This window comes from Williamsia sp. SKLECPSW1 (genome assembly GCF_054332755.1).
This window is the reverse complement of sequence record NZ_JBTGLI010000001.1, coordinates 2,197,902-2,311,827: the sequence shown is the minus strand read 5'-3', so window position 1 is coordinate 2,311,827 and position 113,926 is coordinate 2,197,902. Positions and strand designations below refer to the sequence as shown.

Genomic DNA, 113,926 nt, shown 5'->3' with positions numbered 1-113,926 from the left:
CCCGCGTGCGGCCTACGAGTTCGGCGACGGCGCGAACGCGGTCAACGTCCTGCTGGTCGACATCCGCGCGTGGGACACCCTCGGCGAGGTGTGCGTGTTGCTCGTCGCGGCGACCGGGGTGGCGTCGATGGTGTTCCGGCACCGTCGCTTCGGCGCCGCCCCGCGTGTCGCCGACGCGGCGCGCCACCAGGGTGCCGACCCGGAGACCGTCGACGAGGACACGTCGAGCACGCCGCCCGAACCGCCGATGCCACTCGCCCGCACCACGTGGTTGCGCGGCAGCGAACTCCGTGACCCGCGGCACCGGTCGATGGTGCTGGAGGCGACCACTCGCCTCATCTTCCCGACGATGGTGGTGCTCTCCCTGTACTTCTTCTTCGCCGGTCACAACTCACCCGGCGGCGGTTTCGCCGGGGGTCTGACGATGGGCATGGCACTGGTGTTGCGGTACCTCGCCGGCGGTCGCTACGAACTCGGCGAGACCATCCCGTTCGACGCCGGTCGCATCCTCGGCGTCGGCCTCGCCTTCGCCGCCGGTACCGCCATCGTGTCGGTCCTCCTGGGCGCACCGGCGCTGTCGTCGGCGACCGTGGAGGTCACCCTGCCCGTCCTCGGCGACATCAAGTTCGTCACCGCCCTGTTCTTCGACCTCGGTGTGTACCTCATCGTCGTCGGACTCGTGCTCGACGTGCTCCGCAGCCTCGGTGCCCGCCTCGACATCGAGGAGACGGCGACCACGTCGCCGACGGGCCACGCGGGCGAGGTGGTGACCACCCCATGACCGTCGACCCCACACCCGTGAACCTCGGACTGCTCGTCGTCGTCGGGCTCGTCGCCGCCTGCGGTGTGTACATGCTGCTCGAACGCAGCCTGATCCGGATGCTGTTGGGCCTGTTGCTCGTCGGCAACGCGATCAACCTCATGATCATCGTGCTCTCCGGCAGCATGGGGAACCCGCCCATCTACGGTCGCCGATCCGACAACCGGGGCGCCGACGCCGACCCTCTCGCCCAGGGCATGGTGCTCACCGCGATCGTCATCACCATGGGTGTGGCGGCATTCGTGCTGTCGCTCGCCTACCGCTCGTTCACCATCAACACCGACGACGACGTGCCCGACGATCCCGAGGACAAGAAGGTCTCGGCGCAGTCGTTGTCGGACGCACCGGACCGCGACCGCAGCGACGACCCGCTCACCGGCGTCGACACCTCCGCGGGCGACATGTTCGACGACGAGGGCAACCCGTTGTCGCAGGAGCAGATCCGCGAACGCAAGCGCAGCCACATCGAGGCCGACCTCATGCCGTCGGACGACGACTCCGACACCGACGACCTCATCGACGACGAGTCGCTGCTCGACGAGGAGCGGAAACGATGAGCGTCGACCGGTCGTGGTTCGCGACCCTCATCGTGCTGCCCACGCTGCTGCCCATGCTGGGTGCGGCCCTCACGCTGGTGATGGGTCGCAGCCCCCGCGTGCAGCGGGCGGTGACCATCGGCGCCATCGGCGGCGCGTTCGTCGCGTCGTGCCTGCTGCTGTACCTGACCGACAGGCACGGCACCTACGCCCTGCACATCGGTGGATGGGATTCCAAGGGGACGGACAACGGTCCGCTCGGCGTCACCCTCGTGGTCGATCAACTCTCGGCGCTCATGTTGGTCGTCTCGACGATCGTCCTGCTCTGCGTCGTCCTCTACGCCGTCGGACAGGGCATCCGCGACGGCACGACCGAGCAGCCGATCTCGATCTTCCTGCCGACCTACCTCGCGCTGACCGCGGGCGTCTGCAACGCGTTCCTCGCCGGCGACCTGTTCAACCTGTTCGTCTCGTTCGAGGTGCTGCTCGCCGCGAGCTTCGTGCTGCTGACGCTCGGCGCCAGCCCCGACCGCGTGCGGGCGGGCGTGTCCTACGTGATGGTCTCGATGGTCTCGTCGCTGATCTTCCTCGCGGGCATCGGATTCGCCTACGCGGCGACCGGCACCCTCAACCTCGCCGAGATGGCGGTGCGTCTGCAGGACGTCCCCGAGGGCACCCGCACCGCGCTGTACGCCGTGCTGCTGGTGGCGTTCGGCATCAAGGCCGCGGTGTTCCCGCTGTCGACCTGGCTGCCCGACTCCTACCCCACCGCCCCGGCGCCGGTCACCGCCGTGTTCGCGGGCCTGCTGACGAAGGTCGGTGTGTACGCGATCATCCGTGCGCACACGCTGCTGTTCCCCGGCGGCTCGATGGACTCGGTGTTGCTGATCGCGGGCCTGTTGACGATGCTCGTCGGCATCCTCGGCGCGATCGCACAGGCCGACATCAAACGACTGCTGTCGTTCACCCTGGTCAGCCACATCGGCTACATGATCTTCGGTGTGGCGCTGTCGTCGCGGTTCGGACTGTCGGGCGCGATCTACTACGTGGCGCACCACATCCTCGTGCAGACGACGCTCTTCCTGGTCGTCGGTCTCATCGAACGGCAGGCCGGTTCGGCCTCGCTGCGCCGACTCGGCGGACTCGCCGCGAGCCCCCTCCTCGCGGGCCTGTTCCTGATCCCGGCCCTCAACCTCGGTGGCATCCCACCGTTCTCCGGGTTCATCGGCAAGGTCGCGCTCATCGAGGCCGGCACCCAGGACGGCAGCGTGCTGGCCTGGATCCTCATCGCCGGCTCCGTCGTCACCAGCCTGCTCACGCTGTACGTGATGGCGCGTGTGTGGACCAAGGCGTTCTGGCGGCCCCGCGCCGACGCCCCCGAGGGCGATCTCGCCGACAGCCGGCCGTCGGCCCTCGTCGACGAGGAGGGCGACGTCTCGTTCGGCGACCGCGCCGACGTCGGACGCATGCCCATCGGCATGGTCGTCCCGACGATGATGATGGTCGTCGCCGGTCTCGCCCTGACGTTCTGGGCCGGCCCGATCTTCGACTTCGCGTCGAGCGCCGCGGTCGACCTGAGCGATCGCGGCGTCTACCTCACCGCCGTGTTGGGAGGCCCTCGATGAGCCGACCGATGGGCCCGACACCGACGAAGGGCCGGATCCGGGGATCACTGCACCATCTGTGGCGGGTCGGGTTCATGTTCTTCGCCTGGCACGCCACACGCGGTGGGGTGTGGGTGAAGAACCACGCGCACCTCGTGCGGTGGTTCGGCGCGGACGGGCGTGAGGTCGCCGTCCGGTTGTGGACGATCGCGTGGCTGACCTTCGTGTGGGTGCTGCTGTGGGGCACCATCTCGTGGGCCAACATCCTCGCCGGCATCGCGGTCGCCGTTCTCATCCTCGTGCTGCTGCCGCTCCCCCGCGTGCCCGTCGAGGGCCGCATCCACCCCGCGACCGTCCTGCTGCTGGTCGCGCTCCTCGTCCGCGACTTCTTCGTCTCCAGCGCCGAGGTGGCGTGGCTCGCCGTCCGACCGGGACGCGCACCGCTCAGTGCTGTGCTGCGTGCCCGCGTGGCGATCAAGTCCGACATGGTCCTGACGCTGGCGGTCGACTACATCAACCTCGTGCCCGGGACGATGGTCGTCGAGATCGACCACCGCCGTCGCCTCCTCTACGTCCACCTCATCGACGTGTCGTCGGAGAAGAAGGTCCGCGACTTCCACGCCCAGATGGCGCGTGTGGAGCGACTGTTCATCCGGGCCTTCGAGCGGGACAGCGAATGGCACCCCAGCCCGTACCACGGTCTGGACGAGGAGTTCCACCGCCCGTTGCCGACGCCGCTCGTCACCCGACCGTCGACCGAGGCCCCGTCGACCGGGGCCCCTTCGACCGGGACCACCGCCCGAGGAGGTGAGGGCCGATGATCGTCGTGTGGATCGCCGCCGCCGCCATGTTGTCGGCCGCGGCCGCGATCACGATGCTGCGGGTGCTCGCCGGACCGGGCACCCTCGACCGCCTGGTCGCTCTGGACACCCTCATCGCCCTGTCGATGTGCAGCCTCGCCGCCTGGGCGGCCTACAGTCTCGACTCGACCGTCGTCCCGGCGGTCGTGGCGCTCGCCCTGCTCAGCTTCGTCGGCACCGCGGCGATCGCCCGCTTCCGTGTCCGCGACGACGTCGTCCGCGTCCTCCCGCCGCGGGACGAGACCGCGTACGCCTCCGACGAGGACGTCCCGGAGACCGTCGTCGGCACCGATGTCGACGCCGACATCACGTCCGCGAGTCGCGCGGACAGCGCACTGGACGCGGCCGACGGCGTCCCCGAGGAGAAGGGCGGTGACCGCGGATGATCTCCGACATCGTCGTCGCCGTCCTCGTCCTGACGGGATCACTGCTGGCACTGACGGCCGCGATCGGTGTGCTGCGGTTCCCCGACACCCTCACCCGCATGCACGCGACGACCAAGCCGCAGACCTTCGGTCTCCTGCTCGTGCTGATCGCCGCGATGATCCGGCTCTCGGGCAGTGTCGATTTCGGCATGCTGGTCCTCTCGGGCCTGTTCGCACTCGCCACCGCGCCGGTGGTCGCCCACCGGATCGGCCGACTGGCCTACCAGGAGCAGCGTGTCGCCGACTCCGAGGGATCTGCGACGCGCCCGCGCGACACCCGCGACCGCCATGAGTGAGGCGTCGATGCGAGATGTGTGCGGTTGGTCCCTTTGCCCGCCCGCCCGGATCCGTTATGGTTCACGTCACAGTAACGTCGTCTCACGCTGTGGGGGATGAGCGGCGAACGACCGGGGAGGGTCACACCATCATGACGTCGAACAGCGGCGCCCAGGACACACGATCGTCAGGGCTCACCATCACCGTCGCGGGCAGGCCGGCATCGCGGCCCCTCGCCGACATCAACGCGCTGGCCGCGCAACTCGTCGGTCACTTCGCCGACAACGTGGCGCCGTGCCACACGTTGCCCGGGGAACAACTCCACGGTGACGTCACCGCGGTGACGCAGACGTGCCTGCGGATGGCCGTCGACGTGCTCGACCAGGGCACCATGCCCGACGAGGCCCAGCTCGCGCAGCTGCGCGAGCTGGGCCTCGTCGGGCATGGTGCCCTGGTCGAGCACGTCGACGACCATCCGCAGCCACGTCTACGTCACCGCGGTGACGCAGACGTGCCTGCGGATGGCCGTCGACGTGCTCGACCAGGGCACCATGCCCGACGAGGCCCAGCTCGCGCAGCTGCGCGAGGCCTCCGCCCAGTGGGCCCGTGAGGGCGTCCCGCTCGACACCATCATCCACACGTACCACGAGGGCATCAAAGTCGGTTTCGACCTCATCGCCGCCCAGGCGTCGGAAGCGGACCTCCGCAGCCTGATCTCGGGGTTCCGGCTGGTCATGGCCCTGCTCGACACCTTCACCGTCGCCGTGTCGACGGCGTATGTGGAGGAGCACCACCTCGTCGCCGGCCAGCACCACTCGGCCACCCAGACCCTGATGTCGGCGCTCCTGGCCGGCCACACCGCGTCGGCCGTCGCACGCCAGACCGGTCTGCCGGTCGCCCAGCACTACCAGGTGGTGTCGATGGCGATCGCGCCCCACCCCGACGAGCTCGACCCCCGGGTCAACACCAAGATCGCGGCCCGCCGCAAGCTGCGTCGTGTCCAGTCGGCGATCGCGTCGCTCTTCCACGGCCGTGCGCTGTCGCTGCTGTCGAACAAGGGCGGCACCGTGCTCATCCCCGCCGACGGCGACATGCCGCGCCTGACGAGCGCGCTGCTCGAGGAGATCAGTGCCACCGCCGAGGCGCCCATCATCGCCACCCAGTCGACCGGCCCGACGGACACCATCCCGAGCCTGTCGGAGGAGACGCACGAACTGATGGACCTCGTGCGTGCGATCCGTCGGCCGCCGGGGCTGTACGAGATGCAGGATCTGCTCATCGAGTACCAGATCACCCGTCCGGGGCCCGCCCGCGATCACCTCGCCGCGACGCTCTCCCCGCTGGAGAACCATCCCGAACTGCTCGAGACGCTGCGCGTCCACCTCGACACGGGCCTCAACCGCAAGGGCACCGGACGTCGGATGCACATCCACCCGAACACCGTCGACTACCGGCTCCGTCGGATCACCCAGACCACGGGCATCGATCTGTCGCTGCCGGAGGGCATCTCGCGAGCGCACATCGCGCTGCTGGCCCTCGACCTCGAGCAGCAGGCGACCCGGCCCTCGTCCTGACGGTCGGTGCCGGCGTCAGCCGCGGTCGAGTTCGGCGACGACCGCGGCGACGACGTCGGCCATCCTGCCGGTCCGTTCGAGGACCGCGCGCTGCCGCTGATAGGACCCCTTGCCGGTGATGATCGAGGTGACAGAGGCGAGTTCGGTTGCGCAGCCGAGCCGTTCGGCGACAGGGCTCAACCGCTCGACGATGTCGGCGAGGTCGTCGGTGACGAGGCGTTCGGAGCAGTCGGCGTCGGTGATGATCACCGCGTCGAGTCCGTAACGCGCCGCCCGCCACTTGTTCTCCTGCACCAGCCACGGCGCCATCTCCCGGGGGAGGGTCCCGGCCATGAAGTGATCGTCCAGATCGACGACGAGACAGTGGATCAGGGCGACGATCGCGCCCAGCTCGGCCGGCGAGGAGACCCCGTCGCAGACACGCACCTCGACGGTGCCCAGGCGTGGGGACGGGCGGATGTCCCAGCGGACCTCGTTGATGTCGTCGATGATGCCGGTCGTCTTCTGGTCGGCGACGAACGCCTCGAACTGATCCCACGTCGAGAACTGGAACGGCAGGCCGGCCGTCGGGAGCTGCTGGAACATCATGGCGCGGTTGCTGGCGTAGCCGGTGTCGGTGCCCGACCACATCGGAGACGACGCCGACAGTGCCAGCAGGTGCGGGTAGTACGCGAGCAGTGCGTCGACGATCGGCAGCACCTTCTCCTGCCGGTCGATCCCGACGTGTACGTGGACACCCCAGATGAGCATCTGGCGTCCCCACCACTGGGTGCGTTCGATGAGTTCGGCGTAGCGCGGTGAGTCCGTGAGCTGCTGGGTGGACCACTCGCCGTAGGGGTGGGTCCCCGCTCCGAAGAGGTCGACGCCGATCTCGTCGGCCATGCCGGAGACGACGCGCAGGGTCGCACGCAGATCGTCGATCGCCTCGGCCGTCGTGGTGCAGACACCCGTCACCAGTTCGACGGTGTTGCGCAACAGCTCTCGGTGGACCCGTTGTCGCAGCGCGGGGTCGTCGTGCGCGACGACCTTCTCGAACAACGCGGCCGCCGAGTTCGACAGCTCACCGGTCACCTTGTCGACCAGCGCGAACTCCCACTCCACCCCGATGGTCGGCGCCGGTGACCCGCAGAACGCGATCGGTTCTGGTGTGACGCCCCCGCCGGGTGGGGTGATCACCCCTGTCCGATGACCCCGCAGGCGACGCGCGACCCTGCATCACCCGTGGCGAGGGTCTCGCTGTCGGGGGCGGGCGCATAGCGGGTCGGGATGTTGGCGAAGTTGTCCGGGCCCGAGTGGATGATGATCGACTTGCCCTGGATGTCGGCGAGGGTGACGGCGTCGGTGGTGGTCACCGTCTCGCCGCGACCGTTGCCGTCGACCATGATCGACACCAGGTCGCCGCTGGCCGGATGGCCGGTACGACCGTCGACCTGCAGGTGGCCGCCCGCGGAGAGGAACGCGCCGGGTGCGCCGCCGGTGGGTGCGACGCTGTTGTTCTCGCACTTGCCCACCGAGTGGATGTGCATGCCGTGGAAGCCGGGGGTGACCCCGCTGGTGACGGTGACGTCGACGCGGACGGCGTCCGAGCCGGCGCTGGTGAACGTCGCGGTCCCGACCTGGCTGCCCGAGGGCGAGATGAGCGACGCGGTGAGCCCCGAGCTCGACTCGGACTGGCCGGTGCCGGACCCCGACGGCCCGTTGCCGGGCTCGTCCACACCGAGACCGCCGGGCGCCTGGTCACCGGTGATGACGGCGGGGGTGGTGCCCGGCGTCGAGGTGGGCTCCTCACCCGAGTTGCACGCCGAGAGGACGGCGCCGAGGGCGGCGGCCGTGGCCAGAGCTGCGGTGACGCGGCGGGCGGTACGGCGGTGGGTCGACTGGAACGTCATCGCTGGTGGATCTCCCTCGCGTGCAGGCGCCGGGCCTGGCCGGATGTGTCCCGGCGATCATATCGGTGGCACGCGGCCGGTCGGCCACCCACCTTCGGGCGGCGCCGAGGGTGGCGGGGTGGCCTCGGACTCAGCGGGTGAGGACGACGACGGCGATGCCGCCACGGCACTCGGTGAACGCCGACGGACGGGCGTCGACACTCGCGTCGTTGCCGAGGTCGGACGCGACCTGCTGGGCCTGCGTGCGCTGCGACGGTGTGTAGAACACCGTGTTCTCGGTGATGCTCGAGGTGGAGAGGTTGCCGGGGGCGCTGGTGCGATATCCCTTGGCCTTGAGTTCGTCGGTCACCTCGACGGCGAGACCGGTCACGGTGCCGGCGTTGAAGACGCAGACCAGGGGGCCCGACGACGAGGCGCTGCTCTCCCCTGCCGCACCCGGAACAGCCGACGACGAGGTGCTGCCCGTGCTCGTCGAGGGCGCGGAGGTGGTGGCAGACGTCGTCTCCGACGCGGCTGCCGCACGCAGGTCGGCTTCCGGGCTGCTGTCCGAACTGGCCGCCGAATGCCACCCGAGACCGACGAAGACGACGGCGACCGCCAGCAACAGCATCGCGCCCGCGCGCAAGGGCAGGCGGTTGGAGTCGCGGTCCGGCGTCATCACGGGCGCCACTCTACAAACAGAGTCAGGTGATCTCGAAGCCGAGACGGCGGGCGGCACGCGCCTTCTGCCTGCTCGCACGCAGACGACGGAGACGCTTGACGAGCATCGGGTCGACGGCGAGCGCCTCCGGGCGGTCCACGAGAGCGTTGAGCACCTGGTAGTACCGCGTCGCCGAGAGGCCGAAGAGTTCCTTGATGGCCTCCTCCTTGGCCCCGGCGTACTTCCACCACTGGCGCTCGAAGGCGAGGATGTCGTGGTCGCGGCGGGTCAGCCCGTCCGGTCCGACGGCGTTCGCGTCGACCTGACCTTCGGGTCCCTGGGGTGTGGTCGTGTCGGCGGGAGACGGCTGATCGGCCGTCCCCTTCGGGCTACGCGCGGTTGCGCCGTCCATCTCGCTCCCTCGAGGTACACACTGCGGACACATCGGGTGCACGACACGTCTGTCGTGGACGAGTTACACCGATGTGTTTCACGGAGTATCTAATCACGGTCGCGGCCGGAATCCCGGGTGCGCCGCGGGCGAGCCGACCCGTGAGATGTCCCGAGTAATCTCTCGCGCATGGCGATTCTCCCCATCTGCATCGTCGGTGAGCCGGTGCTCCACGAGCCCACGTCGCCGGTGGAGCTCGACGCCGACGGCCGGCCGCCCGCCGACGTGGTCGCTCTGATCGACGACATGTACGAGACCATGGACGCCGCACACGGTGTCGGTCTCGCGGCCAACCAGGTCGGTGTGGGTCGACGGTTCTTCGTCTACGACTGCCCGTCCGGCGAGACACGTGCGTCCTCGCGCACCCGCGGCGAGGTGATCAACCCTGTGCTCGAGACGTCCGAGATCCCGGAGACCATGCCGGATCCCGAGGACGACGAGGAGGGCTGCCTGTCGGTCCCGGGCGAGCAGTTCCCGACCGGCCGGGCCGACTGGGCGCGCGTGACCGGGGTCGACCGGACCGGGGCAGAGGTCGTCGTGGAGGGGACCGGCTTCTTCGCGCGCATGCTGCAGCACGAGACCGGTCACCTCGACGGCCTGCTCTACGTCGATGTCCTGATCGGCCGCAACGCCCGCGCGGCGAAGAAGGCGATCAAGCGCAACGGCTGGGGCACACCGGGTCTGACATGGACCCCCGGCGACGACCCCGACCCGTTCGGCCACGACGACCCCGACGAATGACCCCTCGTCCCGACGGGGCACCGGGCGACCGGGTCGTCGTGCGGTTCGCGAAAGGTGAGGGCGCCCCGGGTGACTGGCGCCGGGACCCGTCGGCGACCCGCACCGATGTGACCGGAGTCCTCGTATCCGTCGACGACGAGAACATCGTCGTCGAGCGCGACGGGGAGGACGTGGCGATCCCCGGCGGTCTCGTCCTCTCGATGCGCGTCCTGCCGGACCACGCGATACGCACCAGCGACATCCGTGAACTGGAGACCGCCGCCGCACGCGGGTGGCCGGGGATCGAGCAGACGGAGATCGAGGGCTGGCTGCTGCGCGCGGGGGGCGGCTACTCGCGTCGGGCCAATTCCGCTCTGCCGCTGCGGTTCGGGTCCCGAGCCGATGCCGCGACGATCGACGCGATCCGCCGCTGGTACACCGATCGCGACCTCCCGGCGAGGATCGCCGACGTGGACCGACTCCTCGCACCGGGCACCGTCCCCGACGGCACACCCGAGATCCGTGCGGTCGTGATGACGCGTGGGACGGGGCCGATCGGAGCGGGTTCGGCGATCGACGTCGTCGTCGCGGACGCTCCCTCCGACGACTGGCTGGCGGCCGTGATCGGCCACCGCACCGGACAGTTCGACGCGTCCGCCGCCGCCGACGTTCTGCGCGCAGTTCGCGACGGGGTCGCCATGTTCGCGTCCGTGCACGTCGACGGGACGCTTGTCGCCACGGGACGGGGCGCGATCACCGCCTCGTCTGCCGACGCCCCCGCGTGGCTCGGCGTGGCCTGCCTGTGGACGGATCCCGACCACCGCAACAGGTCCATCGGTGGGGCCGTGATCGACGCGTTGCTGCGTGGTGCCCGCGAGGCGGGATGCGGCCGGGCCTACCTCCAGGTCGAGCACGACAACCTGGGCGCTATACGGCTGTATCGACGCCTCGGTTTCGCTCGCCACCATGCCTACCGATATCTGACGATCTGACGTCGGAGACTCAGACCCAGATCACACCTGCTTCTCGGGCGGCTCACAGTCGACGGCCAGGTTCGCCGCGCACCGTGGTGTCACCACAACGAGAGCACAGGAGCCCGCCATGATCGCCACCGCACAACTCACCGGTCTCGGAACCGACATCGCGGTGTCGGTCACCGAACCCGCATCGCTCGATTCCGCGGCGCGCGAGGTGGCACGTCATGCGCACAACGTCGCGCTCACCGTCGACCGCTCCGACGCCGGGGCCGAGATCCACGCCGTCGACGCCGCCACGGGGACCCCGGTTCTGATCAGCGCCGTGCTCGAGCAGATCGTCACCCGCGCCTTGTACTTCGCGGACATCACCGACGGCGCCACCCAGGCGGTGCGCCGAAGCAGCATCCCCGACGACCGGTTCCTCACCCGCATGCGGTTCACGACCGACACGGCCGCCCCCGTCGTCATCACGACCGACGACGCGGTGCCCGTCTGGCATCGGCCGCGGCTGGGGTCGGGGATCCTCGAGGTCCCGATCGACGTCCGACTGGAGCTGATGGCGACCGGTCGCGCGTTCTTCGCCGACCACGCGGCCCATCGCGTCGCCGACCGCCTCCAGTGCGGCGTGATGGTGACGGTGGGTTCGCTCGCCGCCACCGCCGGCCACCCGCCGCTCGGTGGATGGCGCGTCGACGACCGGACACCGGAGATCCCCGACGGCTGGGCGCGTGCGGTCGTCTCCGCCGACGAACTCGCACATCTGCCGCGGGGCCCGTTCGAGTCGCGACCGCATTCGGATCTCGCCTCTGTGTGCGTCGTCGCCCGGGACGCGGCGACCGCGCAGGCCGCTGCCATCCTGACCCATGTCGATCCAGACCGCGCGCGGGCGTGGGCCGAGGCGGAGGACATGGTGGTGACCACCGCGCCGGTCCACGCCGCTCACGCCGCCTGACCCGAGTCGCGGTCGGCGGGAACACTGTCGTCGACCGGCGGTGCGCCGGGAGCCCGCGACAGGTGTTCGTGGCCGGTGGGTGTGCGGACGAGGGCTTCGTGTCGGCCGTGGTCGTCGAGGCCGGTGGTGACCTGCCAGCCGGGGTTCTCTTTCTGCCGGTTGTGAGTCCGACATTCACCGAGGCCGTTGAGGGCGTCCGTGGCGCCGCCGGTGTGATGGGGATGGGCGTGGTCTATCTCGGCGATCGGGGCGTCGCAATAAGGAATCCGACACGACACATCGCGGCGGGTCAGGAATTGGCGTAGGCCTGTCGGGAACAGCCGCGCCGTCGACTCCATCGCGACCAGCGCCCCAGTCTCCGGTACGGCGAACAACCTGCGCAGCGCGACGTGTGCGTCGTGGTCGAGTGCGTCGGCGATGAGATCGCGTGCGGTGGCGGCGGGGATCGGGCCGTAGCCGGGAACATCCGCCGCGGCGTCACTTGCACCGGTGAGAACGTCGGCGGGTATGACGACATCGACCGCGAGGGCGACTTTCGCCGGCACGGCCACACCGGTGAGGCGCCGCAGCAGGGTGTCGGCCATGACCTGGGCGTGGGTGCGGTCGTCGGACTGACAGATCAGGTCAGCTTGCTTCTTCAGGGCGGCGTAGGCGGCGATGCCCGCGGTCATCGGTAGCAGGGCGGACAGTTGCACCATTGCATCGGGTTTCGGGCGCAGGCTCACCCGCCGATCCTTCGGTGCCGAGGCGTTGCGATCGACCACGGCGTGCGGGTCACGGGAGTAGGCGATCCGCTTCGCGAGCGCCTCCACCGCACGATCACCCACACCGTCGAGCGTCTTGGGATCCGCGCACAGCGCGTTGTCGATCGCCCGACGGTCCTCCACCTGCAGATACGCGGTCTCGCGGACCAGGATGGTGGCCCGCCACTCCGACAGGGATCCGTCTCGGAGACGTGCGAAGGTGTTGGGCATCTCGCCCATCGCCCGCGCGAACCCCAGATACCGGCCACCGGCGTTACCCGACACCCGCCGCGCCAACGCCACCTCCGCCGACAACCCGCGACAGCGTCGCTCGACCGGTACACCCCGCTCGGCCTCCGCCGCGGACCGCAACTCCTGCAACCGCAGGGTCTGCTCGGCCTGTGTCGCCGCACACGCAGCTTTGACCGACTCCATCAGCGAGATGCGGTCGATCGCCTCGGCCTCATCATTCGCCGCCCCCAGCTCACCGAGCGCAGCGATCATCGCGCGCAGCGTCTCCCGCGCGTCGAGGGTGCCGGTGTGCTCCATACGCACATGTGTACACGAGGGGTCCGACAATCCTCGAGGCCCAAAAATGCTTGTGCACAAACACATTCACGACCCCGCACCCCCGTTTGTTGGGCGGCAGGAACCGTCGAGTGGGCGCTTCCCGACGTCGATTGGGCAGTTCCAGACGTCGACTGGGCGGTACCCGACATCGCCGAGCACCCAACCGCCCAACGAACGGTCCCAACCGCCCAACGAACGGGTCGCCCCCACTGGGCCCGACACCGGACGCGACGTTCACGGAAGAGTGCCCCGCCACCCGTCGTAACCTGACGGCGATGACGCTGCAGATGCCCACGCCACCCGACGAGGAGCGGCGACGTCGGACCCGCATCCTGATCGCGGTGGCGGCGCTGCTCGCGCTGATCGTCGTCGTGCTGTCGATCGGGGTGTCGTGTCGCGGCGGCGACGATCCCGTTCCCGCCGGCACCACGACGGTCACGAGCATCGTCCCGACGACCCCGGACGAGACGACGACGACCACCAGCGCGACGCCCACGACGACCGAGGACGCGCCTGCTCCGACCGTCGAGCAGCAACCGGCGCCGCCCGCCCCGAAGCAGCCACCGGGCCAGCAGAAGAAGCAGGACAAGCCGGGCGGACCGCGCGGCGGGCCTGCAGGCGACGAAAAGGGTGCGCCCGGTCCGCCGAGGTGAGATCGTGTCGCTCGTGGTGTCGATCATTCATCGCGCGGGCCGTCGATCCGCCCGCGCAGCGGTGGCGGCGCTGGCCGCAACCGCGTTCCTCGGGGTGGCGGCAGGCGTCGTCCCGGACTCCGTCGCGCCGACCGCCGGCGTCGCCGCCGCTGCTCCCGCGCCGCGAACGTTCGGGGCATCGGTCACCTACAACACCGGCATGCCCGGCCAGTGCACATGGGGTGCGATGGAGAAGTTCCATGCGTACACCGGCCGCTACGCAGCACTGGCCGGCAACGCCAAGGACTGGTATCGCAACGCCCGCGCGACCGGCTGGTCGACATCACCGGTCCCGCAGCCGAACTCGATGGTCGTATTCCAACCCGGCGTGCAGGGCGCGAGCCCCTACGGGCACGTCGGCTGGGTCGACCGCGTCGTACCGACCAGTCGCGGCGTGGCCGTGCACATCTGGGACATGAACGGTCCCGGTGGACCTTTCACCACCCGGTGGTGGTGGACGATCACCACCCCGGGGATGAGTTACATCCTCGCCCCGCACCGCTGATCTAGAAGCTGGAGTGCGGCGCTCCGATCCCGGGGTCGATGGTGACCGGCCCGGACGCACTCGGTGTGACCGGGAAGTCGAAGATCGCAGTCGGCAGGTACACGGTCGCGCAGGCGTTCGGGATGTCGACGACGCCGGACAACCGACCCTCGATCGGTGCTGCCCCCAACAGCAGATACGCCTGCTCGGGTGAGTAGCCGAACTTGGTCAGGTAGTCGATCGCGTGCAGACACGCCCGCTGGTACGCCAGATGCGAGTCGAGGTAACGCTGTTCGCCGTCGAGCGTCACCGACGTCCCCGAGAACGCCAGCCACTCCGAGAACTGCGGATCGGTGGTGCCGGGCATGAAGATCGCGTTCTCGCTGACGCCGTAGGTGCTCATGCCGTCCGGGATGATCTCGACGCGCAGGTCGATGAAACCGCCCATCTCGATGGCGCCGCAGAAGGTGATCTCGCCGTCGCCCTGAGAGAAATGCAGGTCGCCGACGGAGAGCTTCGCGCCGTCCACGAAGACCGGGTAGAAGATCCGGCTGCCCTTGGTGAGGTTCTTGATGTCCTGGTTACCACCGTTCTCGCGCGGCGGAGCGGTCCGAGCCGCCTCGGCCGCGGCAGCCTCGAACGCGTCGCCGGTGAGCGATCCGAGGATCGCGTCCTTCGGCAGCGGCGGAAGTGCCAGCGGCGGCACGCGCTCGGGGTCGGTCGCGATCAACGCGGCCTCACGGGTGTTCCACGTCGACAGCAGGTCCTTCGACGGCGCCGTCCCCATCAGCCCGGGATGGACGATCCCGGTGAACTCGACGTGCGGCACGTGGCGAGACGTGCAGCGCTGCCCGCTGAAGTCCCAGATCGCCTTGTACGCGTCGGGGAACTGCTCGGTGAGGAAGCCGCCGCCGTTGCGGGTCGGGAAGATGCCGGTGTAGCCCCAGCCCTGACCGGCGAGCGGTCCCGAGTCCTCCTGAGGGATCGGGCCGAGGTCGAGGATGTCGACGATCAGCAGGTCACCCGGCTTGGCGCCCTCCACGGCGATCGGCCCCGACAGCACGTGCACACCGTCGAGCGGCGCGTCGCGGATGTCGTCGGCGGAGTCGTCGTTGACGATCGCGCCGTCGAACCACTCGCGGCAGTGCACCCGGAACTCGTCGCCCGGCTTGACGGTCACCGCGGCGGGGATGTCGGGATGCCAGCGGTTGTGGCCGATCTTCTCCTGATCGGTGAACGACCGCGTGGAGTCCAGCGGGAAGATCAACTCGGGCACGGGTACTCCTCGGTCGGTGGGGTGGGTCGGGGATCTCGGGCGCGGGAGATGTCAGGGCCGGGGTAGTCGGCGGTGTCGCGGGTCGGTGGAGACGCGCCGCGGCGCGGCGCGGCGTCCGGGGACGTTCCCGACGACCGCCGGGCGCTCCGCGGTCGCGGCGGTCGCATCGAGGAGGCGAGTGGCCGTCGGATCCGATCCGACGCCGACCCCGGTGACGACACGCCGCGCGGGCGACGAGCAGGTGGCGCAGTCGATCTCGGCGGGAACCCGGGACATGGAGAACGAACGTTCGACGTCGGGGCACGTCGCACATCGGAAGACGTACAGCGGCATGGGGCTCCTGGGCGTGGTGGGTTCCTCGACGCTACGACCGACGGCCGGGGCTGTCCACACGAACGGGCCTCGTCGTCGGAACTCTCAGGGAGGTCGCGACGAATCTCACGGATCGTCAGGACGTCGATGCGCGGAGGGTCAGAGGGGATCGGCCTCGTACGTGATCCAGCCAGTGCGGGTTGCGACCCGTTCGTAGAGGCGTCGAGCCGGAACGTTCTCCGAAGCCGCGATCCAACGGACCACGCTCGCCTGCTGGTCACGTGCGATCTCGACAATCGCGCCTATCAGCTTCTGCGCGTGACCTCGTCCGCGTGCGGACTCCTCGCCGAACACATCGTCGAGATACACACCGAACGTTGCGCTGGCCGGTCGCGGAAACCACCGATAGACGGCGAAACCCACGAGTACCGACTCTTCGTCGACCACCAGACCCGAGAAGTCGACAGCGGGATCGACGAGCCAGCGCCACACGGTCTCTACGACGTCAGGGTCTGGTGGAAGTCTGTCGACATCCCGATACGCCGCGGAGAGTGACCGCCACTGCTCCGCGTCCTGGGTGTCACAGGCCTGATCGTTGCCACGCTTCGTCCCTTCCATCGATCACGGCACAGCCGTTCTTGTAGGCGAGCGGTGCCGGATGAGGTTGGGACGCTTCGCGCGCGCGGCGATTCCGAACGCCGTGATCGCAGCGACAACCGCGACGGCGAACGCAGCTCGATAGCCGAGTGTCGCCGCCACCACCCCACCGACCGGCCCGGCGAACATGATCCCGAGATCCCACAGCGAGGTCATCGACCCCATCGCAGTCCCGGCCTGAGCGTCCTCTGCTCGCGCGAGTGTCATCGCACTCGTCGCGGGATAGATGCTCCCCACACCGATGCCGGTCACGACGACGCCCATGAGGATCATCGCCGTCGTCGACTCGACTGCGACAATCGTCAGTCCGGCCCCCTGAATCAGGACTGTGGCCGCCGCCATCCTCCGCCCGCCCCATCGGTCCACCATGGGGCTTCCGATGGTTCGAGCCCCGAGAAACGCTGCTGCATACAGTGACAGCGCCCACCCCGCGCCGCCGAGGCGATGCGTTGTCAGGTACAGGATGAGGAGGGCGGTCACGGTCCCGTACCCGTAGGCGGACAGCCCGAGGCAGAGTGCGGGTCGCGCCCCACCCTGCGGGAGCAGCACGCGCGGATGGACACCGAGAATTCCCCTCCACGGGGTCTTGGCGCGAGAGCTCCTGGTGCTGACCAACAACAGCAATGACACCAGAGGCAGGGCGGCCACTGTCGCCCAGACCGCACGATCACCGCCCAGATTCTCAGTCAGTCCCGCGATCAGCGGACCGACACTGAGTCCGGACCACATCGACAGTCCGAACCACCCCGCGACACTGCCTCGCCTCCCCTCAGGTGTCGAACCGAGCACCCACGGCAGTGTTGCGGAGAACAGCAGCGCTTCCCCCACACCCATCGCCAGGCGCGCGAGTATCAGTACGGCGATCGTCGGCGCGAAGGGGTGCGCAACAGCGGCGAGCGCGACGATCACAGCGCCCGACGTCGCGACTCCTCGGCTTGCTCCGAGGTCGCCCGAGCGACCGGCGTACGGGCGTGCGATCGCCGTCGCGAGGAAGGCAGCCGAGATCACCGTGCCGACCACCACAGGTCCGGCGTCGAATCGCTGGACGAGATATGCGGGGAGGTGCTGCAGCGTGGCGCCGAGCGCGAGGTATCCGCACAGGATCGCGATCCACAGTCGTCGGATCGGCACGACAGGCGGAGATGACACCTGCGCGACAGTACAGATCGGTATCGTTTAAGTACAGAGTGTTACTGTCTGACGCAGACCCACGGCAGATGAGGAAGCATGGCACCGTCGACGACCACCGCGACACGAGCGCGAATTCTCGCGGTGGCATCCGAGTTGTTCTACGACAAAGGCGTTCATGCAGTAGGGGTCAACGAGATCGCCGCGACAGCTCGTGCATCCAAACTGAGCATCTACCGGTACTTCCCCTCCAAGGAGAATCTGGTCGAGTCGATGCTCCGCGATCACAGCGACAGGATCCACGAGTGGCTGGCTCGGGAGACAGCATCTGCACCGCCAGGTTCCGAGCGTGTTCTGGCCCTGTTCGACCTGCTTCTACGGTGGTTCGCGGAGCCGGGTTACAGCGGCTGCGCAGTCGTCAACACGGTCACGGACACCCGAGCTGATCCCGCTGTCGCCGCGATCGCCCGCCGCCACCTCGCTCGGTACCGAGAACTCCTGACAGGCATGCTCGTCGAGGCAGGGGCCGCGTATCCCGACCGGACAGCCCGACAGCTTCTCCTCCTCGTCGAGGGTGCGAGTGTCGTGGCAACGATCGACGCCGACACCCAGTCCGGTCGCGATGCGCGTGAGGCGGCAGCGCTTCTCATCGGCCTCGGTCCCGCCGGCCAGGACGCCATCTAGGGTCGACGCCATGCGCATCGCGACGTGGAACGTGAACTCGATCCGGGCCCGCGCCGAACGCGTCGTCGACTGGCTCGAACGGTCCGACGTCGACGTGCTCGCGATGCAGGAGACGAAGTGCTCCGACGAGCAGTTCCCGATGATGAGCTTCCTCGCCGCCGGATACGACGTCGCGACCGTCGGGGTCAGCCAGTGGAACGGGGTGGCGATCGCGTCCCGCGTCGGTCTCGACGACGTCGCGACGAGCTTCCCGGGTCAACCCGGGTGGGCGCGCGACGATGCGGCGACGCCGACCGTCGAGGCACGGGCGATCGGCGCGACATGCGCCGGCGTGCGCGTGTGGAGCCTGTACGTCCCGAACGGCCGCGCTCTCGACGACCCGCACTACACCTACAAACTCGAGTGGCTGTCCGCACTGCACGACGCGGGACGGTCCTGGCTCGCCGACGATCCCACGGCACCGATCGCGCTCACCGGGGACTGGAACATCGCCCCCACCGACGAGGATGTCTGGGACACCGCCTATTTCGCCGACAAGACGCACACATCGGTGCCCGAACGCGCGGCGTTCCACGCCGTCGTCGACGCCGGTTACGCCGACGTCGTACGTCCCCACACCCCCGGCGAGTTCACCTACTGGGACTACACCCAGCTGCGGTTCGCCCGCAAGGAGGGGATGCGCATCGACTTCGCGTTGTGCTCACCGGCGCTCGCGGCGCGGGTCGGCCACGCGGCGATCGACCGCCAGGAGCGGAAGGGCAAGGGCGCCAGCGATCACGCGCCCGTCGTCGTGGACGTCGACTGACGCCCGGTCATGCCTTCGCAGCCGCCGCGAGCGCGGGACCCATCCGGTCGAGCACATAGGGGATGGCGTTCGGCGACGGTTCGTTGAGACCTGCGATCTGGTTCTGGCTCAACACCGCGACGGCACCCGCCCGCACCGCGGGCAGGTCCTGATAGCCCGGGAGCGACTGCAGTCGCTGCTGCAGATCGGCGTTCGACGCGGCGACCACGACCAGGTTCGCGTCGAGGACGGGGATGTTCTCCAGACTCAACCCGAAGCGTGGCTGTCCGGTCCGTGCCGACTCGGCCGCCGACCGCGGCGCGATCCGCAGGCCGATCGACGTGAACAGCCTCCCGGCACCGTCGTTCGAGTCACCGAACGCCGAGATCTGATCCGGCCCGTACATGTAGGCGAACGAGTACGTCTTGCCCTCGATCCCGGGGTACTTCGCCTTCACACCCGCGATGGACTCGTCGACCCCGGCGATGATCTCCCGCGCCTTGTCCTGCTGTCGCAGAACGGTTCCCATCACGGTCACCATGTCCTGCCACGGGTCGATCTGCTGGCCGCTGATCTTGTCGATGGTGGGCGCCAGCTTGGACAGCGCGTCGAAACCCTCCTGGCCGGTGGCGAACCCCGGAGCGAGGATGAGGTCGGGCTTCAGCTTCGCCACGGCACCGACGACGTCGGCGTCGGAGGGGTTCACGACCGCGACCTTCGCCAACTTGTCGCCGTACCACGGCGGGAGCGACCCGGTCTGCTGCGCGGTCGCGTCGTAGTAGCCGACCGGCGTGACGCCGAACGACAGCGCCACGTCCGTCCACTGCCCACCGATGGTCACGATGCGGTCCGGCACATCGGGAACGGTGACCGATCGACCGTCGGGCAGGTTCACGATCACCGGGGCGGCATCGCCGGACTTCTCGTCCGGTGCCGAACAACCGACCGCGACGACCGCCATCACCACCCCCAGCAGCAGGACACCGACCCGACGGGTCCGCCCGATCCGCGGCGCGCGCATCACAGCGAGCACGGGATCAGCGCGAGCCCTGCGACATCACAGGTGCTGCGGTTGGACAGTTTCCACTTGTCCCCGGCCCACACCCAGGTCAGTGCGCGGGTGCGGGAACCCTGGCCCACCAGGGACATCTGCAGGGTGGCGGTCATCGAGTTCCCGGACACGGTGACCGGCGCGATCATCTGGTAGGTGAACCCGGCACCGCTGACGCGCAACACGTTCGCGACGGCGTCGACGGGACCGAGGGCCCGGGCGCCGGCCTCGAGTTCGTCGGCGCGTGCCGCACGCGAGGCACCCGTGTTCATGATGAGACGGATCTTGGTGTTCAACTGACCGGGCGACAGCGCCTGGGGGGCCGCCGCCTGCGTCGCCGGCGCCGGTGCGACGGTCGGCTCTGCGGGTGCCGCCGTGCCTCCGGCCGCCGGTGCGGTGGCGATCGGTGCGGTGGCGATCGGGGCGGTGCCGCTGCCGGCGCCCCCGTCGCTCGCAGGGACGTCCTCCGCGACCGGTGTCGCTGCCGCGGTAGCCGCACTCGACGAGGGGACCGCGGCGGCAGGGGCCGCGGCACCGTTCTGAGGCAGGGCACTCTGCGCAGCACCGAGATTGACGACGGTCGGGATCGGGGCAGACGCACTGGACCGGTCGTCGAATCCCCCGGATGAGGCGATCCCCACGACACCGATCGTCACGACGATCGCCGACACGACCGCGGCGACACCGGCCGAGGCGAGCACCGTCGGCATGTCGACCGCCGACCTCCGCGACGTCTGTGGTGCGTCCGCGCCGTCGTCACCCCGCTCGTCGTATGGGGTCTCTGCCTGGTTCATGGGTGTTCTCCTCGCTGCCGCGGACGACCGTCCGCGCACATGATGGTCACGAATATAGGTGAGGCTATCCTCACTGACAAACAGGGGTCATCCGATGGCCCCGGCGAACCGTCGATACCCGTCGACGTCGGGGCGCATCCCCGCGGCGACCAGTTCCCACAGGACCTCGTCTGTCCCCCCGCCGACGCGGGCGAGTTTCATGTCACGCCACCACCGCGCGAGCGGGGTCTCGTCGAGCAGGTAGCCCGCGCCGCCGAAGATGTGCATGCACTCCCCCATCACCTCCTCACCGAGGCGCGCGGCCGTCACCTTCGCCGCCGATGCGGTCCGCACGTCGAGGCGACCCGTGGCTGCGATCCCGGCCACAGCGTGCCGCAGCATCCCGACACGGGCATGCAGGTCGGCGACGCGCAGACGGAGCGCCTGGTGGTCGAAGAGCGTCTGCCCGAACTGGGTCCGCTCCCGCATGCGGGCCACGGTGACGCCGAGAACGAGTTCGCAGGCCGACGCCACCTGCGCCGCGATCGACAGCCGCTCGTGGGCGAGACCCCAACTCACCACGGCCAGTCCCGTACCCGGGCGGGCGATCAGGTGGTCGGCCGGAACCCACGTGTCGATGCGGACCGCCGCGGTGTCGAGCGGACCTGCACCGGCCTTGGCGTACGGCTCCTCGATCTCCACCTGGCTCGTCGGGACGAGCACGAGCGCGACGTTGCCGTGCGCTGCGTCTCCGTCGCCACTCGGGGTGCGCGCGACGACGAGGATGTGGTCGGCGATCGGTGAGAGCGACACGAACTTCTTGCGGCCGCGGACCCGGAAACCATCTCCGTCAGCGATGATCTCGGTCTCGACGATCTGCAGATCGGATCCGCCCGAGGACTCCGACGCGGCCAGACACAGCACGACGTCGCCCGCGATGGCCTGGTCGGCAACGTGCGTCAGCACCGGCGATCGGGCACCGAAGCGACGGAGCACGGCGATCGCCGAGTCGTGCAGGCTGACACCCACACCGATCCCCGCCGACCCCAGCCGCCCGAGTGCGAGACCGAGATCGACGACGGCGGCCAGATCCGGAGTCGACGAGGCACCCCACTTGCGGGTGAAGACCCCCTCCCGGCCGAGCCGTTCGATCAGTTCGCGCGGGAAATGTCCTGTCTCCTCTGCACTCTCGACCAGACCACGGACCTCGTCGTCGACGACACGATCGAGCAACTCCGGGAAGCTCTCCGCCGTCACGACCATTCGCCCGCCTCGAGGAGGTCGCGCGCGGCAAGCCGTCGCAGCTTGCCCGACGTGGTCCGCGGTACCGCCCCGACGGGCGCGAGCACCACATCGGCCGGCACCACACCGCAGTCGGAGGCGACGGCCGCGGTGATGGCCGATCGGACCGTGGCGGGATCGTCGACCTCACGGGTCTCGGCGATCACGACGAGACCGGGCCGACGTCCGCGGCGCGCGACCGCGACGACGCCGCCACGACGCACGCCGGCGACCTGCGCTGCGGCCCTCTCGATCTCGGCCGGGAAGATGTTCTTCCCGGCGACGATGACGACCTCCTTGGCCCGACCGCAGACGACCAGCCGGCCGTCGACGAGGTAGCCGAGATCGCCGGTGGGAAACCAGTCGTCGGGCGCGATTGGGTCGTGGCCGCGGTAGCCGCACATCATCGAGGTACCGCGCACCTCGATCGCGCCGACCCGACGCCCCGGTATGTCCGGCGCCGTCTCGACCGGTGCGACGACGCGGATCTGCATGCCGTCGACGGGTCGACCGAGGATCGCGTGGCGACGCGTCGTCGACTCCCCGTCCGGCCCCGGCATCGCGACGGTGTCGTAGTCGGCGCCCTCACCGGGTGCGGGCATCGTGACCGCACAGGTCGATTCGGCCATGCCGTAGGCGGGAGCGGCCGCGCCCGGATCGAACCCCACCGCCGCGGCCGCGGTCAGGAAGCGATCGAAGGCGTCGGGGTCGATGGGCTCGCCACCGCTGATCGCCACCCGGATCGACGACAGATCGGAGCCTGCGAGCAGCCGCCCGTAGCGACCGACGATGTCGTAGGCGAAGTTCGGCGCCGCGGTGACCGTCGCCCGCGACTCGGTCAACCACTGCGGCCACCGGAACGGTGACGCGGCGAACGCGCTGTTCGGGGCGATCCACAGGTCGATTCCCGTGTGCAGCCCCGCGAGCAGGAACGTCAGTCCCATGTCGTGGTAGAGCGGCAGCCAACTCAGACCGACGTCGGTGGCCTCGTCGAGACGCAACCGGCCCGCCAGAGCAGCCGCGTTCGCGGCGACCGCATCGGCGCTCACCACGGCGGTCTTCGGGTCGCCCGTCGATCCTGCTGTGCCCTGGAGGATCGCGATCGCACCGTCGGGGACGGCGTCCGGGTCGACCTGGGCACCGACATGGTCGAGGCCGATCTCGTCGACGCGCTCGACGGTCGGTCTCCTCTCGTCGTCGGACTCGGCGGCCGCGCGGGCGAGCAACTCGAGGTCTGTGCCACCACCGAGCACGACATCCGCGCCGAGATCGGTGAACCGCGTCAGCGTCGTCTCCGCCCATCGGTGGGGATCGGCCCCACGGACGGGCCCCGGCAGGATCGACACCGGGGACCCGATCAGCCACGCCCCCAGCAGTGCCGCGACCAGGTCCGGGGTGGGGTCACCGATGAGTCCCACGGCCGCAGCCGTGTCCGCGCCGTCGGGTCTCCGATCGCGGATGCAGGCGGCGATCGCATGCGCCCGCGCACGCACCCCACGCCAGGGGACGTGTTCCCACCGGTCGTCGTCGGCGACGTACACCGACAGGTCCGACGCACTCGCAGCCAGCACGGCGTCGACGTGTGCAGCGAGTCCGAGATCGGTACGCGGCGGGGTCTGCGCGAGTGTCATGGAACCCTCTCGTGACGGCGGGATCTGCCTGCCGCGTCGAAACCGTCAGCGGCACAGAACCATCGAGGCGGCCTCGGCGATGTGACCCGCCGCCGGCTCGACCCTCTGGGATGTGTACGTTAGCGTAACCTAACCTAAGTCGACCAGGGTGTGCAGAGGGGTGACGCAATGCTGATCGGTGATCCGCCGGCGACGACAGGCCGCGAGACCGGCCATGCCATGACCGCGTCGGCGGTCCGACGGATCGTCGCCGAGGCGCTGGATGTCGATCCGGACACCCTCGATCCCGACACCGATCTGATCGGCCAGGGACTCGACTCGCTGCGGATGATGCGGCTCGCCGGTCGATGGCGTCGCGAGGGCTTCGACATCGACTTCGCCCGATTGGCGGAGGCCCCGACCATCGCGGCGTGGTCGGAGCTGCTCGGCGCACCGGCGGACGCCCCGACGGCACCTGACACACCACCCGACGCGGCACCGGTCGCGGACGACGAGACGGATGCGTTCCCGCTCGCACCGATGCAGCACGCCTACTGGGTCGGCCGCTCCGACAGCCACGACCTCGGCGGCGTCGCCGCCCACCTGTACGTCGAGTTCGACGGTGGGGCAGTCGATCCGGACCGGTTCCGGGCTGCCGTCGCCGCACTCGTGGAGCGTCATCCGATGACGCGCGTGACCGTCCGTCCGGACGGGACACAGGAGGTCGGACCCGCCCACCCCGACATCACCACGGTCACCGACCTCCGTCGCGCGTCGGCGCCGGCCGTCGAGGACTTCCTCACCCGGACCCGCGCTGCGAAGACCCACGCGATGCTCCCCGTCGAGGAGGGACAGGTCCTCTCGATCGACCTCACCCTCCTGCCGCGCGGGCGCAGCCGCGTCCATCTCGACGTCGACATGATCGCCGCCGACGCGATGAGCTTCCGGGTCCTCGTCGACGACCTCGCCCGGCTGCACCGGGGTGAATCGCTGCCGCCGATCGGCATCGACTTCCGGACGCTGACCGCGCGCCGCCAGGGCAGAGCGACCCGCGCGGCCGACGTCGAGTGGTGGCGGTCGCGCATCCCCGAACTCCCCGGACCCCCGGAACTGCCTCGCAGCATGCAGGATCCGCACGGCTCCGGTGCGACCACCGTCCGACTGCACCACGCGATCGACGCCGCCGACCGCGAGCGCCTCGAACGCGCCGCCCACCGCCACGGCGTGACACCCGCCGCCGCGGTGGCCGCGGCGTTCGCCGAGGCTGTCGGCTCGCATGCGACGCGCCCTCGGTTCCTGCTCACCGTCCCGCTGTTCGACCGCGACGACACCGATCCCGACGTCGATCGTGTGGTCGGGGACTTCACGTCGTCGATCGTGGTCGCCGTCGACCTGTCGACACCCGCGACGATCTCCGACCGCGCTCAAGCACTGCGTGAATCGATGCACGAGGCCGCGGTACACGGCAGCGTGAGCGGTCTCGACGTGCTGCGGGACCTCAGCCGTCTCCGCGGGGAGCCGGTCCTCTCACCGGTCGTCTTCACCAGCGCGTTGGGACTCGGCGAGCTGTTCTCCCCCGCGGTCACCGACGCGTTCGGAGATCCGGGCTGGATCGTCTCCCAGGGACCGCAGGTACTCCTCGACGCGCAGGTGACCGAGGTCGACGGTGGCCTCCTGCTGAACTGGGATGTCCGTGTGTCCGACCTCGACGAGTCGGTCGCCCGGTCCATGTTCGACCACTACGTCCGCGTCCTCGGGATGCTCGTCGACGACGACTGGGACCGCCCGGCGCCGTCCGCCGTACCCACCGAGGTGCTCGCGGAGCGCCGATCGTGCGAACATCGCCTCCCCGACGTCGAGGTGTTCGACGGAACGCTGCACGGGGAGTTCCTGCGGCGGGCCCCATCTCGCGCGGACGCCCCCGCGATCGCCGACTCCACACGCACCTGGACGCATGCCGAGGTCGCCGACCGCGCACTCCGCGTCGCGGGCGCGCTCCGAGCCCACGGCGTCGCCCCCGGCGACACCGTCGTCCTACACCTGCCGAAGTCCGCCGAGCAGGTGGTCGCCGCGATCGGCATCCTCGCCGCCGGCGCCGCATACGTCCCGATCGCACCGTCTCAGCCGACGACACGTCGGGAGCGGATCGTCGACGTCGCGACGCCCGCAGCGGTTCTCACCGACATCCCGTCGGACTGGCAGGGAGTGGACGCCGCGGTCGTCGACATCGCGTGCACGGTCTCCGCGGATCCCGTCGACGCCGTGTCCGCCGACCCGGACGCTCTCGCCTACGTGCTGTTCACCTCCGGCTCCACCGGTCTCCCGAAAGGCGTCGAGGTGCCGCATTCCGCGGCCGTCGCCACGCTCACCGATCTGGTGACCCGGTTCTCGCTCGACGACTCCGACCGCAGCCTGATGGTGTCGTCCCTGGAGTTCGACCTCTCGGTGTTCGACGTCTTCGCCCTGCTGGCCGTGGGTGGTTCGGTGACCGTCGCCGACGACGACCCGACCACGCGTGTCGACTCCTGGGTGGGCCACCTGGCCGGTGACGGCGTCACCGTGCTCAACTGCGTCCCCACCGTGCTGGGGATGCTCACCGATCTCACGTCCATGCCGTCGTCGCTCCGAGTGGTGCTCACCGGTGGTGACCGGGTCGAGGTGGCGCACCTCCGACGCATCGCCGACCAGGTGCCCGGGGTCCGCGTCGCAGGACTCGGCGGCACTACGGAGACCGCCATCCACTCGACCGTGTGCGAGCTCGCCGACGTCCCCGACGGCGCGGTGTTCGTGCCGTACGGCGTCCCGCTCGACGGGGTGCGGTGCCGCGTGGTCGATCCCGTCGGCCACGACCGCCCCGACTTCGTCGCGGGTGAGCTGTGGATCGGCGGCGCCGGTGTCGCTCGGGGGTATCGCGCCGACCCCGCGCGCACCGCAGACCGGTTCGTCGAGGTCGACGGCACCCGCTGGTACCGGACCGGCGACATCGCCCGCTACCTCCCCGGTGCGTTCCTGGACTTCCTCGGCCGTGACGACCACATGGTCAAGGTCCGCGGCCACCGTGTGGAACTCGGCGAGGTGGAAGCCGGACTGCTCGACGTCGACGGCGTCCGATCGGCGGTCGCATGGTCCGACGGACGGGACCTCCGCGCCGCCGTCGTCCTCGTCGACGGGACGGCACCGACAGACGGCGACGCCCTCCTCGATGGTCTCCGCACGGTCCTGCCGGCGACGATGCTCCCCCGCTCGGTCACCGTCGTCGACGCACTGCCCCTCACGTCGAACGGCAAGATCGATCGATCGCGGGTCGCTGCGGAACTCGACACCCACGACATCCCGGCCACGGTCGCACCGAGGGGTCCGGTCGAGTCGGCACTCGTGGCGCTGGCCGAGACGGTGCTCGACACACGACCGATCGGCGTCACCGACGAGTTCGTCGCCCTCGGTGGCGATTCCGTCCTCGCCACCCGCTTCGTCGCCGAGATCCGTCGCTGGCTCGCGATGCCCGGCGGCCAGGCGTCGGCGACGGTCGCCGACGTGTTCACCCACCGCACCGTCGCCGCCCTCGCCGAGGTGCTCGTCGCCCGCCACGGTGACGCGATCACCGAGGTGGCGTCGGTGATGCTCGAGGTGCTCGGACTCAGTGCCGACGAGGTGGAGACGCAACTCGCCGAGCAGGGGCCCGACGACGCCGCGGATCTCACCGGCCTGGCAGCGCGGATCACCCATCGACGCTTCGACCTCGACGCCGATCTCCCGACGGTCCACGGTTGGCTCACCCACGAGAAGGCGGCGTTCTGGGACATGCTGACCGCGGACGAGTCCGCCGTCGCCGAGATGATCCGCCACGGCGACGCCACCGGCCCCGGGTATCGCGTCGGCCTGCTCGACGGCCGGCCACAGTTCCTCTTCGAGCTCTACGACCCCCGCATCAGCGAACTGGCCGAGCCGGGAACGGGATACACCCCCGCCGAGGGCGATCTCGGTATGCACATCCTCGTCGCCCCCACCGACCGACCGGTACCGGGGTTCACCGAGGCGGCGATGCGGCACGTGATGCGGACGGCGTTCGACGTGCACGACGCCACGCGCGTCGTCGTCGAACCCGACGTCCGCAACACCGCCATCCACCGCCTCAACGCACTGGTCGGCTTCCGGGTGCTCGGCGACCACCGTGTCGGCGCGAAGACCGCGCGCGTCAGCATCTGCCGCCGTGCGGATCTCACGGCGGCGACCGAGGACACACCGTGACGGGATCTGCACCGACACTCCGACCTCACGTCTCCGCTGTCGACCACCACAGCACCTACGGGCGTCGTCTCGCCCGCAAGATGCTCGCCGAGTTCTGCCACGAACGGCTCGTCCACCCGATCCGCGTGTCCGGGGAGAGTGCGGGCGCGACGTATCTGGTGCTGTCCGACGACCGTCGCGTCGAGTACCTCTTCCGCGCGGAGGTCCTGCCGCTCGAGCACTGGGTGATCGACGAACGGTCGATGCAGCGTGTCGTCGACGGCACACGCCGGCACGTCGATCCGGTGCAGCTGATCCTCGACGTCCACGAGACCATCGGGCTGCCGGGAGACGCGGTCCCGCCCTACCTCGAGGAACTCGTCAGCACCCTCGGCGTCGGCGCGGACCGTCCCGAGCGTCGGTGGCTCACCGCAGCCGAGCTCGCCGTCGCCGACTTCCAGACCGTCGAGTCGGCGATGACCGAGGGGCACCCCTGCATCGTCGCCAACGCCGGACGCATCGGCTTCAGCACCGACGACCTCGCCCGGTACGCGCCGGACCGTGGGCCGACCTGCCATCTGACGTGGGTCGCCGCGCGACGCGATCGCTGTGAGGTCGCGACGCTCCCCGAGGTCGACCTCGATCGCCTCGTGGCCGGGGAACTCGGCGAGGAGACGGTCGGGCGCTTCACCGACATCCTGCTGCGGGCCGGTCTCGACCCGTCCGACTACCTCTTCCTCCCGGTGCACCCGTGGCAGTGGACCGAGAAGATCTCCCGTGTCCTCGCCCCCGATCTCGCCGACGCCGGACTCGTCCTCCTCGGTGAGGCGCCCGACCGCCATCGCCCGCAGCAGTCGATCCGCACGATGTTCAACGCGACACGGCCGCACCGCCCCTACGTGAAGCTCGCGCTGTCCATCACCAACATGGGTTTCACGCGGGGGATGTCCGCCGACTACATGCGCACCACTCCGCTCATCAACGAATGGGTGCGGGGCCGCGTCGACGACGATCCCTATCTGCGTTCCATCGGTTTCCGACTGCTGTACGAGGTGGCCGCGGCCGGATACCGCAGCCCCGTCTTCGACGGCATCACCGAGGTCGGCTCGGAGTACCGCAAACTGCTGGCCGCACTATGGCGCGACAGCCCGACGGCACTGATCGGCGACGGCGAGCAGCTCGCCACGATGGCAGCGCTGCTGCATGTCGACCACCGCGGGACGCCGCTGGTCGCCGCGTACGTCGACCGCTCGGGGCTGTCGGCCGACGAGTGGGTTCGGCGCTACCTGCGGGTCTATCTCCACCCCATCACCTATCTCCTCCACCGGCACGACCTGAAGTTCTCGCCGCACGGTGAGAACCTGATCCTCGTCCTGGACCGGGGTGTACCCGTGCGCGCGATCCTCAAGGACATCGGCGAGGAGGTCACCGTCGTCGGGGACGCCGCCGGCCTACCGGACTCGTGTGCCCGCGCCGCCGTCCCCACCACCGACGAGATCGCCGCCCTCGGGGTGCTGTCCGACGTCATGGACGACTTCCTGCGCCCGCTCTCCGGCGTCCTGCACGAATCGGGACTCGTGGAGGGTGAACGATTCTGGGACCTCGTCGCGGAGAGTGTGCGTGAGTTCGCCTCGGAGCACGCCGAACTGGCGGAGCCACTGCGGCGGCGCGATCTGTTCGTCCCCGAGTTCGGGGCCATCCACCTCAACCGTCTGCAGATGGGCAACGCGCGGCGCATGGTCGATCTCGGCGACTCCTATGCCGCCCTGCTGGACGGCGACCACCGTCTCGCCAACCCACTCGCCGACCCGCGGAGGGCGTCGTGACGCCCGCGCGCATCGTCCGAGACCGATGGCACATCCCGCACGTCGTCGCGGATTCCGCGGCGGGCGCGCTGTGGGGGCAGGGTCGGGCCTGCGCGCTCGACCGGGCCTGGCAGATCGAGTTCCTGCGCCTGCGGGCCGAGGGGCGGACCGCCGAGGTGTTCGGTGCGGGCAGCGTCGGCTGGGACGAGTTCGCCCGTCGCGCCGGTATCGACCGTGCCGCGCGACGGATCCACGACCGGTCGTCACCGCGGTCGCGTGCACTGCTCGCCGCCTACACCGACGGCGTGAACAGCGCGCTCGACGAGGTGCGGGCCGTGGAGTTCACCGAACTCCGCCACCGTCCGCGCCCGTGGAGCCCGTGGACACCGATCGCGGTGTTCATCACGCACAACATCCTGTTCGGCCGATTCCTGACGAAACTCTGGCGTGTACACGCCTGCTCCCGACTCGGACACGATGCCCTGCGGCTGTTCGACTGCGAGGGAGTCGATCCCGGCGTCGACCCCACCGTCCCCCCACTTCCGGATCCGGCCACGATCGACGCGATCCTGGCCGAGTTCGAGGGTGCGTTCGCCGCCGTCGACTCCGGCACGGACGACCCACCGCGCGGTCCGACGCCGATCACCGACGCCGTCACCGGCAGCGGGATCGGTGGCAGCAACGCCTGGGGGATCGCGGGATCCCGCACCGCCTCGGGTGCTGCACACATCGCCGGCGATCCGCACCGGTTCCTCGAGCTACCCGGCATCTATGTCCAGTGCCATCTCGTCAGCGACGAGTTCGACGTCGTCGGATTCGCGTTCGCCGGCGTCCCCGGCGTCCCGCATTTCGCGCACACCGGCGACGTCGCCTGGGGCATCACGAACGCGATGGCCGACGTGCAGGACGTCTACATCGAGCGGTTGTCACGCGGCGACCGGTCCGTCGTCGCACAGTCGCCCGACGGGGACCTCGTCGCCGACAGCTGGATCGAGCAGATCGACGTCCGCGACGGCGGGGCCGTCGACTGCGAGGTGATCGTCACCGGGAACGGGTCGGTGATCGTCGGGGGTCCCGACGACCCGATCGCGGTCGCGCTACGCAGCCCGCTGCTCGACGACGACTCGACCACATTCGACGCCGTGCTCGATCTGCTCTTCGCCCAGTCGATCCCGGATGTCGAGCAGGCCCTGCGTGCGTGGGTCGAACCGGTGAACCGCGTCGTCGTCGGGGACACCGCAGGGCGTGTGACACACCATCTCGCGGGCGTGCTCCCCGAGCGCGACACCGACAACTACTGGCTTCCCGTCCCCGGTTGGAGTGCCGCACACCGGTGGACCGGTCGTCGACCGACGACCCTGGACGGGACACCTCCCGCCGACGTCGCAGACTTCTCGGTCATCTCCAATCAGCGGACCACCGACGACAGCGACCTCCAGCCGCCGGCCACCGAATGTGTCCCACCGCACCGCGCGGACCGGATCGCGACACTGCTGTCGTGGCGGACCGGCCTGGTCCCCGGCGACTCGGCCCGGATCCACCGCGATCACCTGCTCGACGATCGAGAGACGGTGCTGCGGATGCTGTCCCGGGTCGACGGGCTGAGCGCGTCCGGCCACGCGCTCGTCGACCGGCTGCTCGCATGGGACCGTGTGATGGACGCCGACAGCGCGGATGCCTACCTGTACGCCGAGATCCGCGCCCACCTGGTCCGCGGTCTCGCGCGATCGCCCGGATTGTCGCCCCTGGCCCGTCGCCACCCGTTTCCCGCGGTGTTCGACCCGTGGTTCGTCGCGCTGCCCCGTGTGGCGGCGGCAACCGCGGCCGTCGTCGAGAGGATCGGCGCCCGCGGCACCGACGTCGACGTCGTGCTCCGGCAGGCTGTCGAGGACGTCGCGACACTCGTCGAGCATCTCGATGTCGTCCCGACGTGGGGCAGCGTCCACGTCCTGGCCCCCATCCACGGCTTCGACCTCGTCGGGGTCACGCCGGAGCACCGGGAGTTGTCGCGACTGCTGCGGCCGTTACCCCATCCGCTCGGCGGGGACGTCGAGACGGTGTCGGCGAGTGCGAGTGCCGTCGGCCTCACCCACGCCTGCAGCCTCGGATCGGCCGCACGCTACGTCTGGGATCTCGCCGACCGCGACGCGAGCATGTGGGTGGTGCCGCTGGGCGCGAGTGGCGACCCGCGGTCCCCGGCGTTCGAAGACCAGGCGCCCCTGTGGGCGCGGGGCGAGCTGATCCGCGTCGTCACCGATGTCGCCGACCTGGCCGCCACCTCCGATCCCTGCACACCACCAGCCCACGAACTCATCCCGGAGGACGCATGACCGTGTTGGACGACGCCCGCCTCGAACTCATGCGTCGGCGTCTGGCCGGCGGCGCCTCCGCGAGCGCTCCGGTGGGCCCCGGTCCGGCGCACCAGGAGACCGGGTCCGGTGCGCTGGGCGCCGCGGAGCGACGCATGTGGCGTATCCACGACCTCGATCCCGACTCCTGCGGCCACAACATCGGACTCGTTCTCACTCTGCACGATCCGCTCACCGACGTCGTCGACGCCGTGCACACGCTCGTCTCGCAGACCCCGGTCCTGGCGTCGGTCATCACCGCCGACGGCGGCGAGCCGCACAGGGTGCCGCACGAGGGCGAGGGACGATGGGCCGTCCCGAACCGCGAGTGGGAATGGAACGCGGACATCGTGTCCCCGGGGTCTGATGTCCACGACGCGGCGCGCACGCTGACCCGCACACCGTTCCGACTGACCGCGGAGCCGCCTGTCCGCGCTCGGGTCGTCGCCGTGGAGGACACGGTGGTCGTCGTCCTGGTCATCCACCACATCGCCGTCGACGGGATGTCGTGGCCTGCGCTGCTCGCGCCGTTGACCGGCGAAGCGACCCACTCGCCCGCCGTGGTCGACGCGCCGAGCCGGGTCATCGACGTCGACGCCGCGGTTCGCCATGCGCTGGCCACGTGGGCCGCCGACGACATCCGCCACCCGATGACCGGCGAGCTGCCCTCGCAGACGCCTGCAGAGAGCTGGCTCGCACCGCTCGGTGAGGCGCCGATCGTCCACGACCGCGCAGCGATCGATCCCGCCGACGGCGCAGCCCTCGGCGACGTCGCCCGCGAGGTGGGAGCGACACCCAACGCGGTGATCATCGGCGTGTGCGCACTCGCCGCACACGCGGCGACCGGAGCCGACGACCTGGTCGTGGCGGTCCCGGTCGAGAACCGTGGCGTAGGAGAGGATCCGCGGAGTGTCGGCTACTGCGGGAACATCGTGCCGGTGCGCTTCACCCTGATCCCGGCGGCAGATGTGCGCGAGAACCTCCGGCGTCTGATGACGGCGGTCTACGAGGCGACCGAGCACGCCGCGGTCGACTTCGGCACGCTGCTGACCGCGATCCGCTCCGCCGGCGGGCGTTTCCCCGTCGTCGACGTGATGGCCTCCGTTCGCGACGCCCCGCTGCGTCATGTCGCCGACGAGTCGGTCGGCTACGAGTCGGTGTCGACCGGGATCGGCGGGTACCCGCTGACCTACGCCGTCGAGATCGGGTCCGGCGACCGGATCCACCTCGAGATCGACCACCAGGTCGACGTCCCGGAGGCGATCGGCACCTCGGCGATGCCGCTGGCGCTGCAACTCATCCGGGAGCTGCCCGACGGGCTCGACACACCGCTGGCGGACCTCGTCGACACGGTACGGGCCGGCTGTGCCATCGATGCGCTGCCGATGCGGATGTCGCGGTTCGCCACGCCAGGTGCCGGATGGTCCAGGGTGGGTGAGGGTCTCGCGCGACTGGCCGACTCCGTGGGACACGATGCCCACCACGGTGCCCCGCTCCCGCCGGGGCCGCCCGCCGATGTTCTCGCCGCCGTCGCGCAACTGCTCGGCCCGACGACCCTGCCCAGTACGGGGATCGGCGAGTCCGCGGCCCTCGCGCGGCTCGGCGACATGATCGCCCGCCACGGGCTGGACCTGACCCATCCACGCGCCGCTGCGCACCTGCAGCCCCCGGCACTGTCGGTGGCGGTGGTCGCGGACGCGTTGGCCTCGGCCACCAACGCGTCCTTGGACACCTACGACTCCGGGCCGGCGACACTCGCGCTGGAACGGTGGGTGGTCGCGGCTCTCGCCGATCTCGCGGGGTTCGGCGAGAGCGCCGGCGGTGTGTTCGGTCCCGGAGGGTCGTACTCGAACCTGTTGGCGTTGCTGGTGGCACGCGACCGTGCAGCGGCACGGCGGGGCGTCGACTCGCGTGCAGACGGTGTCGCCGCGCTACGCCGGCCGGTCGTCTTCTGCTCCGAGGTGGCGCATTTCTCCCTGCACCGCGCCTGTGCCGCTCTGGGTATGGGCGAATCGGCGGTGGTGCCGATCCCGGTGGACGACGACCACCGCATGGTCCCCGCCGATCTCGAGGCCGCGATCGTCGCCGCCGGTGACCGGGTACCGGTCGCGATCGTCGCGACGGCGGGCACCACCGACTTCGGCACCGTCGACCCTCTTCGGGAGATCGCCGCGGTTGCGCGCAGACACGACATCTGGCTGCACGTCGACGCCGCCTACGGCTTCGGGACCCTCTTCTCCGATCGCCTCGCGCGGCTCGTCGACGGGATCGGCAGGGCGGACTCGATCACGCTCGACCTGCACAAGATCGGTTGGCAGCCGGCGGCGGCGAGCGTTCTCCTCCTCGCCGATGCGCACGGGTTCGACTCCGTCGACCGGTCGGTGGCGTACCTCAACCCGACGGACGACATCGAGGCCGGATACGGCGGTCTGCTCGGTCAGACGTTGCAGACCACGCGTCGACCGGACGTGCTCAAGGTGGCGGCCACGTTCCTCGCCTATGGGCGGAGGGGTCTCGGCGCGATGCTCGACACCTGTCACGACCTGGCCCGCCACGCAGAGCAGCGGATCGCGACCGAGCCGCAGCTCGAGCTCGTCGCGCCGGTGACGATGACGACGGTGGTGTTCCGGTACCGCTGTACCGATTCCGACGTCGTCAACGCCGAGCTGCGACGACGCCTGATCCGCGAGGGTGCGGCGCTGATCGGGCGGACGCGGGTTCGTGTCGCCGACGGTCGGACACGGATCTGCCTCAAGCTCACCCTGCTGAATCCCGATGCACATCAATCCGACATCGACGGGTTGTTCGACGACATCCTGCGGCTGGCGCTCGAGGTGGAATCCGAATGTGCGACATCGACGGAGGTGCCCGCGCGATGACCACCACTTCGACCGTCGATGTACTCGCCGTCGGCTGCGGGCCGTTCAACCTGGGTCTCGCCGCCCTGTCGAGCACGGTCGACGACATCGACCTGCTCGTCGTCGACTCCCGCCCCGAGTTCCGGTGGCACCCCGGGCTGATGTTCGACGACGCGACCCTCCAGGTCAGCTTCCTGTCGGATCTCGTGTCGCTGGTGGACCCGACGCACCCCATGTCGTTCCTGGCGTACATGGCCGACGTCGACCGGCTCTACCCGTTCCTGGTGCGGGAGAACTTCTTCCCGACACGGCGGGAGTACGAGGCGTACCTGCTGTGGGCGCTCGACCGCATTTGTGCCCGCCGGCCGTCGTCGGTGCGGTTCTCGACGCAGGTCGAGGAGGTGCACTGGGACGAAGAGGACGAGATGTTCTCGGTGGTGGTCTCGTCGGACGGTGTGCGGTCGACGATCCGTGCCGGACACGTGGTGGTCGGGGTCGGTACGGAACCCTCTGTCCCACGATCGCTGACGCTCGACGCAGGCGCCGATCGCGTCCTCCACAGCGGCGAGTACCTGCACCATCGGGATCGCGTTCTCGGGTCGGATGCGGTGACCGTGGTCGGTTCGGGTCAGTCGGGTGCCGAGATCGTGATCGATCTCGTGGAGGCCAATCTCGCGGGCGGACCGGAGGTCCGGTGGTGGACGCGCACCGGCTGGTTCGCTCCCCTGGACTTCACGAAGTTGTCGCTGGAGATGACGACACCGGCGTACATGGACTACTTCCACGGTCTGCCCGAGAACACCAGGGACGAGGTGCGGGCGGGGCATTGGCAGTTCCACAAGGGTATCTCGGCGGAAACCCTGGAGCGGCTGCACGATCTGCTCTATCGACGGCAGTTGGCTTCCCCGCTCCCACCCGTGCAGTTGCGGGCCGGGGTCACTGTGACCGGCCTGGACGACAGAGACGACGGACGGTTGTGTGTCCACGCGCGACACGACGACACGGGCGCACACATCGCGCACACCACCGCCGTGGTGATCGCCGCGACCGGTTACCGGCCACGATCGACGAGTTTCCTGGATCCGTTGCGAGAGAACATCGTGACCGATGAGCGTGGCCGGCCGGTGATCGACGTCGATCACTCGGTGGTCGGTCGCGGCGGGTTCCGTCGTCGACTGTTCGTGGCGAGCGCCGACGAGCACAGCCACGGTGTGTCCGCCCCGAACCTGGACATCGGCGCGGTCCGTAACGCGCGGATCCTGAACGCCGTCGCCGGTCGGGAGGTGTACCGACTTCCCGGCCGCACCGCGTTCACGACGTTCGGTCCCGAGGACGATCTGATCGATCTGTGATCGGGGTGCGGTAGTCGATCACCCGGATGATCACCGGCTCCTGTGATCTCGAGTGGTGTTCGGCCAGGATCAGTTCGAGGCGGTGTTCGATGTCGGACCAGTCCGGGTCGGGTGGTGCGTGATCGTCGAGGATCCGATCCGGTCGGTGGAGGTGATTGGTTCTGGGTGGGTCGGTGGTGCCGTTGGCGACCCACCCGAACCGGCCACGATCGGGACCGGTGGTGATCTTTTCTGTCTGCCAGCCACCGGGCCGGTCGTGCACGGCCCGGTTGTGCGGCCCGCACGCCGGCGCGAGATCAGTGGAATCGGTGTTCCCGCCTTGGGCCCAGTCCTGGTGCGCGTGGTGCATCTCGGTGTGGGTGAACGGTGCCGGACATGCCGGCATGGCGCAGCCGCCGTACTGGGCGAACGACACGAACCGTTGCACCTCTGAAGCCAACCGGCGGGTGCGGCCGTAGAACAGTGGTTCCCCGGTCACGTCGTCGAAGACGGCCAGATGCATCTGCGCCTGCGCCGCCAAACGCAGGATGTCTGTCATGGGGAGGTCGGTGCCGGTGGCGGTGTGCCCGACACCCGCCCGCTCCCGCAACTGGGATTCGGTGATGGAGATGATGATGTGCGGCGGCAACCCCCGATGCGACACCCCATACAGGCCACCATCAGCCGCCGCCCGCAGCAACGCCTGTAGGGCGTCGTGATTGCGCTGGGCTTGGCTACGGCTATCGCGTTCGGCCGCCGCGGTGAGCGCATCGGTGTCGACACCGATGTCGTCGCAGCCGCCGCGGGGTGAGTGGTCGTCGTCGGGATTGTTCATCCCCGGCTTCGCCCACTTCGACAACATCACCTCGAACAAGGCTCGGGTCGTGGGGTCGAGTTTCCCACCCAGCCGGGACATCAAGTCACTGCCCTGCACACCGAGGGACAGGGATCGTTGGCGGGCCCGGTCACGGTCGGATGGTTCGGCACCATCGGGATCCAGATGCGACAACAGGCGGGCACCGGCGCGGTGGATCTCTTTCGGGCTGAAGTTGCGGGCGATGTCGGCGATCTGTTCCTCGGCCTTCTCCCGCACCTCCGGCGACGTCGCGGCCGGGACCTTGTCCATCACCGCGAGCACCGCATCCACATGCTCATGCGACAGCTCACCCTCGGCCATCGCCGCCGCCGTCTCCGGACACCGCGCCGGCAACCTCTCCCCGGTCATCGCATGCATCTGCGACAACGCGAGCACCTGCTTCAACCTGCGCTTCGGGTTCGGCACCCGCAACCGGTCACCCACGAACTGCGTCACCGCCGCGCACTGCACCGCACCGAACGCACCCCGATCCGACACATCCAGGATCCGACGCAACCCGATCGAACCCATCCTGCGCACCGCACGTTCATGGGTGATCGCGAGCTCGGCGACCTCGGCTTCAGAACACGCATCCGAGGTCGCATCAGCGATCTCATCCAGAAAAACATGCAACGCTGCATATTTCGCGACCAGTGATGTCTCGACAGTGTCGTCCACAATGCACCTCCCCCGGGATGTAGCGACCACCCCAGGATAGAACACCTGTACGACATTCGCAAGTGTGTTCGATAGTGGGTCACGCCGCAGGCAGCGCCGGTCTCCTCGACGGGACAACGACTCCGACGGCCGCGCGGGCGGTTGCGGTGAGCATCGTCAAGAAGTCGAAGTAGTCACGCCACAGGGTGATTCGTCCGTCCTCGACCTCGAAGACGCCGCACACCCAGAACGTGAGGACGAACGGTCCGACTGCGATCAGGTCGGTGCGCTCGTTGAGGACCGTTCCGTCGGCGTTCCCGGTGGATCTGTGGGTGACGACGTCGAATCGGGCGACCCGCACGAAGCGTCGGAACAGTCCGATGGTGGTCCGCGCCGTGCGGATGCTCGGCAGGCCGACGTTCTGGTAGAGCAGGTCGTCGTCGAGAAGTCCGGCGGCGGTGTCGAGGTCGCTGTCCGCGAGGGCGCGGAGGAACCTCTCGACCACCTCGATCTGGCGGGTACCCGTGCTGACATCTGTGGAATCGGCCATCCGCCACCCTACGTCCGACCGGCCTCGGCCAGAACCCCCTCGAACGCCTCGACGAACCGCGACGCGTACCCGGGCAGCGCCGCCGCGTCGGCGACGATGCCGAAAGAGACGCGATCGCCCAGGATCAGCGACGTCACGGAGAACGAGTAGCCGCCGAGCGGTGACAGCGGCGTCAGTGACGTGATCCGCCGGCCCAGCACCGATCGGACCCGGGAGAACCCGGGGTTGATGCCGATGTGGATGTCGGGGTGCATCCGCGACATCGACGCGCCGACGATCGCGCGCATCACCGGCCACGGCGGTGTGGGTCCGGCGGCGGCGAGAGCCAGATACGGTCGGCGCTGGTCGAACAGTGCGAGTTCCGATCGGCACCTGTCGATCTGCCGATCGAGGTCCGTCTCACGCCCGTCGAGGTTCAGCAGCGACACCGATACGGCGTTCCCGGTGTGGCGGAACGACGGGTCGAGTGTCGCGGGCAGGGTCACCCGGATCGTGTCCGGGTGCGTGTCGCCCGGCGGGTTCGCGCTGAGGGTGCGGCCGATCGCCGCGAGGAGGAACTCGTGCACGGAGGCGTCGTGGGCACGCGCGGCGCGTCGCACATCTCGGGTGGATGCGCTGTGCAGAGCCACCTCCCGTCGACCCGACGAGGTCAGTGCGGGCCAGGCCGAGGGCCCTCGCCCCTCCTGCCCCCGGGTCCACTGCTCGTGGTGTGCCTTCTTGGCGTCGGCGAGGTCAGCAGAGTCGAGGGAGCCGACACGGAACCGAGGACTCGTCGCGAACCGGTCGAACTCGGCCAGGTCGGAATCGGATCCGTCGGCGAGCAACGCGGCGAACGCAGCACCCGCGATCCCGTCGGAGAGACTGTGGTGGACGCGCAGGACGATCGTCTGCGCGCCGGTGTCGACGCGGGTCACCACCTCGATGTGCCAGAACGGATCCGGCCGGGGCAGGTGGGTCTCACACAGGTCGGCGACATGCCGCAGCAACTGATCACCGTCACGCACCTCGCTCGCGGTGACATGCCGGTCGACGTCGACGATGTCGGCGACGACGATCTGCGGACGCCGCCACCGGCCGTTGCGGACTCCGGTGCGGAACACCTCGTACCGGCCGACACGCTCCCGGACACGGTCGCGGACGGACTCGAGAGTGACCGGCACGTCGCCGCTCTCGATCCCGAGCACCATCGCCCAGTGCATCGGTCGCCTGGGGGTGTCCATGTGCAGGTAGGTGAAGTCGGGCGGGCCGAAGTCGGTCGGCGCGGGACCCACCGCCGACGTCGTGGACTCGGTGACGGCACTCACCGGGCAACCGTGTCGAGTCGGGACCGGATGAGCGACTCGAGGTCGTCGACCGACGAGGTCTCGAGGATCTCCCGTTCGGTCAGCACGACGCCGAGCCTCTCCTCGATGGCCACCACACCGATCGCGACGGCGACGGAGTCGAGTCCGAGATCGTCGACGAGGCGCGCATCACCGCTCAGGTGCTCGGCGGACAGGTCCAGATCCTTCTCGAGGATGTCGCGCAGCTCGTCATGGACGCGATCGCTCATCGGTGTGACTCCTTCTGTACGGGGCGGTGTTTCGTCGAACGGTGTCAGGTGGCGCGTCGTGCGGCGCGTCGCCATCCTCGAGCGGCCAGGGGTCCGACCACGATGATCGATCCGGCGGTCCACGCGAGCGTGGTGAGGAGCGGTGCGGCCACCGGTCCGCCGGCGGTCAGGCCGGCGACGGCATCGACGGCGGGGCTCATCGGCTGGTTCTCGACGACCGGCCGGATCCAGTCGGGGTACTGGTCGGCGGGTGCGAAGCCGGTGGTGAAGAAGAGCAGGAACAGGAAGGCTCCCGACATCACCTGGACCACTTCGCGGCCGCTCGCGACCGTGGCCAGCGCGACGATCGGGACAGCGACACCGACAGCGAAGATCATCGGGACGGCGACCGCACCGAGAGCCGCCAGTGGGCCCTGTTCGAAGCGGAACCCCATCGTCATGGCGACCGCGAACAGGACGACCGTGGAGATGCCGGTGCGTACCGCCTCCGCGACGAGCCGGCCGAGGAGGAACCCGCTGCGTGCGACGGGAAGTGTCCACTGGCGCGCCAGGATTCCCGAGTCCCGGTCGGCGATCACCGTCACCGCGGCGGCGACGGTCCCGTACAGCGCGCCGACCAGCGCCACGAGCCCGGTGTTGGCGACGATGCTCTCGCCGCCACCCATCGCGGTCACCGTCGTGCCCAGCACCAGTTGGAACATCGCGAGGAGGAAGGCGGGGAAGGCGACGGCCTGGACGATCACGCCGGGGTCCCGCGACCAGGCGCGCAGGAGCGCTCCGGCGTGGACCGCGGCCTGAGGAGCCAGGCCCACCGAGGCCCGGACCGGGTCGCCGGCGTGGTCGATCGTCGTCATCGCGACGTACCCGCTCGCGCGGCCGCCGCCACGGCGGCGCTGCCGACCACCAGCAGCACGGCCGTCCACATGACGGCGCCGGTGAGATCGACATCGGTGCCGGCGGCGAGCCCCCGGATCGCGTCGGTCACGACCGACACGGGCTGGTTCCGCACGACGGGCTGCGCCCAGCCCGGGAATCCATCGGCGGGAACGAGTCCCGTCGAGGCCATCACCAGCACCAACTGCGGGATCATGAGCACCCCGGCCACCGAGCCCCGCACGACCGTGCCGATGGCGTCGGTCATGAGCGACACCGCGACCGCCACCACGACGAGGACCACCACGACGCCGACGGTGTCGGCCGCGCTCCCCCGCAGGCGGAATCCGAACGCAGCTGCCACAGCCATCCCCGACGCCGTCGAGATCAGCATCCGCAGAACCACCCACGACATCCGCCCGACCACCGGCGCGACGCGCGACATGGGCAGCGACAGCATGCGTTCGCGCGCCCCGGAACGGGCATCGCCCGCAGCGACCTCACTCGCCGCGATCGCGGTGAACAGGCAGGCCTGCACCAGGATCACCGGCGTGAGGTACTGGGCGTAGTCGATGCCGGCGGCCTCGAAGCGGCGCTGCAGTGGTGTGTGGAAGCAGACGAAGAACACGACCGGACTCAGCAGGGCCAGCACGACGTCGCCGGATCGCAGCGCGGACCGGATCGATCGGCGCGCCAGGACGGCCGACGACGCCACCACCCCGACGGAACGGCGACGCGGCGTGAGACCGCTGTCCGCCGCGACCACGGTGAGTGTCACGCGCCGGAGCCCGTCAGTTGCAGGAACACCTCGTCGAGCGACGGTCTGCGGAGACCGATGTCGACGATCTCCACCGACGGCGTCGCCGCGGTCAGGCGTGCGATGATCTCGCCGACGGTGGCCGCGCCCGCCGGTGCACGGACGACCAGCCGGGCCTCGCCGGCGGTGGCCGCCGCCGCGGCCGGCTCCACCATGCCGAGGTCCTCGAGCATGTCGGCCGCGCGATTCATGCTCGCGGCGTCGCCGACGGTGATCTCGCAGACCGGCTGTCCCGCTTGCAGCTTCAGCTCAGCGGGTGTGCCCGAGGCCACGACCGTTCCACGGTCCAGGACGACGACGCGATCGGCCAGACGGTCCGCCTCCTCGAGGTACTGGGTGGTGAGCAGCACGGCGATACCCGCCTCACGGAGTGCGGCGATCGTCTCCCACACCGCGGCCCGGCTCCGGGGGTCGAGCCCGGTGGTCGGTTCGTCGAGGAACAGGACCTCGGGTCGCGTCACCAGCGCGGCGGCGATGTCGACTCGACGCCGCATACCACCCGAGAGCGCAGCGACACGGCGTCTCCGTACGTCGCCGAGGTCGAAGCGTTCGACCAGGTCGTCGACGCGCGCGGACAACCGCCGTCCCGACAGACCGGTGAGTCGCCCGAAGACCGAGAGGTTCTCCGCAGTCGTCAGGTCCGGGTCCACCGATGCGTACTGACCCGTCAGAGAGATCAGTTCCCGCACCCGCGGAGCCTCGTCGACGACGTCGTGGCCGGCGATGCGAGCCACACCGGACGTGGGGCGCTGCAACGTGGACAGCAGGGAGACGGTCGTCGTCTTCCCACTCCCGTTGGGGCCGAGCAGACCCACGACCTCTCCCGGCTCGACGGCGAAGGAGATGCCGTCGAGGGCGCGGACGCCGCCGTAGGTCTTGACGACGTCGATCACCTCGACGGCGGGCACCGTGCTGATCGGGGGGTTCACCGGTTCTGAGGGACGACGAACGGTGCGACGCTGCCGAGCTTCTCGCACGTCTCCTCGAATTCACGGTCCGGCGTCGAGCGGTCGACGATGCCGGCTCCGGCACGCAGCCAGGCGCGCCCGCTCTGGGAGAAGACCGTCCGCAGTGCGAGCGTCGCCTCCAGGTCCCCGTCCGACGACGCCACGAGGACCGCGCCGGAATAGAGCCCGCGGGGAGTCGGCTCGAGCCGATAGATCGCCTCGACCGCATCCGTCTTCGGGATGCCGGAGGCGGTGATCGACGGGAACAGCACTCCGAGGGCGTCGAATGCGCCGACGGACTCCCCGAGCCGACCGCTCACCGTCGATGCGAGGTGTTGGACGCTGCCGCGACGACGCACGGCCATGAACTCGTCGACGACGGTGGAACCGTCACGACTGACCGATGCGATCTCCTCGACGCAGGCTCGCACCGACATCGCGTGCTCGGCGATCTCCTTGCTGTCCGACAACAGATCTGCGCGGGCGAGGGAGTCGACCTCCTCCGACCGGCCGAGGGCGCGCGTCCCGGCGAGCGGTTCGGTGACGACACGCCCGCCCTCCACGGCGACGACGAGTTCCGGGCTGAAGCCCGCCGCGTCGAGACCGCCCAGCGACAGGAGGAAGGATCTGGCCGGGGTGTTGTGGGCCCGACCGTGCGCGTAGGTCGCGGCGACGTCGATCGGGAACGGGATCGGCACCTCGCGGGACAGGACGACCTTGTCGTACCGGCCGGCCGCGATCTCGCCGACCGCGGTGGCCACCCTGCCCCGGTAGTCGTCGGCGTCGACGGTCACGTCGACGGGGGACGGGTCCGCGACGAGCTCGGCGCCGGAGGCGATCTCGTGCAATCGGAGCGCGGTGTCGGGGTCCGCGTCACCGGTCTCGACACCGAACTCGTCGATCGTCGCCTCGAACGCCGGGACGATCAGATGCGCGAGCACGGCGTCGTCGGCGACACGCTCGAACTGCTCGTGGCGGCCTGCACAGAAGTCGAAACCGACCCAGCCGTACACCCGCCAGGACGGGAGGGTCAGCGACGACACCGCCGACTCCAGTGCCGCCGCGGGGTCGCCGGACCACGTCGACGTCCGCAGGTCATCGCCCTCGTCGACCCGGATCTCTCTGTGTGTCAGCACCACCCGAGCGCGAACACCGGCGGCGAACACCCATCGGCGGTCTCGTTCGTAGACGACGTGGTCACCGAACTCCCCGGATGCCGCCCACGCAGAGACGACCGCTGCGGCGCGCACATGGGCGTCGGGACGGGTGGCTGCGGGGTCGTGCTCCACGATCCCGGGAGATCGGATCGCGGTCGGAGTCACCGGGCTGTCGACGATCACGGCCATGGTTGTCGAACCCCTCTGTCTGGCGCGGTCCGCGTCGGACCCGCTCGGGTATGGAAAGGCTACCCTAACAGGGTCTGATTGAATGACCCCGTGCCCACCTCACCCGATCCGACCACCGATCTCGTCGCAGGCCACACACCGCATCCTGCCGAGGCGCTCGACCGCTATCGCGCTGTCGGTGCCACCCAGGACGAACCGCTGTGGAGTGCCTTCGAGCGCAGCGTCGCCCGCACACCGGATGCCATCGCGATCTCCGACGACACCCGGTCGTGGACGTATCGCGCACTGCGCGGGGCGGTCCACGCGCGCGCCGCCGGCTTCCTCTCCGCGGGGCTGGCCCCCGGCGACCGGGTCGTGCTGCAGTACCGCAACTCCGGCGCGTTCGCGATCACCGCACTGGGACTCGTCCGCGCGGGACTCGTCCCCGTGATGTCGTTGCCCGCCCACCGCATCACCGAGATCGCCCATCTGGCAGCGACATCCGGCGCCGCCTGCTACGTCGGCGACGACATCGAGGTCGCCGCGGCACTCGCCGAGCGGGTACCCGCTCTCCGCGCCATCTACGTCGACCGCGACGGGCACCGTCGTCCACCGGACGGCGACCCCCATGACACTGGACTCCCGTCGCGTGTCGACCCCGAACTGCCTGCGGTCCTGCTGGTGTCCGGCGGGACGACGGGTCTGCCGAAACTCATCGCGCGAACGCATTCCGACTACGCCTACAACGCCCGTCGCTCCGCGGAGGTCACCGCCCTCCGGGCCGACGACGTCTGTCTGGCCGCTCTCCCCGCGGCGCACAACTTCCCGCTGAGCTGCCCCGGCCTGCTGGGCGCGCTGTCGGTGGGCGCGCACACGGTGTTCACCGCCGACCCCAGTCCCGACAACACCTTCGCGCTCATCGAGCGGCACCGCGTGACGGTGACGGCGCTGGTACCGGCCCTCGCCCAGGTCTGGTGCGCGGCGACGGAGTGGGAGCCGGCCGACACGTCGTCGTTGCGCCTGATCCAGGTCGGCGGGGCCAAACTCGCCCGACCGGACGCCGTCGCCCTCGACGCCGCCTTCGGCCCGGTGGTGCAACAGGTCTTCGGGATGGCCGAGGGACTCATCTGCATGACCACCCTCGACGATCCGCGGGACCTGGTGCACCGGGCACAGGGCGTCCCGATCTCGGAACTCGACGAGGTCCGCGTCGTCGACGCGGACGGGAATGACGTCCCCGACGGGACGGAGGGCGAACTGCTCACCCGCGGGCCGTACACGATCCGCGGGTACTTCGCGGCCCCCGAGCACACCGCCCGATCGTTCACACCCGACGGCTTCTACCGCTCCGGTGACCTCGTCCGACGCCTGCCCTCCGGGCACCTCGTGGTCACCGGCCGGATGAAGGACACCATCGTGCGCGCCGGCGAGAACGTGGCCGCCGACGACATCGAGGAGCATCTGCTCGCCCATCCCGACATCGCCGCGGCCGCGGTGGTCGGCGTGCCGGACGAGGCACTCGGAGAACGGATCTGCGCCGCGGTGGTCACGGCGTCCGGCGCGCGCGCCGACAGCCTCGACCTGCCGCGTCTGCGTTCCCACCTGGCCGATCGGGGGCTCGCCACCTTCAAGCTCCCCGACGCCGTCCACCGGGTGACGTCGTTGCCGGTGACAGCGGTCGGCAAGGTCGACAAGGTGGCGCTGCGGTCGGCTCTGCTGTCCCGCTGAGCCCACCGCCCACGCGGATGTCAGCCGGCGGACTTGCCGACGGTCCAGTATGCAAGGGACGTGACGCCCTTGCGTCCGAGCCCGTAGTCGTTCTTGAGGATCCCGGTGATCGCGCGGGTGCTCACCGCCTCGAGGGCGACCCATCCCGCCCACCCCTCGCAGGGGCCCGCTGCCGCGCGGACGGCGTCGACGACGCCGGTCCCGTCCTCCCCGCGGGGGATCCAGTGGACCGTGTCGCGCTCGCGGGCCCGCAGGGGCAGGTCTTTGTCACTCTCGTGCTGGTACTCGAACCAGAGGGTGACCGGTGCGTCGGGCGCGTCGGAGGCAGAGACCGCGTCGAACAGCGAGTTGACCGCGGCGAGCGAGGCGGGGTCGCCCGCCACGAGCCAGCCCTTCGGCGCCGGGACGGGGTAGGTGAACTTCGACCCCATCACCGTCGCCGCGATCGTGTCACCGGCCGACGCGGACCGCGCCCAGCGCACGGCGGTCCCGTCGTGCACCGCGAACTCGATCGCGAACGAGTCGGTCGCGGGGTCCGGGTCGACGAGTGTGTACCCGCGCTGGTGCAGCTTGCCCTCGGCCTCGAACCACAACCGCACCCACATCGTCGGATGCACAGGGGTCGCGGTGAGCAGCCCGCCGCCGGTGAAGTGCACGCGCAGGTAGTGCTCGGTGACGACCTCACTCCCGGTGACCGTCAGCGTGAAGTCGTCCGCGCCGAACAGCTTGAGGACTGCGCCCTGCCACCCGCGCTTCGGCGCCACCGTCGTCTCACCCATGAACACACCTCTCCTCGGTCAAGTGAGGAAAGGGTAACCTAACCCGAAGTGAGCGCGGGTGGCCCTGTCAGACCGCGACCGCGGCGTATCCGGGATGCGTCGTGAGGAAATGGCGGGTGAAGGTGCAGACCGGACGCACCTTCGCGCCGGTGTCGATGACGTACTGCAGCGCACCGGTGGTGAGGCGGGAGGCGAGACCGTGGCCGGCGAACTCGTCGTAGAGGACCGTGTGCAGCACCGTGACGACCTGCTGACCACCGACATCCTCGACGGAGTACCCCAGGACGCCGACGAGGTCCCCGGCGACGTACAGCTCGAACCGATCGCGCTCGGCGTTGTGCCTGACCTCGGACAACTGGTACAGGATGGACTGCGCCGATTGCTCGGGCCTCTTCTTCCTCCTGACGTGCATCGCCACCTCCTTCGGGATCGCCGCACTCGATGTGACAGTGGTCACAGTAGCGCCTGCTACGCCTACGTAGGCGTAGTTACGGAACTGTTCGGTCATTCGTGACCACTTCGAGTCGTCTGTTCTGGGGTCGTTCACAGCACGCCGTCGGCGTGCCACAACCATTCGACGCACGTGGCGCCCGTCCGGTTCCCGGCCTGGCGCGTAGGCTCGTCCGCGGGTCCCTCCGGGGTCCCGACAACTGCACACCTTCCACGGGGGCTCTCACGGACCGAGGGCTGAGATGGCGGCAGGCGGCCGCCGACCGACTGAACCTGACCGGGTAATGCCGGCGTAGGGAGCACTCGATGTCGACCGATTCCGTCACGTCCATCACCACCGGCCCCATCCGCGGGAGCCACAAGCACCACGAGCCCGTCGACGGCATGTCGGTGCCGTTCCGCAGGGTCGAACTCTCGACCGGTGACCATCTCGATCTGTACGACACGTCCGGGCCGTACACCGCCGACAACCCCCACACCGATCTCGAGGCCGGACTCCCCAGGACCCGCGACGGGTGGGAGCGCCCGGACCCGGTCGACGGCGCGTCCACCCAATTGGCATGGGCCCGTGCCGGACTCGTCACCCCCGAGATGCGGTACATCGCCGCACGGGAGGGTGTCGACGTCGAGCTGGTCCGGTCGGAGGTCGCCGCCGGCCGCGCCGTGATCCCCGCCAACCACAATCACCCCGAGTCCGAGCCCATGATCATCGGCAAGGCGTTCGCGGTGAAGGTCAACGCGAACATCGGCAACTCGGCGGTCACGTCGTCGGTGGCCGAGGAGGTCGAGAAGATGGTGTGGGCGACCCGCTGGGGCGCCGACACCATCATGGACCTCTCCACCGGCGACGACATCCACCTCACGCGCGAGTGGATCATGCGCAACTCGCCGGTGCCGGTCGGGACCGTGCCGATCTACCAGGCGCTGGAGAAGTGCAAGGGCGATCCGACGGCGCTGACGTGGGAGATGTACCGCGACACGGTGATCGAGCAGGCCGAACAGGGTGTCGACTACATGACCGTGCACGCCGGGGTGCTGCTGCGGTACGTCCCGCTGGCAGCACACCGCGTCACCGGGATCGTCTCGCGCGGCGGCTCGATCATGGCCGCGTGGTGCCTCGCCCATCACCGGGAGTCGTTCCTCTACACCCACTTCGACGAGCTCTGCGAGATCTTCCGGCGCTACGACATCACCTTCTCCCTCGGCGACGGACTCCGCCCCGGGTCGATCGCCGACGCGAACGACGAGGCGCAGTTCGCCGAGCTCCGCACCCTCGGTGAGCTCACGACGATCGCGAAATCACACGGCGTGCAGGTGATGATCGAGGGACCCGGCCACGTCCCCATGCACAAGATCGCCGAGAACGTGCGGCTCGAGGAGGAGCTGTGCGAGGAGGCACCCTTCTACACACTCGGGCCCCTCGCCACCGACATCGCACCCGCCTACGACCACATCACCTCCGCGATCGGCGCGGCGATGATCGCCCAGGCGGGCACGGCGATGCTCTGCTACGTCACGCCGAAGGAGCACCTCGGCCTGCCGAATCGTGACGACGTGAAGGTCGGGGTGATCACCTACAAGATCGCCGCGCACGCAGCCGATCTCGCGAAGGGACATCCCCGCGCCCAGGACCGTGACGACGCACTGAGCAGGGCCCGGTTCGAGTTCCGCTGGAACGACCAGTTCAACCTCGCACTCGATCCGGACACGGCCGTCGAGTACCACGACGAGACCCTCCCGGCCGAGCCGGCGAAGACGGCGCACTTCTGCTCCATGTGCGGCCCGAAGTTCTGCTCCATGCGGATCTCCGCCGATGTCCGGGCGTTCGCCGAGGAACACGACCTGCGCACCCAGGACGACATCGACGCGATGCTGGCGCGCGAGATGGACCGCAAGTCCGAGGAGTTCGTCGCGAACGGCAAGAACGTCTACCTGCCGATAGAGCCGGTCGGCTGATCGCCGAGCGAGCCCGTCGGCTGACCTACCGGTCTCCGGCGGGCCCGTCCAGCGCGACCCGCCAGAGGGGGTTCACCGGTCCGTGGCCGGCACCGAGGGGATACGACCAGCGGATCGACTCGCTGACCCACCCCTTGGCGAACGATGCCGCCTCGGGCACCGACTTCCCGTGCGCGAGAGCGCACACCATCGCCGACGCGAGCGTGTCACCGGCGCCGTGGTCATGCGGTGTGTCGATCCGCTCGTAGTCGAGGCGGATGAACTCGGTGCCGTCGTAGAGCAGGTCGGAACTGCGAGGACTCGACCGCAGGTGGCCGCCCTTGACGATGGCCCACTGTGCGCCCATCTCGTGCAGGGCGACCGCGGCGGCCCGCTGCGTCTCGTCGTCGACGACCTCGATGCCCGTGATGAGGACGACCTCGTCGAGGTTCGGGGTGACCACGGTCGCGATCGGGATGAGGCGTTCACGCAGGGCCGTCATGGCCTCCACCGCGAGCAGCCGGTCGCCGTGCATGGAGGCGCAGACGGGATCGACGACGAGCGGGATCCGACGATCGCGTCCGATCCCCACCTCGGCGGCCACGTCCACGATCGCGTCGATGATCGCCCCGGTGGCCAGCATCCCCGTCTTCACCGCACCCAGACCGATGTCCTCTGCGACGACACGGATCTGGGCGGCGACCGTCTCCGGCGGGATGGTCTGCACACCGGTCACACCGAGCGTGTTCTGGACGGTCACCGCGGTCACGGCGACGCATCCGTGCACCCCGGCGAGCGCCATGGTGCGCAGGTCCGCCGCGACCCCGGCGCCGCCGCCGGAGTCGGTGCCGGCGATGGTCATCGCGCGGACGGGAGTCTGACCGAGAGGGGCGGTCGGCAGCAGTTCCACAGGGGAGAATCTACGCCGCCGCCCCGCGGGTCAGGCGTCGCGACGCTGTGTGGAGACCACACCGCCGACGAAGATGACGATCGCCCACAGCGCGAAGTAGAGCAGCGATCCGTATGGGCCCCACGGGTAGTCGATGCCACCGTCCGTCGTGTCCCCGGACAGGAAGTGGGCACCGTTGTTGAAAGGCAGGTACGGCCCGATCGCACTGACCTTCGGGATGGCGCTGAGGATGCCCTCGAGGGCCAGGGACCAGATGAGCAGGATCACGATGGCCCCGGCGCTCTGCCGGACGAGAGCGCCCACGCCGAGTCCGATGAGGACACACAGCAGCGTGTAGACCGGGATGCCCCAGTACTGCCGGATCGCCACGGATCCGCCGAGGTCGATCGACGAACCCGCGTCACCGGCGAGGGCCGTGCCCAGGACGATCGTGACGATGCCGAGCACCAGGGTCACGACCGCAGACAGGCCGCCGTAGACGATGGCCTTGGCGCCCATCACGACCTCGCGGCGAGGGATCGCCTGGAACGTCGTGCGGATGGTGCCGAAACGGAACTCGCTCGTGACGGCCAGCACCGCCATGATCATCAGGACGATCACACCTATCTGGGACACACCGATCGCGAAGAACGACGGGTCGCGCAGATCCGACGAGGACTCGCTGGTGCTGCCCGACAACACACCGATGAGTATCGAGATGAGGATGCCGAGCACGACGACGATGCCGACGCACCAGTAGGGCGAGCGGGTGCTGAGCAGCTTGATGCGTTCGGCATCGATGGCATGGCTGATCATCGTGCGCCTCCCTGGGGGCCGGTGGTGCCGGAGTACTGGACCTCGCCCGCGGTCAGGGACATGAAGACCTCTTCCAGCGAGGCGACACTGCCCGAGAGCTCGTGCAGGACGATGTTGTTCGCGGCGGCGAGCTCGCCGACCCGGTCGGTGGTCACGTCGGGGACGGTCATCACGGGCGACCCGTCGGACTTCGGCGCAGGGTGCAGCCCCTCCGCCTCGAGGATCTGATGCAGTTGCGGCAGTTGCGGACTGCGCACGGTGACCGTCCGCTGAGCCTGGCTGGTGAACTCGGCCACCGAGCAGTCGGCCATCAGACGTCCCTTGCCGATGACGATGAGATGGTCTGCCGTGAGTGACATCTCGGTGAGGAGATGGCTGGACACGAGCACCGTGCGCCCCTGGGCGGCCAGCGCCTTCATGAACTTGCGGATCCAGACGATGCCCTCGGGGTCGAGGCCGTTGACCGGCTCGTCGAAGAGCAGGACACCGGGATCGCCGAGCAGCGCGCCCGCGAGACCGAGCCGCTGCGACATGCCGAGCGAGAAGCCGCCCGCGCGCTTGCCGGCCACCGCGCTCAGACCGACGTCGGCGAGGACCTGGTCGACGCGCTGGGTACCGATCCCGCTGGCCGCGGCCATCCACCGCAGGTGCGATCGGGCAGAGCGGTTGGGGTGCACCCATTTCGCGTCGAGCAGCGCTCCGACCTGTCGCAACGGGTCGGAGAGCTCGCGGTAGGGGACCCCGTTGATGGTGGCCGTCCCCGAGGTCGGGTTGTCCAGTCCGAGGATCATCCGCATCGTCGTCGACTTGCCCGCGCCGTTCGGTCCGAGGAAGCCGGTGACCATGCCCGGCTTCACCTCGAACGTGAGGTCGTCGACGGCGCGGGTGCCCCCATACGTCTTCGTCAGTCCTTGCACCTTGATCACCCCGGCGACTATGCCAGCCGGTCCGGTGCGCCGACATCGGACGAAAGGATGGACCCGGAGCGGCCTGGATCAGCCGGGGGTCGGAGTCCAGTCGAGGTCGGGTGAGGACGCGTGCGCCCAGAACCGACGGGGGATGCGGCCGGCGTGGCGGGCCAGGTGACCGGCCTCCACCGCGCGAGCCATCGCCGTGGCCATCGCGACGGGGTCGTCGGCGCGGTTCACCGCCGACGCCAGCAGCACGGCGTCGCAGCCGAGCTCCATCGCCAGCGCCGCGTCGCTCGCCGTGCCGATGCCCGCGTCGAGCACGATCGGCACCCGCGACGCCGCGACGATCATCTCGATGTTGTGCGGGTTGGCGATGCCGAGCCCGGTGCCGATGGGTGATCCGAGCGGCATGACCGCGGCCACCCCGGCGTCCTGCAGACGTGCGGCCAGGATCGGGTCGTCGTTGGTGTAGGCGAGCACGGTGAACCCGTCGGCGACGAGGTCGTCGGCCGCGTCGAGCAGTTCGACGGGGTCGGGCAGCAGGGTGCGGTCGTCGCCCGCGATCTCGAGCTTGACCAGGTCGGTCTCGAGCGCCTCACGCGCCAGTCGGGCGGTGAGGACCGCCTCCGCGGCCGTCCGCACCCCCGCGGTGTTGGGGAGCACCTCGATGTCGAGTGAGCGCAACAGGTCGACGACGCCGCCGGCGCCGCCCTCGCCGGCGCGCCTCATGGCGACGGTCGTCAGCTGCGTCCCCGACGCGACCAGGGCCCGTCGCAACAGGTCGTGGTTGGCGGCGCCACCGGTGCCCATGATCAGCCGCGACGTGAGCTCGCGACCACCGATGACCAGCGGCGTCGCCTCCTCAACCACCCTGCACCGCCGTCAGGACGTCGATCCGGGCTCCGGCGTCGACGCCGTCGGCCCAGGTGGAGCGCGGACGGACGGACCCGTCGACGGCCACCGCGACCCCCTGCTCGGGCAGGTCGAGCAGCGACAGCAGCGCGGCGACCGAGGTGTCGTCGGCGACGTCGTGCTCGACGCCGTTGACGGTGACGGTGATCATGCGAACCTCCCGGGGTCCAGGGTGTGAGCCCACCGGCCCGGCGGCCGGTCGGTCAGGGTGTCGAGGACGATGTCGGCGGTGAGCGGGGCCAGCAGGATCCCCCCGCGGCCGTGTCCCGCTGCGACGACGGTGCGGTCGTCGAGACGTCCGACGAGCGGCAGCCCGTCGGGGGTGAGCGGGCGGAAACCGGCACCGATCTCGTCGAGGCGGTACTCCGAGAGTCCCGGCATGAGGTCGGTGGCGTCGCGCAGCAGATCGGCCACACCGCCCACACGCGGCCCGGTGTCGTCGCGGTCGGACATCTCGTACTGCGTGGCCCCGACCACCACGCCGTCGCGACGGGGGACGAGGTAGACCGCGCGCCCGTGCCACCGCCCGCGCACAACGACCGACGGCGGGGACGGCGCCGTCGACGGGCGGGACAGGCGGAGCACCTCACCCTTCTCGATGCGCACGGGCGCGGACGGGATCAACTGGGGAAGCCACGCACCGGTCGCGATCACCACCCGGTCGGAATCGACGTCCGACAGGGCCTCGAGACGGCGGTCGCAGCGACGCACACCCGCGGCGTCGGCGGCGCGCCCCAGCGCACCCAGCAGCGCGCGGTTGTCGACAGCACCCTCACCCCGGGCCAGCAGGCCACGCCGGATCCCCGCGAGACCCGGAGCGCACGAACGGATCTCGGGCGAGGCAACCGTGTCGAGGGGCTCCGATCGCGCAGCACACCACTGCCCCACCGCGGTCAGCTCGGCCAGGTCCGACCGGTCGGCCCCCACGAACAGGGTGTCCCGTGCGACGAGGACGTCGGGGGCGGCGAGGTCCTCGAGGAAACCGTGCCATCGCGACGCGGCGTCGAGGGTGAGGGCGAACGCGTCCTCGTCGCCGATGCGGGCCTCGCCCACCACGCCCAACATCCCCGCGGCGACCGGTGAGCCGGAGGCGGATCGGAAATCGTCGAGGAGGGTGGTGTCCCACCCGGCGACCGCGGCCCGCCAGGCGACGGTGCTGCCCACGACGCCGGCACCGACGACGGTGAGCGTCGGGGGTCGCGTACGAGAACTCATGGGGCGGGGGCCTTCCTTCGCCGGCATTACCCGGATCAGGTGTGACGGTCGGCGACGGATGGTGTCGCGATCTCAGCCCGGCCTACCCCGGGCACCCGTGTGTGTCCGACGGCCAGCCTACTCGGCGGCGGACCGCGGCTACGGTGCACGACGTGGACATCCGCGCACGCCTCGACGACGCCCGGCTCTACCTGTGCACCGACGCCCGCCGCGAGCGCGGCGACCTCGTCGACTTCCTCGACGCGGCCCTCTCCGGCGGTGTGGACATCGTGCAGTTGCGGGACAAGGGTTCCGAGGGTGAACGCCGCCTCGGCGCGCTCGAGGCCCGCGAGGAACTCGACGTGCTGGCCCGCATGCGCGAGGTCGTCGACCGGCACGGTGCGCTGCTCGCCGTGAACGATCGCGCCGACATCGCCGCAGCGGCCGGCGCCGACGTCCTGCATCTCGGTCAGGACGACCTCCCGCCCGCCGCAGCGCGGACGATCGTCGGGCCCGACGTCGTCGTCGGCCGCTCCACCCACGACACCGCACAGGCCGACGCCGCCGACGCCGACCCCTGCGTCGACTACTTCTGCGTGGGTCCGTGCTGGGCGACCCCGACGAAGCCGGGCCGCCCGGCCGCGGGGCTCGACCTCGTCGACCACGCGGCCGATCGGGACCGTCGACTGCCGTGGTTCGCCATCGGCGGGATCGACGCCGCGCGGCTGCCCGCGGTCCGCGAGCGCGGCGCACGGCGCATCGTCGTGGTCCGGGCGATCACCGCGGCCGACGACCCCGCCGCCGCAGCAGCGGGACTCCGTCGGGATCTGCTTGCCGACGACCGCGGCACGGGTCTAGCCTGAGCGACACCATGACACGCGCACTCGTAGTAACCCGCCGCAGCGGGGTCTGACACGACCGACCCCCCGTCTGCGGGTCGTCAGCGCGCTCTCTCCCCCTCGGTCACCCTCTCCCCGCGCCCGCGTGCGCGATGACAGAAGACCACCGTCATGACCACTCTGTTCGACCACCGCCCCACCTCCGGCCCCTGTGCCGCCGCCCGCTTCGCCACGCCGCTGCCCCGCGGCGTCCGGGCCGACGCGGGCGTCCTGAGCTGGGACGATTTCGTCCAGGCCTACGCGCCGACCTCGGTCACCCGACTCGGCAGTTGGCACTCCACCCCCGCTCGCAACGACCTCACCGACTACCACGCCACCATCGCGTCGGGTGATCGGATCTGGTCGATGCGGGAGTCCGCCACCGGCCCGCTCGCCGCGGCGACGGCCATGCTGCACGCGATCGGCGTCTGTGTGGAGATCACCGGCCTGCACCAGCAGCGCCTCGGCACACAGACCGCGATGCTCGTCGAGGTCGACCGTGACGGGCACCGCGCGTGGGGCCTCGGGATCGACGACGCCGCCGATCGGGCCGGGGTGGTCGCGCTGCTGCACGCGATCGATCGCACCGCCTGAGATCTCCTCCCGGCGCCGGACGGCGCTACAGGGACCGCAGGTGCTCGCGCAGGATCGGCCAGGCGAGGGCGAACGCGGGGTGCAGGGGCAGGCCGTCGACCTCGTCCTCCCCGACCCACCGCAGCTCGGTGGACTCGACGTTCGCGACGGTCGACAGCGGGGCGGGCACCTCGGCGATCACCGTCGTGTAGGTCCAGCCGCTGGTCGCGGTGTGCGTCACCACCTCGTCGCGGACCGTCAGCACCGTCGGGATGATCCCGGCCTCCTCACCCGCCTCGCGGACGGCGGTGTCGACCGCGGACTCGTGGGAGTCGCGCGCCCCTCCCGGCAGAGCCCAGGTCCCGCCCTGGTGGGACCAGAGCGCGCGGTGCTGGAGCAGGACCGCACGCCTGTCGTCGTCGACGGGTGCGCGCAGCAACAGCCCGGCGGCACCGTGTCGACCCCAGTACCGGGCCCCGTCCGGGTCGAACACCCAGCCGTCACCATCTCCGCGCACGCTCGTCGGCCTTCCTCGCCCGGGGCCGCCGGCGGGGTGCCGCGGCCCTGCGAACCCACGGTAATGACCTCGCACGGGTTTAGAGTCGACCACAACCGCTCGCGATCCGGCGGTGGGTGTGTGAGGCGACGAAAGAGGTACCGGTAGTGACCGGCGATGCGGCGTTCCTGCGCTCCCGGCTCAGACCTGGCGGCGACCGCGACCGGCTCACGTCGCGCCGGGGCGACCGGGCGCCCCGACTGACCCGTGACGAGCGTCGCGAACTGCTGACCCTCGCCCGCGAGCAGGCCCGGTCACCACTGGCCGGAGCACGACGTCTCGCACGCACCACGCCCGGTCGCCTGCTCCTCATCACCGCACTGCTGGTGCTGGTCACGGTCGGGAGCGGCTGGTACGCGTCGGTGTCACTGGACTCCCGGACGGCCGCCCTGCGGGAGACGATCACCGACACCGAACCGATCGCGGAGTCGTCGCAGATCCTCTACAGCAACCTCTCGATCGCCGACGCCGCCGCGAACGCCGCCTTCATCGCGGGAGGCCTGGAGCCGGCGCCGCTGCGTGCGCGCTACCTGAACGCCGTCGCGACGGCGTCCCGCGCACTGATCGAGGCGGCGGGCGGCACCGCCGCCGAGAACGACTCCGTCCGCACCGACCTGGGGACGCTCGCCGAGGAGATCCCCGTCTACACCGGTCTGATCGAGTCCGCCCGGACGAACAACCGGTTGGCCAACCCGGTCGGGTCGGCGTATCTGGGTGAGGCGTCGAACCTCATGCAGACCACCATCCTGCCCGCCGCCGAACGGCTCTACGCGGCCCGGACGGAGGCTCTGGCGGACCCGCAGAACCGGTTCACCGATCCGCCGTGGGTGGTCTACGTGACGCTCGCGGTGGTACTCATCGCCCTGCTGACCACGCATCGATATCTGTCGCGCCGCACGCGTCGCCGGTTCAACCTCGGACTGGTCGCCGCGATCGTGGTCACCGTCGTCGCGGTCGTCTGGGTGCTCGTCGGCTCGCTGCTGTCGGTGTCGTCGGTCGACACCGCGGAACGACGCGGTGCGATGCCCCTGCGCGAACTCACCTCGGCGCGCATCCTCGCCCAGCAGGCGCGATCGCTGGAGACGCTCGCCCTCGCCCGCCGAGGCGATCAGGACATCCTCCAGAAGCGGGTCGGCGGTGCGTTCGCGAAGATCGACACCGCGCTCGAGGACTACCGGTCGAGCGCCGGCGACGAGGCGGACAGGACCATCGTCGACCGCGCCCAGAGCGCGCTCGGCGCGTGGCGCGACGCGCACCAGGCCGCGACCGACATGTCGGCCGTCGGCGACATCTCCGGCGCCACCGCGATGGCGGTCGGGTCGTCCCCGAACGGCGCGTCCGCGGCCTACACGGCTCTCGACGACTCCCTCGTCGACGGCATCCGCTCCACCCGCACCACGTTCCGTGACGACATCAACACCGCCCGCGTCGTCATCGGCTACGCGGGCACCGGGGCGCTCGTGCTCGCGGTGATCGCGGCGGTCATGACGATCCTCGGGATGATCCCCCGCATCCGGGAGTACCGGTGACCCGCGCCCGGGCGCTCTGGGCGCTGATCCTGCTGCTGACGGCGGTGACCACCACCGCCTGCATCAGCGTTCCCGCGCCTCCCGAACAACCGCCCACCGCACAGGCGACGACCCCCACACCGCCCGGGTTCGTCACCAGCGCCCCCCGCGAGTCGGTGACCCCGGCGTCGTGCGACATCGGCAGTCTCCGCCCGACCCCGCTGCCGCGACCTGGACAGATGCCGCGCGGATCGACGATGGAGCAGATCTTCGCCCGGGGACGGTTGATCGTCGGACTCGACATCGGCTCCAATCTGTTCAGCTTCCGCGACCCGGTGACCGGCGACATCGAGGGGTTCGACGTCGACATCGCGCGGGAGGTCGCGCGGGCGATCTTCGGCGACCCGAATCGCATCGAGTACCGGATCCTGACCTCCGACGACCGCATCACGGCCCTGCAGCAACGCGACGTCGACATCGTGGTGAAGACGTTGAGCATCACGTGCGACCGCCTGCAGGACATCGCGTTCTCGACCGTCTACTACGAGGCGAGCCAACGCATCCTGGCGCTGCGCAACTCCTCCATCACCTCGGCGGGAGACCTCTCGGACAAGCGCGTGTGCGCCGCACGGGGCACCACGTCGATCGCGCGACTGCAGGCGAGGGTTCCGTCGGTGCGGATGTCGACGGCCTCGACGTGGGCGGACTGCCTGGTGGTGCTGCAGCAGGGTGAGGTCGACGCCATCAGCACCGACGACGCGATCCTCGCCGGACTCGCCGAACAGGACCCGTACCTCCACGTGGTCGGCGCGAGCCTCGGCGACGAGCCCTATGGCATTGGCATGAACAAGGATTCGCCGGATCTCGTACGGTTCGTGAACGCCGTCCTCGACCGCATCCGCGCCGACGGGACGTGGTATGCGATCTACAATCGGTGGCTCTCCATCCTGGGGCCCGTCTACTACCCGCCCCAGCCGACGTACCGGGACTGACAGGGAGGTGGCACAGCGCGTGCAGCACGATCACGATCATTCGGACGTCGCGACGCAGGCTGCCGTGCCGGACATCTCGACGCAGGCCGCGGTGCCCGACATCGCGACGCAGGCCGCGGTCCCCGACGTGGGGACCGTCGCCGCCGATCTCCCCTCGGCGCCCGACCAGACCACCGACAACGCGGGGACGCGGGTGCCGCCGTCGGCGCAGGCGCTGACGAGTCGCGTGACCCGCAAGCGCCGCCGGCTGGGAACCGGTCTCGTCGACGTCACCTGGGTGCGCGACATCGAACCCGAGGACGCGGTGATGGAGCACCCCGTCATCCCCGAGTCGAAACGAAAGTGCTGGCAGTGCGGCACGTCGCTCGACGACTCCGACCTCCCGCTCACCGGGTCGTGCCCGAACTGCGGCGTCCGGTACTCGTTCGTGCCCGGCCTGACACCGGGGACCATGGTCGCCGACCAGTACGAGATCCGCGGAGCCATCGCGCACGGCGGGCTGGGGTGGATCTATCTCGCGGTCGACCGCAACGTCGCCGATCGTGCCGTCGTGCTCAAGGGCCTGCTGAACTCCAAGGACAGGGAGGCGCAGGCGGTCGCGTTCGCCGAGCGGCAGTTCCTCGCCGCCGTGTCCCACCCGAACATCGTCAAGATCTTCAACTTCGTCGAACACACCGACGACCGCGGCAACACCTTCGGCTACATCGTCATGGAGTACGTCGGCGGCGCGACGTTGAAGAGTCTCACCACCCCGGCCGGCGAGTCGTCGACCCAGCGGACGCAGATGCCTCCCGAGGAGGCCATCGCCTACGTCCTCGAGATCATGCCGGCGGTGTCCTACCTGCACACGGTCGGACTGGTGTTCAACGACATCAAGCCGGAGAACATCATGATCGGCGGCCAGGAGGTCAAGCTGATCGACCTCGGGGCGGTCTCGGCGATCAACGGGTACGGGCACCTGTACGGCACACCTGGGTTCCAGGCTCCCGAGATCGTCTCGACCGGACCGCAGGTGGCCACCGACGTCTACAGCATCGGCAGGACGCTGGCGGTGCTGACGGTCGACATGCCGATGGAGAACGGCCGCTACCTCGACGGGCTCCCGTCCCCGGAGGATTCGCCGGTGTTGGCCGAGAACGAGTCGTTCCGGCGGTTGCTGCAGCGCGCGACCGACCCCGACCCGGACGAGCGCTTCGCCTCGGCCGACGAGATGACCGGGCAGATGGTCACCGTGTTGCGCGAGATCGTGGCGCGTCACACCGGCGTGCCCCGACCGGCCCTCTCGACGGTGTTCACCCCGCAGCGCACGACGTTCGGCACCGACCTGATGCTCGGACCCGTCGACGGGTTCTTCGACCCGGTCAACTCGGAGACGTTCCTCGATCCCGACGACATCGCCTCCGCGCTGCCCGTCCCGCTGGTCGATCAATCCGATCCCGCTGCGGGGCTGCTCACCTCGGCGGCACTGTCGGAGCCGAACCAGACCCTCGACACCATCCGGTCCGCGAAGCAGGACGGGTTGTCGTCGCTGATCGGCACCGACCCGTCGGACGATCACCCCTCGCTGGAGGTGGATCTGGCCGAGGCCCGCGCCTACATCGAACTGCGCGACGTCGACACGGCCCTGGGACTGCTGGACATCACGGCCCGTCACCACCAGCACTCCTGGCGGATCGAGTGGTATCTGGGTCTCTGTGCCCTCATCAACGGTGAGGCCGAGCTCGCCCACGAGCGTTTCTGCGCCGTGCTCGCGGCGATGCCCGGAGAGGTCGCCCCGAAGCTGGCCGTCGCGGCGACCGCCGAGTTGATGGGGCGGTGGGCGCGTGCAGAACCCGGATCCGACGGTGCTGCCGAGCGCGACGCGGTCGTCACACACTGGTTCCGGATCGCGCGCGACGAGTACTGGACGCTGTGGCAGACCGACCGCGGGATCGTCACCGCCGCATTCGGGTTGGCGCGCATGCGTTTCGCGGTCGGCGACGTCGAGGGCACTGTGGGGGCGCTCGACGAGGTGCCCGCGACCAGCCGCCACTACAACACCGCGGCCTGCACCGCGGTCCTCGCCCTCGTGCACGGCCGACCCCCGGAAGCCGTCACCGACGAGCAGCTCCGCCAGGCGGCGCGACGCCTCGCGGCGATGCCCGAGACCGAGCCACGCAAACCCCGGTTGTCGATCATGGTGCTGGGAACCGCCCTGGGCTGGTTGGCCGTTCACCCCGACCGAGCGTCGGACGGCATGAGCCTGTTGGGGTTCTCGTTCACCGAACACGGACTCCGCGAGGGCCTCGAGAAGTCGCTACGCCGCCTGGCCCGGTCCACCGTCGACCGCAAACAACGCTTCCGACTCGTCGACCTCGCCAACGTGATCCGCCCGCAGACGCTGTTCTGAGGCAGTCGGGCTCTTCTGACGAGACACCTCCCGCCGGTGGAGTCGACCCGCCTCGACCTAGGCGCGATCATCCAGCGGCAGTACGTGATTCAGTCGACGCGTGCGCTTCGCACGGCGACACGCCCTGTCACGCCCACCGGAGCGACTCGCACACGAATCGCCGGACGCTGCCCGGGACCTGTGCCCGGCACATCGTCATCACCGAGTCCTCGGACAGGTAGGCGCGGACGGTCACGATGAGGCGCCGACCGTCACCGGCGTCGAGGATCACCCGCGTGTAGCCGTCATCGGTGTGCATCCCCAGCGGCCGCCACGCGTCGATGCGATCGTCGCCGGCGTTCTGACGTGCGAAATGCTGTGCAGCCTGCACCTCGTGGGACAGGCACGTCCGCCCGCGGAGATGTCCACCGACGATCCGGCCCTCACGGTGGTGTCGGATGATCTCCAGCGGATCCGTCGAGTCGACCCGTCCGTACGACAGCCCCTCGGGCAGCACGAGCATGGTCGCCGCGAAGCGGTCGCCTCCGAGATGGGAGCACTCCCAGGTCTCGTCGGGATGGGCGGCACCCAGTGCCGCCGCGACTCCACGCCCCCGCACGGCGCAGCAGAGATCGTGTTTGCCGTGTGCGCACACCGCGATCAGCGGGGAGTCCACCGGAGTGCCGGTCGACCCGTCGAGTGGGATGTCGAGATATCCGGTCGGGTCCTCGCATTCCCCGCCTACCAGGGTGGACCCGTCGAGGCCCGACCTCGCGACGAACCACCGCCACCGTCGCGCATCCGGCCGACGACCGGGTCGGCGGATCGCGACGATGCGCATCGACGCCGCCTCGGCCCGCCGCACGACGGACAGTCCGAGAGCGGGGTCGATGAGTGTCGGGGATTCCAGGAACGCCGACGGCCCCCATGGGCCACACATCTCCAGCATCAGCCACGCTGTGCCTGCGGACGCCGTCGCGAACATCGGCTCGTCGATCAGCAGGGACCGATCACTGCAGGGCGGGACCAACCTCGCGGTGTCCGCCATCAGTCGACCGGCACGACGACGGCTTCGCGCAGGAGTCGCCGGAGCAGGACCGTCGAGTCGGCGGCGTCGAGGCCCGGGAGCGACGAGACATCGGCGTCACGTCCGTCGACGAGGTGGCCGATCGCGTCGGCGCAGACGACGGGGAACGAGATGGTGCGTCCACCGAGGTGCAGGTGGACGCGGTCGGGATCCTGCGAGACGGTCGCGATCAGTCCGTGCCGCCACCGGACGCGCACCGACTCCACATCGGTCATCGCGTCCAGTGTGGCAAGCGGACGGACCGCGGCAGGTCTTGTGCGGGAGGCGATCTCGCGGGTCAGGTCCGATGCGACGCCGGATCCCCACTCGTGCGCACGGTCGCGGAGTTCGTCGGCGAAGGCCAGGAGGGCCTTGGTCGCCTCCGCTTCGAGGGTCGCGTGGTCGGTCGGGTCGACACCGAGCGGCAACGACGTCCGCAGCTCGGTCACCGACTCCGCCACGCGGGACACGGCAGCGGTGATCACGTCGACGCGGGTGAGCGCGGGCACCCCGATGGTGAGGTGGATGGACGTCTCGTCGGTGGTCCGCGCGGAGTGCAGCCACCCGCGCGGGAGGTACAGCGCGTCACCGGGAGCAAGGGTGGTGTCGATGTGGGGGTCCTGCGCGACGCGATCGCGGATGGCGTCGCGGTGATCGGTCCACGGCTGCGTCGCCAGCGGACTCTGCACCACCGGCTCGTGGATCGTCCAGTGCTTGTGCCCGGCGATCTGCAGCACGAACACGTCGTGCACGTCGTGGTGGGAGTCGAAACCCTGACTTCCCGGCGGAGTGACGTAGGCGTTCGCCTGCACCGGGTGTCCGAGGTCGTCGACGAGACCCCGGACGAAGTCGATGATCGGAGGCCACAGTCTGTGCAGACCCTGCACCACGATGGAGGCGCCGCCGGCGAACGCGGCCAGGGCCTTGGCCGAGTCGACCTGATCGCCGATCTCGGCGCCCACCCCGGCGGGCGACAGGAACTCGTCCCGCGCCAGCAGCGACCCGTTCTTGGCCATCCGGATGAACGGCGCGCGCACGCCGCGTTCGGCGAGCAGTTCGTCGACCGCGGAGGGCGACAGCAGGTCCGCGAAATCCTGCGGCAGATCGGCCGCACGGCTGAGGAGAGGCCGGACACCCCAGTGCTGCGTCGCGAACGCCGACGTGTCGACGGCGACGCACCGGTTCAGGGTGTCCGACCTCTGCATCGATTCAGCTCTCGCGGTGACCCGACAGATCAGGCGGTGCCGTCGGCGCCGCCGTCGTGCCCGTTCGGGTTCGAACCGCCGTCGGCCGGGCCCTCGCCCGCATCGGCGGTGCCGTCGGCGCCGCCGTCGTGCCCGTTCGGGTTCGAACCGCCGTCGGCCGGGCCCTCGCCCGCGCCGGCGGTGCCGTCGGCGCCGCCGTCGTGCCCGCTCGGATTCGAACCGCCGTCGGCCGGACCCTCGCCGCCCGCGCTCGAGGTGGTGATGTCGTTGTCGTCGAGTGCCATGGTGTGCCTTTCCTCGCGCTTCCGGTGCGGGCAGGCGTGCCGCCTCGCCCACGTCTTCTCTACCACCGCCGACGTCGACCGCAGTCGATTCCGCGAATCGACGCAGGTGCTCACGGAGTACCCCGCGGCGCGGTGTCCGAATCAACCATCGGGCGGACGAATGCTATTCCCGTGCGGTCGCCGACGCCGATCCGCGCGGTGCGGTCAGTCGTTCCGGACGAGCGTCGCGGCCTTGCGGGCGATCGCGAACTCCTCGTCGGTCGGGACGACGAGCACGGCGACCTGCGAGTCCTCGGGTGAGATTCGCCGCGCGTCGTGCGAGCGGACGGCGTTCGCCGCCGGGTCGACGGTGACGCCGTAACCGTCGAGCCCGGCGAGTGCGTCGGCGCGCACGCCTGCAGCGTTCTCCCCCACACCCGCGGTGAACACGATCGCGTCCACTCGACCCAGGTCGATCATGTAGGCCCCGATGTAGCGGCGCAGACGGTGGATGTAGACGTCGTAGGCGAGGCGGGCGCGCTCGTCGCCGTCGTCGATGCGGGCGGTGATGGTGCGGAAGTCGTTGTCCCCGCACAGTCCCGTCAACCCGGAACCGCTGTTGAGCATCCGGTCGACGGCGTCGATGTCCATGTCGGCGACGCGACCGAGGTAGGCGACGATGGCCGGGTCGAGATCGCCGCTGCGCGTGCCCATCACGAGTCCCTCGAGCGGGGTGAGTCCCATCGAGGTGTCGATCGCACGTCCACCGCGCACTGCCGACGCCGATGCACCGTTGCCGAGGTGGAGCACGACGAGGTTCACCTCCGACGCGGGCCGCCCGAGGAACTCGGCGGCCGCCCCGCTCACATACTCATGCGACGTCCCGTGGAACCCGTAGCGACGGATGTCGTGTCGGCGGGCGATCTCGTCGTCGATGGCATATGTCGCCGCATGTGCCGGGAGGTCGTGGAAGAAGGCGGTGTCGAACACGGCGACCTGCGGGACGTCGGGCAGGATCTCCCGCATCGCGCGGACGCCCGCGAGGTTGACCGGGTTGTGCAGCGGCGCCAGGCTGCTGAGGGCATCGATGGCGGCGACTGCCGCGTCGTCGAGGACGACGGGTTCGCTGAACCGCCTGCCACCGTGGACGACACGATGACCGACCGCGAGAAGATCCGCCGAGCGCAGGTCCGTTCCGGCCTTCGCGAACAGGTCGAGCGCGGTGTGCAATGCGTCGCGGTGATCGCCGATGTCGCCGTGGGCCTCGTGGGTCGAGCCACCCTGCTCGTGGTCGGCCGACGCGTCGGCGGAACCGATCCGCTCGACGATCCCCGTCGCGATCCGCTCACCCGACCCCGGATGCACCAGTTGATATTTCAGCGAGGACGACCCGGCGTTGAGGACCAGGACGGTGTCGGCGGCGGTCACCGCGACGCCGCCTGCGCCTGCGCCTGGATGGCGGTGATCGCGACGGTGTTGACGATGTCGGAGACCAGCGCGCCGCGGGACAGGTCGTTGATCGGTGCGGCGAGCCCCTGTAGTACCGGCCCGATCGCGACAGCGCCGGCGCTGCGCTGCACCGCCTTGTAGGTGTTGTTGCCGGTGTTCAGGTCGGGGAACACGAGGACGGTGGCCCGCCCGGCGACGTCGGAGTCGGGCATCTTGCTGCGTGCGACGCTCGGCTCGACAGCTGCGTCGTACTGGATGGGTCCCTCCACCAACAGATCCGGGTCTCGCTCCCGGACCAGCGCGGTGGCCGCGCGGACCTTGTCCACGTCGGCGCCGGCGCCGGATTCCCCCGTCGAGTAGGACAGCAGCGCCACGCGCGGCTCGATGCCGAACTGGGATGCTGTCGCCGCGGACGAGATCGCGATGTCGGCCAACTGCTCGGCGGTCGGATCGGGCACGATCGCGCAGTCGCCGTACGCGAGAACACGATCGGCGAGACACATGAAGAACACACTCGACACCGTCGACACACCGTCGGTCGTCTTGACGATCTCGAACGCCGGGCGGATGGTGTGGGCCGTCGTGTGCGCGGCGCCCGAGACCATCCCGTCGACCATTCCCGCGTACACCATCATCGTCCCGAAGTAGGAGACGTCGGTGATCACCTGGTGGGCGCGATCCAGGTTGACCCCCTTGTGCGCACGGAGATCGGCGTAGGTCTGCGCGAACTGCTCGCGATGCTCGGAGGTCTGCGGATCGATCACGTGTGCCTCGGACAGGTCGATGCCGAGTTCCTGTGCGCGCGAGTGCACATCGTCGACGTCACCCAGGAGGGTGAGGTCGGCGACGCCCCGACGCAGCAGACGACCCGCCGCACGCAGGATGCGGTCGTCGGTGCCCTCCGGCAGGACGATGCGTTTGCGGTCCGACTTGGCCTGGGCGACCAGCTGGTACTCGAACATCTGCGGTGTGACGACCGTCGGCGCCGAGAGTCGCAGCTTGTCGAGGAGCGTGTCGGAGTCGACGTGGTTCTCCATCAGGGTGAGGGCTGCGTCGATCTTGCGCACCGACTCGACGCCGACACGCCCCCGTGCGTGTGCCGCCGTGCGTGCGGTCTCGTACGTCCCCTGTTCGCAGGTGATGATCGGCAGCGACGACCTCAGTCCCTCCACCAGGGATTCGATCATCGGGTGCGGGGTCATCCCGCCGTTGAGGATGATGCCCGACAGCTTCGGGAAGCCTTGCGCCGCATTGGCGGTCACGAGCGCGAGGAGCACGTCGGACCGGTCTGCCGGAGCGATCACCGCGACCCCGTCGGTGAGGCGTTCGAGGATGTGCTCGGCGGTCATCCCGCCCACCATCACGCTCAGCGCCTCGCGGTCGAGCAGTTCGGGGTCGCCGCTGTACAGCTCACCCCCGAGTGCCGTCTTCAGCTCCGACATCGTCGGGGCCACCAGGACGGGGTCCTCGGGCAGCGCCCACGCGGGCAGACCGGACGCCTCGAGCCGTTCGCGGATCGCGTCGAGGTGGGCAGGGTCGCAGCGATTCGCGACCAGGGCGACGGCCTGGGCGTGTTCCCCGCGGACCTCGGCGATGCAGACCTCGGCGAGCGAGGCCACCTCGTCGGGTGTGCGGTCGGCCGCCTTGAGGGCCAGGAGCATGGGAGTGCCGAGGTTCGCAGCGATCCGAGCGTTGAAGCTCAGCTCCGAAGGGCTCGCCACATCGGTGAAATCGGACCCGATGACGAGCACCGAGTCGCATTGCTCTTCGACGGAGTGGAACCGGTCGACGATCTCGGCGAGAGTCGCCTCCGGATCGGCGTGGACCTCTTCGTAGGTCACGCCGATGCAATCGTCGTACGACAGGTCGACCGAATCGTGCTCCATGAGGAGTTCGAGGATGTAGTCGCGCTCACCCGACGCCGCGCGGGAGATGGGGCGGAAGACCCCGACGCGTCCGCCCGTGGCCGCGAGCAGGTGCAACGTGCCCAACGCGATCGTCGACTTCCCCGTGTCACCTTCGGCGGAGGCGATGTAGATGCTGCTCGACGTGCCGGGGGGTCCCTCGGGACTGTCTGCGCCCATGACCGACAGCCTAGGGCGTGACCGGATCGGTACGCGCCCTCCACCGAATCGATCGTTCGTACTCTCGACCGAGAACGACCGAACGCGTTTCACTGATGTGATGCGACGGTTTGCTACGTCAATGTCGACGGTGCTCGCGGCTGCGGCCTGCCTCCTCGGTGCCTCCGCAGCGCCCGCGGCGGCGTCCCCGGCCGACCGGGTGATGTCCGTGTTCCCCACGGCGTCGGCGCCGACCCTGCCCACGGTGACAGACGTCCGCAGGTACGCCATCGACCACCCCGACGCGCGCCCTCCCGGCAGCAACGACCTGTCGTGCCGCCCGGCGTCCCGGCACCCGCGACCGGTGATCCTGTTGCACGGCACGGACTCGAGTGCCTTCGCCGACTTCTCCGACATCGCCCCACTGCTCGCGCGACAGGGGTTCTGTGTGTTCGCCGTCAACTACGGCGGCGCACCCGGGGCGACCACCTTCGGTACCGAGGACATCCGCGCGGGCGCACCTGCGGTTCGGGCCTTCGTCGACCGGGTGCGGGCCGCGACACATGCGGACCGGGTGGACATCGTCGGGTACTCGCAGGGCGCGAACGTCGGCCGCTACGTCGTGGACAAGCTGGGGGCGGCCCCGTTCGTCGACCGCTGGATCGGCCTCGCACCGCCGAGCCACGGCAGCACGTTCTACGGGCTCGGGATGCTCACCCGGATACCCGGCGTGGATCGGTTGGTGTCACCGAAGCCGGTGAACGAGTCGATGCTGCAGCAGGTCGCCGGCTCGGAGTTCCTCCGCGAGCTGAACTCGCCGGCCGAGACGGTGGGAACCGTGCGATACGTGACCATCCGCACCGCTGTCGACGAGGTGATCCAGCCATCCACCAGCGGGGTGCTCCACGGCCCACGTGCGCGCGATGTGGTGATCCAGGACCGCTGTCCTGCCGACCTCACCGGCCACTTCCGCATGCCGTACGACGCGGTGGCGCAGAACCTTCTCGTCGAGGCGCTCGGCGGGACGCCCGTCGCCGGTGCCTGCCGACCTGTCGCACTCGGGACCGGGATCGCCGACATCATCCTCAACGCCCGGCGCTGAGGATCGACCCCGTCCCACGATCAGGCCGGTGACGGTCGGCCGAGACGCCTCAGCCATCCCCCACACGGGCCAATCTGTAGTGCAGGCGCAGGGCTGTGAGAGGTCCGACCGCGAGCCGGTGGTCGGTGCGCACGGTGTACTCACCGTCCGGGTAGACGACGAACTCCTCCCGGAGTGGAGCCCGCGCGGCGAACCATCGGCCGCGGTGGACGACCGAGATGTACGCGCCGTCGCCGCCGAAGGTCTGCGAACGAGACACGAGTCTCAACCCCCCGCCCGCGGTCACCGACGGCCGCAGGAACACCTGGACCGCCCCCATCTCGAGCGGGAACGCGACCCGGACGTGCGGCTGTCCGTCGTCGGCACCGGGTGGGATCTGCAGGCCGTAGAACCCGCTGTAGACGGGACTGCCGTCGCTGACGAGGGTGCGCAGCCACGCCGCGCCGAGTCGACCGCCGTCACCGTCTCGGACCACGCGGACGTCGCTGGTCATGCCGCGGCTCACCGACAGGGGCGACGTCGGCAGAGCGAGCTGCCGGACTCGACGCCCGAAGTACCGGGTGATGAACGCGCCGCCCGGCGCGAACAGCGGGTTCCACTGGGACCACACGTCCATCGACCACGCCGACGTCTGCTCGTAGAAGTCCCGGACCAGACCGTCGAGGCCGTCGGCACGGAATCCCGGCCCGTCCAGCGCGGACATGTCGTCGAACAACCCCGCTCGCGCGGGAGCGTCGACCACCCCCTGCGACGCGAACTCGTCGAGCCAGGCGTCGCCATGGTTTCCGGACGGGTTGTGGGGGGCCGCCAGCCACGCGTCCTGCGTCGACGTCGGGTCGATCGGCCTGCCGAGAGCACGCCAGAACAGCCTGGTGGACAGGTCGATCCGCGCACCGATCCCGCGTGTCGTCATGCCGTCGAAGGGTAGAGGCGTCGGGTGCCACCTGGCATCCTCGGTCGGTGACCATCTGCCTCACCACGGACGCATCGGAGGTGGCCGCCCTGCGGTGGGCGTGGGCGTGCGAGCAGGACGGTTCGCTCCCGCCCCACCCGGATGCCGGGTTCGTCGACGCCGTGGACGAGTGGATGTGCCGGCCCACACGCACCGTCTGGACCGTGCACGACGCCGACGACGAGGCGGTCGGGATGGTCTGCCTCACCGAGTACACCCGGATGCCGTCGCCGTCGGATGCCGCGGGTGGACGGTGGGGGTACCTCGGCCATCTCTTCGTGCGACCCGCCGCCCGCGGTGCGGGACTCGGCGAGACCCTCGTCCGTCATGTGCTCGCCGCCGCCACCGACCGCGGGTACGCGAAGGTCGTGCTGGCCCCGAGCACTGCGTCGATCCCCGTCTACGAGCGATGCGGGTTCTCCGCTGACACGGGTCTGATGCTGTGGCGGCCCCGCTGACACGACAGTTCCGGTGCCGCCACGTGTCACCAGGCGACACGCACGTGCACCGGAACCGTCGAGGGCGGATAGGGCCGAGCGGGATCAGGTCAACGCGTAGACCGTCTGGCCGCCGACCGTCGTCGCGGTGTAGTTCGCCGCGACCCACCGAGAGATCTCCTGAGCACTCGAGCTGCCCCCGCCGGGGCCGCCTCCCGATCCGCTGCCGATGTAGTAGCCGATCTTGCCGTCCTTCACGTACTGGATGAACTGGGCGAGGGTCGGGGTGGGGTCACCACTCCAGCCACCGATGGCCATCACCGACGTGCCACTGGCGATCTCCAGTCCCGCCGCCGACTGCGACCCGTTCACGGCCGCCGCCCACCTGGTCGTCGTCGACGTCAGCAACGCGGTGAGCTCCGACGACGTCGAACCGCCCGTGCCCATCCCGCCGCCACCGCGACCCGACTGCTGCGTCGGCGCCGAGCCCTGCTCGGCCGAGTTCTGCTCGGCCGAGTTCTGCTGACCACCGGCGCCCGACGGCGGCGTGGCGCGCTGGGCTGAGCCGCCCGAACCACCCGGGCCACCACCCATCCCGCCGCCGGGACCACCACCCATGCCCGACGCCTGCGACGTCGAGACCGCCGTCGGGATCGATCCCGTGTGCTCGGTCGCGGCGGTCGCGATGCCGAAGGCCGCTGTGGCGCTGAACCCGACCAAGGCACCCACGACGGCCGTGGTCGCGACGAGCTTCTTCCACCGCATCTGCCCACCGACGACGACACCGATCGCGCAGACCGCCGCGATCACGCCGATCGCCCACCGAGTCCACGTCGGGCCGAAGTCGTTGCGTGACAGCAGGACGACAGACCATCCGGCCGCGAGCACGATCATCGCGGCGAGCGCGAGACGACCGTCGAGGCGGTCACGTAGTCGCCACGCGAACGCGGCACCGAGGCCGACGAGCGCTCCGATCGCCGGCGCCAGAGCCACCGTGTAGTACGGGTGGATCGTGCCACTCATGTAGCTGAAGATCAGGCCGGTCACGACGAGCCAGCCGCCCCACATCAGCAGACCGGCCTTCTCCCCGCGGTCGAGGCGGGCGGTCTCCCGAACCCGGATGAACTGCCGCACCACGAGATACAGGCCGAAGACCAGCACGAAGAGCGCGACGGGCAGCAGCCAGGAGATCTCGTTGCCCATCTCCGAGCCGAACAGTCGGTCGAGGCCGGTCGAGCCGCCGAAGCTGGAACCGGCCGCGCCGTTGCCGCCCATACCCCCTCCGCCACCGTTGCCACTGCCGCCGAGGATGCGGCCGAGGCCGTTGTAGCCCAGCACCAGATCCATCACCGTGTTGTTCGTCGAGCCGCCGATGTACGGCCGCGACCCGGCGGGCCACAGCGCGACGACGAGCACCCACCAGCCGGCCGCGACGACGAGTGACACCGCCGCCAGCGCGAGATGCGTCAGCCGACGCAGCCAACCGGTGTCGGCCAACAGCAGGTAGGCGATTCCGAACGCCGGCAGCACCAGCAGGCCCTGCAGCATCTTCGTCAGGAACGCGAAACCCAGTGCGACGCCGACGAGTGCGAGCCACCGCCCGGACCCGGCCGTGACACCTCGGACGAGGGCATAGCCCGCGGCCACCATGAGCAGCACGAGCAGCGCGTCGGGGTTGTCGAAGCGGAACATCAACGCGGCGGCCGGGGTGAACGCCAGCACCGCCCCTGCGACGGTCGCGGCGATCGTGCCGAGCCGCCGGTCGGCGATCGTGCGACGGATCGTCGCGTACAGCAGCGCCACCGCGGCGACGCCCATCAGCGCCTGCGGCGCCAGGACCGCCCAGCTGTTCATCCCGAAGATCCGCACCGACAGGCCCGTCACCCACAGCGATGCCGGGGGTTTGTCGACGGTGATGAAGTTCTGCGCGTCGAGCGAGCCGAAGAACCATGCCTTCCAACTGGTCCCGCCGGCCTGCGCGGCGGCCGCGTAGAAGCTGTTGGCGTACCCGTTCATCGACAGGTTCCAGAGATAGAGCACCGCGGTGACGACCAGCAGGATCGGCAGCGGTGCGCGCGTCAGCACGCGGGAGCGGACAGGTCGGGACGACTCGATGGCAGCCCGATGGCGACCACCATCGGGCTCCGATCCGGCGGGCGGGCGGGCCCGGTCGACGAGGGTGGTCATGAAGCCTCCGTAGGACGGCGACCGGCACGTGCCGGTCGGTGAGGTCTTCACGATGTCCGTTCTGCCTCGATCGTCGCTGCGGGGAGACTGGGAGATGGCTGGGAGCGTTCGCTGGTGGGAGCGGGGATGATCGGCGACCGGTGGGGGGGGGTCGACAACCTCGGGAGGCGGTCGCCCCGAACCCTGGTCGGACTCCACCGGCAAGCAGCTCGATCTCGCCGACGGCCCCCTGTACCTGAAGCGCCTCGCCGAGGCGTGACCGCTCAGCTGCCGGCGATGGCCGCCTGGTCACCGACACCGGACACCGTCGCCCGCAGTGCGGCGACGGTGGAGGCGTAGCGCGAGGCCTTGATCTCGCCGAGGGTGCGCCCCCGCGTGTTCTGGTGGGTCCGCCCGTAGGTGACGGCCGCCGGCAACACCTCGTCGACGGCGACGGCGGCGTCGGCGATCCCGAGATCGCGGGCGACCTCCCCGCCGTACCGGCGCCCGGTCATCAACATCTCGTGCGCGGGCCGCACCGGGAGTCGGTCGGCGACGAGCATGACGCTGCCGGGGGCGTAACTGGCGCCGATCGTGACGCCGGGCATGCAGATGTACCCGCGGTCGACGCGCATGACCAGGTGGTCGTGAGCGATGGCCACCAGGGCGCCACCGCCGAACGCATGCCCCTGCACGGCGGCCGCGGTGGGCATCGGGAACGTCAGGAGTCGTGCGAGGAGCTCCTGCACGCTCTGGGTGTAGGCGTCGACCTGGTCGACGTGTTCGAGCACCCACGCGGTGTCGAGGCCTGTGCAGAAGAACTTGCCGGCACCGGTCGTGACCAGCGCCGCGGGCCCCTCGGACGCGAGCACCTCGTCGAGCAGCTCGTTGACCTGGGCGACCTGCGGCGGGCCGAGGACGTTCTCGGTGTCGGTCGCATCCTCGTCGTTCAGATGGAGCACGAACACGGTGTCGTCACGCGTCAGGTGGGGCACACCAGCGACCCTAGTCGGCGGCGCGCACCACCGGCGCGGTCTCGAGCACAGCGGCGTCCACGACACGCGATCTGCGTCGGCTGATCGCGACGCCGGTCAGGCACAGCGCCCCGCCGACGAACCCGAACACCGTCGGCACCTCTCCCAGCGTCAGCCACGACAGGCCGATGGCGAGCGCAGGGACCACCAGCGACGTCGCCGCCAGCCTGCCCGCGTCCGTCCGGGACAGCGCGTACGCCCACGTGGTGAAGGCGATCGCGGTGGGACCGATGCCCAGGTAGATCACACCCACCACGGCCGATGTCGGAGCGTGGGCGATCTCATGGATGCTCGACGACGCGAACGGGACGGTCGCGAGCATCCCGGCCGCACACCCCACCCAGGTGGCCGTCACCGAATCCACGCTTCGCAGTGCGGCTTTCTGTGTCAGCACGCCCGTCGCGTACAGCACCGCGGTCAGCAGACCGAGGCCGATGCCCAGCATGTCGCTGCTCCCGCCGCTCCCCCCGACGGCGATGATCACGACGCCGGTGAAGGCGATCGCCATCCCGATCACGAGGGGCGTGGGGAAGCCCTCGCCGAAGAACAGTCCCGCGGTGACGGCGACGAGGATCGGCGCGAAGTTCACCAGCAGCGAGGCGGTCCCGGCGTCGAGATGTCGTTCGGCCCAGTTCAGCAGGACGGTGTACGCACCGAACCACAGGACCCCATACGCGAGGACGAGTGCCAGCGACCGCCCGCGGGGGAACGGCCGGCGATGGCGAAGGGCGAGTCCCACCAGCACGGCGGTACCGACGGCCAGCCGCAGGAACGCCATCCCGCCGGGTGAGAAGTGTTCCCCCGCCGACCGGATCACCACGAACGACGACGCCCACAGCACCATGGTCACGGCGGCCGCCACCAGCGCGACGCTCGCAGGATCGGTTCGACGGGTCATGGGGAGAGCGTGACCGACGGGAAGCCGGCGGGACAAGCGGGTTTCGGACAGGAGCCGCACAGATCGCGCCAGAGCGGCGGTGCGGCTCAGTCGATCCCGACGAACCGGGCGATGCGATCCGCCATCGCCTCCGGATCCCACGAATGGTGCGCACCGGCGATGCGCTCGGAGCGTCCGTCGGACGCCGCCGCGCCGATCGCGTCGGCCGCCTCCGGCATACCCGGGAACGTCTCGGTCCCGACGGCGGCGAGGACCGGGACGTGGACGGGGGCGAGGATCGTCGTCAGCGGCTCCGCGCTGACGGCGACGAGGGCACGCCCATCGGGGCGCAGACTCTCGACCTGCGCGACCACCGCCTCCCAGATCCCCGACTGGTGGGCGGACTCGATGAACTCCGCCGGCATGTCCCGCATGTACTGCCGCTGCGCGCCGTCACCGTCACCGGCGTCGAGGCGACGTTCGAACTCGTCGATCCACTCCCGGGTCGCCTCGCCGGTGTGCATGAACGGGGCCTCCCACAGCACGAGACCGGTGACCGGCAGACCGGCCCGCGCGGCCTCGATGGCGATCGCACACCCCGACGAATGGCCGCACAGCACCGCGGAGCCGCCGGCGACGTCGATCATCGTCGCGACGGCCGCGAGTTCGCGCTCCAGGGTGATGATCCCCTCGACGGGGCTCTCGTTGCGGCCGAGCCGATCGTGGACGACCGACGACACACCTCGCTCCGCCAGGAGCATCGCGGTGGCTGTCGTCGCAGGATCGCCCGCACGGTGCGGACCCGCACCCGCGACGAACACGACGGCCGGCCCGCCGGCGCCGTGACGGTCGAAGGCGACGGTGTCACCGAGCGCGGTCGTGGCGAATTCGGTCATGGGGAGGTCTCCTCGGGTCGACGGGATCGTGCTGTCGAGTGGTGAGACCCGGCGGGTCCCGAGAAGTCATCGCCGGCGGCTACCCGGAGGTGACCGACAGCTTCCGCAGACGCGGCGCGAGGTCCGAGGCGAAGTTGTCGAGGAAACGCTGCTGATCGTGGCCGGGCGCGTGGAAGACGAGGTGGTTGAGCCCGGCGTCGGTGTACTGCTTCACGGCCTCGACGGCCTCGTCGGGATCGGACGCGACGATCCAGCGCTTGGCGACCTGCTCGATCGGCAGCTCGTCGGCGAGGCGCTCCATCTCCGTCGAGCTGTTCACGCTGTGCTTCTGTTCCTGCGTGAGCGACAGCGGCGCCCAGAACCGCGTGTTCTCCAGCGCCAGTTGCGGATCGGGATCGTAGGAGATCTTGATCTCGATCATGCGGTCGATGTCGTCGATCGAGCGCTCCGCCTTCTCGGCGCCCTCCCTGACGGCCGGGATGAGCTTCTCGGTGTACAGCTCCATGCCCTTGCCCGAGGTGCAGATGAAACCGTCGCCCTGCCGCCCGGCGTACCGCGCGACGACGGGACCGCCCGCCGCGACGTAGACGGGGACCGGATTGTCGGGGATGTCGTACATGTACGCGCCCTGCGTCGTGTAGTAGTCGCCCTCGAAGTCGACCTTCTCGCCCGTCCACAACTCGCGCATGAGGCGGATCGCCTCCCGCAGACGCGCGAAACGTTCCTTGAACTCGGGCCATTCACCCTGGAACCCGGTGGCGTACTCGTTGAGCGCCTCACCGGTGCCGACACCGAGCATGATGCGGTCGGGGTACATGCACGCCATCGACGCGAACGCCTGCGCGATGACCGCGGGGTTGTAGCGGAACGTGGGGGTCATCACCGACGTCCCGATCTGCACCCGCTTCGTGCGCTCGCCGACGGCGGCCATCCAGGCCAGGGAGAACGGCGCGTGGCCACCCTCGTGCCGCCACGGCTGGAAGTGGTCGCTGACGGCGACGGAGTCCATCCCGGCGGCCTCGGCCGCGACGGCGATCTCGACGAGCTCGCGCGGGTCGAACTGCTCCGCCGACGCCTTGTACCCGAGTCTGAGTTCCTGAGCCATTGCTTCACCTCACCCTTGAGCGTCCATCGACGCCCTTCACCGTAGCCCGGCCTACGGAACGGGCGGTGGCCCAGACGGCCCGGGCGCGACGGGGAGGTCGAGTCGGAACACCGCGCCGGGTGGCTCGGTGGGGACGAGGACCACGTCCCCACCGTGCGACCGGGCGAGGCCCCGGGCCACGGCGAGCCCCAGCCCCGACCCTCCCGAGCGGCGGTCGCGGGAGTCGTCGAGCCGGACCATCCGCTCGAAGACCCGGTCGCGGTCCTGTGCGGGGATGCCGACGCCGGAGTCGGAGACGACGAGGTGGACCCAACCGGGCGAGGCGTCGACGGTGAGCTGCACCCGGCCGCCCGCCGGCGTCGCCTGACAGGCGTTGTCGACGAGGTTCGCGACGATCTGCGCGACGCGGACCGGGTCGGCCATCGCATGGGGTGCACTCCCCTGCACCTCGATGGTCAGCTCGGGGTGCAGCAGCCGTACCCGCTCCGCCTGCTCCCCGGCGACGGCACCGATGTCGGTGGGGCGCGGCGACAGCGTGATCCCGGTGTCGATCCGCGCCATCTCCAGCATGTCGTCGACGAGGCGGCCGGCGCGGCGCGTCTCCTGGATCAGCAGCAGTGTCAGGCGTTCTCGTTCCTCGACGGGGGTGTCCCGATCGGCCTGCAGCAGGGTCTCGGCGACCGCCTGGACACCGGTGATCGGGGTGCGCAGTTCGTGCGCGGCGTCGGCGACGAACTGCCGCACCGCCTGCTGCGCCCCACGTTCGCGCGCCACCGCGCCCTCGAGGGAGTCGAGCATGTCGTCGAACGCCGCAGCGGTGCGCCCGAGTTCGGTACCGGGGTCTCGTGGGCTGAGGCGCTCACCCCGATGTCCACGGGCGATCGACCGGGCGAGCGACGTCATCGCGTCCAGCGGCGCGAGCGCGTAGCGCATCCCCACCCACAGAAGGCCCACCGTGACAAGCAGCGCAGCCGCCCCGGCGATCACCATCCCCCACACCAACCGACTCCGCACCCTGTCGAGCAGACGCCCGTCGACGGCGAGTACGAGACGTGCACCCTGCGCCCACGCCTTCGTCGATCGCAGGACCACGACCCGCCGCGCGGCGGAGTCGTCCTCGGGCAGACGCGAGCCGTAGACCCGCCCGTCGGCGAGGATCACCTGTGCACGCACCGATCGGTTGTCGACGCGCGCCAGCAGCGCCTGCGGGGAGGCGGCGGTGCGGGCGATCTGCCGCGCATAGGAGGCGCGGTCGGTGAGGAGCCCGTCGACGGCGCGGTCGGAGGCGGTGGCGAACAGCGTCACCCCGATGACGACCATCGCGACCAAGACGATCGCGAGCACCAGCGCGGCCAGCGCGGTGACCCGCATGCGCAGCGACCCACCTGATCTCACCCGGTCTCACCACCGACCGTCTCCGCGCTGTCGAGCCGGTAGCCCAACCCGCGCTCGGTGTGCAACAGGCGGGGTCCGTGCGCCTCGAGCTTGCGGCGCAGCGTGCTGATGTTGACCTCGACCAGGTTCGGGTCGTAGTGCTCGTATCCCCACACCGCGGTGAGGATCTGGGTCTTGGTGACCACGCGTCCGCGTCGGCCGGCGAGGAACACGAGGACGCGGAACTCCGTCGCGGTCAGCGAGATCGGCACCCCGCCGCGTCGGACCGACGCGGCCTCCGGGTCGATCACCAGGTCGTCGACGAGGATGGTCGACGCCAGACGCCCGCGGCGCCGCAGGACGGCGGCCACACGGGCGACGAGCTCGGCCATCTCGAACGGTTTCGACACGTAGTCGTCGGCACCCTCGGTGAGGCCGTGCAGGCGATCGGCCACCGCGTCACGCGCGGTGACCATGAGGATCCCGGCGTCGCTCCGCCGCCGGACGATCTCCAGCAGCGCGAACCCGTCGGAACCCGGCAACATCACGTCCAGCAGCACGGCGTCCGGACGGAACTCGCGCAGATCGTGTTCGATGCGCGAACCGTCCGGACGCGCGAGCACCGTGTGACCGGCGTCGGTCATCGCGGCGTCGATCGCCACGCGGATCGGCGTCGAGTCCTCGACCACCAACACCCGGGCGCCGCCGCCCGGGCCGGCGCTCCGCGACTCGCTCACAGGGGACGATTCTGCCAGCGAGCCGCCACCGGGACCGTCAGCTCGGCGCGACGGCCGACGGTGCCGGACTGCTGGGCCCGGTGCGCGGCACGCGCTTGACGACACGGACGGCGTCGACCGTCGTCCCCGTTCGCTTCCCCGAGACGGCGATCCGGTCGCCGACCGCGAAGTCCGACGCCTGCGCAGGCGCCTTGGCGGTGCCGAACTTCGTGTCCGCACCGATGGTCACCGTGAACGGGTCACCCTGCACGGTCTGGATCGTCCAGGTGGATCCGTTCATCGCGGTGATGGTGCCCGCGACACCGCGGGAATGTCGTGCGTGCTCGTGCTTCCCCTCGGCAGTCGACGGGTTCGTCGACTGCCGCTCGGCCACCATCGTGGTGCGTGTCGGCTGCGGGTTGTCGGTGGAGGCCCAACCGATCAGCCCGCCGACGACACCGCCCACGACGAGCGCCGCGACACCGGTCGCCGCGAGTGTGCGACGGGATCCGATGCCCCACCGCGACGGCGGGGTCGGCCCACCCGGCGGGGGTCCTTCCGGCGGGGGACCCTGCTGGATCGGCCCCTGCTGGATCGGCCCCTCGTGGGGGAACGGCGGTGGGCCCGCCGGGGTGGCGTAGGGCCGGGTGTCGTCGGCCGGCGGCTCGTACGGGGCCCGATCGGCCGGGTTCTGCGGATCATGGGGTTCGCTCATGGCGGCCACGGTAGGAACGTCGGCGGCCGCGCGGCTGAAGACGGACTGAGAGTGCTGACGGGGCATGTCTGAAGGAGTGCTGAGGATCAGCGCGCAGGGATGGTCCACCGCGGTCCGCGACTCCCAGACTCGACGGCGTGACCCCCTCCTCCGACTGGATGACCGCCGCACGGGTGGTGCGGCGCCTCGGTTTCGGCGCCACCGGCGACGAGATCGACACCGCCGTCGCCCGTGGTGTCACCGCCCATGTCGCGGACGCCCTCGGCCCCGGAGGCGATCCCGGGGTGGTGGCCACGCCGACACCGACGTTCCGCCGCGTCCCGACGACCGGTGACAGCACGGCGGCGAAGAAGGCCCGCAACACCGAGATCCGCGCTCAGGACCGGGCGGCGACCGCCTGGTGGTTGACGCGGATGACCAGGGCACGACGTCCCGCGACGGAGAAGCTGACGTTCCTGTGGCACAACCACTTCTCGACGTCGAACGCCAAGGTGCGCGACGCCGCGGCGATGGTCGCGCAGAACGAGAAGCTGCGCACCATGGGACTCGGGACCTTCCGGCCGCTGGCCTACGCGATGCTCACCGACGCGGCCATGCTGCGGTGGCTCGACGGTGGCCAGAACGTCGCCGGCTCCGCCAACGAGAACCTGGCCCGGGAGTTCATGGAACTCTTCGCCCTCGGACACGGCAACGGCTACACCGAGACCGACGTGCGTGAGGGCGCCCGCGCCCTCACGGGCTGGCGGGTCACCGCCGATCGGCAACCGCACCTCATCCGGCGTCGGCACGACGCGGGCATCAAGACGGTCCTCGGCGTCACCGGCGATCTCGACGCCGCCTCGTTCTGCGACGCCGTCCTGGACCACCCGGGGTCGGCCGGGTACGTCGCCGGTCGGTGGTGGCAGCAACTGGCGAGCGCCACACCGCCGTCACCGGCCGCGCTGACCCGTCTGACCGACGCCTACGGATCCCGTCGCGATCTGCGCGCCCTGATCACGGCGATCGTCACCGATCCGGAGTTCGCGTCCGAGCACAGCTCGATCGTGGTGTCGCCCGTCGAATGGGCGGTCGGGGCACATCGCGCCCTGCTCCCGAACCCGACGAGCGCCGACATCGCGACGATGGCCGCCACCCTGACCAAGCTGGGACAGTTGCCGTTTCATCCGCCGAGCGTCGGCGGATGGCCGGCGGGGCGCGCGTGGCTCTCGACAGCGGGCACCGAGACCCGGTGGGCCGCCGCGGTGCATCTCGCGTCGCGGGCACAGGTGACGGCCATCCACGACGCCACACCGGCCGAGCGCATCGACGCCGCGGCGCATCTGCTCGGTGTCGGACGGTTCTCCGACCGCACCGTCGGTGTCCTGACCGCGCACCGCGATGACCCGGTGACGTTCACCGCGGCCGCGCTCAACAGTCCCGAGTACCTCACCGCCTGAGATGGAGTCATCGATGACGACACCCACCCTCGACCGACGCCGTTTCCTCCTCGGATCCGGCGTACTCGCCGCGCTCGGAGTCGTCGGCGGCGCCACCGCCGTCACGTGGGAGGAGCTGACGTCGGCGGCGTCGGAGCGACCGCGGGTCGTCGGCGACGGAGTGGTCGTGGTGGTGACCATGTACGGCGGCAACGACGGCATCAACACCGTGATCCCGTACGCCGACAACACTTATCACGACAACCGCGCCGAGCTCGCCTACGCCCCCGAGGACGTCCTCCACCTCGACGACGCACTCGGCCTCAACCCGGCGATGACCGGACTCGCCGACGCCTGGAAGTCGGGATCGCTCGCGATCGTCCGCGGCGTCGGCTACCCCGAACCCGACCACAGCCACTTCCGCTCCATGGACATCTGGCAGACGGCGCAGCCGCAGTCCGCGGTGCACACCGGGTGGATCGGACGGTGGCTCGACGCGACGGGTGACGATCCGCTGCGCGCGGTGTGCGTCGGACCCGTCCTGCCGATGCTCGCGATCGGCGAGACCACGACGGCGGCCGCCCTGAACACCTCGGGCCGCGGGCTGGCGGGTTCGGCCGTCACAGCGCTCACCGAACTCGGGTCTGATCAGGTCGGCGACTCCTCCGCCGAGGCGATGGTGTGCTCGTCGTACCGCGCGGAGAAGACGATGACGTCGACGTTCGGGCCCCTGCTCGGCGGCGCGCCCGCGGGCGCACACCGTGGCGGCAGGGCCGGATCGTCGTTGGCCGATCAGCTGGCCAGCGTCGCACGGTGCGTGAAGGCCGGTGTGCCCACGACGGTGTACTCCGTGAGCATCAGCGGCTTCGACACCCACGCCGACGAGCGGGACACGCAGCAGCGGCTGCTCGGTGAGCTCGACTCGGCGCTCTCGGGGTTCCTCACCGAGATGGCCGCGGACCCCCGCGGCCGCGACGTCGTCGTCATGGCGTACTCGGAGTTCGGTCGCCGGGTGAAGGCGAACGCCTCGGAGGGCACCGACCACGGCACCGCCGGCCCGGTGCTGATCGCGGGCGCCCCGGTGCGCGGCGGCTTCTACGGCGACGAGCCGAGCCTCACCGACCTCGACGACGGCGACCTGAAGGTCACCACCGACTTCCGCGACGTCTACGCCGAACTCATCGCCCGCGGCCTCGGTGGAGATCCCACACCCGCCGTCGGTGCCGGCCGGAAACCCATCGGGTTCCTCTGATCTGTCAGTCCGTTCGCCAGTTCGTAGGCGAGGCGGACCCGGGCGGGGACGCGACCCCGCGACGGCACAGGGTGGCCGTGACGTCGGGCCCAGGACCGGATCGTGGCGGCATCGCCGGCCACCGCGCGACGCCGCCTCGTGTGCAGGGCCGGGGTCACGTCGCGGGACACCGAGAGAAGTTCACCGATCGTCACCGACCGCTCGCCGTCCTCGATGGCTGCGACGGTGGAGGTACGGGTGTCGAACTCGTAGACAGCACCGCGCCAGGACCACTGCACGGTCGTCGCGTCGTCGGACGCCATCTCCTCGTCGTCGAGGTCGTCGGTCATGACGATGTGCACTGCCTGGGCCACGATGGTTCCCCTCATCGGTCATGCGCCGGGCCGCGCGGCGTGCGGCACGGACCACGGCGACGCCGACCAGGCACCCCCGAAGGCAGCACGCTGCTTCCTGCCCGGTCGACCGTTCGCCGTGTGCGACGACCTTCGCCTCCGCCCACGAGGCGACGGAAGGGTACAAAGTCACCTGATCGGGGACTTCGGCCACGCCGGCCGTGCGGTGTTCACCCGTCGCGAACAGACCTGTTCCGGCAAGACTTCAGGTCCACTTCATGTCTTACTCTCGGGCCATGACCATGGAATCGGTCGCGTACAACACGATGTACCGCGGCCTCTCGGCGAGCCGGAAACCGCCTCGCCTGCCCAAGGGCACGCGTCGCAGCACGGTCCGCCGGATCGCGGCGTTCGCCCGCCCACACCGTCGGATGATCGGCGTCTTCCTGGCGCTGTCCGTCGTCACGGCTGTCCTCACGGTGGTGACGCCCATCCTCGCCGGACGTGTGGTCAACCAGATCACCGGTCACGGATCGACCGAGACGATCATGTGGCTGGCACTCGTCATCGCCGTCGTCGCCCTCGCCGAGGCGGGCGTCGGTCTCGTCGTCCGGTGGCTGTCCGCGTCCATCGGTGAGGGGTTGATCCTCGACCTGCGGCGCACCGTCTACGACCACGTGCAGAAGATGCCGATCGCGTTCTTCACCCGCACCCGGACCGGCGCCCTGGTGAGCCGTCTGAACAACGACGTCATCGGCGCGCAGCGTGCGTTCTCCGACACGCTCTCGGGAGTGGTGTCCAACATCGTCACCCTCGCGCTGACGCTCACCACCATGCTGCTCATCTCCTGGCAGATCACCCTCCTCGCGCTGGTCCTCCTGCCGGTGTTCGTCATCCCGGCACGCCTGATGGGTCGCCGGATGGCCGCCCTGTCCCGACAGGCCGCCGAGTACAACGCACTCATGTCGACGCAGATGACCGAACGGTTCTCGGCGCCCGGCGCCACCCTGGTCAAGTTGTACGGTCGACCCGACGAGGAGTCGCGACGCTTCTCCGACCGCGCCGCCCAGGTCCGCGACGTCGGTGTCGCCCGCGCGATGTCGCAGTCGTACTTCGTCACCGCACTGACCCTCGTCTCGGCACTCGCGTTGGCGTTGGTCTACGGGCTCGGCGGCGTGCTCGCCGTCGACGGTCACCTGAACGCCGGGGCCGTCGTCTCGCTGGCCCTGTTGCTGACACGGATGTACGCCCCGCTCACCGCGTTGGCCAACGCCCGCGTCGAGATCATGAGCGCCCTGGTCAGTTTCGAGCGCGTCTTCGAGGTCACCGACCTGGTCCCACTCATCGACGACAAGCCCGACGCCGCGCCGGTGCCGGCGGGCCCGCTGTCGATGCGGTTCTCCGACGTGCGGTTCGCCTACCCGTCGGCGGACAAGGTGTCGTTGGCGTCGCTGGAGGAGGTCGCCGCCCTCGACACCCGCGGCGGTGTCGAGGTCCTGCACGACATCTCGTTCGAGGTGCCCGCGGGCGAGATGGTCGCGCTCGTCGGCAGTTCCGGCGCCGGGAAGTCGACCATCGCGCAGCTGGCGACCCGCCTCTACGACGTCGACTCCGGAGCGGTGCGGGTGAACGATCTCGACGTGCGGGACGTGACGTCGCAGTCGCTGCACCGGGCCGTCGGGCTCGTCACCCAGGACGGACATCTGTTCCACGACTCCGTGCGTGACAACCTGCTGCTGTCGAATCCCGATGCGTCCGAGGACGAGATCTGGGCGGCGCTGCGTCGGGCGCGTCTCGACGAGCTGATCGCGTCACTTCCCGACGGCCTGGACACCGTCGTCGGCGAGCGGGGCTACCGGCTCTCGGGCGGTGAGCGTCAGCGGCTCACGATCGCGCGACTGCTGCTCGCTGCACCGTCGGTGGTGATCCTCGACGAGGCGACCGCCCACCTGGACTCGACGTCGGAGGCGGCCGTGCAGGAGGCGTTGGCCGAGGCCCTGGTCGGACGCACGTCGATCGTCATCGCGCATCGGCTCTCGACGGTCCGTGCGGCGCACCAGATCCTGGTGCTCGAGGCCGGTCGCATCGTCGAACGCGGTACCCACCTGTCGCTGCTGGCGCAGGGCGGTCGCTACGCCGAGCTGTACCGCACCCAGTTCGCCGACGACCCCGACGCACCTGCCGTCACCGCGGCGGCCCAGGTCTGATCGACACCGTTCGTCGGGCGGCAGGAGCCATCCGTTGGGTGACGGTCAGCGGGGGTTGACCAGGAGCAGTTCGACGTTGTGGTCGAGCGGACCGCCGAGGCGCTTCGCCTCGTAACCGATGTCGTTGTAGGAGAACTCGCGGTACATCGAGGCGAGACCCGTCACCGAGTGGTCGGCGTAGTCGACGGAGTAGGGCGCCGCCGACTCGATCAACGTGCAGAACACGGAGATGGTGCCGTCCTTGTTGTCGCACACCTCGACGATCCGCGCGTTCTGCGGGAAGTCGATGTGCGAGGCGGTGTTGATCTCCCAGAAGCTCTGCGCCGGAGTCGGTCCGCGGTGCGGGGTGACGCGGTTCTCGTGGGTGTGCCCGTTCACCCAGGCGACGACGTTCGGGAACCGGTGGAAGAAGTCGACGAGTTGCTTACCGGTCCGCCGCGGCTCCAACGGTCGCTCCGGGTCGGGGATGGGAAGCTCCATGGTGTCGCTGGTGTGGTGGCTGAACGCCACGAACAGAGTGTCGCGGTTGCGGGTGATCAGCCGCTCCATCCAGTCGAGCTGACCCTGGCCGATGGAACCGTCGACGAAGCCGGCGTGGTTGGTGGTGTCCATCGACAGGCCGACGACGCCGGGGGCGATCTCGAACGAGTAGTACGTGACGCCGGATTGCGGTGCGTCGGGGGCGAACCCGTGTCCGACGGGGCCGGGTCCGGTGTAGCGGGGCCGGAAGTGCTCGGCCATGTACTGGCGCGGCGTGAACGGCGCGCGCCGCGGGTCGGGCGTGACCTTGCGGATGGGGCCCGACGCGACCTGCGCGGCGAACACCTTTCCGGCCGCGTACGGGTCGGTACCGAAGACCCGGGCCATCGCGTCGACCTGTCGCCGATCCTGCGGGACGTCGAGCTTGATGTCGCCGGTGTAGAGGGCGTCGATGAACCCGATGCCGCTGGGCACCGTCCCCTCGACGCTGTCGTCGTGGTTGCCGAACACGCTGTACCAGCGCGTCGCCAGACCTGGGCTCTCGATCGGCGTGATCGACGACGACAGCAGGCCGGGGATCTGCGGGAACCCCTTCTGCTTGTAGATGTCGTCCACCGCCGACTCCGGTTGCCAGTACAGCGTCGACCCCCACACCTGGACACCCTCGTACCGGGTCAGGTCTCCGGTCGACGGCTGCAGCCGCCCACCGCTGAACACGGTGAGGAACCAGTCGAGTTCGGCGAACTCGTGGTTGTCGGTGTTGTCGCCGGTCGAGACGACCGCGTCGAACCGGCGACCGGTGAACGGCGAGGACCCCAACGCGTTGATGCGCTCCACCAGGGTGATGGCGCCGTGCGACCCGAGCTTCTCGTGCGGTCGGAACGCCGATCCGTTCTGCAGGTGGATGAACTCCGCCCGGACCGGGCTCTCCGCGTCGACGATGTGGACATCGGTGGTCTGCACCACGGATGCCAGCCCGACACGACGGTCGTCGCGGCCCGCCTTGGGCGCCGCGAGTTCCGATCGCACGATGAGCGGCCACCCGGCACCCGCGACGAGCTTGCGGTACTGCTTCGGCCCCGTCGCCGCCGGGACGCCGACGACGTCGAGCGTGGTGCCGGCGATCGACGCCGCCCGGGAGCCGGCGGGTTCGGCCCACGCGAACGGCGACGCCTTCATCCCGAGGTAGGCCGCGGCCGCACCGACACCGGTGGCCCTGACGAATGTGCGGCGGTTGAACGATCGACGATCCATCACGACCTCCTGGTGCGGTGGCCCACTGCCCCGGTGTGCCGAGAGAGATGATGCCTCACCCGGTCCGGCTTGCCGGGTCACATCACCGACTTTTCTGGATCCGTAACCCAGCGAGGAGGACCGCCACCATCCGACGGGCGTCGTACCGGGCGTCGGTGCCCGCGCCGATGCACAGGTTCCCGACAGCCCGCATCAGCTCGATCCCGCTGACGTCGTCACGGACCTCGCCGGCGAGCACGGCGGCGTGCAGGATCTCGTCGCACACCGGGACGAGTCGATCCACGAAGTAGGTGTGCAGCGGCTCGAACGCCGCATCGTTCGACCGAAGCGCCTCGGCGAGACCGTGTTTGGTGACGAGGAAGTCGACGAAGCGGTCCATCCACCCGACCAACGCGTCATGTGGCGTCGGACCGGCCGCGAGCAACCTCGGTCCGGCCTCCGCGGTGGCCTCGACCTGGTGGCGGTACACCGCCACGATGAGGTCGGCGCGCGTCGGGAAGTGCCGGTAGATGGTGCCGACGCCCACTCCGGCCCGGGCCGCGATGTCCCGGACCGGCACACCCACCCCGGACTCGACGAACGCCGCGGCCGCGGCACTCAGCAGCATCTCCGCGTTGCGGCGCGCGTCGGCCCGCTTGCGCGGTTCCCGCGGCTCCGGCTCGCTGCTCATCGTTCTCCACAGGTCCCTTGGCAAACGGAACCATGTTCCGTATCGTCGTGGGCGGAACGCTGTTCCGCTTCACCCGAGGATGCCAGACGACATCCCCACCCTCCACTCGCCTCACCGAGAAGGACCCCATGGACCATCGCACCCTCGGCCGCACCGGCGTCCAGGTCAGCACGCTCGCCCTCGGCGCCATGAACTTCGGCGCCATCGGCCACACCACCCAGGACGACGCGACAGCCATCGTCGATGCCGCACTGGACGCCGGCATCAACGTCATCGACACCGCGGACATGTACAGCCAGGGCGAGTCGGAGGAGATGGTCGGCCGAGCCATCGCCGGGCGGCGCGACGACATCGTCCTCGCCACGAAGGTGTTCAACCCCATGGGCGAGGAGCGCAATCACCGCGGCAGTTCCCGTCGGTGGATCATCACCGAGCTCGAGAACAGCTTGCGCCGGCTCGACGTCGACCACGTCGACCTCTATCAGATCCACCGGGCCGACCCGACGACCAGCGACGACGAGACGCTGTCGGCGCTCACCGACCTGCAACGGGCCGGCAAGATCCGCTACTTCGGCTCGTCGACCTATCCGGCCCACCGGATCGTCCAGGCGCAGTGGGCGTCCCGCGAGAACCACCTCGGCCGCTTCGTCACCGAACAGCCGCCCTACTCGATCCTCCAGCGCGGCATCGAATCCCACGTGCTCCCGGTCACCGAGGAGTACGGGATGGGAGTGCTGGTGTGGAGCCCGCTGGCCGGCGGCTTCCTGTCCGGGGCGATCCGCGCCGGCCAGGAGAACACCACCCACCGGGCGACTCTTCTCCCCGACCGGTTCGGACCCGACGCCCCGGCCACCGCGGCGAAGCTCGACGCCGTCGAGAAGCTCGTCGGCGTCGCGGAGGAGGCGGGTCTGACCCTGATCCAGCTGGCCCTCGGCTTCGTGACGGCCCACCCGGGCGTCACCAGCGCGATCATCGGACCCCGCACCCTCGACCACCTGCGCTCCCAGGTGGCGGCGGCGGACACCGTGCTGTCGTCGGATGTCCTCGACGCGATCGACGAGATCGTTCCCCCGGGTGTGGATCTGGCACCGGAGGAGAAGTTCGACACCCCGCCGTCCCTGCTCGACCCGTCGCTGCGGAGGCGCTGACATGGTCTCGTTCGGCATCGCCACGGCACCGATGAACGTCGACCACGCCGCGATCCAGCGGGTCTGGCTGGAGGCCGACGCCGTACCCGACATCGAGCACGCATGGTTGTTCGACCACCTCATGCCGATCGGCGGCGACCTCGACGGCCCGGTGTTCGAGGGGTGGACCCTGCTCGCGGCGTTGGCCGCGCAGACCCGCCGGCTCCGGGTCGGGCTACTGGTCACCAGCAACCGGATCCGACCGCCGGCGCTGCTCGCGAAGATCGCGACCACCGTCGACGTGGTGTCCGACGGACGCCTGGATCTCGGCATCGGTGTCGGCTCTCGACCCGACATCGACTGTGCGCGTCGCGAATACGACGCCTTCGGACTCCCCTACGTCGAGACGCAGGAGGCGATCACCGGGCTACGCGAAGGGCTGTCGCTGATACGTCGGGTGTGGACCGAGGACACACCGTTCGACGTCGACGGCGAGGTGGTACGGGTGACCGGCGCATTCCAGAACCCGAAGCCCGTGCAGTCCCCCGGGCCGCCGATCGTGATCGGTGGCCGGTCGTCGGCGGTGCTGCGCATCGCGGCCGAGCACGCCGATGTGTGGAACATCCCCGGCGGCGACATCGGCGACGCGGCCGGACGGAGCCGTCTCCTCGACCGGTACTGCGGTGAGATCGGGCGCGACCCGGCGTCGGTCGCCCGGTCGATGCATCTGGCGGTCTCGTACGACGATCCCGCCGCGGCGCGGGCCTCGATCGCCGAGGCGGTCGACGCGGGGTTCGAGCACATCGTGCTCGGTCTCGCCACGCCCTACCCCGACGGCGCCGCCGAGTGGGTCGCGGCCGAACTGATCCGACCGTCGCGCTGACGGTCACCGATCGGAGCGGGCCTCCGAGACCAGCGTGGCCGCCTGCGCGAGGCTGAGACCCCGGTCGGCGCGGCGGAGGGTGCGGATCTGTGCGACCTCCCCGTGGATGGGCTCGATCACCGCACGGACCTCCTCGATGGTCCACTCACGGGGCTTGGGGGTGGGCCTCAGGCGGACGGCCACGACCCCGAGGTTGGCCACGATGACCACCGCGCCGATCGCGACCCAGCCCCACCGCTGGTCGTTCCACCACCCCACCGTGAGGTAGCCGACGCAGCCGATCAGGACCACCGATCCGATCAGGGTCAGGCTGGTCGCGAACGTCTGCAGGCCCTTCTCCATGGCCTGCAGCCTAACGGGGGGTCAGCGGAACGCGTCGCGGCCCGTCAACGCCTTGCCGACGGTCAGCTGGTGCATCTCGCTGGTGCCCTCGTAGGTGAGCACCGACTCGAGGTTGTTGATGTGCCGGATGATCGGGTACTCCAGCGTGATCCCGTTGGCGCCGAGGATGGTCCGGCACTCGCGGGCGATCTGGATCGACTCGCGCACGTTGTTGAGTTTGCCGACGCTGATCTGCTCAGGGCGGATCTCGCCGCGGTCCTTGACACGCCCGAGGTGCACGGCCAACAACTGCCCCTTGCCGAGCTCGAGCGCCATGTCGGCGATCTTGGCCTGCGTCAGCTGGTACGCCGAGAGCGGCTTGTCGAAGACCTCGCGGTCCGCGGCGTAGGAGATCGCGGTCTCCAGGCAGTCCCGGGCGGCCCCGAGCGCGCCGAACACGATGCCGAACCGCGCCTCGTTGAGGCAGCTGAGCGGGCCCTTGAGCCCGGTGACGCCGGGCAGCATCGCCGACGCGGGCAGTCGGACGTCCTCGAGGACCAGCTCGGAGGTGACCGATGCACGCAGCGACAGCTTGCGCGTGATCTCCGGCGCGCTGAAACCCGGTGTGTCCGTGGGCACGACGAACCCGCGGATACCGCGTGCACCCTCGTCGAGATCGGTACGGGCCCAGACGACGGCGACATCGGCCACGGAACCGTTGGTGATCCACATCTTCGACCCGTTCAGCACCCAGTCGTCACCGTCACGCTTGGCGTTGGTGCGCATGCCGCCGGGGTTGGAGCCGTAGTCGGCCTCGGTGAGGCCGAAGCAGCCGATGGCCCGACCGGCCGACATCTGCGGCAGCCACTCGTCCTTCTGCTCGTCGCTGCCGAACGCGTGGATCGCGAACATCGCGAGCGACCCCTGGACGGAGACGAAGCTCCGCAACCCCGAGTCGACGGCCTCGAGTTCCTGGCACGCGAGCCCGTACGTCGTCGCCGACATCCCCGCACAGCCGTACCCGGTGAGGTGCATCCCGAACAGTCCGAGTTCACCGAGTTCACCCGCCAACTCGCGGACCGGCAGGTGGGCGTCCTCGAACCACTGCCCGACATGCGGTCGGAGCTTCTCCTCGCCGAAGCGGCGGACGGTGTCCCGGATCTCCCGCTCGTCGGCGTCCAGGATGTCGTCGAACCCGAACAGGTCACCGATCGTCTGAGCGGACATCAGCGTCCCTCCCTCTCGTGTGGGCGTCGATCCACACTAACCCCGGCAGAATGGGGACATGTCCGACCGCGAGTCCAAGGTGTGTGCGGTGTGCGGACGTCCGTTCAGCAACCGCAAGCGGTGGAACTCGCGCGGCCAGTGGGACGAGGTGCGCTACTGCTCCCAGGCCTGTCGGCGCGCCGCCCGCCGGCAGAGACGAGCCGGAGACCGTCCCGACCCCTGAGCGGTCCCGACGACTCAGAAGACGGACCCCACATCCTCCGGGATGATCCGGTCGATCGCCCATTCGGCGATCGCCGCGATGGTCATCGACGGGTTGCAGGCCGCGGTGTTGCCCGGCATCAGCGCACCGTCGAGCACATAGAGACCGCGGTGACCCTTGACGCGCCCCTGCAGGTCACAGACGACGTCCATCGGGGCGCCACCCAGGGGGTGCCACGTCGACGGATACGGGACGAAGGTGTCGAAGAGGAACGACGACGGTCCGGCGATCTTCCGCGTCAGCGGTCCGATGCGGGTGTCCTGCAGGACGTGGTCGCCGTTGCGCGGCCAGCGCAGCACCGCCTGGTCCTGGGCGCGGTCCCACACGAACTTCCCGCGGGCGTCGCTGACCCCGTATCCCACCATCATCGTCGTCCGAGGGTCCGTGCCCAACGTGGGGATGGACGCCTGGATGACGGTCGTCGCCTTCTGCGGATCACCCGACCAGTCGAGGCTGCCGAACACCACCGGGCCGCCCTGCTGGGTGCCCATCGCGTCGGCGGGATCGGTCCAGGTGTAGATCCGGTCGCCGTTGGAGCCCCACCCCGTCCCGAGACCCGCGGGCAGATCAGGGATCGTGTCGTGCGCCTGTGCCCGCATGAGCAGCTTGGACGTGTTCATCGTCCCGGCCGCCATGATCAGCGCGCGGGTCGTCATCTCGACGGTCTCCAGCGTCTGTCCCGACGACGAGATGCGGTTCGCGCGGACCGTCCAGCGTCCGTCGCGCTCGGCGACGACGTCGGTGACCTCGTGCTGCAGTCGCAGATCGAGTCGACCGGTGGCCTCCGCCTGCTTGATGTAGGTGACGTCGACGCTGTGCTTGCCGCCGTTGTTCACCCCGAGCGCACCCATGCCGTTCGTGTAGGACCGACGCATCTCGCCGCGGTTCTCGGCGAGCGCGTAACTCCAGTCGATGGGCATCGGGATCTTCGACACCGGCAGGCCGGCCCGCAGGCAGTGGTCGCGGAACACCCTCGGCGCGAGGTATTCCGGTGAGTCGATCAGCGCGTCCGGCGCCGTCTCGATCTGCAGCATCCGCGCCACACGCGGGTAGTACGTCCGCGCCAGCAGTCCGTAGTCCATCCGCGACGGGAACTGCGTGTAGAAGACGGACTCGAGCGGCTGCAACGTCATGCCCTGGTAGACGAGCGACCCACCACCGAGGCCGGCCGCGCACAGCGCCGACATGTTCTCGCCCGCAACGGCTTCGATGAGACCGACGTACGGGTCGACGACGAGCGGCCTGCCGAACAGGGTCGGCGCGGATCGGTACCAGAGCATCCGCTTGTCCGGCGACGTCGGCTCGGCGAAGGTGTTCGCGTTCGGACCGGTGGCCCACCTGCGGCCTCGCTCGAGCATCGTGACCGGCACGCCGGCCTGTGTCAGTCGCAGCGCGGTGACGCCACCGCCGAAGCCCGACCCGATGACGACCACCCGATGGTCCTCGCGTCGTACCGGGATCCGCCCCGGGCGGGATGCGGTGGGTTCTGCCGCCACCCGGCCCGCCACGCTCGCGCCTGCGACCGTCGCCGCCGCCGCACCGGCACCCGCCATGAACGTCCTGCGGCCGAATCCACCCACCTGCACACCCCCGAGTCGTCAGTGACCTACGCCACGGCAGAAACTAGACAGATATGGGGTCGAGTGTCAATTTCGTCGTGTGGTGTCCCAGGCGTCGAACGCCGGCGCGAGCCATCGCATCAGGAACGCCGCCAGGTCGTCGTCGGAACGGGCGGGGTCCTCGAAGAACACGCTGAACAGTCCCACCGCGAGTGCGATGTCGACCACGTCGTCCCAGTGATCGGCGAGCTCCGGATGACGAGACCTGATGGGCGAGAACAGCTCCCAGGTGACCGGTCGCGCGCGCCCCACCATCCCGGGATCGAAGAGCGGATTCTGGCCGGACGGCCCCATGAGCACGCCGAGCACCGGGTGTTCCCGCACCACCGCGCGAGCTCCGAGGACCATGGCGACGACTTCACCGGCCACACCGGGGTACGCCGGTGTCACACCGTGGATCTCGTCGAAGACAGTGCGCACGAGTTCGGCCACGGAATCGGAGATCAGTTGCTCCCGGGTACCGAAGATGGAGTAGACGGTCTGCCGGGACACCTCCGCGGACTGGGCCACCGCCGCGATGGACGCCGCGTCGAAGCCGCCCGACCCGATCAGGTCCAGCGTGGCGTCGATGATCTTCTGCCGCGACCGCACCCGCGCATCATCTCACCGCGACCGCACGTGCGGAGCGGGTCAGCTCAGCCGACGTTCCCCCGCGCGGCGCCGTACTCCGCTGCGCGGGACGAACGCACCGCCTCGGCCGCGAAGTCCGCGGCGAGGGCGATGGCCTCCAGCGACTCGGGGTGTCGGGAGTTCAGCGCCGGGAACGCGTGCACCTGCCACCGGAAGCGATGGCAGACCGCTTCCCCACCGGCGGCGTCGATCGACTCCACGAGCTCGATGATGTCGGCCTCCAGCATCTCGTCGGTGGCGTTGACGATGAGCGTCGGCGGGAGGTCACCCGTCGGGATGTCGGCGATCCGCCGGACGCCACGCAGTTCGATCGGCCCCCGATCGAACAGCGGTGCCAGTTCGGCCATCTTGGACTTGGGCAGGTACGCGTCGCTCCGACTGCTGCGATCGGGGTTCGAGGCCAGATCGAGGTCGAGCAGCGGAGAGAACCCGATGAACGCGTCCGGGCCGGGGAGGCCGTCCGCGGCCGCGAGCTCGACGACCTTCGGTGCGAGGAATCCACCGGCCGAGTCACCGGCGACGACGACGTGGCGGTACCCACGCTCCATGATGAGTTCGCGGTAGGCCATGTAGGCGTCGTTGACCGATGTGCCCACACCCGCCTCCGGCAGTTGGCGATAGGCCAGCGAGAAGACCGGCAGCGCGGACGCCCGGGACAACCGGGACGCGACCGCGCGGTGCGAGGCCAGCCCGCACACCACGAAGGCCCCGCCGTGCAGGTACAGGATCGCGGTGTCACTGTCGCGACCACTCGGCCCCGACGGGACGATGTACTCCGCCGGACGGCCGGCGAGTTCCATCGGCTCGCCGACGACACCCTTCGGTCGCGGCCCGCGGGCCAGCGCCTTGTCGACCAGGTGGAGATATCGCATGGTCGGCGCGGTGAGGGGCCAGTACTTGAGGATCGGGCGCACCAGGAGGCGACTGCCGAACCACAACGCGTAGGAACCGCGGCTGACCGTGTCATGGGTGATCACCGGCATCAGGAGTCCTCCTCCGGCGTCTCGACGGCCCGCGGGTGCGCACGTTGCTTGCCACGTCCGGCGCCGTCACACGTCGGTGACCAGGACCGATGGTCACGGTCACCCTCGCCGGCCCGTCGCGTACTCCCCGACACGACAGACCGGACTCCTCTCCAGAGTGCCTGGATCAGCTCTCTGTCACACCCGTTTTGTGACACTTCGCCGATTCCGGACCGCGCGTTGTCCACATCACCGAGGTGGGCGACGGTGGCCCGGCCTGCCCCGACGGAGTGCCCGTGTCGGCACCGGTGCGCGGGTGATGGGAAACTCTCACGGCGCAGAGTCGCGCAGGTAGTCGGCACGAGAAGCGGAAGGACACCGGTGGACGTCACCGCCACACCGTCCCAACACCCGACCCCCTCGGGTTCCCACCCGCCTGTACCCCCGCAGTTCCTGGCCTCGGCAGCGGCGCCCGTCGCCCGCACGCTCGTCGACGTCCTGCGCGCGACCGCGGACGCCCACCCACAGGCACCCGCCGTCGACGACGGCGAGGCGGTCCTCTCCTACGCCGAACTCGTCGAGGCGGTCGAGGAGGGCGCGCTCTGGATGGCCGCCCAGGGCATCGCCCGTGGCGACCGCATCGGTATCCGGATGCCGTCGGGCTCGCGGTCGCTGTACCTGTCCATCCTCTCCGCGCTCGCGGCCGGTGCCGCCTACGTCCCCGTGGACGTCGACGACCCGGACGAACGCGCCGATCTGGTGTTCGGCGAGGCAGGCGTCGCCGCCGTCGTGGACGCCAACGGGCTGCACCGGGCTCCGGCAGTTCGCCGACGGGTCGCCCCCGCAGAACCCGATGTGGCCGGGCTGGCGCCCACACCGTCCGACGACGCCTGGGTGATCTTCACATCCGGGTCGACGGGAACCCCGAAAGGCGTTGCGGTGACGCATCGCAACGCAGCGGCGTTCGTCGACGCCGAGGCGCGACTGTTCCTGCGCGACGAACCGATCGGGCCGGGTGACCGCGTTCTCGCCGGACTCTCCGTCGCCTTCGACGCCTCGTGCGAGGAGATGTGGCTCGCCTGGCGGCACGGCGCGTGCCTCGTCCCCGCACCCCGATCGCTCGTCCGCAGCGGCATGGACCTCGGGCCGTGGCTCGTGGCCCGCGACATCACGGTCGTCTCGACGGTCCCGACGCTGGCGTCGCTGTGGCCGGCCGAGGCGCTCGAGGCCGTCCGGCTGCTCATCTTCGGCGGCGAGGCATGCCCACCCGAGCTGGGTGAACGCCTCGCCGTGCCCGGCCGCGAGGTGTGGAACACCTACGGCCCCACCGAGGCGACGGTGGTGGCGTGCGCCGCGCCGCTGACCGGTGGCGGCCCCGTGCGGATCGGACTGCCGCTCGACGGTTGGGACCTCGCCGTCGTCGACCCGTCGGGCCGACCCGTCGCCGAGGGTGAGACCGGTGAGCTCGTCATCGGCGGCGTCGGCCTCGCCCGCTACCTCGACCCGGCCAAGGACGCCGAGAAGTACTCCCCGATGCCGAGCCTCGGCTGGGATCGTGCGTACCGCAGCGGCGATCTCGTTCGCCTCGACCCCGAGGGCCTCGTGTTCGCCGGACGTGCCGACGACCAGGTCAAGGTGGGTGGCCGACGCATCGAGCTCGGCGAGATCGACAACGCCCTGCAGCATCTGCCCGGCGTGGGCGGCGCGGCCGCCGCCGTGCGGACGACCGCGGCCGGCAACTCCGTGCTCGTCGGCTACCTGGTCTCCACCGACCCCGACTTCGACGTCGAGGCCGCCCACGACCTCCTCGGTGAGCATCTCCCCGCGGCGATGGTGCCGCGTCTGGCCCTCGTCGACGAACTCCCGACCCGGACATCGGGCAAGGTCGACCGCGCCGCGCTTCCCTGGCCGCTGCCCGGCCCGGCCGGGGGTGACGGCGACGACGATCTGACCGCCACCGAGCGCTGGGTCGCCGACCGGTGGACCGCGGTGCTCGGCGTCGTGATCGGTGACGCCGACGTCGACTTCTTCGCCGAGGGCGGCGGGTCGTTGGCCGCGGCACAGCTGGTCACCGCCCTCCGGGAGCGCCACCCCGAGGTCACGGTCGCCGATCTGTACGACCATCCCCGCCTCGGTGCTCTCGCGGCCATGCTCGACGACGCGGGGCCGCGGGAGGACGTCGAGGCGCGGACGGTGCAACCCACTCCGCGGATCACCGGCGTCGCCCAGATGCTGTTGTCGGTGCCGTTGACGACCCTGACCGGACTGCAGTGGGCGACCTGGCTCGGCGTCGCGAACAACGTCGCCGCCCGGTTCACCGATGCGCCGTGGCTGATCTCGGTGAACTGGTGGGTCCTGCTCGCCGCGTTCGTCGTGTTCATCACCCCGGTCGGCCGGATGGCGATCGCGGTCGTCGGGTGTCGGGTGCTGCTCCGCGGTGTCCGACCGGGACGCCACCCCCGCGGCGGTGGCGTCCACCTCCGCCTGTGGCTCGCCGAACGCCTCACCGAGGCCAGCGGCGCCGCCAACCTGGCGGGTGCACCGTGGATGATCTACTTCGCCCGCGCCCTGGGCGCCGAGATCGGGCACGGCGTCGACCTGCACACGCTCCCGCCGGTCACCGGCATGCTGACGCTCGGCGACGGGTGTTCCGTCGAACCCGAGGTCGACCTCGCGGGTTGGTGGATCGACGGCGACGTCGTGCACATCGGTGACATCGAGATCGGCGAACGCGCGACGGTCGGGGCACGGTCGACGCTGCTGCCCGGCGCCCGGGTCGGTCGCGACGCCATCGTCGATCCGGGGTCGGCCGTGATCGGCAAGGTGAAGGCCCGCCAACGCTGGGCCGGGTCACCGGCGGTGAAGGTCGGCAAGGCCGTCGCGCACTGGCCGGCGGATCGCCCGCCACGCCGCAGCTGGTGGGTACCGGTGTACGGACTCACGTCGCTGGTGTTGGCCGGTGTGCCCCTGGCCGCGTTGGCCGCGGGACTCGGGGTCGTCGCGAGCTGGGCGGTCGACGCCGACCGCCTCCGCGACGTCGCCGTGCGGGCAGTGATCCTGCTGCCTGCGGCGACCGCGACGAGCCTGCTGGTGTTCGCCGTGGTCACCGCACTCGGTGTGCGTGCACTGGCGATCGGGATGCGGCAGGGCCACCACCCGGTGCGATCCCGCGTCGGCTGGCAGGTGTGGGCGACGGAGCGGCTGATGGACTCCGCCCGGACCTACCTCTTCCCGCTCTATGCGAGCCTGCTGACACCGGTCTGGTTCCGCCTGCTGGGCGCGGACATCGGCAAGGGCACCGAGATCAGCACCGCACTGGTCATCCCGAAGTTCACCTCCGTCGGCGACGGCGCGTTCCTCGCCGACGACACGATGGTCGCGTCGTACGAACTCGGCGGTGGGTGGGTCCACATCGACGAGGCCCGCGTCGGCAAGAGGGCGTTCCTGGGCAACTCGGGTATGACCGGACCCGGCCGCAAGGTGCCCAAGAACAGCGTCGTCGCGGTGCTGTCGGCGACGCCGGACAAGGCGAAGTCGGGGACGAGCTGGCTGGGCAGTCCCCCGGTCCGCCTGCGTCGCGCCGTCGCCGACACCGACAGCTCCCGCACCTTCGACCCGCCGGCCCGCCTCAAGGTCGCGCGTGCCGCCGTGGAGACGCTGCGGCTGATACCGGTGATGATCAGCTTCGGGCTGGGTCTGTTCGTGCTGATCGGGTTGCAGTACATCGCCTCGCAGTCGTCGTTCTGGGTCGCGGGACTGGTGAGCGGCCTGGTGCTGTTGGTGGCGGGGGCGTCGGCGTGCTGCATCGCCGCCGCGGCCAAATGGCTTGTCGTCGGTCGTATCTCGACCGGCGAGCATCCGCTGTGGAGCTCGTTCGTCTGGCGCAACGAACTGTCCGACGCTTTCGTCGAGACCGTCGCCGCCCCCTGGTTCGCCAACGCCGCGACCGGCACCCCGATCCTCAACCTCTGGCTGCGGATGCTCGGCGCGACCATCGGGCGCGGGGTGTGGTGCGAGACCTACTGGCTCCCGGAGGCCGACCTGGTGACACTCGGCGACGGGGCGACGGTGCAGCGCGGCTGCGTCGTGCAGACCCACCTCTTCCACGACCGCGTCATGGCGATGGACACCGTGACCGTCGCCGCCGGCGCCACTCTCGGGCCGCACTGCGTCGCACTCCCGGCGTCCGGGCTCGGGGAGTCGGCGACCGTCGGCCCGGCGTCGCTGGTGATGCGGGGCGACGTCGTCCCGGCCCACACCCGCTGGCAGGGCAACCCCATCGCACCCTGGTCGGGGAAGTGAGACGCCCCGTCACAGGGTGATCGGCGCCAGCATCCGTTCGAGCGCGCCGGCGAGGGCTGCGCGATCGTCGTCGTCGAGGTGCTCGTAGACGGGGAGCAGGCCCGCCAGGACGTCGTCCCACACGGCGACGGTCAGCTGCCTGCCCCGGTCGGTGAGTTCCACGGTCATCGCACGACGGTCCTCGGTGCTGCGCGTGCGACGCAGCAGTCCACGGTCCTCCGCACGGTCGACGAGGCCGGTGAGCGTGGAGCGTTCGAGACCCATGTACGCGGCCAACTCGGCCATGCGGGGTGTGCGGTCACGCAGGATGCCGAACACGCGCAGCTGGGTGAGCGAGATGTCATGGGCGGCGGCGACCGCGGTGAGCACCGAGGTGATGGTCAGCGCCGTCTGGGCGAGCGCATCGACCAACCGGTCCTCCGCGGTGCGCGGTTCGGCGGCGTCCACGGCACCCTCCTCGGCGTCGATTCCCCCGTTGACATAGTTCGTATCACGAATCATAGTGGACGTGCACTAGTTCGTACTACGAATCATCAGGAGTGGCCATGTACGCAGCCGTCGTCACCGAGTTCGACCGTCCGCCTCGCTACCTCGAGCACCCCGAACCGGTCCCGACATCCGACGACCAGGTCGTCGTGGACGTCGTCGCGACCGCGCTCTACCCCCGCGTCCGGTCCCAGGCCGCCGGATCGCACTACACGAGTTCGGGAGTGCTGCCCCGCGTCCCGGGTCACGATGCCGTCGTCCGGGACGAGACCGGCGCGCTGCACCTCGCCCTCTTCGAGGGGACCACCCTGGGATCGATGGCGCAGCGGACACTCGTCGACCGCCGTGCGCTGACCCCGCTCCCGTCGGACACCGCCGCGGCATCGGTCGCCGCCTCGTTCAACGCGACGATGTCGTCGTGGATCGCCCTGCGGCACCGCGCCGCGGTCGCGGCGGGGAGTCGGGTACTCGTGCTGGGTGCCACCGGCAACGCCGGCCGGGCGGCGCTGGCCGTCGCACGGCACCTCGGTGCCCAGGAGGTGATCGCGGCGGGTCGCGACGCCGACCGGCTCGCGGACCTCGTCGCCGTCGGCGCCGACCGCGTCCTGACCCTGGACCGTCTCGCCGAGGCGGCCGAGGTCGACGTCGTCCTCGACTACGTGTGGGGTGAACCCACCGCCCGAGGGATGGCGGACCTCGTCACCGCCCGTCCCGACCGGTCGGTGCGACTGACCTGGATCCAGATCGGCTCGACCGCCGGCACGACTGCACCGATCCGCTCGGCCGCGTTGCGCTCGAGCCGCCTCGAGATCGTCGGGAGCGGGGTGGGCTCGGTGCCGGTCGGCGAGATCCGTCGGGCAGTCCCCGACATCGCCGCGTTCATCCGGGAGGGATCGGTGCCGATCACCCCGGTGGAGGTACCCCTCACCGAGGTGACCGACGCGTGGGACCGTCCCGTGGGTCCGGGCGAACGGATCGTCTTCGTGCCCTGACGGCCTACGTGCGGGCGCGCCGCCGGTTCATCACGTACCCGTCCACACCGGTGCGTCCGGTGTGGACCAGACCGACGGCGACCAGCGCCGCGATCAGCGCGAGCGGGAACTCGTAGCCGCCGTCGTTGTTCCAGAAGCCGTTGTCGGCGTGGACGCTGATGATCGCGCCCGCCATGTCGATGATGAGCAGGATCGACACCAGCGGGACCAGGACGCCGACGATCAGCAGGATGCCGCCGACGAACTCGACCCACGTCGCGTAGTGCGCGCTGAACTCCGGGAAGGGCACGTCCATCGCGCGGAACGACTTCTCGGTGGCGCCGATTCCGTTGGTGTGCAGCTTCTGCCACCCGTGCATGATGAAGATGATCCCGAGGATCACCCGGGCGACCAGTGACGTGAGACTCCGTGACGAATCCATGCTGAGGTCCTCTCGAGGGTGATGTGGCGATGTCCGGTTGGTCGGACTCGAGCTGTCTCGAACGCTACCGTGCGGCATCGACAGGAGAAAGCCTAACCGGTCCGCGGTCCGCTTAGGGGGGACGGGCGCCCACCCCGCGGCCGTACCGACCGGCGGGTAACGTCGTGGCTCACAGCATCTCGGCCGGCGAGCGGAGGATCGGTGCCGGGCAAGTCCCACAAACGTGGCTCGTCCACGAACGGCGGTCCCCTGCTGGGCGACCCCACCGACGGCATCGATCCGTACCTGCCCTCCAACGGCAATCTCGGGTACCGCGTCAGCCGTTATGACCTCGACCTCGAGTACAAGGTCGCGAGCAACCGGTTGTCGGGCACGGCGACCCTCACCGCCACCGCGGTGGCCCACGTCGGGCGGTTCACCGTCGACCTGGCCCACCACCTGTCGGTGTCGAAGGTCAGCGTCAACGGGTCACGGGCGACGCGATATTCACACCGGTCGGGCAAGCTGTCGATCACGCCGGAGCACGCCCTGCCGACCGGCGCCGCGATGACCGTCGAGATCAAGTACGGCGGATCCCCCCGACCCATCCGCGGCCCCTGGGGTGAGGTCGGTTTCGAGGAACTGACCGAGGGCGCACTGTGCGCGAACCAGCCGAACGGCGCGGCGTCGTGGTTTCCCTGCGACGACCACCCGGGGTCGAAGGCGTCCTACCGCATCGCCATCACGACGGAGTCGCCGTACACGGCGATCGCGAACGGGACGCTCGTCCACAAGCGCACGAAGGCCGCGATGACGACCTGGGTGTACGAGCAGGAGGAGCCGATGGCGACCTACCTCGCCACCGTCGCGATCGGCCCGTACGAGAAGAAACATCTGTCCCGCAAGCCGGTCCCGATCACCGGGGTCCTGCCGTCACGCCTGTCGGACACGTTCGACCACGATTTCGGCCGTCAGGGCGACATGATGGCCGCGTTCTGCGACATGTTCGGCCCCTACCCCTTCCCCGAGTACACCGTCGTCGTGACCGACGACGACCTCGAGATCCCCATCGAGGCACAGGGACTGTCGACGTTCGGCGCCAACCACTGCGACGGCCGACGCGGCTCGGAGCGTCTGGTCGCGCACGAACTGGCCCACCAGTGGTTCGGGAACTCACTGACGCTGACGCGCTGGCGCGACATCTGGCTGCACGAGGGATTCGCCTGCTACAGCGAGTGGTTGTGGGCCGAGCGTGCCGGCGACGAGACCGCCGACTCCCTGGCACGCAGCCATCACAAGCGGCTCGCAAACCAGCGACAGGACCTGGTCCTCGCCGATCCGGGGCCGGATTCGATGTTCGACGACCGCGTCTACAAGCGGGGCGCGCTGACTTTGCACGCGCTGCGGCTGACGATCGGCGACGACGCGTTCTTCACGTTGCTCCGCGACTGGACGCACGAGTACCGCTACAGCTCGGTCACCACCGACGATCTGATCGGTGTCGCGGCCCGCCACACGGACCTGTCGCTGAGCGAACTGTGGGACGAGTGGCTGTACGAGACGGACCTCCCGGACCTCCCCGACGCCTGACCCACCCGCCCGCTCGGCGGGCGGTTCCGGCACGCTCGGGGGCGTGGGGGTCAGGGCAGACGGTCGGACGGGACGTCGTGCACCGCAGCCTCTTCCGCCGACGCACCCGCACCGTCGATGCCGACGTCGGAGGCGACCTCCTGATGCGTCGTGTGATCGACGCCGCCGTCGGGTCCGACGAGCCGACCCGAGCGCTCGCCACCGGTCTCGGGGTCGTACTCCTCGATCTCGTCGATGTCCTCGGTGATCTCGTCGTCGTTCTCGGGGACCCGCCGCGCGGTGTCCTCGTGGAACGCGACCTCGGAGGCCGGGTCGGGCTCCTCCTCGGCGAGGTGTTGGTCGAGCGACTCGCCCTCACGCTGTTCCTCGGCGGTGACGCCGTACCGGGTGGCCGGGCTGGGCTTCTCCGGTGGGGAGATGCCCTCGTCGAGGATGTCCTCCACGTCCGGGTCGTCCAGAGTGTCCTCGTACTGCAACTGGTCGTCCGGGTCGTAGCTGTACTCGTTGTCCGAACCCTCGGAGATGCTCTCGACGTCGTCCTTCATGTCGACCACACTGCCACGCACGTCGCGACCGGGGCCACCGGCTCAGTCGATGCGGAGACTTCGCAAGAAACTCGTGACCGACTCCGCTGTCGGTAACAGTCCGGACTCGCGCGCCTGCGCGAGCGTCGGCGCGGCCGTGTCCTTCTCCGACAGGCGGAACTCCATCGGGGAGCCGTCGCGCGCGGTCGTCGGCCACACGATGCCGATCTCGGGGTCGAGGGGGTGCACACCGTGTTCCCCCGTCGGGTTGTAGCCCGTCGAGCAGAGGTAGGTGACGGTGCTGTCGTCCTCGAGGGCGCAGAACGCGTGGCCCAGCCCCTCGGAGAGGAAGATCGCGCGACGGTCGGTGTCGTCGAGGAGCACCGAGTCCCATCTCCCGAAGGTCGGTGACCCGACGCGGATGTCGACGACGACGTCGAGGACCGCCCCACGCGGGCACACCACGTACTTCGCCTGTCCCGGAGGCACATCCGCGAAGTGCACACCCCGCAACGTTCCCGCCGCCGACACCGAGAGGTTCACCTGGGCGAGATCGAGACGACGACCGGTCGCCTGCTGGAGTGCGTCGGCCCTGAACGCCTCGAGGAAGACCCCGCGGGGGTCACCGTGCTGTCTCGGCGTGACCTCCCAGGCTCCGTCGATCGACAGCGGGCGGATCTCCACGTCTCACCGCCCCCGTGCGAGGAGGCCGAGGAGGTAGTCGCCGTAGCCGGACTTCCGCAGCGTCTCGGCGCGGGCGCGCAGCGCGTCGTCATCGATGAAGCCGCGACGCCAGGCGATCTCCTCGGGCACGGCGATCTTCAGACCCTGCCGCTGTTCGACGGTCCGCACGAACGCGCCCGCGTCCTGCAGGTCGGCGAACGTCCCGGTGTCGAGCCACGCGGTCCCCCGCGGCAGCACGTGCACCGACAACCGCCCCTGGCTCAGATAGGTCGCGTTCACGTCGGTGATCTCGAGTTCACCCCGGGCGCTGGGCGTCAGGTTCCTCGCGATCTCGACCACGTCGTTGTCGTAGAAGTACAGACCGGGCACCGCGTAGTTGGATCGTGGGTTCTCCGGTTTCTCCTGCAACGCAACGGCCTTGCCGTCGTCGTCGAAGTCGACGACGCCGTAAGCCGACGGGTTCGCGACCCAGTACGCGAAGATCGCGCCGCCGTCGACGTCGCTGAACCGCATCAGTTGGTTCCCCAACCCGGGGCCGTAGAAGATGTTGTCGCCCAGCACCAATGCGACGGAGTCGTTCCCGATGTGGTCGGCGCCGAGCACGAAGGCCTGCGCCAGTCCGTCGGGCGAGGGCTGCACGGTGTAGGAGATGTCGACGCCGAACTGACTCCCGTCACCGAGCAGCGCGTGGAACGACGGGGCATCCGTCGGCGTCGTGATCACCAGGATGTCCCGGATCCCGGCCAGCAGCAGGGTCGAGAGCGGGTAGTAGATCATCGGTTTGTCGTAGACCGGGACGAGCTGCTTGCTCACGCCGAGCGTGATCGGGTGCAGCCGAGACCCCGTGCCACCCGCCAGGATGATTCCCCGCATGGCCGCCAGCCTAGAACAGCCGGGCAGATGTCCGCGTGTCGTGTGCGCGGCCGACATCGCCGCGGCGCGCGGTGTCGGGCACGCCGGTATCGTCGCCCCATGCGTGTTCTGGTCACCGGCGGCGCCGGCTTCATCGGGGCGAACTTCGTGCTCCGTACGGTGTCGCAGCGGCCCGACGTCCGGATCACGGTGCTGGACAAGATGACCTATGCCGCCAACCCCGACACGCTCGACTCCGTCGCGGACCGTGTGGACGTCGTCACCGGGGACATCGCCGACGCCGATCTCGTCGACCGTCTCGTCGCCGACGCCGATCTCGTGGTGCATTTCGCCGCGGAGTCCCACAACGACAACTCGCTGGCCGACCCGTCGGCGTTCGTGCAGACCAACCTGGTGGGGACGTACACGCTGCTGGAGGCGGTGCGGCGGCACGACACCCGGTTCCACCACATCAGCACCGACGAGGTGTACGGCGACCTCGACCTCGACGACCCCGCACGGTTCACCGAGGCGACGCCGTACAACCCGTCGAGTCCCTACAGCTCCACCAAGGCCGGCAGTGATCTGCTCGTCCGTGCCTGGGTGCGGTCGTTCGGGGTGGCGGCCACGCTCTCCAACTGCTCGAACAACTACGGCCCCTACCAGCACGTGGAGAAGTTCATCCCGCGCCAGATCACCAACGTGCTCTGCGGGGCGCGACCGAAGCTGTACGGGGCCGGGGCCAACGTGCGCGACTGGATCCACGTCGACGACCACAACGACGCCGTGTGGACGATCGTCGAGCGCGGCGAGATCGGGCAGACCTACCTCATCGGCGCCGACGGTGAGACCGACAACAGGACCGTCGTGGAGAAGATCCTCACGATCCTCGGGCAGCCCGCGGACGCCTACGACCACGTCACCGATCGCCCCGGGCACGACATGCGGTACGCGATCGACTCGACGCGGCTGCGCAGCGAACTCGGGTGGACCCCGCGCTACACCGACTTCGACGCCGGCCTGCGCGCCACCATCGAGTGGTACCGCGACAACGAGGCCTGGTGGCGGCCGGTGAAGGACGCCGTGGAACAGAAGTACGCCCGCGCGGAGGAGGTCCTCGGCTAGCGGTCCGCGGATTCGGGGACGTCGCCTCGCGACCTGCGCAGCACGACAACACCGGTCGGGGCCTCGTCGTCGTCGACCACGCGGTACCCCGCCCGCCGGTAGATCGCGAGATTGCGATCGCTGCCCGCCCCGGTGAACAGCTCGAGGGTTCGGGCCTCGAGCGGTGCGACCCGCTCGGCCTCGGCCAGCAGTCGACGTCCCAGCCCTCGCCCCGCGGCGTCGGGCGCAACCATCAGCCGACCGATCTCCCAGGTGTCCCCCACCAGCCGTCCCCGCACCGCGCCGACGAGCCGGGGCCCGTCTCGCACGGTCAGGACCGTCCAGTCGGTGAACCACCGGCGGACGTCGTCCACGGTCTCGTGCAACGGGGGGATGTCGAGCGTGTCGTTCGCGACGGCCTCCTGCACCCAGCAACACCGTTGCAACACCACCAGTTCGGGCGCGGCGGACTCGTCGGCGACGTGGATCGGTGCCGACGCGGAGGGCGCGACGACATCGCGGGACGATGCCGAGCCGAGGAGCGAGACGACCGCGTCGATGACGTCGCCCATCGGCGGGATCCCGGTGTCGTGGCCGAACAGCTTGGGTTGCGCGGAACGCAGGAACGTCGCGCTGACCATGAGGTATGCCGGGGTGCGGGTGTCGACGCCCTCGGCGACGACCCCGCTCTCCCGCAGGTCGTCGAAGTACCGCGTCATCGCCGCGACGCCGCGGTGCGGCCCGAAGTCGTTGGCCGTCACCACCGCGCCGACGTCGTCGCGGACCTGGGCGTCGCCGTGCGCGGCCACCAGCACCTCCAGGCCGTCGTCGAGGAACGTGCGCATCGCCTCGACATACTGCTCGAGCACGTGCCGGACGTCGTGGAGGCTGGTCGCCGCGCCGGCGTCGAGGTCGTTCTTGAAGGCGAACAGCGGCTGCAGCGCCTCGTCGAAGACCGCGGCGAGCAGACCGCGGCGATCGGTGAAGTGATAGAAGATCGACCCCTCGGAAACCTGTGCGCGCGCGGCGATCTCACGGGTCGTCAGACGTGCGACGCCGCGTTCCCGCAGAACGGCGAGTGCGGCGGCGAGCACCTCGTCACGTCCGATCGCCGGAGGTCTGCCGCGCCGTGCCATGGCGGCCACGATACCCATCGGAAGTCAATTCTTGAGTATCCACTCAGAATGTGCGATCTTTTCTGAGCACGCACTCAGACCTGGAGGCACCATGGCCCGTAAGTGGCTGACCCTGACCGCCGTGTGCACCGGCGTCTTCATGCTCCTGCTCGACGTGACGATCGTGAACGTCGCGCTCCCCGACATCCAGAAGGACCTCGACTCCGACCTGTCGGATCTGCAGTGGGTGATCGACGCCTACGCGCTGACACTCGCCGCGCTGCTGCTGACCTCGGGCACCGTCGCCGACATCGTCGGCCGCAAGATCGTCTTCGCCACCGGCGTCGTCGTGTTCACCCTCGGCTCGCTGGCCTGCGGCCTGGCGCCCAACATCACCGTGCTGATCGTCGCGCGCGCCGCACAGGGGGTCGGAGGCGCCATCATGTTCGCCACCTCGCTGGCGCTGCTGGCGCAGGCGTTCGCCCCGCGCGAGCGCGGCGTCGCGTTCGGTGTCTTCGGCGCGGTCACCGGCGTGTCGGTCGCCGTGGGCCCCGTGCTCGGCGGCGTGCTGACCACCGGACTCTCCTGGCACTGGATCTTCTTCGTCAACATCCCCGTCGGCGTGATCGCGCTGATCATCACGATCGTCGGCGTCGACGAGTCCAAGGCGCCCGGCGACAACCGCATCGACTGGCTCGGGTGCATCACCTTCAGCGCCGCACTGGCCTTCCTGGTGTTCGGGCTCATCCGCAGCCACGCCGACGGATGGGGCTCGCTGCCGGTCGCAGGGTCGCTGATCGCCGCCGCGGTGCTGCTGATCGTGTTCGCCGCGGTGGAGAGGACGGTCGCCCAGCCGATGGTCGACGCGTCGCTGTTCCGCGTCCCGACCTTCACCGGCGGGCTCATCGCGGCGTGGGGGATCTCGGCGTCGATGTTCTCGCTGCTGACCTACATCGTGATCTACCTGCAGGGGACCATGGGCTACTCCGCACTGCAGGCAGGGTTGTACTTCCTGCCGTTCTCGGGGCTGGTGTTCGTCGCGGCCGCGGTCGCGGGCCGTCTGTCGGACAAGGTGCCCGCACGCTGGCTCATCACACCCGGCTTCGTGCTGGTCGCCGTCGGCCTGCTGCTGATGCGCGGGACCGACCCGACCGGCGGGTGGACGCAGTTCATCCCCGGGTTCATCGTCGCCGGCATCGGTACGGGTCTCATCAACGTGCCGCTCGCGTCGACCGCCGTCGGGGTCGTCGAGCAGTCGCGGGCGGGTATGGCGTCCGGGATGAACTCGACGTTCCGCCAGATCGGCATCGCCACCGGCGTCGCGCTGCTCGGGAGCCTGCTGGCCTCACGTCTGAGCTCCGAGGTGCAGCAGGGGCTGGCAGGCACGCCGCTGGCCGGTCGCGGCCGGGAGATCGGCGACGCGGTCGCCAACGGCGCTGCCGGACAGGTGATCTCCTCGGTCCCCGCGCCCCTGCGACAGATGGTCGCCGAGCGCGCCGGACGCGGATACGCCGACGCGCTCGACCTGATCCTGCTCATCGCGGTCGGGATCGCGGTGGCGGCGGCGATCTGCTCCGCCGTCCTCATCCGGTCGAAGGACTTCCACGCCGCGCGGGTCGAGGCGGCGCAGGAGACGGAGGCCGGGCTGGCCGCCGCCGAGTCCTGAGGTCACCCGGCGATGCGGTCGACCTCGCGGTGGGTGGACCGCTGCGCGGCCCTCATGCCGGGCCGACGGTTCGTGGCGTAGGCGCCGATCCAGCGTCCGACCGCCTCGATGCGGTTGCCCATCCCCGCGAGGTAGTAGAGGTGCACGACCAGCCAGGCGGCCCACGCAGGCAGACCGGTCAGTCCGAACCGGACCGGCGACTGCAGGACAGCCTTGCCGCGTCCGATGATCGACATGCTGCCCTTGTCGAGGTACCGGAACGGCGTGCCGGGTCCGATCGTGCGGGTGATGGTGTCGGCCGCGTGCCGGCCCTCCTGCATGGCGACCGGGCTCTGTCCCGGGTAGCCGTTCAGCGTCGTCATGTCACCGACGGCGAAGATGTCGGCGTACCCACCGACCGTGAGGTCGGGGTTCACCTCGAGGCGACCCGCGCGGTCCGTGGAGCACCCCGTGGCCTCGGCCAGGACGCCGGCGAACGGCGACGCGGCGACACCCGCCGCCCAGATCACGGTGTCCGCGGCGATCTTCCGTGTGGCCGATCCCTTCTCGATGTCGATGGTGACGACGCCGTCCTCGATGTCGGTGACCAGCGACTTCAGGAGCACCTCGACACCGGCCCGCTCGACCGCGGTGCGCGCGTACCGGCTGAGACGGCCGCCGAACGCCGGCAGCACCTCGTCGACGCCCTCCACCAGGGTGATCGCGACGTCCGTGCGCTGGTGGCGACGGGCCAGACCGGCGATCTCGCCGGCCAGCTCGACACCGGTCGCACCCGCGCCGACCACCACGTAGTTCGACGCGGCCCGATCGTCGGGGCGGGTGAAGTTGTGGGCCAGGTGCTCCCGCAGCCGGACGGCATCATCGCGGGTCTTCAACGAGAAGGTGCGATGGGCGTACTCGTCGCGCCCGAAATACGACTGCGACGCACCGGTGGCTGCGATCAGCGACGAGTACCCGACCTCCCGCTCACCGTCCTCGGCACGGTAGGTGACGCGATGGGCGTCGGGGTCGATCGCGACGACGCGTCCCTCGACGACCGTGATCCGGTCGGACAGGACGTCGTCCACCTCGGGTGAGACCGTCTCGGGATCGAGGACACCGGTGGCGACCTGGTACAGCAGCGGCTGGAACACGTACTGCGCCGCCGCCGAGATCATGAGCACGGACTTCTTCGACCGCGTCAGCCGGCGGGCGGCGGCGACACCTCCGAAACCCGACCCCACCACGATCACGTCGTACTGCGGTGCGCTCATCACCTGCTCCTCTCGCGTCGGACGACGATCTCCCCATCGGAAGAACTCTCTGTCATCGACAACGACCATGATCGAGACGGATCATCCCCGGCACCAGCGCATTCTCCCGATGACATCTATCGATGAATTCGATCAATCGCTAGGCTCGACGGATGGAGCTGCGACAACTCACCGCCTTCGTGACGGTGTGCGACGATCTGAGCTTCTCCCGCGCGGCCGAACGGCTGTTCATGTCCCAGTCGGCGGTGAGCCACCAGATCGCACGCCTGGAGAGCGACCTCGGCGTGTCCCTGTTCGAGCGGTCGACGCGGTCGGTCTCGGTGACGGAGCCGGGACGTCGTCTGTTGCCGGTCGCCGAACAGATCCTCGAGCTGACCGATCGGGCCCGTGTGGTGGTGCGCGAACGCGCCTCGCGTGTGCGACTGGCGGCGAACATGTCCTTCGCCGAGCGCGCCCTGGCCGCGATCGCCGACGTGCGCGAGGAGCACGCCGACGTCGAGATCGAGTTCGTGATCAAGGACTTCAGCCAACGCGTCGACGCCGTGGTCTCCGGCGACGTGGACGTCGCCCTGATCCGCGGGGAACTCGCCGATCCCCGGGTCGACGTCCACCGGCTGTGGGTGGAGGACCTCGTGGTGGCGACCTCCCGTCGTCACCCCCTGGCCGGTCGGGAGACCGTCGACCTCGACGAACTCGCGCGGTTCCCGCTGTTGCTGCCCCCGCGACGGCAGCAGGTGCTGCTCCACGGCATCGTCGAGACCGCGTTCGGCGACGCCGGGCTCGCACCGCGCCTCGGCGATCCGGTCGCCGCGGACCACACGGCCACACTGGAACTCGTCAACCGCCCGGATGCCTGGACCGTGCTCTACGACGAGCCCCACGTGCCCGCCATCACACGGCTGCGCGAGAGCAGTGGACGGCTGCGGGTCCCGGTCTGCGGGATCGTCCGGGGACGTCCCGGTGACCGTCGACGCGCGGGTGAGGAGCCCGTCGTCGACGACCTGTTGGGGGCGCTGCGACGGCACGGAGGGACACCGTGACCCTCGACTGGCCGCAGCAGATCCCCACGCTCACCGACGGGGTCGTGTGGCTGCGCCCCCTGGAGTTGTCCGACGTCGACGCGGTGTTCGCATGCGCCGACGACGAGCAGTCGCAACTGTTCACGACCGTGCCGAGTCCGTACAGCCGCTCCGACGCCGTCGAGTTCGTCGACCGCGCGTCCGCGCAGGTGTGGCCGGGGTTCGTGGTGGCGATCACCGAGGAGGACGACGCTCTCCTGGGCACGTGCCACTTACGGATCCGTGACGAGGACAGCGATGTCGTCGCGATCGGGTACATGGTGTCGCCGGTGGCGCGAGGTCGCGGGATCGCCACCCGCGCAACGCGTCTGCTCATCGACTACGCGTGGACGATCGGTGCGCACCGCGTCGCGCTCGATGCCTTCGCGACCAACACCGCGTCGCGAACCGTGGCCGTGCGGTGCGGGATGACGCAGGAGGGCGTGCTCCGCGAGGCCCACCTGGGCAACCACGGCATCCGGCACGACGTCGTGGCCTACGGGCTCCTCCGCTCGGATCCCTCTGCGTCGCGGTCCGATTCACCGAGCGACGGCGGCGGGGTGCGATAGGTCGGTGGGGTCACCGACATGCCGATCGGGTTCCGGACCGTCGTACCGGCACCGTCGTCGACACCGATCGCCGGTTCGATCCCGACCGATCGCGCGAAGGCGAACGCCTCGGCCATGTCGTTGATCGGACCGGCCGGCACGCCCGCGGCGGTCAGGACCTCGAACCACTCGTCGGCTCCGCTCCGGGCCAGCGCCGGGACGATCGCGGCGATCAGATCGTCGTGGTGGGCGACGCGGTCGCTGTTGGTGCGGAACCTGTCGTCGTCGGCCAGATCTGCCGCACCGATCGCCGCGGCGAACCGGCGGAACTGGACGTCGTTGCCGACGGCGATCGCGATCGGGCGATCGGCGGTCGGCAGGACCTCATACGGGACGATGCTCGGATGCCGACTGCCCATGGCCGTCGGGACGACGCCGGCGGCGAGATGGGCGGTGGTCTGGTTCGACATCGACGCGAGCGCGACCGAGAACAGGTCGAGGTCGATGCGCTGACCCTGTCCCGTCCGGTCGCGGTGCCGGAGCGCGGCCAGGATCCCGGCCATCGCGTGCACCCCGGTGAGCACGTCCACCACCGCGACACCCACCTTGACGGGCGGTCCGTCGATCTCACCGGTGATGCTCATCAGCCCGCTCATCGCCTGGATGAGCAGGTCGTAGCCGGGGATGGCCGCACCGGCGTCGCGGCCGAAACCCGTGATGGCGCAATAGATCAGGTCGCGCCTGACCGTCACGAGATCGTCGTAACCGAGTCCGAGGCGTTCCATCGTCCCCGACCGGAAGTTCTCGACGACGACATCGGCGCCGGCCACGATCGCGCGGGCGGCATCGCGCCCCTCGTCGGTGGCGAGGTCCAGCGCGACAGATCGCTTGTTGCGGTTCACCGACGCGAAGTAGGTGGCCATCGGGGCACCGTTCTCGTCGTCGACGAACGGCGGCCCCCACGACCGGGTGTCGTCGCCCGTCCCGGGCCGCTCGATCTTGACGACCTCCGCACCGAGATCGGCCATCATCATCGTGGCGTACGGCCCCGCGAGGACCCGACTGAAGTCGGCGACGACGATCCCGTCGAGAGCTCCCGCCATGTCCGTGTCCGCCCCTCACTGCCGCACATCCTCGTGCGGCCTACCGTATGCGGGCACCACCCCGCCCCGTCGCGAGAGGCCGCCGTGATCACCCGCACCGCCCGCCTGACGATCAGCCCCGTGTGTGCGGACGACGTCGACGACTTCGTCGAACTGGTGCTCCGCCCCGAGTTGTACTCGGTGATCGGGGACGCACCCGCCGACCGCGCGGAGGCCCGCGGCCGGGTGGAACGGTGGCTCGCAGGGTCCCCGGACCCGCAGCGACCCTGGATCAATCACGTGGTCCGACGGCGGGACACCGGCGAGCTGATCGGGCACTGCCAGGGCACGGTGACGACGAGCGACGACGGTGCACACGACTGCGTCGTCGGGTACACGGTCCACCCGGACCACCAGGGTGGCGGTGTCGCCGCGGAGATGATGCGCGCCTTCGTCGACCACCTCGCCGAGACATTCCACCCGCAGCGGTTCGTCGCGCACATCGCCGCGGGCCACACGCCGTCCGAGCGCGTCGCCGCGTCCATCGGGTTGGTCCCGACAGGCCGTCGCGACGACGCCGGCGAACAGATCTGGACGTCCGACGTGTCGGTGTGACGAAGCACTGTCCGTGTTGCGCGGCGAACACTTGTAGTTTCACAATGTTTGCCATGGGCCAAGAACTCGACGCGCGCCGGAAGACGATCATCCTGGCGACCTGCTGCCTGAGCCTGCTGATCGTGTCGATGGACGTGACGATCCTCAACGTCGCACTCCCCGACATCCGACGCGACCTCGGTGCCTCGGTGTCCGGACTGCAGTGGGTCATCGACATCTACACGCTGACCGTCGCCAGCCTGCTGCTGCTCTCGGGCGCCACCGCGGACCGGTTCGGGCGGCGCCGGGTGTTCCAGATCGGCCTGACGGTCTTCGCGGTCGGGTCGCTGCTGTGCAGCCTGTCGACCAGCGTCGACATGCTCATCGGCGCACGGTTCCTGCAGGCCATCGGCGGCTCGATGCTCAACCCGGTCGCGATGTCGATCATCACCCAGGTGTTCACCGGCAAGCAGGAACGCGCGAAGGCGGTCGGGGTGTGGGGCGCCGTCGTCGGCATCTCGATGGCGCTCGGGCCGATCGTCGGCGGCGTCCTCATCGACACCCTCGGGTGGGAGTCGGTGTTCTGGATCAACCTGCCGATCTGTGCCGCGGCCATCGTCCTCGCCGCGATCTTCGTGCCGGAGTCGAAGGCGAGTGAGGTCCGACGGCTCGACCCCGTCGGCCAGGTCCTCGGCATCCTCTTCATGGCGACACTCGTCTCGGGACTGATCGAGGGCCCGGAGATGGGATGGTCCGACACCCGGACCCTGGCACTGTTCGGCGTCGGCGTGGCCGGTCTGATCGGGTTCATCGCCTGGGAGCTGCGACACCACACACCGTTCATCGACGTCCGCTTCTTCCGCAGCGCACCGTTCTCGACGGCCACCGTCGTCGGGATCATGGCGTTCGCCGCCTACGGCGCGTTCCTGTTCCTCATGTCGAGCTACCTGCAGACGGTGCGCGGGTTCTCGGCGATCGAGGCCGGGACCATGTACCTGTCGATCGCCGTGGCCACGCTGGTCTTCTCGCCGCTGTCGGGGCGTCTCGTCGGACGTCACGGCACGCGGCCCTCGCTGATGACGGCAGGGGTCCTGCTCGTCATCGGATCGGTGCTGCTGACGTTGCTGTCCCCGACGACGCCGATCTGGCAGGTGCTCGCGACGTTCTTCCTGTTCGGCATGGGGTTCGGCCTGGTCAACGCCCCCATCACGACGTCAGCGGTCAGCGGCATGCCCCGCGAACGTGCCGGCGCCGCATCGGCCGTGGCCTCGACGAGCCGCCAGCTCGGCGTCAGCCTCGGTGTCGCGATCAGCGGTTCGGTGGCGGGGTCGGCGATCGCGGCGACGGGCACCACCTTCACCGACGCGATCCGGCCGCTGTGGTGGATCACCGCGGGGTTCGCCGTCGTGATCTCCGCACTCGGGTTGATCAGCACCACGGCGTGGGCGGGCCGGACGACGGACCGCATCCAGTACCTGTTCGGCGACGAGGCCGTCGGGACGCCGCCGGCCGCACGGACTCCCGAGACGGTCTGACATGGTGCGGGAGAGGGACCGGTCGGTCCACCCGGACGCGACACCTGCCGACGAGGCGTGGCAGGCGATGGCGCACTTCGTCGTCGACAACCGCGGCACCTGGAAGCGTGCGGTCACCGAGCGGACGGGTCTGGCGTTCAACCAGATCCGTCTACTGCGTCGGGTGGCTGCCTGCTCGCGGTCCATCACCGAACTCGCGGAATCCGTCGGCATCGACGCGCCCGCCGCCTCGGTCGCGGTGACCCAACTCGAGCGCGACGGGCTTGTCGCACGTCACGTCGACCCCGACAACCGACGGCGCAAGATCGTCTCCGTCACCGAGGACGGGTACGCAGCCCTGGACGCGGCCATGACGACCCCTGATCCCGCGCCTGCAGGATTCGCCGCACTCACACCCGACGAGATCGCCGAACTGCGGCGGATCGTCGCCAAGATCGACGCCGACCCAGCGTCCGACTGGCCGGGTCGGTCACCCGGACATCGTTGACTCTTCAACTTTCGCGACGGTCGAACCCGACTGGGTGAGATGCTCACGGACCTCACCGAACACCTGGCCGAGCCGATCGGTGTCACGCGGGGAGAGGCAGTCGAAGAGGTGGCTGCGCACGGCCGTCACGTGCCCCGGGCTCGTCTCCACGAGTTTCCGGCGCCCGGCCTCCGTCAGCTCGGCGAGCTGGCCCCTGCGGTCGTCGGGGCAGGGCTTGCGTTCGACCCATCCGAGCGCGACGAGCCGATTGATCGCCCTGGTCACACCGCTACGTGAGGCCATCGTGGCATCGGCGAGCGACGACATGCGCATCCGCCGGTCGGGTGACTCGTCGAGCGTCACCAGCAGCTCGTAGTCGGTGAGCGACATCCCCGCGTCGCGCTGGAGCTGATGGTCGAGACGCTGCATGAGCAGTCGCGTCGAGTCGAGGTAGGCACGCCACGCCCGCTGTTCGTCCCGGGTCAGCCACCGCACCTCGTCCATGTCCGCCAGTCTAGAGCATGTAGTTGACAGCGCAATCATGTTCGGTAGCGTCGTAGAGGACAGCACGACGTTCGAGGAGAGACGAGGACCCATGACGAAGCTCGCGATCATCTACTACTCCGCCACCGGCCACGGCACGACGATGGCGAAGAAGCTCGAGGAGGCCGCGCAGGCCGCCGGCGCCGAGGTCCGCGTGCGGCACATCGCCGAGACCACCGACCCGTCGGTGTTCGCCGAGAACCCCGCCTGGACCGCGAACTACGAGGCGACGAAGGACCTGCCCGCCGCGACCGGCGAGGACATCGAGTGGGCCGACGGCGTCATCTTCGGATCGCCCACCCGCTTCGGCAACACCGCCGCCCCGTTCCAGACCTTCATCGACACCCTGGGCGGGCTGTGGGCGCAGGGCAAGCTCGCGAACAAGGCGTACGCGGCGTTCACCTCGAGCCAGACGCTGCACGGCGGCCAGGAGACCACCCTGCAGGCGCTGTACACCACGCTCATGCACTGGGGCGGGATCATCGTCGCACCCGGCTACACCGACGGTCTGAAGTTCGCCGACGGCAACCCCTACGGCGTCGGCCACGTCACCGGTCCGAACAACACCGAGGACCTCGCGCCGGAGACCGTCGCGGCGCTCGAGCACCTCGCCCAGCGTGTCACCACGTTCGCCGGCAAGCTGGCACAGTAGGACTCACCCCGCTCG

At 70.0% G+C, this 113,926-nt stretch carries 106 protein-coding genes, 2 pseudogenes and 1 riboswitch (1 of these 109 running past the window's edge); of the genes and pseudogenes, 46 read left to right on the top strand and 62 right to left on the bottom strand.

Annotation, left to right across the window (positions count from 1 at the left end; genetic code table 11):
- The 6 genes and pseudogenes from ACXVUM_RS10805 to mnhG form a co-directional block, all read left to right on the top strand.
- Positions 1-781, top strand: the end of a protein-coding gene (locus ACXVUM_RS10805; protein WP_458521787.1) for a Na+/H+ antiporter subunit A. It extends 2,174 nt beyond the left edge of the window; 781 of the gene's 2,955 nt are visible here — the last part of the coding sequence; the start codon falls outside the window, past its left edge; the stop codon is at positions 779-781.
- A complete protein-coding gene (locus ACXVUM_RS10800) occupies positions 778-1,377 on the top strand; it encodes a Na(+)/H(+) antiporter subunit C (protein ID WP_458521786.1) in 600 nt (199 codons plus the stop codon). The genes ACXVUM_RS10805 and ACXVUM_RS10800 overlap by 4 nt, the downstream gene beginning before the upstream one ends.
- A complete protein-coding gene (locus ACXVUM_RS10795) occupies positions 1,374-2,981 on the top strand; it encodes a Na+/H+ antiporter subunit D (protein ID WP_458521785.1) in 1,608 nt (535 codons plus the stop codon). The genes ACXVUM_RS10800 and ACXVUM_RS10795 overlap by 4 nt, the downstream gene beginning before the upstream one ends.
- Positions 2,978-3,781 (top strand): Na+/H+ antiporter subunit E, encoded by an 804-nt coding sequence (locus tag ACXVUM_RS10790; RefSeq protein WP_458521784.1) that lies wholly within the window; start codon positions 2,978-2,980, stop codon positions 3,779-3,781. Before ACXVUM_RS10795 ends, ACXVUM_RS10790 begins: the two co-directional genes overlap by 4 nt.
- A pseudogene (locus tag ACXVUM_RS10785) lies at positions 3,778-4,032 on the top strand (monovalent cation/H+ antiporter complex subunit F); the annotation flags it as partial. The gene ACXVUM_RS10790 and the pseudogene ACXVUM_RS10785, both read left to right, overlap by 4 nt.
- A gap of 170 nt (positions 4,033-4,202) precedes the next feature.
- Positions 4,203-4,541 carry a monovalent cation/H(+) antiporter subunit G gene (gene mnhG / locus ACXVUM_RS10780; protein WP_458521783.1) on the top strand — a complete coding sequence of 113 codons (339 nt, stop codon included), beginning with the start codon at positions 4,203-4,205 and terminating at the stop codon, positions 4,539-4,541.
- A gap of 167 nt (positions 4,542-4,708) precedes the next feature.
- On the opposite strand, the gene ACXVUM_RS10775 is transcribed toward mnhG, so the two are convergent.
- Positions 4,709-4,996 carry a hypothetical protein gene (locus ACXVUM_RS10775; protein WP_458521782.1) on the bottom strand — a complete coding sequence of 96 codons (288 nt, stop codon included), beginning with the start codon at positions 4,994-4,996 and terminating at the stop codon, positions 4,709-4,711.
- On the opposite strand from ACXVUM_RS10775, the gene ACXVUM_RS10770 reads away from it, so the two are divergent.
- Positions 4,965-6,095: a PucR family transcriptional regulator gene (locus tag ACXVUM_RS10770; protein ID WP_458521781.1), complete on the top strand. Its 1,131-nt coding sequence runs from the start codon at positions 4,965-4,967 to the stop codon at positions 6,093-6,095. The genes ACXVUM_RS10775 and ACXVUM_RS10770 overlap by 32 nt on opposite strands.
- Positions 6,096-6,110: 15 nt before the next feature.
- Here ACXVUM_RS10770 and ACXVUM_RS10765 read toward each other — a convergent pair whose 3' ends face one another.
- The 4 genes from ACXVUM_RS10765 to ACXVUM_RS10750 form a co-directional block, all read right to left on the bottom strand.
- Entirely contained in the window at positions 6,111-7,271 is a 1,161-nt protein-coding gene (locus ACXVUM_RS10765) for a glutamate--cysteine ligase (RefSeq protein WP_458521780.1), read from the bottom strand.
- Complete coding sequence (sodC, locus tag ACXVUM_RS10760) at positions 7,268-7,984, bottom strand: superoxide dismutase[Cu-Zn] (protein WP_458521779.1); 717 nt, start codon at positions 7,982-7,984, stop codon at positions 7,268-7,270. The genes ACXVUM_RS10765 and sodC overlap by 4 nt, the downstream gene beginning before the upstream one ends.
- A gap of 130 nt (positions 7,985-8,114) precedes the next feature.
- Positions 8,115-8,642 (bottom strand): LytR C-terminal domain-containing protein, encoded by a 528-nt coding sequence (locus tag ACXVUM_RS10755; RefSeq protein ID WP_458522848.1) that lies wholly within the window; start codon positions 8,640-8,642, stop codon positions 8,115-8,117.
- Between the two features lie 25 nt (positions 8,643-8,667).
- A complete protein-coding gene (locus ACXVUM_RS10750) occupies positions 8,668-9,036 on the bottom strand; it encodes a DUF3263 domain-containing protein (RefSeq protein WP_458521778.1) in 369 nt (122 codons plus the stop codon).
- 168 nt (positions 9,037-9,204) lie between these two features.
- Here ACXVUM_RS10750 and ACXVUM_RS10745 point away from each other — a divergent pair, with 168 nt between their 5' ends.
- From ACXVUM_RS10745 to ACXVUM_RS10735, 3 genes are all read left to right on the top strand, one after another.
- A complete protein-coding gene (locus ACXVUM_RS10745; protein ID WP_458521777.1) occupies positions 9,205-9,816 on the top strand; it encodes a peptide deformylase in 612 nt (203 codons plus the stop codon).
- The gene (locus ACXVUM_RS10740; RefSeq protein WP_458521776.1) at positions 9,813-10,787 is read left to right on the top strand and encodes a GNAT family N-acetyltransferase; all 975 of its coding nucleotides are present in this window, start codon (positions 9,813-9,815) and stop codon (positions 10,785-10,787) included. The genes ACXVUM_RS10745 and ACXVUM_RS10740 overlap by 4 nt, the downstream gene beginning before the upstream one ends.
- Before the next feature lie 109 nt (positions 10,788-10,896).
- Positions 10,897-11,724, top strand: a complete 828-nt coding sequence (locus ACXVUM_RS10735; protein ID WP_458521775.1) for an FAD:protein FMN transferase — start codon at positions 10,897-10,899, stop codon at positions 11,722-11,724.
- Here ACXVUM_RS10735 and ACXVUM_RS10730 read toward each other — a convergent pair.
- The gene (locus ACXVUM_RS10730) at positions 11,712-13,016 is read right to left on the bottom strand and encodes an HNH endonuclease (protein WP_458521774.1); all 1,305 of its coding nucleotides are present in this window, start codon (positions 13,014-13,016) and stop codon (positions 11,712-11,714) included. The genes ACXVUM_RS10735 and ACXVUM_RS10730 overlap by 13 nt on opposite strands.
- Before the next feature lie 296 nt (positions 13,017-13,312).
- Here ACXVUM_RS10730 and ACXVUM_RS10725 point away from each other — a divergent pair, with 296 nt between their 5' ends.
- Together ACXVUM_RS10725 and ACXVUM_RS10720 are read left to right on the top strand one after the other, a co-directional pair.
- Positions 13,313-13,690: a hypothetical protein gene (locus ACXVUM_RS10725; protein ID WP_458521773.1), complete on the top strand. Its 378-nt coding sequence runs from the start codon at positions 13,313-13,315 to the stop codon at positions 13,688-13,690.
- 4 nt (positions 13,691-13,694) lie between these two features.
- A complete protein-coding gene (locus tag ACXVUM_RS10720; protein WP_458521772.1) occupies positions 13,695-14,234 on the top strand; it encodes a CHAP domain-containing protein in 540 nt (179 codons plus the stop codon).
- Between the two features lies 1 nt (position 14,235).
- On the opposite strand, the gene fmdA is transcribed toward ACXVUM_RS10720, so the two are convergent.
- From fmdA to ACXVUM_RS10700, 4 genes are all read right to left on the bottom strand, one after another.
- Positions 14,236-15,489 (bottom strand): formamidase, encoded by a 1,254-nt coding sequence (fmdA, locus tag ACXVUM_RS10715; RefSeq protein ID WP_458521771.1) that lies wholly within the window; start codon positions 15,487-15,489, stop codon positions 14,236-14,238.
- A gap of 51 nt (positions 15,490-15,540) precedes the next feature.
- A complete protein-coding gene (locus ACXVUM_RS10710; RefSeq protein WP_458521770.1) occupies positions 15,541-15,822 on the bottom strand; it encodes an FmdB family zinc ribbon protein in 282 nt (93 codons plus the stop codon).
- A 138-nt stretch (positions 15,823-15,960) separates the two neighbouring features.
- The gene (locus ACXVUM_RS10705) at positions 15,961-16,419 is read right to left on the bottom strand and encodes an N-acetyltransferase family protein (RefSeq protein WP_458521769.1); all 459 of its coding nucleotides are present in this window, start codon (positions 16,417-16,419) and stop codon (positions 15,961-15,963) included.
- Between the two features lie 3 nt (positions 16,420-16,422).
- Entirely contained in the window at positions 16,423-17,607 is a 1,185-nt protein-coding gene (locus ACXVUM_RS10700; protein ID WP_458521768.1) for an MFS transporter, read from the bottom strand.
- A 78-nt stretch (positions 17,608-17,685) separates the two neighbouring features.
- Here ACXVUM_RS10700 and ACXVUM_RS10695 point away from each other — a divergent pair, with 78 nt between their 5' ends.
- Both ACXVUM_RS10695 and ACXVUM_RS10690 read left to right on the top strand, forming a co-directional pair.
- Positions 17,686-18,270, top strand: coding sequence for a TetR/AcrR family transcriptional regulator (locus ACXVUM_RS10695; RefSeq protein ID WP_458521767.1), 585 nt, complete (start codon positions 17,686-17,688; stop codon positions 18,268-18,270).
- A gap of 10 nt (positions 18,271-18,280) precedes the next feature.
- The gene (locus ACXVUM_RS10690; RefSeq protein ID WP_458521766.1) at positions 18,281-19,075 is read left to right on the top strand and encodes an exodeoxyribonuclease III; all 795 of its coding nucleotides are present in this window, start codon (positions 18,281-18,283) and stop codon (positions 19,073-19,075) included.
- A 7-nt stretch (positions 19,076-19,082) separates the two neighbouring features.
- Here ACXVUM_RS10690 and ACXVUM_RS10685 read toward each other — a convergent pair whose 3' ends face one another.
- The 4 genes from ACXVUM_RS10685 to mbtM all read right to left on the bottom strand — a co-directional run bounded on the left by ACXVUM_RS10685 (position 19,083) and on the right by mbtM (position 23,790).
- Positions 19,083-20,075, bottom strand: coding sequence for an ABC transporter substrate-binding protein (locus tag ACXVUM_RS10685; protein ID WP_458522847.1), 993 nt, complete (start codon positions 20,073-20,075; stop codon positions 19,083-19,085).
- Positions 20,075-20,899 (bottom strand): hypothetical protein, encoded by an 825-nt coding sequence (locus tag ACXVUM_RS10680; RefSeq protein WP_458521765.1) that lies wholly within the window; start codon positions 20,897-20,899, stop codon positions 20,075-20,077. Before ACXVUM_RS10680 ends, ACXVUM_RS10685 begins: the two co-directional genes overlap by 1 nt.
- An 87-nt stretch (positions 20,900-20,986) precedes the next feature.
- Positions 20,987-22,141 (bottom strand): acyl-CoA dehydrogenase family protein, encoded by a 1,155-nt coding sequence (locus ACXVUM_RS10675; protein ID WP_458521764.1) that lies wholly within the window; start codon positions 22,139-22,141, stop codon positions 20,987-20,989.
- Positions 22,132-23,790 carry a long-chain-fatty acid--ACP ligase MbtM gene (gene mbtM, locus ACXVUM_RS10670; RefSeq protein ID WP_458521763.1) on the bottom strand — a complete coding sequence of 553 codons (1,659 nt, stop codon included), beginning with the start codon at positions 23,788-23,790 and terminating at the stop codon, positions 22,132-22,134. The genes ACXVUM_RS10675 and mbtM overlap by 10 nt, the downstream gene beginning before the upstream one ends.
- 168 nt (positions 23,791-23,958) lie before the next feature.
- Between mbtM and ACXVUM_RS10665 the strand changes: the two genes are divergently transcribed.
- From ACXVUM_RS10665 to ACXVUM_RS10640, 6 genes and pseudogenes are all read left to right on the top strand, one after another.
- Positions 23,959-28,017, top strand: a complete 4,059-nt coding sequence (locus ACXVUM_RS10665; protein WP_458521762.1) for an amino acid adenylation domain-containing protein — start codon at positions 23,959-23,961, stop codon at positions 28,015-28,017.
- A complete protein-coding gene (locus ACXVUM_RS10660; protein ID WP_458521761.1) occupies positions 28,014-29,822 on the top strand; it encodes an IucA/IucC family protein in 1,809 nt (602 codons plus the stop codon). Before ACXVUM_RS10665 ends, ACXVUM_RS10660 begins: the two co-directional genes overlap by 4 nt.
- On the top strand, positions 29,819-32,131 hold the full coding sequence (locus ACXVUM_RS10655; RefSeq protein WP_458521760.1) for a penicillin acylase family protein: 2,313 nt from the start codon (positions 29,819-29,821) through the stop codon (positions 32,129-32,131). Before ACXVUM_RS10660 ends, ACXVUM_RS10655 begins: the two co-directional genes overlap by 4 nt.
- Positions 32,128-33,372, top strand: a pseudogene (locus tag ACXVUM_RS10650) (condensation domain-containing protein); the annotation flags it as partial. The gene ACXVUM_RS10655 and the pseudogene ACXVUM_RS10650, both read left to right, overlap by 4 nt.
- A gap of 162 nt (positions 33,373-33,534) precedes the next feature.
- Positions 33,535-35,028 carry a pyridoxal phosphate-dependent decarboxylase family protein gene (locus ACXVUM_RS10645; RefSeq protein ID WP_458522846.1) on the top strand — a complete coding sequence of 498 codons (1,494 nt, stop codon included), beginning with the start codon at positions 33,535-33,537 and terminating at the stop codon, positions 35,026-35,028.
- On the top strand, positions 35,025-36,359 hold the full coding sequence (locus ACXVUM_RS10640) for a lysine N(6)-hydroxylase/L-ornithine N(5)-oxygenase family protein (protein WP_458521759.1): 1,335 nt from the start codon (positions 35,025-35,027) through the stop codon (positions 36,357-36,359). Before ACXVUM_RS10645 ends, ACXVUM_RS10640 begins: the two co-directional genes overlap by 4 nt.
- On the opposite strand, the gene ACXVUM_RS10635 is transcribed toward ACXVUM_RS10640, so the two are convergent.
- The 8 genes from ACXVUM_RS10635 to ACXVUM_RS10600 form a co-directional block, all read right to left on the bottom strand.
- Positions 36,319-37,734, bottom strand: coding sequence for a DUF222 domain-containing protein (locus tag ACXVUM_RS10635; RefSeq protein WP_458522845.1), 1,416 nt, complete (start codon positions 37,732-37,734; stop codon positions 36,319-36,321). The genes ACXVUM_RS10640 and ACXVUM_RS10635 overlap by 41 nt on opposite strands.
- A 217-nt stretch (positions 37,735-37,951) precedes the next feature.
- Positions 37,952-38,401 carry a limonene-1,2-epoxide hydrolase family protein gene (locus ACXVUM_RS10630; RefSeq protein WP_458521758.1) on the bottom strand — a complete coding sequence of 150 codons (450 nt, stop codon included), beginning with the start codon at positions 38,399-38,401 and terminating at the stop codon, positions 37,952-37,954.
- 8 nt (positions 38,402-38,409) lie between these two features.
- Entirely contained in the window at positions 38,410-39,705 is a 1,296-nt protein-coding gene (locus tag ACXVUM_RS10625) for a wax ester/triacylglycerol synthase domain-containing protein (protein ID WP_458521757.1), read from the bottom strand.
- Positions 39,702-39,953, bottom strand: coding sequence for an acyl carrier protein (locus ACXVUM_RS10620; RefSeq protein ID WP_458521756.1), 252 nt, complete (start codon positions 39,951-39,953; stop codon positions 39,702-39,704). The genes ACXVUM_RS10625 and ACXVUM_RS10620 overlap by 4 nt, the downstream gene beginning before the upstream one ends.
- A 44-nt stretch (positions 39,954-39,997) precedes the next feature.
- On the bottom strand, positions 39,998-40,807 hold the full coding sequence (locus ACXVUM_RS10615; protein ID WP_458521755.1) for an ABC transporter permease: 810 nt from the start codon (positions 40,805-40,807) through the stop codon (positions 39,998-40,000).
- Positions 40,804-41,604: an ABC transporter permease gene (locus ACXVUM_RS10610; protein ID WP_458521754.1), complete on the bottom strand. Its 801-nt coding sequence runs from the start codon at positions 41,602-41,604 to the stop codon at positions 40,804-40,806. The genes ACXVUM_RS10615 and ACXVUM_RS10610 overlap by 4 nt, the downstream gene beginning before the upstream one ends.
- Entirely contained in the window at positions 41,601-42,572 is a 972-nt protein-coding gene (locus ACXVUM_RS10605; protein ID WP_458521753.1) for an ATP-binding cassette domain-containing protein, read from the bottom strand. The genes ACXVUM_RS10610 and ACXVUM_RS10605 overlap by 4 nt, the downstream gene beginning before the upstream one ends.
- Complete coding sequence (locus ACXVUM_RS10600; RefSeq protein WP_458521752.1) at positions 42,569-43,936, bottom strand: salicylate synthase; 1,368 nt, start codon at positions 43,934-43,936, stop codon at positions 42,569-42,571. The genes ACXVUM_RS10605 and ACXVUM_RS10600 overlap by 4 nt, the downstream gene beginning before the upstream one ends.
- Before the next feature lie 90 nt (positions 43,937-44,026).
- Here ACXVUM_RS10600 and ACXVUM_RS10595 point away from each other — a divergent pair, with 90 nt between their 5' ends.
- On the top strand, positions 44,027-45,643 hold the full coding sequence (locus ACXVUM_RS10595) for a (2,3-dihydroxybenzoyl)adenylate synthase (protein ID WP_458521751.1): 1,617 nt from the start codon (positions 44,027-44,029) through the stop codon (positions 45,641-45,643).
- Positions 45,644-45,663: 20 nt separating this feature from the next.
- On the opposite strand, the gene ACXVUM_RS10590 is transcribed toward ACXVUM_RS10595, so the two are convergent.
- Together ACXVUM_RS10590 and ACXVUM_RS10585 are read right to left on the bottom strand one after the other, a co-directional pair.
- Positions 45,664-46,422 carry a siderophore-interacting protein gene (locus ACXVUM_RS10590; protein WP_458521750.1) on the bottom strand — a complete coding sequence of 253 codons (759 nt, stop codon included), beginning with the start codon at positions 46,420-46,422 and terminating at the stop codon, positions 45,664-45,666.
- A 67-nt stretch (positions 46,423-46,489) separates the two neighbouring features.
- Positions 46,490-46,834, bottom strand: a complete 345-nt coding sequence (locus ACXVUM_RS10585) for a GNAT family N-acetyltransferase (protein ID WP_458521749.1) — start codon at positions 46,832-46,834, stop codon at positions 46,490-46,492.
- 241 nt (positions 46,835-47,075) lie between these two features.
- Positions 47,076-47,188, top strand: a riboswitch (TPP riboswitch).
- Between ACXVUM_RS10585 and thiC the strand changes: the two genes are divergently transcribed.
- Positions 47,179-48,828: a phosphomethylpyrimidine synthase ThiC gene (thiC, locus tag ACXVUM_RS10580; protein ID WP_458521748.1), complete on the top strand. Its 1,650-nt coding sequence runs from the start codon at positions 47,179-47,181 to the stop codon at positions 48,826-48,828. It overlaps the preceding riboswitch by 10 nt.
- Positions 48,829-48,853: 25 nt before the next feature.
- Here thiC and thiD read toward each other — a convergent pair whose 3' ends face one another.
- From thiD to ACXVUM_RS10550, 6 genes are all read right to left on the bottom strand, one after another.
- Entirely contained in the window at positions 48,854-49,669 is an 816-nt protein-coding gene (thiD, locus tag ACXVUM_RS10575; RefSeq protein ID WP_458521747.1) for a bifunctional hydroxymethylpyrimidine kinase/phosphomethylpyrimidine kinase, read from the bottom strand.
- A gap of 78 nt (positions 49,670-49,747) precedes the next feature.
- A complete protein-coding gene (locus ACXVUM_RS10570) occupies positions 49,748-50,512 on the bottom strand; it encodes an ABC transporter permease (RefSeq protein WP_458521746.1) in 765 nt (254 codons plus the stop codon).
- A complete protein-coding gene (locus ACXVUM_RS10565) occupies positions 50,509-51,438 on the bottom strand; it encodes an ABC transporter ATP-binding protein (protein ID WP_458521745.1) in 930 nt (309 codons plus the stop codon). The genes ACXVUM_RS10570 and ACXVUM_RS10565 overlap by 4 nt, the downstream gene beginning before the upstream one ends.
- A 69-nt stretch (positions 51,439-51,507) precedes the next feature.
- Entirely contained in the window at positions 51,508-52,293 is a 786-nt protein-coding gene (thiG, locus tag ACXVUM_RS10560) for a thiazole synthase (RefSeq protein ID WP_458521744.1), read from the bottom strand.
- Positions 52,286-52,486, bottom strand: a complete 201-nt coding sequence (gene thiS / locus ACXVUM_RS10555; protein ID WP_458521743.1) for a sulfur carrier protein ThiS — start codon at positions 52,484-52,486, stop codon at positions 52,286-52,288. Before thiS ends, thiG begins: the two co-directional genes overlap by 8 nt.
- Complete coding sequence (locus ACXVUM_RS10550; RefSeq protein WP_458521742.1) at positions 52,483-53,550, bottom strand: FAD-dependent oxidoreductase; 1,068 nt, start codon at positions 53,548-53,550, stop codon at positions 52,483-52,485. The genes thiS and ACXVUM_RS10550 overlap by 4 nt, the downstream gene beginning before the upstream one ends.
- A 152-nt stretch (positions 53,551-53,702) precedes the next feature.
- On the opposite strand from ACXVUM_RS10550, the gene thiE reads away from it, so the two are divergent.
- Both thiE and ACXVUM_RS10540 read left to right on the top strand, forming a co-directional pair.
- Complete coding sequence (thiE, locus tag ACXVUM_RS10545) at positions 53,703-54,392, top strand: thiamine phosphate synthase (RefSeq protein ID WP_458521741.1); 690 nt, start codon at positions 53,703-53,705, stop codon at positions 54,390-54,392.
- 147 nt (positions 54,393-54,539) lie between these two features.
- Positions 54,540-55,001 carry a hypothetical protein gene (locus ACXVUM_RS10540; RefSeq protein ID WP_458521740.1) on the top strand — a complete coding sequence of 154 codons (462 nt, stop codon included), beginning with the start codon at positions 54,540-54,542 and terminating at the stop codon, positions 54,999-55,001.
- Between the two features lie 25 nt (positions 55,002-55,026).
- Here ACXVUM_RS10540 and ACXVUM_RS10535 read toward each other — a convergent pair whose 3' ends face one another.
- Complete coding sequence (locus ACXVUM_RS10535) at positions 55,027-55,497, bottom strand: NUDIX hydrolase (RefSeq protein ID WP_458521739.1); 471 nt, start codon at positions 55,495-55,497, stop codon at positions 55,027-55,029.
- A 146-nt stretch (positions 55,498-55,643) separates the two neighbouring features.
- Between ACXVUM_RS10535 and ACXVUM_RS10530 the strand changes: the two genes are divergently transcribed.
- The 3 genes from ACXVUM_RS10530 to ACXVUM_RS10520 are packed head-to-tail and all read left to right on the top strand — an operon-like array spanning position 55,644 to position 60,425.
- Positions 55,644-57,065, top strand: a complete 1,422-nt coding sequence (locus ACXVUM_RS10530) for a hypothetical protein (protein WP_458521738.1) — start codon at positions 55,644-55,646, stop codon at positions 57,063-57,065.
- Positions 57,062-58,036, top strand: coding sequence for a glutamate ABC transporter substrate-binding protein (locus ACXVUM_RS10525; RefSeq protein ID WP_458521737.1), 975 nt, complete (start codon positions 57,062-57,064; stop codon positions 58,034-58,036). Before ACXVUM_RS10530 ends, ACXVUM_RS10525 begins: the two co-directional genes overlap by 4 nt.
- Positions 58,037-58,055: 19 nt before the next feature.
- On the top strand, positions 58,056-60,425 hold the full coding sequence (locus ACXVUM_RS10520) for a tetratricopeptide repeat protein (protein WP_458521736.1): 2,370 nt from the start codon (positions 58,056-58,058) through the stop codon (positions 60,423-60,425).
- A gap of 127 nt (positions 60,426-60,552) precedes the next feature.
- Here ACXVUM_RS10520 and ACXVUM_RS10515 read toward each other — a convergent pair whose 3' ends face one another.
- The 5 genes from ACXVUM_RS10515 to pta all read right to left on the bottom strand — a co-directional run bounded on the left by ACXVUM_RS10515 (position 60,553) and on the right by pta (position 66,471).
- Entirely contained in the window at positions 60,553-61,452 is a 900-nt protein-coding gene (locus tag ACXVUM_RS10515; protein ID WP_458521735.1) for a sucrase ferredoxin, read from the bottom strand.
- On the bottom strand, positions 61,452-62,675 hold the full coding sequence (locus ACXVUM_RS10510) for a cupin domain-containing protein (protein ID WP_458521734.1): 1,224 nt from the start codon (positions 62,673-62,675) through the stop codon (positions 61,452-61,454). Before ACXVUM_RS10510 ends, ACXVUM_RS10515 begins: the two co-directional genes overlap by 1 nt.
- A gap of 29 nt (positions 62,676-62,704) precedes the next feature.
- Entirely contained in the window at positions 62,705-62,959 is a 255-nt protein-coding gene (locus tag ACXVUM_RS10505; protein ID WP_458521733.1) for a BatC protein, read from the bottom strand.
- Between the two features lie 204 nt (positions 62,960-63,163).
- The gene (locus ACXVUM_RS10500) at positions 63,164-64,366 is read right to left on the bottom strand and encodes an acetate kinase (protein ID WP_458521732.1); all 1,203 of its coding nucleotides are present in this window, start codon (positions 64,364-64,366) and stop codon (positions 63,164-63,166) included.
- Complete coding sequence (gene pta, locus ACXVUM_RS10495; protein WP_458521731.1) at positions 64,363-66,471, bottom strand: phosphate acetyltransferase; 2,109 nt, start codon at positions 66,469-66,471, stop codon at positions 64,363-64,365. The genes ACXVUM_RS10500 and pta overlap by 4 nt, the downstream gene beginning before the upstream one ends.
- Before the next feature lie 121 nt (positions 66,472-66,592).
- On the opposite strand from pta, the gene ACXVUM_RS10490 reads away from it, so the two are divergent.
- Positions 66,593-67,552, top strand: coding sequence for an esterase/lipase family protein (locus ACXVUM_RS10490; RefSeq protein WP_458521730.1), 960 nt, complete (start codon positions 66,593-66,595; stop codon positions 67,550-67,552).
- A gap of 49 nt (positions 67,553-67,601) precedes the next feature.
- Here ACXVUM_RS10490 and ACXVUM_RS10485 read toward each other — a convergent pair whose 3' ends face one another.
- Positions 67,602-68,465 carry a hypothetical protein gene (locus ACXVUM_RS10485; protein ID WP_458521729.1) on the bottom strand — a complete coding sequence of 288 codons (864 nt, stop codon included), beginning with the start codon at positions 68,463-68,465 and terminating at the stop codon, positions 67,602-67,604.
- A 47-nt stretch (positions 68,466-68,512) separates the two neighbouring features.
- Here ACXVUM_RS10485 and ACXVUM_RS10480 point away from each other — a divergent pair, with 47 nt between their 5' ends.
- On the top strand, positions 68,513-68,962 hold the full coding sequence (locus ACXVUM_RS10480) for a GNAT family N-acetyltransferase (protein ID WP_458521728.1): 450 nt from the start codon (positions 68,513-68,515) through the stop codon (positions 68,960-68,962).
- An 84-nt stretch (positions 68,963-69,046) separates the two neighbouring features.
- On the opposite strand, the gene ACXVUM_RS10475 is transcribed toward ACXVUM_RS10480, so the two are convergent.
- The 8 genes from ACXVUM_RS10475 to ACXVUM_RS10440 form a co-directional block, all read right to left on the bottom strand.
- A complete protein-coding gene (locus tag ACXVUM_RS10475) occupies positions 69,047-71,128 on the bottom strand; it encodes an ArnT family glycosyltransferase (RefSeq protein ID WP_458521727.1) in 2,082 nt (693 codons plus the stop codon).
- A 263-nt stretch (positions 71,129-71,391) separates the two neighbouring features.
- On the bottom strand, positions 71,392-72,102 hold the full coding sequence (locus ACXVUM_RS10470) for an enoyl-CoA hydratase/isomerase family protein (RefSeq protein ID WP_458521726.1): 711 nt from the start codon (positions 72,100-72,102) through the stop codon (positions 71,392-71,394).
- Positions 72,103-72,112: 10 nt separating this feature from the next.
- Positions 72,113-73,039 carry a DMT family transporter gene (locus ACXVUM_RS10465; protein ID WP_458521725.1) on the bottom strand — a complete coding sequence of 309 codons (927 nt, stop codon included), beginning with the start codon at positions 73,037-73,039 and terminating at the stop codon, positions 72,113-72,115.
- 86 nt (positions 73,040-73,125) lie between these two features.
- On the bottom strand, positions 73,126-73,914 hold the full coding sequence (locus ACXVUM_RS10460) for an alpha/beta fold hydrolase (protein ID WP_458521724.1): 789 nt from the start codon (positions 73,912-73,914) through the stop codon (positions 73,126-73,128).
- A 79-nt stretch (positions 73,915-73,993) separates the two neighbouring features.
- The gene (gene fgd / locus ACXVUM_RS10455) at positions 73,994-75,019 is read right to left on the bottom strand and encodes a glucose-6-phosphate dehydrogenase (coenzyme-F420) (RefSeq protein WP_458521723.1); all 1,026 of its coding nucleotides are present in this window, start codon (positions 75,017-75,019) and stop codon (positions 73,994-73,996) included.
- Positions 75,020-75,070: 51 nt separating this feature from the next.
- On the bottom strand, positions 75,071-76,390 hold the full coding sequence (locus tag ACXVUM_RS10450; RefSeq protein WP_458521722.1) for a sensor histidine kinase: 1,320 nt from the start codon (positions 76,388-76,390) through the stop codon (positions 75,071-75,073).
- A 20-nt stretch (positions 76,391-76,410) separates the two neighbouring features.
- Entirely contained in the window at positions 76,411-77,130 is a 720-nt protein-coding gene (locus ACXVUM_RS10445) for a response regulator transcription factor (RefSeq protein WP_458521721.1), read from the bottom strand.
- A gap of 37 nt (positions 77,131-77,167) precedes the next feature.
- Entirely contained in the window at positions 77,168-77,824 is a 657-nt protein-coding gene (locus ACXVUM_RS10440) for a DUF5666 domain-containing protein (RefSeq protein WP_458521720.1), read from the bottom strand.
- Positions 77,825-77,961: 137 nt separating this feature from the next.
- Between ACXVUM_RS10440 and ACXVUM_RS10435 the strand changes: the two genes are divergently transcribed.
- Positions 77,962-79,260: a DUF1800 domain-containing protein gene (locus ACXVUM_RS10435; protein WP_458521719.1), complete on the top strand. Its 1,299-nt coding sequence runs from the start codon at positions 77,962-77,964 to the stop codon at positions 79,258-79,260.
- A 13-nt stretch (positions 79,261-79,273) separates the two neighbouring features.
- Complete coding sequence (locus ACXVUM_RS10430; protein ID WP_458521718.1) at positions 79,274-80,491, top strand: DUF1501 domain-containing protein; 1,218 nt, start codon at positions 79,274-79,276, stop codon at positions 80,489-80,491.
- Here the strand turns inward: ACXVUM_RS10430 and ACXVUM_RS10425 are convergent.
- Positions 80,407-80,844: an Lsr2 dimerization domain-containing protein gene (locus tag ACXVUM_RS10425; RefSeq protein WP_458521717.1), complete on the bottom strand. Its 438-nt coding sequence runs from the start codon at positions 80,842-80,844 to the stop codon at positions 80,407-80,409. The genes ACXVUM_RS10430 and ACXVUM_RS10425 overlap by 85 nt on opposite strands.
- Positions 80,845-81,119: 275 nt before the next feature.
- On the opposite strand from ACXVUM_RS10425, the gene ACXVUM_RS10420 reads away from it, so the two are divergent.
- Entirely contained in the window at positions 81,120-83,030 is a 1,911-nt protein-coding gene (locus ACXVUM_RS10420) for an ABC transporter ATP-binding protein (protein ID WP_458521716.1), read from the top strand.
- A gap of 45 nt (positions 83,031-83,075) precedes the next feature.
- On the opposite strand, the gene ACXVUM_RS10415 is transcribed toward ACXVUM_RS10420, so the two are convergent.
- Both ACXVUM_RS10415 and ACXVUM_RS10410 read right to left on the bottom strand, forming a co-directional pair.
- The gene (locus tag ACXVUM_RS10415) at positions 83,076-84,764 is read right to left on the bottom strand and encodes a TIGR03767 family metallophosphoesterase (protein WP_458521715.1); all 1,689 of its coding nucleotides are present in this window, start codon (positions 84,762-84,764) and stop codon (positions 83,076-83,078) included.
- Between the two features lie 82 nt (positions 84,765-84,846).
- Positions 84,847-85,434: a TetR/AcrR family transcriptional regulator gene (locus ACXVUM_RS10410; protein ID WP_458521714.1), complete on the bottom strand. Its 588-nt coding sequence runs from the start codon at positions 85,432-85,434 to the stop codon at positions 84,847-84,849.
- A 128-nt stretch (positions 85,435-85,562) separates the two neighbouring features.
- On the opposite strand from ACXVUM_RS10410, the gene ACXVUM_RS10405 reads away from it, so the two are divergent.
- On the top strand, positions 85,563-86,582 hold the full coding sequence (locus ACXVUM_RS10405; RefSeq protein WP_458521713.1) for an aldo/keto reductase: 1,020 nt from the start codon (positions 85,563-85,565) through the stop codon (positions 86,580-86,582).
- Position 86,583: 1 nt separating this feature from the next.
- Complete coding sequence (locus tag ACXVUM_RS10400; RefSeq protein WP_458521712.1) at positions 86,584-87,444, top strand: LLM class flavin-dependent oxidoreductase; 861 nt, start codon at positions 86,584-86,586, stop codon at positions 87,442-87,444.
- Between the two features lie 3 nt (positions 87,445-87,447).
- On the opposite strand, the gene ACXVUM_RS10395 is transcribed toward ACXVUM_RS10400, so the two are convergent.
- Together ACXVUM_RS10395 and ACXVUM_RS10390 are read right to left on the bottom strand one after the other, a co-directional pair.
- The gene (locus tag ACXVUM_RS10395; RefSeq protein ID WP_458521711.1) at positions 87,448-87,786 is read right to left on the bottom strand and encodes a hypothetical protein; all 339 of its coding nucleotides are present in this window, start codon (positions 87,784-87,786) and stop codon (positions 87,448-87,450) included.
- A 21-nt stretch (positions 87,787-87,807) separates the two neighbouring features.
- A complete protein-coding gene (locus tag ACXVUM_RS10390; protein ID WP_458521710.1) occupies positions 87,808-88,992 on the bottom strand; it encodes an acyl-CoA dehydrogenase family protein in 1,185 nt (394 codons plus the stop codon).
- Between the two features lie 58 nt (positions 88,993-89,050).
- Between ACXVUM_RS10390 and ACXVUM_RS10385 the strand changes: the two genes are divergently transcribed.
- Positions 89,051-89,215 carry a DUF2256 domain-containing protein gene (locus tag ACXVUM_RS10385; RefSeq protein WP_458521709.1) on the top strand — a complete coding sequence of 55 codons (165 nt, stop codon included), beginning with the start codon at positions 89,051-89,053 and terminating at the stop codon, positions 89,213-89,215.
- A gap of 14 nt (positions 89,216-89,229) precedes the next feature.
- Here the strand turns inward: ACXVUM_RS10385 and ACXVUM_RS10380 are convergent, their stop codons facing one another.
- The 3 genes from ACXVUM_RS10380 to ACXVUM_RS10370 form a co-directional block, all read right to left on the bottom strand.
- The gene (locus tag ACXVUM_RS10380) at positions 89,230-90,834 is read right to left on the bottom strand and encodes a GMC oxidoreductase (protein WP_458521708.1); all 1,605 of its coding nucleotides are present in this window, start codon (positions 90,832-90,834) and stop codon (positions 89,230-89,232) included.
- A gap of 66 nt (positions 90,835-90,900) precedes the next feature.
- Positions 90,901-91,464, bottom strand: coding sequence for a TetR/AcrR family transcriptional regulator (locus tag ACXVUM_RS10375; protein WP_458521707.1), 564 nt, complete (start codon positions 91,462-91,464; stop codon positions 90,901-90,903).
- Between the two features lie 44 nt (positions 91,465-91,508).
- The gene (locus tag ACXVUM_RS10370; protein ID WP_458521706.1) at positions 91,509-92,486 is read right to left on the bottom strand and encodes an alpha/beta hydrolase; all 978 of its coding nucleotides are present in this window, start codon (positions 92,484-92,486) and stop codon (positions 91,509-91,511) included.
- A gap of 360 nt (positions 92,487-92,846) precedes the next feature.
- Between ACXVUM_RS10370 and ACXVUM_RS10365 the strand changes: the two genes are divergently transcribed.
- Positions 92,847-96,767, top strand: a complete 3,921-nt coding sequence (locus tag ACXVUM_RS10365) for a Pls/PosA family non-ribosomal peptide synthetase (RefSeq protein WP_458521705.1) — start codon at positions 92,847-92,849, stop codon at positions 96,765-96,767.
- Between the two features lie 9 nt (positions 96,768-96,776).
- On the opposite strand, the gene ACXVUM_RS10360 is transcribed toward ACXVUM_RS10365, so the two are convergent.
- Positions 96,777-97,214 carry a MarR family winged helix-turn-helix transcriptional regulator gene (locus ACXVUM_RS10360; protein WP_458521704.1) on the bottom strand — a complete coding sequence of 146 codons (438 nt, stop codon included), beginning with the start codon at positions 97,212-97,214 and terminating at the stop codon, positions 96,777-96,779.
- A gap of 98 nt (positions 97,215-97,312) precedes the next feature.
- Between ACXVUM_RS10360 and ACXVUM_RS10355 the strand changes: the two genes are divergently transcribed.
- A complete protein-coding gene (locus ACXVUM_RS10355; protein ID WP_458521703.1) occupies positions 97,313-98,245 on the top strand; it encodes a quinone oxidoreductase family protein in 933 nt (310 codons plus the stop codon).
- A 4-nt stretch (positions 98,246-98,249) separates the two neighbouring features.
- Here ACXVUM_RS10355 and ACXVUM_RS10350 read toward each other — a convergent pair whose 3' ends face one another.
- Positions 98,250-98,666: a DoxX family protein gene (locus ACXVUM_RS10350; protein ID WP_458521702.1), complete on the bottom strand. Its 417-nt coding sequence runs from the start codon at positions 98,664-98,666 to the stop codon at positions 98,250-98,252.
- 201 nt (positions 98,667-98,867) lie between these two features.
- Between ACXVUM_RS10350 and ACXVUM_RS10345 the strand changes: the two genes are divergently transcribed.
- On the top strand, positions 98,868-100,235 hold the full coding sequence (locus tag ACXVUM_RS10345) for a M1 family metallopeptidase (protein WP_458521701.1): 1,368 nt from the start codon (positions 98,868-98,870) through the stop codon (positions 100,233-100,235).
- Between the two features lie 50 nt (positions 100,236-100,285).
- On the opposite strand, the gene ACXVUM_RS10340 is transcribed toward ACXVUM_RS10345, so the two are convergent.
- From ACXVUM_RS10340 to rfbA, 3 genes are read right to left on the bottom strand one after another with little or no spacing between them, the layout of a single operon-like run.
- Positions 100,286-100,780, bottom strand: a complete 495-nt coding sequence (locus tag ACXVUM_RS10340) for a DUF5709 domain-containing protein (RefSeq protein WP_458521700.1) — start codon at positions 100,778-100,780, stop codon at positions 100,286-100,288.
- Between the two features lie 42 nt (positions 100,781-100,822).
- Complete coding sequence (locus ACXVUM_RS10335) at positions 100,823-101,443, bottom strand: dTDP-4-dehydrorhamnose 3,5-epimerase family protein (RefSeq protein ID WP_458521699.1); 621 nt, start codon at positions 101,441-101,443, stop codon at positions 100,823-100,825.
- Positions 101,444-101,446: 3 nt separating this feature from the next.
- Positions 101,447-102,316 carry a glucose-1-phosphate thymidylyltransferase RfbA gene (gene rfbA, locus ACXVUM_RS10330; RefSeq protein ID WP_458521698.1) on the bottom strand — a complete coding sequence of 290 codons (870 nt, stop codon included), beginning with the start codon at positions 102,314-102,316 and terminating at the stop codon, positions 101,447-101,449.
- Between the two features lie 99 nt (positions 102,317-102,415).
- On the opposite strand from rfbA, the gene rfbB reads away from it, so the two are divergent.
- Complete coding sequence (gene rfbB / locus ACXVUM_RS10325) at positions 102,416-103,420, top strand: dTDP-glucose 4,6-dehydratase (protein ID WP_458521697.1); 1,005 nt, start codon at positions 102,416-102,418, stop codon at positions 103,418-103,420.
- On the opposite strand, the gene ACXVUM_RS10320 is transcribed toward rfbB, so the two are convergent.
- On the bottom strand, positions 103,417-104,535 hold the full coding sequence (locus tag ACXVUM_RS10320) for a GNAT family N-acetyltransferase (protein ID WP_458521696.1): 1,119 nt from the start codon (positions 104,533-104,535) through the stop codon (positions 103,417-103,419). The genes rfbB and ACXVUM_RS10320 overlap by 4 nt on opposite strands.
- Before the next feature lie 91 nt (positions 104,536-104,626).
- On the opposite strand from ACXVUM_RS10320, the gene ACXVUM_RS10315 reads away from it, so the two are divergent.
- Positions 104,627-106,180, top strand: a complete 1,554-nt coding sequence (locus ACXVUM_RS10315; RefSeq protein ID WP_458521695.1) for an MFS transporter — start codon at positions 104,627-104,629, stop codon at positions 106,178-106,180.
- Between the two features lie 2 nt (positions 106,181-106,182).
- Here the strand turns inward: ACXVUM_RS10315 and ACXVUM_RS10310 are convergent, their stop codons facing one another.
- Complete coding sequence (locus tag ACXVUM_RS10310) at positions 106,183-107,433, bottom strand: NAD(P)/FAD-dependent oxidoreductase (RefSeq protein ID WP_458521694.1); 1,251 nt, start codon at positions 107,431-107,433, stop codon at positions 106,183-106,185.
- 152 nt (positions 107,434-107,585) lie between these two features.
- Between ACXVUM_RS10310 and ACXVUM_RS10305 the strand changes: the two genes are divergently transcribed.
- A complete protein-coding gene (locus ACXVUM_RS10305; protein WP_458521693.1) occupies positions 107,586-108,473 on the top strand; it encodes a LysR family transcriptional regulator in 888 nt (295 codons plus the stop codon).
- Positions 108,470-109,060 (top strand): GNAT family N-acetyltransferase, encoded by a 591-nt coding sequence (locus ACXVUM_RS10300; RefSeq protein ID WP_458521692.1) that lies wholly within the window; start codon positions 108,470-108,472, stop codon positions 109,058-109,060. The genes ACXVUM_RS10305 and ACXVUM_RS10300 overlap by 4 nt, the downstream gene beginning before the upstream one ends.
- Here the strand turns inward: ACXVUM_RS10300 and ACXVUM_RS10295 are convergent.
- A complete protein-coding gene (locus ACXVUM_RS10295; RefSeq protein WP_458521691.1) occupies positions 108,988-110,142 on the bottom strand; it encodes a CaiB/BaiF CoA transferase family protein in 1,155 nt (384 codons plus the stop codon). The two genes, ACXVUM_RS10300 and ACXVUM_RS10295, sit on opposite strands and share 73 nt — an antisense overlap.
- Before the next feature lie 84 nt (positions 110,143-110,226).
- Between ACXVUM_RS10295 and ACXVUM_RS10290 the strand changes: the two genes are divergently transcribed.
- The 3 genes from ACXVUM_RS10290 to ACXVUM_RS10280 are packed head-to-tail and all read left to right on the top strand — an operon-like array spanning position 110,227 to position 112,737.
- Positions 110,227-110,736 carry a GNAT family N-acetyltransferase gene (locus tag ACXVUM_RS10290; RefSeq protein ID WP_458521690.1) on the top strand — a complete coding sequence of 170 codons (510 nt, stop codon included), beginning with the start codon at positions 110,227-110,229 and terminating at the stop codon, positions 110,734-110,736.
- Positions 110,737-110,789: 53 nt separating this feature from the next.
- Positions 110,790-112,250 (top strand): MFS transporter, encoded by a 1,461-nt coding sequence (locus tag ACXVUM_RS10285; RefSeq protein ID WP_458521689.1) that lies wholly within the window; start codon positions 110,790-110,792, stop codon positions 112,248-112,250.
- A gap of 1 nt (position 112,251) precedes the next feature.
- Positions 112,252-112,737, top strand: a complete 486-nt coding sequence (locus ACXVUM_RS10280; protein ID WP_458521688.1) for a MarR family winged helix-turn-helix transcriptional regulator — start codon at positions 112,252-112,254, stop codon at positions 112,735-112,737.
- Here ACXVUM_RS10280 and ACXVUM_RS10275 read toward each other — a convergent pair.
- On the bottom strand, positions 112,720-113,220 hold the full coding sequence (locus tag ACXVUM_RS10275) for a MarR family winged helix-turn-helix transcriptional regulator (RefSeq protein WP_458521687.1): 501 nt from the start codon (positions 113,218-113,220) through the stop codon (positions 112,720-112,722). The genes ACXVUM_RS10280 and ACXVUM_RS10275 overlap by 18 nt on opposite strands.
- 91 nt (positions 113,221-113,311) lie before the next feature.
- On the opposite strand from ACXVUM_RS10275, the gene wrbA reads away from it, so the two are divergent.
- A complete protein-coding gene (gene wrbA, locus ACXVUM_RS10270; RefSeq protein ID WP_458521686.1) occupies positions 113,312-113,911 on the top strand; it encodes an NAD(P)H:quinone oxidoreductase in 600 nt (199 codons plus the stop codon).
- The last annotated feature ends 15 nt before the right edge of the window (positions 113,912-113,926 follow it).

Coding starts and splice junctions, on each gene's coding strand:
- ACXVUM_RS10680 (WP_458521765.1), bottom strand. CDS start 20,899: ATGAACCAGGCAGAGACCCCATACGACGAGCGGGGTGACGACGGCGCG.
- ACXVUM_RS10755 (WP_458522848.1), bottom strand. CDS start 8,642: ATGACGCCGGACCGCGACTCCAACCGCCTGCCCTTGCGCGCGGGCGCG.
- ACXVUM_RS10295 (WP_458521691.1), bottom strand. CDS start 110,142: ATGGCGGGAGCTCTCGACGGGATCGTCGTCGCCGACTTCAGTCGGGTC.
- ACXVUM_RS10395 (WP_458521711.1), bottom strand. CDS start 87,786: ATGGAGAAGGGCCTGCAGACGTTCGCGACCAGCCTGACCCTGATCGGA.
- ACXVUM_RS10695 (WP_458521767.1), top strand. CDS start 17,686: ATGGCACCGTCGACGACCACCGCGACACGAGCGCGAATTCTCGCGGTG.
- ACXVUM_RS10465 (WP_458521725.1), bottom strand. CDS start 73,039: ATGACCCGTCGAACCGATCCTGCGAGCGTCGCGCTGGTGGCGGCCGCC.
- ACXVUM_RS10320 (WP_458521696.1), bottom strand. CDS start 104,535: ATGGCACGGCGCGGCAGACCTCCGGCGATCGGACGTGACGAGGTGCTC.
- ACXVUM_RS10590 (WP_458521750.1), bottom strand. CDS start 46,422: ATGGGTGAGACGACGGTGGCGCCGAAGCGCGGGTGGCAGGGCGCAGTC.
- ACXVUM_RS10745 (WP_458521777.1), top strand. CDS start 9,205: ATGGCGATTCTCCCCATCTGCATCGTCGGTGAGCCGGTGCTCCACGAG.
- fgd (WP_458521723.1), bottom strand. CDS start 75,019: ATGGCTCAGGAACTCAGACTCGGGTACAAGGCGTCGGCGGAGCAGTTC.
- ACXVUM_RS10630 (WP_458521758.1), bottom strand. CDS start 38,401: ATGGCCGATTCCACAGATGTCAGCACGGGTACCCGCCAGATCGAGGTG.
- ACXVUM_RS10505 (WP_458521733.1), bottom strand. CDS start 62,959: ATGGCACTCGACGACAACGACATCACCACCTCGAGCGCGGGCGGCGAG.
- ACXVUM_RS10795 (WP_458521785.1), top strand. CDS start 1,374: ATGAGCGTCGACCGGTCGTGGTTCGCGACCCTCATCGTGCTGCCCACG.
- ACXVUM_RS10350 (WP_458521702.1), bottom strand. CDS start 98,666: ATGGATTCGTCACGGAGTCTCACGTCACTGGTCGCCCGGGTGATCCTC.
- ACXVUM_RS10475 (WP_458521727.1), bottom strand. CDS start 71,128: ATGACCACCCTCGTCGACCGGGCCCGCCCGCCCGCCGGATCGGAGCCC.
- ACXVUM_RS10685 (WP_458522847.1), bottom strand. CDS start 20,075: ATGCGCGCGCCGCGGATCGGGCGGACCCGTCGGGTCGGTGTCCTGCTG.
- ACXVUM_RS10600 (WP_458521752.1), bottom strand. CDS start 43,936: ATGGCCGTGATCGTCGACAGCCCGGTGACTCCGACCGCGATCCGATCT.
- rfbA (WP_458521698.1), bottom strand. CDS start 102,316: ATGCGGGGAATCATCCTGGCGGGTGGCACGGGGTCTCGGCTGCACCCG.
- ACXVUM_RS10705 (WP_458521769.1), bottom strand. CDS start 16,419: ATGGAAGGGACGAAGCGTGGCAACGATCAGGCCTGTGACACCCAGGAC.
- ACXVUM_RS10550 (WP_458521742.1), bottom strand. CDS start 53,550: ATGAGTTCTCGTACGCGACCCCCGACGCTCACCGTCGTCGGTGCCGGC.
- ACXVUM_RS10740 (WP_458521776.1), top strand. CDS start 9,813: ATGACCCCTCGTCCCGACGGGGCACCGGGCGACCGGGTCGTCGTGCGG.
- thiS (WP_458521743.1), bottom strand. CDS start 52,486: ATGATCACCGTCACCGTCAACGGCGTCGAGCACGACGTCGCCGACGAC.
- ACXVUM_RS10490 (WP_458521730.1), top strand. CDS start 66,593: ATGTCGACGGTGCTCGCGGCTGCGGCCTGCCTCCTCGGTGCCTCCGCA.
- sodC (WP_458521779.1), bottom strand. CDS start 7,984: ATGACGTTCCAGTCGACCCACCGCCGTACCGCCCGCCGCGTCACCGCA.
- ACXVUM_RS10585 (WP_458521749.1), bottom strand. CDS start 46,834: ATGCACGTCAGGAGGAAGAAGAGGCCCGAGCAATCGGCGCAGTCCATC.
- ACXVUM_RS10675 (WP_458521764.1), bottom strand. CDS start 22,141: ATGGTCGTGACGGCGGAGAGCTTCCCGGAGTTGCTCGATCGTGTCGTC.
- ACXVUM_RS10735 (WP_458521775.1), top strand. CDS start 10,897: ATGATCGCCACCGCACAACTCACCGGTCTCGGAACCGACATCGCGGTG.
- ACXVUM_RS10640 (WP_458521759.1), top strand. CDS start 35,025: ATGACCACCACTTCGACCGTCGATGTACTCGCCGTCGGCTGCGGGCCG.
- ACXVUM_RS10770 (WP_458521781.1), top strand. CDS start 4,965: ATGGTGCCCTGGTCGAGCACGTCGACGACCATCCGCAGCCACGTCTAC.
- ACXVUM_RS10275 (WP_458521687.1), bottom strand. CDS start 113,220: ATGGACGAGGTGCGGTGGCTGACCCGGGACGAACAGCGGGCGTGGCGT.
- mnhG (WP_458521783.1), top strand. CDS start 4,203: ATGATCTCCGACATCGTCGTCGCCGTCCTCGTCCTGACGGGATCACTG.
- ACXVUM_RS10280 (WP_458521688.1), top strand. CDS start 112,252: ATGGTGCGGGAGAGGGACCGGTCGGTCCACCCGGACGCGACACCTGCC.
- ACXVUM_RS10570 (WP_458521746.1), bottom strand. CDS start 50,512: ATGATCAGCCATGCCATCGATGCCGAACGCATCAAGCTGCTCAGCACC.
- ACXVUM_RS10620 (WP_458521756.1), bottom strand. CDS start 39,953: ATGAGCGATCGCGTCCATGACGAGCTGCGCGACATCCTCGAGAAGGAT.
- ACXVUM_RS10750 (WP_458521778.1), bottom strand. CDS start 9,036: ATGGACGGCGCAACCGCGCGTAGCCCGAAGGGGACGGCCGATCAGCCG.
- ACXVUM_RS10315 (WP_458521695.1), top strand. CDS start 104,627: ATGGCCCGTAAGTGGCTGACCCTGACCGCCGTGTGCACCGGCGTCTTC.
- ACXVUM_RS10450 (WP_458521722.1), bottom strand. CDS start 76,390: ATGCGGGTCACCGCGCTGGCCGCGCTGGTGCTCGCGATCGTCTTGGTC.
- ACXVUM_RS10385 (WP_458521709.1), top strand. CDS start 89,051: ATGTCCGACCGCGAGTCCAAGGTGTGTGCGGTGTGCGGACGTCCGTTC.
- ACXVUM_RS10645 (WP_458522846.1), top strand. CDS start 33,535: ATGCGGATGTCGCGGTTCGCCACGCCAGGTGCCGGATGGTCCAGGGTG.
- thiD (WP_458521747.1), bottom strand. CDS start 49,669: ATGACCATCGCCGGCACCGACTCCGGCGGCGGCGCCGGGGTCGCGGCG.
- ACXVUM_RS10310 (WP_458521694.1), bottom strand. CDS start 107,433: ATGAGCGCACCGCAGTACGACGTGATCGTGGTGGGGTCGGGTTTCGGA.
- ACXVUM_RS10800 (WP_458521786.1), top strand. CDS start 778: ATGACCGTCGACCCCACACCCGTGAACCTCGGACTGCTCGTCGTCGTC.
- ACXVUM_RS10510 (WP_458521734.1), bottom strand. CDS start 62,675: ATGCAGAGGTCGGACACCCTGAACCGGTGCGTCGCCGTCGACACGTCG.
- ACXVUM_RS10405 (WP_458521713.1), top strand. CDS start 85,563: ATGGACCATCGCACCCTCGGCCGCACCGGCGTCCAGGTCAGCACGCTC.
- ACXVUM_RS10340 (WP_458521700.1), bottom strand. CDS start 100,780: ATGAAGGACGACGTCGAGAGCATCTCCGAGGGTTCGGACAACGAGTAC.
- ACXVUM_RS10370 (WP_458521706.1), bottom strand. CDS start 92,486: ATGCCGGTGATCACCCATGACACGGTCAGCCGCGGTTCCTACGCGTTG.
- pta (WP_458521731.1), bottom strand. CDS start 66,471: ATGGGCGCAGACAGTCCCGAGGGACCCCCCGGCACGTCGAGCAGCATC.
- ACXVUM_RS10410 (WP_458521714.1), bottom strand. CDS start 85,434: ATGAGCAGCGAGCCGGAGCCGCGGGAACCGCGCAAGCGGGCCGACGCG.
- ACXVUM_RS10355 (WP_458521703.1), top strand. CDS start 97,313: ATGTACGCAGCCGTCGTCACCGAGTTCGACCGTCCGCCTCGCTACCTC.
- ACXVUM_RS10790 (WP_458521784.1), top strand. CDS start 2,978: ATGAGCCGACCGATGGGCCCGACACCGACGAAGGGCCGGATCCGGGGA.
- ACXVUM_RS10725 (WP_458521773.1), top strand. CDS start 13,313: ATGACGCTGCAGATGCCCACGCCACCCGACGAGGAGCGGCGACGTCGG.
- ACXVUM_RS10665 (WP_458521762.1), top strand. CDS start 23,959: ATGCTGATCGGTGATCCGCCGGCGACGACAGGCCGCGAGACCGGCCAT.
- ACXVUM_RS10440 (WP_458521720.1), bottom strand. CDS start 77,824: ATGAGCGAACCCCATGATCCGCAGAACCCGGCCGATCGGGCCCCGTAC.
- ACXVUM_RS10460 (WP_458521724.1), bottom strand. CDS start 73,914: ATGACCGAATTCGCCACGACCGCGCTCGGTGACACCGTCGCCTTCGAC.
- thiC (WP_458521748.1), top strand. CDS start 47,179: ATGTCGACCGATTCCGTCACGTCCATCACCACCGGCCCCATCCGCGGG.
- ACXVUM_RS10615 (WP_458521755.1), bottom strand. CDS start 40,807: ATGACGACGATCGACCACGCCGGCGACCCGGTCCGGGCCTCGGTGGGC.
- ACXVUM_RS10415 (WP_458521715.1), bottom strand. CDS start 84,764: ATGGATCGTCGATCGTTCAACCGCCGCACATTCGTCAGGGCCACCGGT.
- ACXVUM_RS10400 (WP_458521712.1), top strand. CDS start 86,584: ATGGTCTCGTTCGGCATCGCCACGGCACCGATGAACGTCGACCACGCC.
- ACXVUM_RS10690 (WP_458521766.1), top strand. CDS start 18,281: ATGCGCATCGCGACGTGGAACGTGAACTCGATCCGGGCCCGCGCCGAA.
- ACXVUM_RS10775 (WP_458521782.1), bottom strand. CDS start 4,996: ATGGTCGTCGACGTGCTCGACCAGGGCACCATGCCCGACGAGGCCCAG.
- ACXVUM_RS10710 (WP_458521770.1), bottom strand. CDS start 15,822: ATGCCGCTGTACGTCTTCCGATGTGCGACGTGCCCCGACGTCGAACGT.
- ACXVUM_RS10430 (WP_458521718.1), top strand. CDS start 79,274: ATGACGACACCCACCCTCGACCGACGCCGTTTCCTCCTCGGATCCGGC.
- rfbB (WP_458521697.1), top strand. CDS start 102,416: ATGCGTGTTCTGGTCACCGGCGGCGCCGGCTTCATCGGGGCGAACTTC.
- ACXVUM_RS10305 (WP_458521693.1), top strand. CDS start 107,586: ATGGAGCTGCGACAACTCACCGCCTTCGTGACGGTGTGCGACGATCTG.
- ACXVUM_RS10730 (WP_458521774.1), bottom strand. CDS start 13,016: ATGGAGCACACCGGCACCCTCGACGCGCGGGAGACGCTGCGCGCGATG.
- ACXVUM_RS10390 (WP_458521710.1), bottom strand. CDS start 88,992: ATGTCCGCTCAGACGATCGGTGACCTGTTCGGGTTCGACGACATCCTG.
- ACXVUM_RS10540 (WP_458521740.1), top strand. CDS start 54,540: ATGACCACTCTGTTCGACCACCGCCCCACCTCCGGCCCCTGTGCCGCC.
- ACXVUM_RS10515 (WP_458521735.1), bottom strand. CDS start 61,452: ATGGCGGACACCGCGAGGTTGGTCCCGCCCTGCAGTGATCGGTCCCTG.
- mbtM (WP_458521763.1), bottom strand. CDS start 23,790: ATGACACTCGCGCAGACCCCGCCGCGTACCGATCTCGGACTCGCTGCA.
- wrbA (WP_458521686.1), top strand. CDS start 113,312: ATGACGAAGCTCGCGATCATCTACTACTCCGCCACCGGCCACGGCACG.
- ACXVUM_RS10420 (WP_458521716.1), top strand. CDS start 81,120: ATGACCATGGAATCGGTCGCGTACAACACGATGTACCGCGGCCTCTCG.
- ACXVUM_RS10485 (WP_458521729.1), bottom strand. CDS start 68,465: ATGACGACACGCGGGATCGGTGCGCGGATCGACCTGTCCACCAGGCTG.
- ACXVUM_RS10285 (WP_458521689.1), top strand. CDS start 110,790: ATGGGCCAAGAACTCGACGCGCGCCGGAAGACGATCATCCTGGCGACC.